Raw genomic sequence first — 115,343 nt, 5'->3', positions numbered from 1 at the left:
CCGAGCACGTGGTTACTGAGGCACTAGGCGAGCGCATCCCGTCGACCTCGAAGCTGACCCAGGCATGGGCACACCGCCGCAGCACCGGTGGTTCCGCCGAGAACGCCTTCAGCAAGGTGGTTGGCATCGAGCTCAATGCCCCTAAGGTCTCTGAGGCCGCAGAGCTATGGCGCCGCGCCATTGTGGCCGTGGGCGCGGAAAAGCGCGATAAGGCTTGGGATCACCCGGACTTCCTGCCCACTGCGGAGCACCTCGATAACCCGGCCGCCTTCATCGACTCCCTGCTGGACGAAGGCCCGGATGAGGGCTTCGAAGAAGAGTTTGCCAAGCTGGAGGAAATGCTGAAGAACGGCGAGGATTCCTCTGCCGCGCAGGGCGACGAGTCCACGGATTCCGAGAAGCCGGAAAGCAAAGACGAGAAGAAGGACAAGGGCACCGAGGACGAAGAGAACTAGAAGCCCCAGCGCTGATAGGCCTCAAGATAGCCCTTCGCCCGCTCAGCGCGGGGCGCCCTGTCCGCCCACTGCCAAAAATCCCGCCCGTGACGCGGGATGAAGGTGTGGGTGAGCTCGTGAATGATCACTGAATCCAGCACATAATCCGGCACGTGTTGCAGCCGGTCACTGAGCCGAATATCCGCGGTGGAGGTAGTACAGCTACCCCACCGCGTATTTTGGTTGCTCACCCACCGAATAGAGCCGATGGTTGCACGGCCATCTAAATACGCCGCGTTGAGCCGCCGCGCACGTTCTTCGAGCTGGGCGTCTGTGCGGCGGCCACTGCCCTGTTTCTTCTCCACCCGCGCCAACATGTCTGCGACGGCATCACGCTCATCCCGCGCGGACATCCACGCGGGAATGCGTACCTCGAGCACCCCGGATACCATGCGCGCCTGCACGGTTTTCTTCCGCTTGGCAGAGCGAATGACTTTGACCTCTGGGGGCTGCGGTGCGGTGGGCTGCGTGCTCGACATGACAGGTGATTGTACCTGTGGTGCAATGGAGACCACATACTTCGGGGGAAGGGGTTAAAAGCGTGGGGATTTCTGCCACCCAAGTGGTCTTGGCGCCAGGCAGCGCAGTGTTGTGCCGCGAGGAAACGGTGATCCAATTTGGCATGGATGCCACCCGCGTTGGGGTTGCGGAAACTGGAAGCGCGCTCACCGTCGCGACGGCTTTCAACACCGCTCGCGAACCAGTGTCCCCGGAGGACTTATCTGAACGACTGCGTGCTGCAGGGCTTGAGAAGGCGGCGGCGCTGAGCCTCATTGAAGACGCGCTGGACTACGGCATCCTCTGGCCACACAACGAGGCCGATGCCAAGGCAGACACCATTGTCCTCATGGGAGGATCCGCCTTGGCGGAGAGGCTCCGCGCGCGCCTTGAGGCGGATGGCTTCCAGGTCCGCATCCCGTTGGAGGAAGACAATGTCTTTTCCTATATCCACGACCTCGATGGCATGTATCCAGTACTTGCTGTGGACCAGCTGCACTGCCCACTGGATTGTGCGAATGCACTCGCGGGCACAGGCACTACGTGGATTCCGGTATCTTTGCTGGACAATCGTGGCGTCATCGGGCCTGTACGGCTGCGGGGCCAAGGACCGTGCCCATTGTGTGCGCACTTGGCGCGCGTGGATATGGACCCACTATGGAATATCATCAGCACCCAGCTCACCCGCGTGCGCCGCACGCCAGAAGCCGTGGTGCTCGATGCGGTCTCGGCGCACACGCAGGTGACTATAAGACGACTGATGGGGCGGCCGCTGCCGCCAGGCGCACCGACCGCAAAGCCGCGCCCCGGACAGCAGTGGGAGGTCGATGTCTACGGACACCATCAGCAGCGCACCGTCATTGCGCATCCACGCTGCCCGGTGTGCTTCGGCGGCAAGACCAACCTAGCTAGCTGCGAACCGAACGAATAACCTCTAGTACTTGGGCGCCGTAGCGCTCCAGCTTGCTGGGGCCCACGCCAGAAATGGACAACATCTCTGCCTCATCGGAGGGCAATTCCTCCGAAATCGCTTGCAGGGTGGCATCGGAAAAGATGACATAGGCCGGAACCTTTTCCTCACGCGCTACCTGGGAGCGCCACGAGCGCAAGGCCGCAAAGACCTCTTCATCGCCGCCGCCCTCGCAATCTTCATGGCGGCCAATGACCTTTTCCGCCGGTGTGCCCAACGGGCCAGAGCACACGCGGCAGCGCTTCGGGCGGCGCGAGCGAGACCCACCGCCGGAGGCATCTTCGGCCGCCGGGACGATGCCATCGAGGAAGCGGGTGCGCTCGCGCGAAGCCCGCGAGCCGGTAGTCTTCGCCAGCGCCCACGACAGCGCGAGATGCTCACGAGCGCGGGTAATACCCACGTAGAAAAGGCGGCGCTCCTCTTCTACCTGTTCGTCGCCAGCCTTGATGGCATGGTTGATGGGCATAAGCTTTTCCGTTAGCCCCACGAGGAATACCGCGTCCCATTCCAAGCCCTTGGCGGCGTGCACGGTAGCCAGCGTCACGCCTTCCATAGCTGGGGCCTGCTTATCGGTGGAGCGCCGGCGCAACTCCCCCAGCACCCCGTTGAGATCGATGCCAGGAGTGGATTCCACAATCTTTTCAATGAGCCCAACCAGTGCGTTGAGGGACTGCCAGCGCTCGCGGGCCTGGGCGCCCTGCGGCTCGGTGGAACTCAAACCCAACTCGACAAACGCGGCGCGGGCAATCGCCACCGGGTCATCCGGCAGGTCCTCGCGGCGGGTCGCGGCGATGAGCACGCGGATCGCCTCCAGGATTTCCGGGCGGCGGAAAAAGCCCTCGCCGCCGCGGACTTGGTAGACCACTCCGGCGTCGGCAAGCGCCTGCTCAAACTGCTCCGACTGGGCATTGATGCGGTAAAGGATGGCAATCTCGGAGGCCGGCACGCCCTGGTCCAGCAGGGTAAGGACCTGGCCGGCCACCTCCTGGGCCTCAATTTCTTCGGACTCATAGGCCTTGAAGGTGGGCTCGGGGCCGGGATCGCGCATGCCCTGCAGTTCCAAGCGCGTGCCAGCTGCGCGGCCGGTGGCCTTGCCAATGACCCGGTTGGCCAGGTCCGTTACCTGCGGCGTAGAGCGGTAGTCGCGCTGCAGCTTGACCACGGTGCCATCCGGGTACGTGCGGGAGAAATTGAGCAGGTAGTCCGGGGAGGCGCCGTTGAAGGAATAGATGGTCTGGTTAGCATCGCCCACCACGGTAAGGTCATCGCGCTCGCCCAACCAGGCGTTGAGAACCCGCTGCTGCAGCGGGGTAACATCCTGGTACTCATCGACGACAAAGGTGCGGTACTGCTCCCGGAAGGTCTCCGCGATCGCCGGCACATTCTCGATGGCACCTGCGATGTGCATGAGGAGGTCATCGAAGTCCAAGTGCATCATGTCCGGCGTGGCCTTGGACTGCTCGTAGCGGCGGAAGGCCTCTGCCACCTTGGCCGGATCGGCCGGTGCACTGCGATCCGTATTGGCGATCACGGACTCATAATCTTCGGCACTGACCAGCGCGGACTTAGCCCACTCGATCTCCGCCAGGACGTCTCGAATCATGTCCTTGGAGTTATCCAGCCCCACCGAGCGCACCGCGCGAGCAACCAGTGGGAATTTATTATCCAACAGCTGCCACGGAAGATCGCCAGCTACCTGCGGCCAGAAATACTTCAACTGGCGGCGCGCCGCCGCGTGGAAGGTCTGCGCCTGCACGCCGGCCACGCCCATAGTGCGCAGGCGATCGCGCATCTCTCCGGCCGCTCGCGCAGTGAAGGTCACCGCAAGCACGCGCTGCGGGCTGACAAACCCCTGGTCCACCAAGTTGGCAATGCGATAGGTAATAGTGCGAGTCTTGCCTGTACCCGCGCCGGCCAAGATGCACACGGGCCCGCGCGGCGCCGTGGCCGCGCGCAGCTGATCTTCATCCAGCAGAGACAAATCCGGCTTAGTCACCGTGATACCACTCCATAATCATCGTGTGTGCAATTGAACCCGGACGAGGAAGCTTAAGCTCAGGCAGCTCGGCGCGCTCCACCCACCGGATTTCTTCCAATTCCCCATCAGTATGGCAGGTGGGGTGGACATCAGCCGTGCGCGCACAAAAGCCCAGCATAAGAGAGCCACTCGGTGGCCACGCCTGCGAGCCCCAATAGCGAATATCATCCACCCTGCGCCCGGTTTCTTCTAGGGCCTCGCGTGCAAAAGCAGCCTCTGCGGTCTCGCCCGGCTCAACGTAGCCGGCGATCAGCGAAAAGAAGCTAGTGCGGCGGCGATTGCGCGCCAGCAAAATCCGGTCGGTGCCGCTGAGGCGAATAAGCCCGATGACGGCAGGATCTAGGCGTGGGAAAACCATCCGGCGCTCGTCCAAGGGATCGCGCCCAACGATTCCCGGTGCTGGGTAATCCAGCTTGTGGCCAGTTCGCGGATCAAAGCGCTGCTCGCGCCGATTGCGGATCAGCGCAATGGCTTGCAAAATCACCGGCTGGTCCGCAAAGAACGTTGCGCTTTCTAGCCGGCCCAGCTCGCTAGCACCGTCCTCCGGATACGCGCACGCCTGCAGGGTACCTAGGTCCACTACTGCGTGCTTGCCGACGCCCCCGGGAACCTTCTCCACCAGCACCGGCTCCCCCGCTGCCGTAACCGGAACCTGGCCATGAGGGGTTACTGGGAGGAACATTTAATCCTCGTCATCATCGTCCATGACCTCAATGGGTTGCTCCATCTCATGCTTGATGTAGAGCAGACGGTCGCCCGGCTTCAGCGCGGAGGCATCCGCGGTATCCACGCGGTGCAGCTCGTTATTGCGCAAAACAGCCAACACGATATCTGCCAGGTGGCGTGGGTTGGAGCCCACCTCGAATTCGCGCACGGCGCGCTCGGCTACGGAGAAACCTTCGTTGGGTGAAAGCAGGTCTTCCATCATCTCCACCACCGTCGGGGTGACGGTGGCCAGGCCTAGCAGTCGGCCGGCCGTCTCAGCGGAGGTGACCACGGAATCTGCACCGGATTGGAGCAACAGGTGACGGTTTTCGGACTCGCGCACCGACGCCACGATCTTGGCCTTGGGCGCAAGCTCTCGCACGGAGAGGCAGCACAGCACCGCGGTATCGTCCGTGGATGGGGTAACGACGATGGAGCTGGCGTGCTCTACCCCAGCGATCTTGAGCACGTCCTGCTTGGTGCCGGAACCAAAGATGGTGACCAATCCGTGGTGTTCGGCGTGAGCGAGGGACGCACGGTTGGTATCGATGACCACGATCTGGGAGGACGGAACATCATCGGCCAGCAGCGCGGCCACGGCTCCGGCGCCCTTGGTGCCATATCCGATAACGACGGTGTGGTTACGCAATTGCTTTCTCCAGTTCTGGATTTGGAAAGTACGGCGGGCCTTATCCGTCAGCACGGACAAGGTCGCGCCAACCAATAAAACAAGGAAGATCAGGCGGGCGGGGGTAATAAGCGTTAAGTTAATAAACCTGGCCTGCGGGGACACGGGCACGATATCGCCGTAGCCCACGGTAGTCAGCGACACCGCCGCATAGTAGGCAGAGTCCAATAGCGACATGTCCTCGCTATACCCACCGCCGTCTAAATAGACCACGACGGTCACGAAGACAACGATGCCCAAAGCCCACAGCACACGCTTGCCCAACTGACGCCACGGGCTGGAATTTTCATCCCTCGGCACCGTAATGACATCAATGAGAGCGTGGTCTGGCTGCGAGGACAGCTCAACCTGCGGCAAGAAGCGACTTTTAAAGCGTGACTTCATTGCCTGCGCACGTTTTTTAGCCACTAGCCCCGCCTTCTTTTCTGGTCTCGAATGATTGCTCAAGAGATTGCGCGTTACGCAACCGCCCACATACCTTAGCCCTTGTGGTGCTCAACTGACGATTCAAGGAGTTCCTTCAGCTCGTCCCCACGCGGCAGGCGGGCAGGCTCGAAGGTATAACCATCGTGGACATAATAGAACGCGGCACGAATCTTTTCCCCGCCGTGGATACGGCGCCATGCCTCTGCATACACCGCTAGCTGTATCTTGGCAGCATCCATAGCCTCTCCCTGGGGAGGGCGGCCAGTCTTCCAGTCCACCACCATCCAGGTGCCATCCTCCAAGCGGAATACCGCGTCCATGCGCCCGCGCACCACGGACTCACCAATGGTGATTTCAAAGGGCGCCTCCACGTGCTCCGGTTGGCGCTCGGCCCACTCGGAGTTCAGGAAGGCCTCCTTGAGCTCTTCCAAATCGAAGTCCTCCGGCTCATCAATACCTGGAAGTTCTTCCTCTCCCAATAGTGCCGGGCTGCCGAAGCGGTCCTCCAACCACGCGTGGAAGGCGGTACCGCGCTTGGCATAGGAATTCGGCTTAAACGGCACGGGGCGGCGTTGCCTGCGGGCAAACTGAAGCGGGTCTGCCCGCAGCGCAACCATGTCAGAGGCGGTCAGCTCGCTGGGTAGCTCAACGTCTACCACCGGCTGTTGCAGCGCCTTGTACTCCTCAATGAGCGCGCCAGCTTCCTGCTCCCACAGCTCAAAGGTTTCACCGCGGCTCAAATCTGGGAGCTCCTCCATAGCTTCAAGTACCAGGTCCGCACCGGCGACTGCCTCTGGGCTGGCCTGCAGCGCTGGGAATTGGGCGCTCTCCCCAAAATCATCCTCGGAAGGCTCGTCGGGGACGGACCACTCCACCACGTACTGCGGGAATTGCTCTTTCAGGCGCTCTAGATATTCATAGGGAGCCTTCTTGTTCTTTCCATTGAGGTTATTGGTGCCCGAGCCGGTAACGGTCAGGGTAGATTCGGTACGCGTCAGCGCCACATAAAAAAGGCGCGCCGATTCCTCCGCCTTGATGGCGCTATCTGCTTTCTTAAACTCCTCGCACGCGTTTTGGAAATGCGAGCGCTTTTGGGCATCCTCTGGGACCTCAATATAGTCATCGTCTCCCGGGACCTTATCGATCCTGGACAGGAAGGTCTCTGCTTGCGCGCTATAGCTAGACGAATCCGCATGCACCACGCAGACGTGTTCCCATTCCAAGCCCTTGGCCTTGTGCGCGGTCATAATCTGCACGCGGTCAGTGGCCGCGGGAACTTCGCCAAGATCTAGGCCATCTTCCTTTTCGAGCGCTAACGCAAAGTAATCCAAGAGCGCATACAAAGAATCACCGTGGAAGCCCGCGACGATATCGGCAAATTTATCCAGATGTGTCGCGCCCCCTGCGCTTCCACGCGCAAGGACTTCGGTGCGGATATTAAACAATGCTTCAATATCGGCGAAGATATCCACCAGCGGTTTGGACAGAGAATAGGTGCGCAGGTGTCGCAGTTTGGCAGAAACCTCTTCCATTCGGGCGAGGCCTTGCGGGGTATAGCGGTCTCTCTCACCTAGATCGGCCAGGGCGTCGGCAAGGCCGACGCGCTGATCCGGCTCCTCAGCGGTGACATCTTCCAACTGCGCACGCAGGTAGTCTTCCGGGTCCATCCCCGGCTCCCAGCGCAAGCGCTCCTCCCTCGCGCCGGCCAGGTTTCGTTGGCGGGAAGCAAGCGCTTGTATATCACTGATTCCCAGGCCACAGATGGGCCCTGCCAGCACCCGCACTGCCGCAGGCAAGTCTTCTGGGCGCACGAGCATGGTGGCAATAGCTACGAGGTCCTGGATTTCTGGCTGCCACAGCAGGCCACCGAGACCAATGATTTCATTGGGTACGCCCGCTTTGTCTAGGGCCGCAGCGATGGGGGCGGAGTGCCTATTTTTGCGCACCAAAACCGCCGCGCTGAAAGTATCTCCCTCGCGCTTTTCCCACTGCTCTTTCAGGTACTCGGCAACGAATTCACGCTCGCGAACCTCGCTGTCGAAGTACGCCAACTGGATGTCGCCTTCGCCCTTATGCGGGGCGGCAGAAAGCTCGTCCACGGGACGTTCAACGCCTTCGAATACGCCCTCCGCCACTGAGTTAGCCAAGTCCAGCGCACCAGAGGGGTTGCGCCAAGAGGTGGTCAACTGGTCCTTCGGAGCGGGTGTACCCGGCGCGACCGGGAAGTCCTCCACGAAGGCAGTGAGGTTTTCAGAGGTCGCACCACGCCACCCGTAGATGGCCTGCATTGGATCACCCACGGCCGTAACCGACAGGTCCTCTTGGTCCCCTCCGAACAGGCTTCGTAGAAGCACGCGCTGGGCATAGGAGGTGTCTTGGTACTCGTCTAGCATGACGACCTTATAGCGCTGGGATTGCTGCTTGCCCACCACAGGATGATCGCGCGCTACGCGGGCAGCGACAGCCATTTGCTCGCCAAAGGTGATGACTTGTCGCTCGGATTGTTCCTTTTTCAGGGCCTCCAGCAGCGGCACGTACTGCACGCGGCGCTCCTGTGTCTGAATATATTCCAGCAACTTTTGCGAGTATTCAGGACCATTCTTTTGGGATTTATCGAGGTTATCGATGTCCGCCCGAAAATCGCGGGCGTGCTGGGCGATGTGACTCGTGTCCTTGAGCCCATTATCGATATCTTGGCTGAATTTCAGCAGGGTCTCGGTAATCGTGGCTAGGGCGCGATCGTCTTCCAACTGGCCGGTGTAATTGCGCACCACATCGTAGGCCAAGGAATAGCGCTCGGTCTCGGTGATGATGCGAGCCGTAGGCTCCACTGGAACCAACAGCCCGTATTCGCGAACGAGTTCTCCCGCATAGGAGTCATAGGTAGCTACCTTCGGCGCAATGTTTTCTAACGCTTCTGCCACCTCGCCGCCTGGTGGGATGAGGCTGGAATCGCGCAATTTAATCAGCTGCCGCCGGATGCGCTGCTCCAGCTGTTGCGCGGCCTTACGGGTGAAAGTCAGGCCGAGAACCTGCTCCGGGCGCACATAGCCATTGGCCACCAGATACACCACGCGCGAGGCCATGGTTTCTGTCTTTCCGGCACCAGCGCCGGCAACCACGAGTTTGGGGCTAAAGGGGCCTTCGATCACATGGGCTTGTTCCTCGGTAGGCGGAAAGTCCTTGCCCAAGGCTGCAGCGATCTGCTGTGGGGAATAATTGCTCTTAGGCATCGGTGGTCATCCTTCCTTCTTCCTGCACGGGGCAGATGGAGCGAATTGGGCACTTATCGCAGTCTTTATTGGTGCGCGCAGTGATGCGCGGGCCGCGCATCTCCTCCACCAGCGGGGGCAGAAGTGCGGCGAATTCTTCCAGGGCTTCCGGCGATTTATCGCTTTGCCAAATCTCACCAATCTTTTTGGTGGTCGCACCCGGATACACCAGCACACCGCCCTGGCGCGGCATGCCTTCGCCGTCGTGAACCTGGTGACCGTCAAATGCGCCGTGGGCAAGCGCGAGCTGATAGGTCATCAGCTGCACATGGTCCTCGCCCTCTTTCTTAGCCGGCTTGCTTCTACCCGTCTTGAGGTCGACCACCAAGTAATTTCCCTCTCCATCGCGAAGCAGACGGTCCATATAGCCGCCGATGCGCACCTCCTCGCTGACGCGTACGCCTACGGGAATTTCCACACCGGCAAGCTCTTGATTGACCTCGGATTGGCGCGCCCATTCCCGGGCGCGGTCCAACAGGGTGGAAAACTCATCGAGCTTGAAACGCAATTGCCACTGCGGTACGTCCTGAATGCGCTCGAAAGCCTCCATCACCAATAGCTTGGCTTTTTCCGCATCCATTCCGCGGCCAATGGCTTCAAAGAAGGCGTGCGCCAAAGTACCGCGGAGCAGGTGCTCCTCGGTGCTTGGGTCCTCGGCCACATTTCCTAGCACGGCCTTGAGCGGGCAGTTGAGTAATGCTTCCACCCGGGAGGGTGACAAACTGCCGCTAGTATGCAGCGGCATTTCAGCTGCAACGGAGCGCGCAGACCACCACTGCTCCGGGTGGGCGCCAGGGATATCGGCTGCCGCTAGCCGAGCGAGCTGGCGCGCTGCTTGTTTGCGCTCAACCTCACCGGATTCCGGATTGGTAACTACGCGGCGCAATTGTGCGACAAAGGCCGGCACCGACAGCACCGCCACATCGAGGGGATCCACCTCGAGCCCATCGCGCAATGACACGGGTGCGGGTTCAGGCACATCGAGGCCCAGTTCGCGCGGGAGTTGCGTGCGGCGTAGCGCCCGCTTTGCTTGCCGTCGCGCAGCCTGGCCAGGCACGTCCACACCACGGCCAGCGAATTCGCTAATGAAGCGCGAAGGCTCAGAGACCGTATCACCTTCCGGGTTTTCCACAGCTGCAATGAGCAGGCGCTGTCGGTGGCGCGTGGTAGCGACATGGAAGAGTCGACGCTCCTCTGCCAAACGAGAGGCAACGTGGCTGACGGGGGTATCGGGATCAATATCGTGGTCGAGGAGATCGATGAGATCTTCTTGATCAAAGATGGAGCCAGTCTCCCCTAGCGAAGGCCAGCTTCCCTCCTGTGCGCCGGCCACAATGACGGTATCCCATTCGCGGCCCACGGCGCCGTGTGCAGTCAGGATCTCTACTGCCTGCGGAATAGCGGTGCGGCGGTCACGCACACCGGTGGGAAGTTCTTGTTCGGTGATATGCGTCAGGAAGGCGCGCAGCGAGGAATCAGGGCGGCGCTCGACGTAGTCGCCTGCGGCGTCAAAAAGCGCCATCATTGCATCCAAGTCGCGGTCGGCCTGCGAGCCGGTCGCGCCACCGCGCAGCGCCGAAGCCTGCAGGCGGTTATCGAGCTCAGTTGCGCTCCACACAGCCCAGAGGACCTCCTCCACAGAGTCCCCGGAGGCGAGTGCGTCCCGGCCGGCGCTTAGAACCGTGCGTACACGCTCTAGGATGGAGTATTCCCGCTCAGTGAGTTGCCCATTAAAATCTGGGAGCTCGCCATAGAGAAGACCGCGCAGGCTATCGATGCCCCGGGTGGTGGAATCCCAGCGGCGCAGACCACGGATAAGGCGGCGCAGGGTGACGGGATCGGCGCCACCCACGGGGCCGGTGAGCAACTCTTCCAACTCCGAGTTTGATAGGTCGTCCTCCAAGGCACGCAGGGCGAGCAGCACGGCGGAAACCAAACGCTGTTCGGCCAAGACGACGTCGGTAGGGCTAATGTGCACGGGCACGCCGGCGGCCAAAAGGGTGCGGCGCATCTGCCCGATATCACCGGTTGAACGAACGATGACGGCGATATCCCGCCAAGGCACGCCGTCTTCTAAGTGACGGCGCCGCACGGTATTGGCTACGACGTCACGCAGACTGCCGTCCGAATCCACAATGGAGATGCACGCCGGAGCGGGTGTGCGGTGGGGCTCGGTGAGCTCGATGTCGTGGTCAGCTGGGAAATCCCGCAGGAAACGCGAGCTAGCACCGCGGAAGGCAAAGACGGATTGATCGGCATCGCCGCCTACCACCACGAGATCCGCCTGCGGGCTCATTTCGCGAATGAGCTTGCCTGCGGTGGGGTCGAGCAATTGCGCATCATCGACAATGATGGTGTGGAAGGGGTGCTCGCGCAGTAGCTGGGGGCGCTGAAGAACCGCGGTAACCAATTCCGCAGCGGAATAGGAATGGGCGCGGGAAAGGAGCTGCACGCGTTCGTACTCGCGCAGGAATTCACCCGCCGCGGACCACATGGGGCGGCCGTGCTCGGCACCGAGGCGCTCTAGATCGCCCGGGCCCAGGCCGCGTTCAATGGAGCGCAAAAGGAAATCGCGCAGCTGCCGGGCGAAGCCCACATATTCCAGCGCGGGCCGCATCTCCGCGGGCCACGAGCCATGCCCGTCTTCTGCTTGGCCAGTGAGCAGCTCGCGGATGACGGCGTCTTGCTCCGCACCGGTAATAAGTCGCAGCTCCTCCTCGGCCGCTGTGCGCAGCAACGCGAATGCTAGGGAGTGTACGGAACGCACCATGGAGGTCTGTGCGGCGTAATCCTCGAGCCGCTCAGAAAGCTCGCGGCGCAGCCGGGCGCCGGATTCCTTCGAGGGAGCGATAACCAGGATGCCGGAGGGATCCGCGCCGGTCTGCCGGGCTTTATCCAAGGCATGAATGACGGTATCGATAAGGAAGCTGGACACACCGGTGCCGGCGGCACCGGTTACCTTCCAGGTACCGGATTCGGGCAGGTCAACAGGCCAACTGCGGGTCGTGGCGGATTGGGTACGGGGAACGAGGCGCACCTGCGGGGACGGTGGAAGGATCACTCCCGCACGCGCGGTGGAATGGGGGTCGTAACTCACCGCTCCAGTATGGCAGATGCCCGCGACACCAGATGCTGCTCCACCCGTTCAATATGCGAACGCGTGTTTGAACGCGACGCGGAGTGCAGGTCATTGACATAACGGCGATACGACACCGCGCGCAACAGCAATTCCGGCATACCGGGTACATGACTAAAGCGCTGACAGATCCCATCATCGACCGCTTGGCCAATGAGCCCATCCACAATAACCAAAGCGGCCGTCCAGCCGGCTGGGCGCGGGGATTCGCTCGGCACAATGTCCACAATGCCCGGCGGGTTGGAGCCGTGGTAAACCGTGGTGGTGAGAAGTGCGGTGTGGGCGGGGATAAGGGGGACGTCGGCAAGCAGATCTGGCCGATAAGCCTCGCCTGTTTCCTCCCAGGCGGCGCGCTCGGCGCGTGCAAAGACATCGCTGCGCTGCCCGTTGGGAAGGGGCACCTCGGCTATAGCCGTGTCGAGGCGCAACGCCATCTGTGCGGTTTCATCAATTCGCCCGCGTACTTGGCCCGGAATAAACTGGGTAGCCTTCCACCCTGCGGCCGTGTGCCGACCATCGCTAGACAGTACCGGCCGGGAAACGCGGGCCCCCTGCACGCTGAGGCGCTCGCGCACCTTAGCGGACCAGGCGGCAAACGGACCAGCCTGGGAATAGACCACGTCGCCCACCTTAATGCCGTTATCCCACACTGGGCCCAATTGATCGCCCTGCGCGCGGCGGGTACCAGTGGCACCGGTTTCCGCGTGGAAGGCGCTTAACACATGCTCTGGGGGAAGCGGCATCCTTAACTCCTATTCGGGTTGGTGGGGATCCTTATTATTCGGATTCGGATAAGGCCACGGGTTTGGTGAGCAGGTCACGTCCTCATCAGGATAGACCTCGCTGGGCTTGCGATCGTGCAATTCTTTGTTGTTAAGGTCCAAGGTCTGCTGCATCATGACCGGCGCTAGCTTGCCTTGGCCGCCACACGGCTGGTGGGCCGCATAGCCAATGGCATGACCCAACTCATGGTTGATGACGTACTGGCGATAATTGCCCATATCGCCTTCAAAAGGCGTGGCGCCGCGCACCCAGCGGGCCTCGTTGATAATGGTGGTGGACTCGCCCGTAATGGTGGTGTGGCAGGAGGTTTCCGTTTCAATCTTCTCGCCACAGCGCTCTGCTGCGGTGCCGAGCGAAGTCAGCTGGATGCGGGTATCCGGTTCCGCATCAGCGGCCACGTGCTCGAACTCAAAGTCCTTCTGCGCGGTCCAGCCACGCGGGTCAGACAGGGTGGCCTCCACCATGGCGGCAAAAGACTCATCGCCTCCATACGGTGCGGTGTTAAGGCCATCTTCTACCTCGATGGAATAGCGCACCTTTTGCTCGCCGCCCTTACCCGCAACGGCGCCAGGCTCGCCTACCTCGTGGAAGGTGCCCTTGCCCTGCTTGGTATAGGAGCCACCGGGCGGCATCTCGCTGATTTCCCGCTTGACCGCTGCAGTATCGGCAGGATCAGGACCAACCATTTCTGTGCTAGTTGGGGCGGCCGCGCTAGTGTCTTCCGCATCTTCTTCGGAGGAAGAGGCGGTGGCGATATCGACGATGAACCACATGGTCAGCGCGATCATGAGGGGGATAGCCACCACGCGCCACCAGCCATATTGGCGCGCAAACCGGACCACCGCATTGGGGTGGTCCGGCGCGTGGCCCTGGCTCCGGTGAGCGTGGCGATTCTCCCTTTTTTCCATGGGGCCTTAGGTTACCCGTTTGTATTTAAAAAAGCTGAATCAGCAGCCCTATGCGCTCGCCTTAGGCGCCGGCGAATCCCACGGCGTGCTTCTTGGCAATGCCGACCTCGACGTAGACCACGCGGTCAGTGCGCACGAGGTACTTGCGGCCCTTGTCATCTTCCAATTCCAGGGTGGAGTTATCCGCCAGGGCACTGTTGATCTTCTGCGTCAGCTCGGCTTGGTCACCTGCAGCGCTAATGACCAGCTCACGAGCGGTATCCGCGAAGCCAAACTTGATATCCATGAAGATTCCTCCTCTAACTAGAGTTTTATTGTCAATGGCCCCACTATAACCATCCCGGCTACTATCAAGGTGTGTCTGACATAAAATCCCAGCCACCGAGCTTCGCGGAACTCGGCGTTGCGGCCGAAATCTGCGATGGTCTCGCCTCCCGTGGCATCACGCGTACTTTTGCAATCCAGGAATTAACCCTGCCCATCGCGCTATCTGGCCAGGACTTGATTGGCCAAGCGCGCACTGGCATGGGCAAGACCTATGGTTTTGGCGTGCCGCTTTTGGACCGCGTCTTTGATGACGCCGATATCGACGAGCTCGATGGCACCCCGCGCGCCCTCGTGGTGGTTCCCACCCGCGAGCTTGCCCAGCAGGTCACCGAGGACCTGCAGGTGGCTGCCGCCCACCTGCCCGTGCGCTTAGCCTCCATTTACGGCGGCCGTCCCTATGAGGAGCAGATCAAACAGCTCAACAAGGGCGTCGACGTCATCATTGGCACGCCCGGCCGATTGATCGATCTCCACGAACGCGGCAATCTGCAGCTCGATCGCGTGGCTATCTTGGTGCTCGATGAGGCCGACGAGATGCTGGACTTGGGCTTTTTACCCTCGGTGGAGGCTATCCTCAAGGCACTCGATGGCAATGCCCACCAAACCATGCTCTTTTCCGCCACCATGCCGGGCGCGATTTTGACGCTCGCCCGCCGGTTTATGGAAAAGCCCATCCATATCCGCGCCGAATCCGGCGAGCAGGATTTCACCCACTCCTCCACCCGCAAGGTCACCTTCCAAGCCCACCGCATGGATAAGGTTGCCGTTGTCGCCCACGCCTTACAGGCCGCCGGCCGCGGGCGCACCATCATCTTCGCTCGCACCAAGCGCGCGGCCACCCAATTGGCCGATGACCTTGCCCGGCGCGGCTTCCACGTGGGTGCCGTCCACGGCGATCTGGGGCAGAAGTCGCGCGAGAAGTCGCTCCATGCCTTCCGCACCGGCCAGGTGGACATCTTGGTCGCCACTGATATTGCTGCCCGCGGCATCGACGTTGATGATGTCACCCACGTCATCAACTATCAGGTTCCGGATGATCCGATGACCTTTGTCCACCGCATCGGCCGCACGGGGCGCGCCGGCCATACCGGCACCGCTATCACCTTGGTGGGCTATGATGAGCTGGGCAAATGGCAGGTTATTAATGATGAGCTGGATTTGGGTGAGCCGAATCCGCCGCAGTGGTTCTCCACGTCCCCGGAGCTGGCCCAGGCTCTAGACATCCCCGCGGAGGTAGAGGAGACTGTCGGCCCTGAGACCAAGGTCGTGGGCCAAGTTCCCGTCCGCGAGAAATCCCCCACCCGTACCACCGCGCGCCGCGGCAGCTCCCGGCGCTGGCGAGGAGGCCGCCGATGACTAAAGCTCCCATTTTGCGCTCGACCCCCGCCGATTGGAAGGCTACCGGCATTATTGCCGTGGTCTGCGCCATAGCGGTCGGCGGGGCGGCTATTACCGCCAATATTAATCAAGCGCATCTCAGCCAAGCGGCCGTTCCTGGGGATAAGGATGCACCCGCGCTTGCCGACGTCCCCGAGGCCCTCCACGAGTCCTTCAGCCTCCCCAACGAACCAGTACCCGGCCAATACCGGGCGGTTTCGGCACACGGCCTGACCATCACCCACGCCGATCACACGCTCACCGCCACCAACCCAGACGGCTCCGAGGCTTGGACTTATGAGCGCACGGACGCGGATCTGTGCTCGCTGTCAACAGCGTGGGGCAAAATCGTGGCGTCGTATAAAACCGGCGTGGGCTGCGGGGATACCGTGGCAATTGAGGCTGCGACCGGTGAGTATGACAGCACCCGCAGCGCCGTCAGCTCGGAGGAGGTAGTACCCGTTTCCTCCAATGACCGGGTAGGAACGGTCTCCACCGACCGGATTGATCTGTGGCGCTCCGATATGGTGCGCACCGTGGAATACGGTGATGTGGAGGCCAAACAGGAACCGGACAAGCAACCGCACGAGGGCTGCTCGATTAGCTCCGCCCTTACCCGCACCGAGAATTTAGTGCTGACCGAGTCCTGCCCCGATAAGCCGGGCACGACCTGGTTGCGCTTCCAGGACACCACCCCTGATGATTCCCGTGAGCCCGATATCGCTGCCGATGTGGACATAGCCACCGACGGCGCCCGGCTTGTCGCTGTGGGACAAAAGGCCGCCGCCGTCTACCGCCCAGGCCCGCATCCCACGATCGAGTCCTATGACAATAAGGGCGAAAAGCTGGACTCTACTTCGGCGGAGCCTTCTCCAGACATAGACGCGGCCACCACCCCGTTCGCCCCAGCAACCGCGGATCTGCCGCACCATATGACCTGGTTCGATGGTTCCCGCCTCTACCTCTTTAAACCGAGCGACCTCGCAGTGGATCACGTGGTAGATGATGCCATCGGCACCCCCATCGCCGTCGATGAGCATATGTTGGTACCTACCCAAGCGGGCTTTGCTGTCATGGATTGGTCTACCGGCAAGACGCTGCGGACCATCCCGGTTGATCGCGGCAGCTACGACGGCCCCGTCTACCTCACCTTGGCGGGCGACACCATCGTGGAAACCCGCGGCGATCAGGTCGTGGGCCTAAGCGCCGATTAACACCCTCCGCTACAGAAAGGGCCGCGCCTTCCGGATTTACCCGGGGCGCGGCCCTTGTGTGTGGCGGCGAATTTAGAAGTTAGCTGCCGCCCACTCCGTGGAAGCGCGGACGAACATGAGCAGGAAGATGACTACGGCGGCGCTCGCCAAGGTCACCGCACCAAGTAGCGGCGATCCGCCGCTAAACATCTGGAAGGAGCTCGCTGCCAAGATGAGCTCGACCAGGATAATGGCTCCCCTACCCCAGCGCTTTCCCTTGACCATGGCCCAAGCACCCACAATGACAAAGCCAAAGACAATAAAGATAAATAGTGCGGTGCCCAGCCCCACAAAGCTTCCGGAGCCCGAGTCCGACACCATGGAACCATTTTCTGCGCCGGTCGCCTCGCGCACAATCAGGAAGATACCGAAGCAGATGACGGCGATGGACTGAACCACGGCGAGCGCTGCGGCCACGAGGACCGGCTGGGGCGCGCCCTGCTGGGCCTTCTCCTCACGCGCCGGCTGCGCGGAGGAAACACTTTGCTTTTTGTTTACCTGCTTTTTCTTCTGCTTAGACACAAACCCACAGTCTACTCACCGGTCGAGGCCATTTCCTTGTGCGCCACTCAGGTTTCGCGGGGGCAGGGGTTAGCCGGGTAGATTTGACGCTTCTTCAGTCACCACACTCAATGCTTTTTGGACAATGCACCAGTTCAGCGCGTTTCTCACAGGCTTCTTTCAACTCATACGTCGACCTAAATGACCCCCACACTAGTTTCATTCACGTGAGGTTGACCACAATTTCGCCTCTACCCCTAGCGGAGTCTGAGTAAACATGTCATGATTCTGGGGTAGCAAAAAGAAAGAGGACGTAAACCTCTTCTTAACTTGAAGGAAACTTCAAGTAACCACAATGTGAACCATTGGCGGCGGCGACGCTGGCCCGACCTCGAGACCGGGCCCCACTGCACGCAGACCAGTTCACACAACCACCCACCCTGGCATTGGTTGCTTTTCATTTTCATGAAAAGCGCTTGTGCTTACTGCTGTCGAATTTTTGTTAGGAGATATCAATCATGGATTGGCGCCACGAAGCTGTTTGCCGCGACGAAGACCCCGAGCTGTTCTTCCCAGTAGGCAATTCTGGTCCTGCACTTACCCAAATCGCTAAGGCCAAGCTGGTCTGCAACCGTTGCCCTGTTGCCTCTTCCTGCCTGAAGTGGGCACTGGAATCCGGCCTAGACGCCGGCGTCTGGGGCGGCCTGTCTGAAGAGGAGCGCCGCGCCCTCAAGCGTCGCCGTAACCGCGGCCGTGGCCGCGCCCGCGTTTCCGCTTAAGAACCGGCCCCCAATTTTCGTTTCGGCGCCCTTAGCCGCTACAGTTGAATAAAGTTCAGATACCCTCAACGAAGGAGTGCGCAATGAGCAAGCGTGGTCGCAAGCGCAAGGATCGCCGCAAGAAGTCCGCTAATCACGGCAAGCGTCCTGGCGCATAACGCACAGCATTACTCAAAGCCCGGTTCCCTCGGTCACTTCGACCGTAGAACCGGGCTTTTGCTATGTCAGACGCACATGGCGGATTCTAGTGGTCGTGGAAACACTTCCTATGTTTCGGTTGAGTTTATCAGTGCTGCCATTTTCTCGGCTGGTGTTTGAAAGCCCAGGGTTTTGCGGGGGCGGCGGTTGAGTTGCATGGCGACGAATTCTAGGTCCGCTGCACTGTGGAGGCTTAGGTCTGTTCCTTTGGGGAAGTACTGCCTAAGTAGTCCGTTGGTGTTTTCATTGGTGCCCCGCTGCCACGGCGAGCCAGGATCGCAGAAGAACACGGGACAGTTTGTCGCTACAGAAAAGGCCTTATGGCAGGCCATTTCACTTCCCTGGTCCCAGGTAAGTGAGCCTTTGAGATGATCTGGCAAGCCAGCGATCGCTTTAGTAAGTGCTGCATTTACTTCGGTAGCATTATGCCCATTAGGTAGATGCAGCAAGATGACATAGCGCGTGGTTCGTTCTACGAGAGTCCCAATTGCAGACTTATTGCCCGCGCCTAAAATGAGGTCGCCTTCCCAATGACCTGGTACGGCTCGGTCGTCTACTTCTGCTGGCCGGTCGGAAATCATCACTATAGGGTCAACAAACCGCTTGCGGGCGCTGCGCGTGCCACGAGGTCGACGTTGGGCGTGACCGCGACGCAGTGCAGCAGCGATTTCTTTTTTCAACTCGCCTTTAGCCTGGAAATACAGAGATTGATAAATCGTTTCAGGACACACGTACATAGTCTCATCACCGGGGTAGCAACTGCGCAACCGCCCAGAAATCTGCTCTGGCGAGTACCTGTCTTTCACCATTTCCCAAACCACCTCACGCAAGCGTGGATTGGTATCAATCTTGCGCTTTTTCGGTCTAAACCTACGCAACACCGATTTACGGTGCGCATACGTGGGAAGATATACCCCAAACTCATCCCGGTTGCGTTTAAGTTCCTTGCTGATAGTTCCAGCAGAGCGCTGAAGACGCCGAGCTATCTCACGTACGCCTTTGCCTTGCCGGTCAAGATCAAAGATGAGCTCGCGCTCTTCTATCGATAGATAGCGCGAAGAAATACGCCTATCGATACGCTGTTGTGAAATAACCTGGACTGGAACTGCTTGGCGACCATCAACGTACTCGAGTACCTGCATAAGCCTGTTATACAGCGCCACATCCGGGCCATCCGGGACAAAAGGCACACGCCCGGTGGAAAGCTTAATGACGCCTTTGTCTATATCAGCAGCATTACGCGGATGAATGCCACAGGCTAAAGCGGCATCTTTGCGTCCTAAAGCATTTACACGCAGTTGCAGATAACTACACCGGCGAGTTGTTGCCGCAGCTTTGCGGCCGTACGGATTGCGTTTCCACAAACCAAGCTCAATACCGATTCGATATACCGGAGTAGAGCCTATAGAAAGCTGGCGCGCAATATCCATTGGTGCCACACCTTCAAGCCACAGGCGAGCTATTGCCTGACTGTCAGCCGAGCTAATACGCCTGCGGCGCTTGCGCGGCAAGTCCAACTCACCAGCAAGCCGATAAGCCACCGACCGCGGTAAACCAACCACACCAGCAGCCGCCCGTATTGAACTACCAGCCCGAACCAACGACGCAAACCGCGCCACGACAACAGAATCCGGAACCCATTTCGACTCCACACAATCACCCAACCCATGTCAGGTGTTTCCACGACCGCTAGAAATCAAGCATCGATGTCGTCTCCTAGCTCCCCGCTTGACCTCTCCGTGCCTTAAGTCCAATGTGATCGGGCCGAATTGAACACATTGGGGTCTCAATTCGGCCCTTCCGCCCTCAATTCGGCCCGATCAGTATGGACTCAAGCAAAAAGTTGGAAGATCATGAGACCAGACCCCACCACAGCGGGTGAGCAACAGTGCCTACCACGCCGTGTCGATGCGGGTGATCTCTATCGAAATGCGGCGGCGCAGCGCCTGCGGCGCCTTGGCCTGGCCGTTACAGCAGTTGCGCACCAGGGAGCGGATAATCTCCTCGCTCTCGAGGCGCTGCTGACAGAAATCGCACTGGGCGATGTGCTCCCGGATAGCGAGCGCGCGGGCATAGGTGGTCGATTCATCGAGAAGCTCGCACAGGAGGGCCTGTACCTCTGGGGAGCTACACGCACCACAGTTGTGTTCCGTTGCGCGGTCCATTACTTCTCCTCCATGTCTGGGTGTTCTAATCCAATGCCTTGTTCTCGTGCCACGTCTTTCAACGCTTTCCGGAGCAATTTTCTTCCCCGGTGCAACCGGGACATCACCGTGCCCAGCGGAGTATCCATGATTTCTGCAATCTCTTTATACGCCAAGCCCTCTACATCCGCGTAGTACACCACCATCCGGTAGTCATCGGGCAGGTCATTCATGGCCTCTGAAATGGTGGCGTTTGGCATGTCCTTAAGCGCAGCTACCTCGGCGGATTCCAGGCCAGTGGAATCGTGTCCCGCGGTGGTATAAAGCTGAAAATCGCTCAGGTCATCGGCCGAGGACTCCGTGGGCCGGCGCTTCGCCTTGCGGTAGGAGTTGATGTAGTTATTGGTCATGATGCGATACAGCCAAGCCTTAAGGTTTGTACCTTCCTTGAAGGAATGAAAGGACTTATAGGCCTTGAGGTAGGTCTCCTGCACGAGGTCCTCAGCATCTTGCGGGTTGCGCGTCATGCGCAGGGCACCGCCGTAGAGCTGGTCTAGCAGGGGCAGCGCTTCCGCTTCGAAGCGGCGCTGCAGCTCCTTTTCGCTGATTGTTTCTTTAGCCACAATTTCTATCCTAACGCGTAGCGTTAGAATCCCAGTCATGTCCAAAAAGTCCCCGCATGCAGCCACCCCAGCGCTCAAAGTCATGGAAGACGCCGGCGTAGACCACCATGTGTACACCTTTGAGGCGGGCAAGGATCACTTCGGCGATCACGCCGCGGCGGCCCTCGAGGTAGAGCCGGAACGCGTGCTCAAAACCCTGGTCATCGATTTAACGGCAGGCAAAGGGCCCAAGCGGAAGTTGGCGGTGTGCGTAATCCCTACCACCCACCACCTGAGCCTCAAGAAGGCCGCGGCCGCCCACGGCGTTTCTAAGGCCGCCATGGCGGATCCGCATGACGCGTCCAAGTCATCCGGATATATTCCCGGCGGCATTTCCCCGCTGGGCCAGAAGAACGCGCTGCCCACGGTCATTGAGGAAACCGCCGTGCTTTTCGATACCGTCTTTATTTCCGGCGGGCGCCGCGGGCTGGATATCGAGCTCAATGCGGAGGACCTCGCAGAGCTGTGCTCTGCTAGCTTTGCCGATCTACTCGCCGAGTAGCTCCGGATAATCGTTGGATACGCTGCCCACAGCCTTGTCGGCGGGGTGGGTGTGAAAGCCACGCAGTGGCGTCGGCAAGAGCAGCTCAGCGGCCTCTTCGGGGCTGCCCTCCAGCCAGGTACGCATTTCTTCGGCCGCCAAGAACCGCGGCAGGCGGTGGTGCAGCCACTCCATTTCTTCCGTCGCTGCAGTGGTGACAATCGTGGCGGACAGGCGGTCTAGGCCGGTGTCCCACAGGCCCGCCGCCCACAACAGGCCCTCTTCCGCGCGGACGTAATAGGGCTGCTTGCCGCCTTCTTCTTGATGCCATTCGTAGTAGCCGTTCATGGGGATAAGGCAGCGCTGCCCCTTAAAGGCATGCCGGAAGGAGGGCTTGCTGGCCACCGTCTCCGCCCGGGCGTTAAACAGCGGCGGGCCGTCCAGGTCCTTCTTCCAGTGCGGCAGCAGTGCCCACCGCGCAGGGTCGACCTGGGCGAGGCTTTCGCGCACGCGCACTATCGCCACCGGCTGGGTGGGCGCAATATTGTAGCGCGGGCCTGGGGTGCCTTGTGGGGCGTGGACCTCAGTAACTCCGGGCAGTGCGCCCACTTCATCGAGAAGGGACTCGGTAAAAAGAACGAATCTTCCGCACATGCCCTCTATTATGGACGATATGTCTCAACCTTGGTCCGCCCCGCAAGCGGCAGGCCCCATTACGTGGGCCCAGCACGTGCCGGGCTCGAAGTCTATTACCAACCGCGCTTTCATTCTGGCGGCGTTGGCCGATGGCCCCTCTACCCTGCGCGCGCCGCTGGTCTCCCGCGATTCGCAGCTGATGGAAAAGGCCCTGGAATCTATGGGCGTGCGCTTCGAGCACGAAGGCGAGGATATCCACGTCACCCCCGGCCCGCTTAAGGGCGCCACGGTGGACTGCGGCTTAGCCGGCACGGTCATGCGCTTTATCCCGCCGGTTGCGGCCCTGGCGGACGGCGCCGTGCTTGTCGACGGCGACGAGCAAGCCTACGCCCGCCCCATGTCCACCACCCTGGATGCACTGCGCCAGCTCGGCGTCGAGGTGGACGGCGATAGCCTGCCCTTTACCGTCCGCTCGCATGGAGTGCCGGAAGGCGGCGAGGTTACTATCGACGCCTCTGGCTCCTCGCAGTTCGTCTCCGGACTCCTGCTGGCCGGTGCGCGCTTTGCACAAGGCATCACCGTCACCCACGAGGGCGGTCCCCTGCCTTCCATGCCGCACGTGGAGATGACCGTAGGCATGCTGCGCCAAGCCGGCGTACGCGTAGATTCCAGCGAGAATACCTGGACCGTGCACCCCGGTCCGATTGCCGGGCGGGAATGGGCAATCGAGCCAGATCTCTCCAATGCCACGCCCTTCCTTGCCGCCGCTGCCGTCACCGGCGGCCGGGTAACCATTAAGCGCTGGCCTGCCAATACCACCCAGCCGGGCGACGCCATTCGGCATATTTTGGTGGATATGGGTGTCATGGTCACCCAAGAGCCGGGCTTTGTTACTGCCAAGGGCGCCAAAGACGGCGCGCTGCAGGGGATCGAGCGCAACATGGGCGATATTGGCGAGCTCACCCCCACCGTCGCGGCATTGTGCGCCCTGGCGGACACCCCCTCTACCCTGACCGGCATTGCGCACCTGCGCGGGCACGAGACCGACCGTTTGAAGGCGCTGGCGGATAATATCAACGCCCTCGGCGGCAAGGTCACCGAGCTTGCCGACGGCCTACACATCGACCCCGCCCCTCTCCACGGCGGGGAGTGGCCGTGCTACGCGGATCACCGCATGGCCACCGCGGGCGCGATTATCGGCCTGCGGGTACCGGGCGTAGAGGTAGAAGACATTGCCACCACCGCGAAGACCCTTCCCGGCTTCGACCGCATGTGGGAGACGATGGTGGACCCCGAGCAACAGGAGAGCAATGGCTAGGCGTTTCGGTTCTTTCGATGAATCCGATGTGCGCGTGCGCCCCGGCAAGGGCTCGCGGCCGCGTACTAAGGACCGCCCCAAGCACAAAAATGCCAAGTTCGGCATGGTTATCACCAAGGACCGCGGGCGCTGGGGCGTAGCGCTAGACGACGGCCCCCGCGTCACCGCCATGCGCGCCCGTGAACTGGGCCGCACCGCCATCGAGGTGGGCGACCGCGTGGGCGTCGTGGGCGATACCTCCGGCAAGAAGGACACCCTAGCGCGCATTGTGAAGCTGGAAGAGCGCACCTCCGTCCTCCGGCGCACGGCGGATGACACCGACCCTTATGAGCGCATCGTGGTGGCGAATGCGGACCAGATGCTCATCGTCACCGCCGTGGCCGATCCGCCGCCGCGCTCCGGGTTTGTCGAGCGCGCCTTGATCGCTGCGTTTGTGGGCAATATCCACCCCATCCTGTGCCTGACCAAGACCAATCTCACGGATCCTGCTCCCTTCGCGGCCGAGTTCGCCGACCTCGACGTCACGGTGGTGGAAGCCGGCGTCGAAGACGGGCTTGAGGCGGTGCGCCACCACATCGACGGCCACGTCACCGCACTCATCGGACATTCCGGCGTGGGTAAATCCACCCTGGTCAACCGGCTGGTACCGGATGCGGATAGGGAAACAGGGGAAGTATCGGGCGTCGGCAAGGGCAGGCATACTTCCACCCAATCGGTGGCGCTCCCCCTCCCCGCCGAGGATGCATTCACCGGTGGCTGGATTATCGATACCCCCGGCATTCGTTCCTTTGGCCTCGCGCACGTCGATGCCGATGACGTACTTGGCGTCTTTGAAGACCTTGCCGCCGCCATCGAGGACTGCCCCCGCGGTTGTACGCACATGGGCCCGCCTGCGGACCCAGAATGCGGCCTCGATGATCCTGCGCTTATCTCCCCTGATACCGCCAGTGCGCGGCGGCGCGACGCGGTGCGCGGCCTGCTCGAGGCCTTGCGCACCAACGTGGAGTGGGAAAATTAGAGGTGGAAGCCGGTATCGGCCATAACACCCAAAATGCCATCCACGATGCCGAAGAATACATCGAGGATCTGGCCCCAGGTGCCCTGGGACGAGGTCTCTAGCAGCGCCAGCCACGGGGTGGTGGGCACGGCGTCGGCAGCCGCATCTGCAGCTGGGGTGGTATCTGCCAGGGCGGCCGGCGCGGCGATGAGGGCTGCGCCTGCGGTAACGGTGGCCGCAACGAGGTTTTTGAAGCGCTGAGTCATGTTGTCTCCTTGAGTATTTAGAGCAGTTCTACGAGGAATGGCAGCTCGGTGGGGTGATAAAAGGCCATGAACTTATCCAGTGCATCGCCCACGGCCAGCTCCGCGTCTTCATCGCCCAGGTCTGCGGTATCGATAGCCTCGATGGCCTTTGCGGTGGTTTCCTCGGACTCCGCAATATCCACGTGGATGGCCGCTAGGTCGTCCGTGCTGAACTGCGCCGGCTTGAGCTCTACCACCGGCTCGCCCATATCCGGGCGCGGGGTGAGGACAGAATCATCCAAGTCTACCGAGATAACCACGCGGCGGTGCGGGAACTTCTCTTCATCGCCAATGGCCAAAAGGCGCATGGAGGCCATAGAGGCCTCGAGGAATGCCGAGTAGGCAATTTCTTCTTCATCGCCCTCGGTATAGAACTCCTGCAGTGCAGGGGTCACCATGAAACCCCAGCCGGAGCGCGCGGACAGCGAGCCGGTTTCTTCCAGCTCCGCCAGCATGGCGTAGGTAGCAGGGATGTAAACGCGGGCTTTAGCCACTAAAACTCACCTTCAATATCGAAGACTGCCTGGATTTCAACGGAGACGCGGTCAAAGCTGGTGTACAAAAAGCCCACCATGCCGGATTCCACGGCGGCGCGCACGTTGAGGATGGAATCATCAACCATGACACAGTCATTGAGCGGCAGCTCTAGAGCATCTGCGGCCGCCTGAAAAGCAGCGACCTCAGGCTTTTCCGCCCCCACCTCTCCGGAAAGAATGACTGCGTCGACGTTTCCGCGGTACTCCCACTCGCGGATGTGCTCCGCACCAGGTCCGCCTGGGTCGTTGGACAGAATGGCGGTTGCTGCGCCATTTGCCTTGGCGGCGGCCAGCAGCGCCTTCCAGCGGCGGTTGTCTTCTTCGGTGCCGTCAAGGACGCCGACATAGTCAACGATTAGACCACGCATGTACTTAAATCCTTTGGTTACGATTCTCTTTAACTCCCCGAGAGTATAGCGAACCGCGCGCTCATTCGCGCCCACGCCTTTCAGGAAACCCTCAGAAATGGCGGGGTTGGGGCGGGCATGAGACAATTATCACGCGTCCGCCTCCTGCCCTTATTCAGGAGCACTACTTCCCCACCATGTACGAGCCCATCCCCGGCTACTCGCACCTCAAACTCTTCATTGCGCCCCACCGCGTGCGCTATGGCCGCTTGCCGACGTCCGCGGAAGTCGCCGCCCAACACCGCATCCAAGGCTGGGTAGTCTTCGCGCTCGAGGTAGCCGCCGGCTATCGCCCGCTAGCCCATCTCAATTCACCGCGCTATTCGGATGCCATCCGCCTGCACATTGGATCGTGGGTGCGCCGGCGCACAAGCCCCTATGCCACGGACAGACTGCAATTGACCAGCCTGCACGCGCGGCCCAATGGCGAGTACTTTGGTTCCGCCCACATAGGCCAACAGCAGCATGCATTTACGGGTTCGGCGAGCCCCACCGGTTTAACGTCGTTCCGCTTGCTCTAACTCAGCGGGCAGGGCTTGGCGCCTAGGAGAAGAACTGGCCCAGGTGAGAAAGGATTTCGGACCAGTCGAGCGCGGACCATCCGAATCCGGCGGCGCTGGTCAGCGCCGCAATACCGGTGGCTAGGAGGCCACCTTCGAAGGCGGATAGACCGGAATGCTCATTCGCCGCCGCATCCTCAGGCACGGTTCCCGCATCACGGTGCGAGACGGCGGCCTGCTCCAAAGGTGCATTGACCTGCTTGGTGATGGTGACAATATCGCGCAGCGCCGCCGCATAGGCAGGGAACTCATCCGGGAAGGCGGAGCCAGTTTCCCCGATGGTCGGCAGCTGGCCACTTAGAGAGGTCGCCGCGTTGCCGGCGGGGGCCTGCGGCAAGTCCTTGGTAAACTCGCCCAGCTCAGCGCGAATTACCGCCTGGGCATAGTTGGCGCCCAGCATGTCGAGGTAATCCAATACGGCCGCTTCGGTGTACTGCTTGCCGTCTAGGGATTGCGTCCGCTCCTCTGGCTCCCACGGGAAGTCCAGCGGGGCGGAATAAATATTGCCATCGGTGCGCGCGGTATTGAGACGGGCTTTGCCAAAGTAGTACTCGAAGGCGGCGTCCGCTTTGTCCTGGGACAAGATTCCATCGGCCACCAATGCTTCCTTGCGCTGGGTAGCAATAGCCAGGATGGCCGCAGCCGCGTTATCCTGCTCGATCTTTTCGCCCGAATCCAAAATGATGCGCAACGAGGTGGCAGAATCACGCTGCATCTCGTAGGCCACGGCCGGCGTGGCGCCACCGAGCAAGGTGGCGGACAGGAGCGTCGTAATACCGAGACGCAGAGAGCGGCGGCGCATCGTCAGTGGAGCTCCTCACAGGAAATAAGCAGAATGGACAGGTTTCTTATATTCTACTCATTTTTTCCTGAAAAGAAACCCGCCCCGCTCCCACTATCATGAACTGCTCCCCATTAGTTGGACTGAGAAATCAGTTGCCAACAACTAGTGGGGAGCATTTTCTTTGAGAGCACGTAGTTCGCTGAGTGAAGTTCAGCGTGAGCAGTTAGTGGAGCTTTTCGAGCAGGGAATGGGTTGCCGAGCCGCTGCTCGTGTTGTCGGTGTCTCGAGAGACGCAACGCGTAGACTTTATCGCCGTTTCCAACTGCGTGGCAGACTATGTCTCGTGGAGAAACCAAACAAGCAGCACTACTCCTTCGAGGCGAAGAAGGAAGTTGTAGAACGTCATCTTGCGGGTGAGTCGATGATGGATCTTGCCCGAGAGTTCAATCTTTCATCCGACCACCTCGTCAAGGACTGGGTGGCTAAGTGGCGCAGAGGCGGCGACGAGGCTCTGCGCCCGAAGCCGAAGGGCAGGCCCAAAGGATCGGCTGCGCCGAAACGCCTCACGGAAGAGGAAAAGCTTCGCCGCCAGGTTGAGCGGCTGGAAGCGGAAAACGCCTACTTAAAAAAATTGCGAGACTTGAGGAACCAGGGACACGCCTGAAAGCCCAGGCAATCGTCATCCTCAAGTCACACCACCGCTTGGACTACCTCCTGGATGCGGCCGGCATGGCACGCTCGACATTCTTCTACCACCAAAAACGACTCACCGCACCGGATAAACATGCCGAGCTCAAACAAGCGATCCGGGACAGTTTTCAGCGCAACAAACACCGCTACGGCTACCGGCGGGTACTGCTCGACCTGCGTAACCAGGGCTGGGTGGTCAACCACAAACTTGTCTACAAGCTCATGCGCGCCATGGGCTTGAAAGCCAAGATCCGCCAGCGCAGGCCCTACATCTCCTACACTGGCACAATCAGCTACATCGCTGAGAACACACTCGAGCGCAACTTCACCCCCGATAGGCTCAACACTGTCTTCGTCAGCGACGTCACCGAGTTCAAAGTCGCTGGCCGCAAGGTGTATCTCTCACCGGTGATGGACCTGTTCGACCGCTCAATCGTCGCCCACACAGTGGCCACATCGCCGTCTACGGCGTTTACCTCGGCTTCGTTGGCGCAGGCGATCAAAGCGTGTGCTCCAGAGCCGGGCTGGATGATCCACACCGATCAAGGATTCCAATACAAGCACTCATCATGGCGCACCCTGATTAGCCAGCACCAGGGAGTCCAATCGATGTCACGCAAAGGCAACTGCTACGACAACGCGGTCATGGAGAACTTCTTCGGCCACCTGAAAACCGAGATGTACCACGGAGAAGCCTTCGACACCGTCGCAGAGTTCAACCAGGCAATCGACGAGTACATCCGGTGGTACAACACCGAACGCATCCAACAACGACTCAAGGGTCTAACCCCGATGCAATATCGAAATCAGACCCTTGAAGCCCTAACCGCCTAGAATTAAACCAGTCCAACTTTCGGGGGGCAGTTCATCACGAGCGGGGACGGGGCGGGATTGGACGAAGGGCGCCGAGGCCTAGGCCTCTACGGTGCCCTCACCGTTGCCGGAAGCGGTAGCAGCTGATTCGCCGGCCTGCTCCTCTTCCTGCTGCTTGAACTGCTTACGCAGCATAAATAGCTGGCGGACGGTCTCTTCCTTCACGCCATCGTTCATGGCGTTGAACATCTCGCCGCCCTCCTTCTGGTACTCCACCAGCGGGTCGCGCTGCGCCATCGCGCGCAGGCCGATGCCCTCCTTGAGGTAGTCCATCTCATAGAGGTGCTCGCGCCACTTCTGGTCGATGATAGGCAGGATGACCATGCGCTCGGTATTGCGCATCTGCTGCTCGCCGCCGATGGCGGTCACAGACTCTTCGAGCTTGTCGTACTCATTATTGGCGTCCTGCACCAGGGCGTCGCGAAGCTGCTCAGCAGAAAGCTCACCCGGGGAACCATATTCGGAGCCTTCCACCAGCTCCTCATGGGAAATGGTGGGGCCGTAGAGGGAATCCAGCGCATTCCACAGCGCGTCCAAATCCCAGTCCTCCACATAGCCGGTGGCGGTAGCGCCAGCGACATAAGCGGACACGGTGTCATCGATCATGCCGCGAATATTGTCCTGAATATCGCCGGCATCAAGGATGTCGTGTCGGGTAGCGTAGACCACCTTGCGCTGCTCGTTGAGCACCTCGTCGTACTTGAGGACGTTTTTGCGCATCTCAAAGTTCTGGTTCTCCACCTGCGCCTGGGCGCCCTTGATGGAGTTGGAAACCATCTTGGCCTCGATGGGGACATCGTCCGGCACGTTGAGGCGGTTCATCATATTCTCCATGGACTGGCCCACGAAGCGCACCATCAACTCATCGCGCATGGACAGGTAGAAGCGGGTCTCGCCTGGATCACCCTGGCGGCCGGTACGACCACGCAGCTGGTTATCAATGCGGCGGGACTCGTGACGCTCGGTGCCCAGCACGTAGAGGCCACCGGCCTCGCGCACCTGGTCACCCAGCTTCTTGGAGCGCTCCCTCTCGGAATCGATTTCTGCTTCCCAGGCCTCCTGGTACTTCTCTTCATCCTCGAATGGGTCTAGGCCGCGCTCGCGCAGCTTCTCATCGAGGATGACCTCGGGGTTGCCACCGAGCACGATATCGGTACCACGGCCGGCCATGTTGGTAGCCACGGTGACGGTGCCGGGGCGTCCCGCACGGGCGATGATCTGGCCCTCTTCCTCGTGGTGCTTAGCGTTAAGCACGTTGTGCTTGATGCCGCGCTTAGACAGCAGCTGGGACAGGTACTCGGAGCGCTCCACGGAGGTGGTACCGACCAGAACCGGCTGGCCGGACTCGACGTGCTCGGCAATATCGTCCACTACGGCAGCGAACTTAGCTTCCTGCGTCTTGTAGATGCGGTCAGAGTGGTCGGCACGCTGATTCGGCTTATTGGTAGGAATCGGCACCACATCCAAGTCATAGATGGAGTGCAGCTCGGCGGCCTCGGTTTCTGCCGTACCGGTCATGCCGGAGATCTTCTCGTACAGGCGGAAGTAGTTCTGCAGGGTAACGGTAGCCAGGGTCTGGTTCTCGTTCTTGATCTCCACCTGCTCCTTGGCCTCAATGGCCTGGTGCATGCCCTCGTTGTAGCGGCGGCCGGCCAGCACGCGGCCTGTGAAGCCGTCCACGATCATGACTTCACCATTGCGGACGATGTAGTCCTTATCGCGGGTGAAAAGCTCCTTAGCCTTCAAGGCATTGTTCAGGTAGGACACCAGCTGGGAGTGCTCGGGGGCGTAGAGGTTATCGATGCCGAGCTGATCCTCGACGTATTCCACGCCCTCTTCCAGCACGCCGATGGTGCGCTTCTTGTGGTCCACCTCGTAGTGGATACCCTCGCGCATGCGCGGGGCCAGCTGCGCGAAGACGCTATAGAACTGGGAGGAACCATCTACCGGGCCGGAGATGATGAGCGGGGTACGGGCTTCATCGATAAGAATCGAGTCGACCTCGTCCACGATGCAGAAGTTGTGGCCGCGCTGGACCACATCGTTGAGGGAGCGGACCATGTTATCGCGCAGGTAGTCAAAGCCCAACTCGTTATTGGTGCCGTAGGTAATGTCGCAATCGTAGGCGGCCTTGCGCTCTGGCGGGCGCATCTCGGACAGGATGACGCCCACGGACAGGCCGAGCCAGCGGTGGACACGGCCCATCATCTCGGCGTCGCGCTTTGCCAGGTAATCGTTAACGGTCACGATGTGGACGCCCTTGCCGTCAAGGGCATTGAGGTAGGCCGGCAGCAGCGAGGTCAGGGTCTTGCCCTCACCGGTGCGCATCTCGGCGACGTTGCCGAAGTGCAGGGCCGCACCGCCCATGATCTGCACGCGGTAGTGCTTCTGATCGAGGACGCGCCAGGCAGCCTCACGGACGGTGGCAAAGGCCTCGAGCAAGATGTCATTCATCTCTTCGCCGTCTCGCAGGCGAGTCTTGAACTCGTCGGTCTTCGCCTTAAGCTCGTCGTCCGAAAGCTCCGCGTACTTATCCTCAAGGGCAATTACATCGTCTGCCATTTTGCCCAGGCGCTTGACCGTACGGCCCTCGCCCGCGCGCAGCAGCTTGGAAAGTCCAAACACGGTTAGTTAGTCCTTCTAGTCGCGACAATAAAGTTAACTCGTCGCTATTGTACTCACTCGCTTTCACAAAGCATCTCCCGCCTAGCACAAAGGGCAGGCGGACAGCCTCCGTTCAGCCTGTATATCCCCCGCAACCTGCTTGCCGACGCCCCCTCCCCTAACCACACATTCGACCCCGCTGCATACTCGCAGCAGGGTCGTTAGCTAAGAGATGTATGAGCTCCTTTAAGCTTCAGCGTCTTCCGACAGGGAGATAATGCCGTAGTCGTAGGCGTGGCGGCGGTAGACCACGGACGGCTTATTGTTCTCCTCGTTGACAAAGAGGAAGAAGTCGTGGCCCACCAGCTCCATCTCGCTCAAGGCATCATCCACGCTCATCGGGGTAGCCGGGTGCTCCTTGGTACGCACGATCTGGCCGGGGCGAACGTCCTCCACGGTCTCAGCATAGGGGTCAACGTAGCGCTCTTCCTTGGCGCGCTCCGCTTCAGCTTGGGCCACCATCTCAGCGGCAATCTCGCCGGTACCCTTTTGTGCACGGTGACCGCCCTTGACGTTTTCGCGGCGCACCTTCACCTTGCGCAGGGAACGCTCCATCTTGCCCAAGGCGGTTTCGAGCGCTGCGTAGAAGGAATCTTCCTTGGCTTCAGCGCGGGCGATATGTCCCTTGCCCGTAGCGGTGATCTGAAGACGCTCCGCTTCGGAGTCACGGCGCGGGTTTGGTTCGTGCTGCAGCTCCACGTGGAAGAAGGTCAGGGTGGGGTCAAGGCGTTCAATCTTGGCCAGCTTGTCATTAACTCGCTCTTGGAAGTGCTCGGGGACCTCGACATTGCGGCCCGTAATCGTTACCTGAGCTTTGTTTGGCTGGGACATTGAGATGCCTCCCTTGAGTAGTGGGGACTAGAATCAATCACAGTAACTATCTCTCTGTGACACTCCTCATGGTAGCACTGGTTATGACCTTTGCGGGAAATTTTTAAGCAACTCCCCTACCTCGAGGGTGGGCGCCACCCCTATCTAGGCATCCGCAAAGACCAATGCCCCGCAGACTTCCACACCCGCGGCCTGCAGGGCGGCGATGCTCGCGGCGAGGGTGGCACCGGTGGTAATGACGTCGTCGGCAAGCAATGCAGGGCCCTGCGCAATTGGGGCGCGCACGCGGACTCGGCCCTGCAGGTTGGCCCACCTATCCTGGGCGTTGAGCTCGGACTGGTCCGCGGTGGACTGGCCCATTGTGAGCGCCGCGCACACGCCCACGCGCTGGTGCTGCGCCGCGGCGTGACACACAGCGGACACCGGATCGCCGCCGCGTGCCCGCGCCGAACGCGGCCGAGTAGGCGCGGGAACGAGGGTGTACTCGCGCGGGATATCGCCGCGGGCGCTCAAATGAGCCAGCCCGGCCGCGAAGACGGCCCCCACATACTCGCGCACCGGCCGATTGCCACGCTCCTTCATGCCAATGATGATGCGGCGGCGAATATCGGAATAGGGGCCGAGAGCATAGACAGGCGCGCCCAGCAGCCGGGGCCGTGCCACCATGTAGGGCGGCTGCCGCAGGTGATCGCGGCACGGTGGGCACAAGACCTCACCCGGCGCGCCGCACCCAGCGCACGCACGCGGAAAAATAAGCTCCCCCAAGCCCATAATCGCCTCTCCCCAGCCGCGCAGGCCCTCTGGCGGCTAATTAGAAACGATAGGGGAAGAACGCCGACCCTGCAGGCCGGAGACCTCGCGCCAGTTGGTTTCGTCCATCACGGTGGAAGGAAGCTCCAGCATGGCGTGCGAATCAGTAATAAAGAGCTTGGTAGGCGAGGTTGCCACGGCCACCACGGGGGCGGTGATATTGCCGGTGGGCATGGTCGAGGCTGAGGAACCATCCTGCTCGATGCGCCATACGAGCGACTGGCTCGAGGAAGTACCCACGATAAGCGAGCCATCCGCATTCCAGTCCAGCGATAGTGCCGAGCCAGATACTTCGGGGCCTACCTCGCGGGCATTGACGATGCGCTTATCGCCGCTGCTGGATTGGGCAACGGCCGCAATGTACACGTGGCCATCAATAATCATGGCCACGCGCGCACCGCTATGGGACAAGCGGATAACGGAGATTTCGCCCTCAATATCGTCGATGCTGCGGGCATCCACCTCGGATTCGGAGATGCGGCCCGTGGTCTTGGAGCGCACCACGCGCACGATGCGATCGCCATCGACCACGGTCCAGGCGGCTTGCCCGTTGTACTCGAAGGTGGGCCGTGCCAGTGTGGGGCCATCCACTGAATCCTGCAGCTGGCCGTCAAGCTCGCCTATCTGCAGCGAGAAGTCACTATTAGACTTGCGGCGCACGGCCGCAACGAGGCCGCTATCGGCAACATCCACGGATTGCACATCGCCGCTGCTGCCCAGCGTGGACTTGACCGGCTCGGCCACGCCATCGTCTACCTCCAGCAGGTTGCCCTCATTAAGGGCATAGAGCTTAGACAAAGAGGTGCTGCTTTCCTCCGGGTTATAGTCCGCGAAGTCATCCACGCTGAGGCTATCCATGCCCTCCACCAGGTCACCGCCATCGGCTTTGACCTTGAAGGGGCCGGTATGGCCGGCTTCCGTGAGCGTCCACACTAGCTGGGCTGCAAAGAGCGTGCGATCTTGAGCGTCTAGGTCAGCAAGGCCCTCGAATTGGTAGCCCTGTTCGCGATCGTAGCCAGCGAAAGTGACATTCTCCCCCGCTGCCCGCCGGGTAGCGGGCGCAATGCTAGCTGAAGGTCCCTCCATCAACAGCGTAAGGAGCGTCGACTCCGATTGTTCGCCACCCTTATACAGCCAGCGGCGGTCTGGAACCAGCACATCGTTGCTCTGCTTAAAGAAGTACAACGATTGCGGGGTGTAGTGATTGCGCATTTCATTGCGCTCCATTACTACCCCTGCCGGCAAGCCATCGACGCGCCATCTATCGTCTTGCTTCTTCATGTAGATGACGGCCTCGTAGCCCTCATTTTCCGGCACGTACGCACCGCCGGATTTCAGGCGGCCGATGATGGTGCCGCGCACCGTGAAGGCGCGCTCATTATCCCTCGAGCTTTGCTTACTAGCGGGCGCGGTAACGATGTCCAGGCTATCGACCACCATCACGTCACCGCTGGCGTCCCAGGCTTCCCGGGCGTTATCCGTCAAAAAGCCGCGCGCGACCTCATGGTCGTTTCCCGGCACGGCAGAAGCCTGGTAGAAATCACGCAACGTCAAGTCCGGATCATCGCCCGGTTGCGGTGCAATGACTTCTTCAGGGCCGTCCTCTTGCTGTTGGTAGGTTCCGACTACTTGCGGGCCGGTGTTATTCGGCAGCGTGGAACAACCGCTGACGAAAAGCACGGCCGCTGCGGTGCCGACAACCGCAATCTTGCGATAGTTCGCTCTCAACACGCTTTACTTCCTCCTACCCTCAAAGTCCGGGGCCTTATAGGCGCGCCTGTCTGGAGCGGCCGCGCCGCGGTTAAGCTCGCGTTCCGAAGGCCAGAGGATGCCATCGCCGTCGGCCTCGCCATCGCTGCCTTTTTCGCTCTTGTCGACGTGCGGCGAGCTCATGCCCGATGAAATAGCCGGCGTTGCAGAGGCAGGCCCAGCGTCCGGCTCGGCGGCGCCAGTATCCTGTGCTTCTGTAGCTTCAGCTTCGGGTTCTGCCAGTTCGCTACCGTCCGCAGTGCTGGTGACGGGTGCGCCGGGAATCTCCACAGCGATGGGATCCTCGCCCACCTCGGTATTCGGGGTGCGCGGAATAATGAGGCGGAAGCGAGAACCAAAGCCCTCGTAGCCGGTGGCATCTAGCGTGCCGCCATGCAGGACGGCGTCCTCGCGGGCGATAGCCAGGCCCAAACCAGTGCCGCCGGAGTGGCGCTTGCGGGAAGAATCCGCACGCCAGAAGCGGTTGAATACCAGCTCTTCTTGGCCCGGTTTTAGGCCCACGCCATGGTCCGTAACGGTAACGCCCACCGCAGTGTCCGTGGCAGCAACGTCGACCGCCACCGGATTGCCTTCCGAGTGGTCAATGGCATTGGCCAGCAGGTTGCGCAAGATGCGCTCGAGGCGGCGTGAATCGGCCTCGACTCCGATGCGCTCCTCCGGCAGGTTGAGTTGCACCTCCACGTCGAGCTCGCGGGCCAAATGCTCCACCTGCCCGTAGGCCGCCTCCACACAGGAGCGCAGATCAATGGCTGCCGTCGACAAATCCGCCACGCCAGCATCGTGGCGCGAAATCTCCAGCAAGTCCGCGAGCAGCTCCTCGAAGCGGTCCAGTTCGCTCGACATCAAGCGGGAAGCGCGCTGGGCGCCTTGCGGCAGGCTATCGCTTTCCGCCTCAATCATGTCCGCGGCCATACGCACGGTGGTCAATGGGGTGCGCAGCTCATGGGAGACGTCGGAAGTAAACTGCCGCTGCAAATCGCCGTACTCCTCCAGCTGCGCAATTTGGGAGGACAGCTTATCGGCCATGTTATTGAAGGACGCGGCCAAGCGGCCCATCTCATCATCGCTATCGACGGCCATGCGCTCCTTCAAATGACCCGCCGCCAGGCGCTGTGCAATGCGCGAGGCCGAGCGAATCGGCGTAATTACCTGCTGGGTAGCCAGCCAGGCAATGCCCACCAGCAACACCACGACCACCACGCCGGCTGCCGAGAGCAGGCCGCGCATCAACGCCATGGTGGACTCTTCCGATTCCATGGACAGCGCCAGGTAGACCTGCGTATGGGGAATATCGGTATCGGTAGGCGTGCCTACCAGCAAGGCGTTGTAGTGATCACCATTCTCGCGCGGCGCTGGGAAATACTGCTGCGCAATCTGGCCTTGATCCACCATCTCTCGCAGCTGATCCGGCACGGGGAAATCCTCGGGCGAAGTGGTAACAGAGCCATCCTGGTTTTCCACCACGATGACTGGCTCATAGACCGCTTGGGCATCGCCCTGTTGGGCGGAGAGCTGGCCCAACGCAGCACGCGCGGAGTTAATACGTACCTGGACGGAGTTAGCAGAACTGGTGGCATCAATCTGCTGTTCCACGGCTGTGCGGGCGCGCTCCAGCTCCTGTTGGGCCACGTCTTCTTTCTGGCTGACCAGGCGCTGGGTGAGCACGGACACCAGCGCGTAGGCCAAGATGATCATGACCACCGAGGAGGCGACCAAAATCATGCCAATGACGCGCGCCTGCAAAGAGGTGCGCCACGTTGTAATGAAGGCGTCTCGAATGCGCCTTAGACGCTCAATGATGCCGATGGTCCTTACTCCCCGGCGCCGGCCTTGCCGGTCTTATAGCCCACGCCGCGCACGGTCAGCACGATCTGCGGGTCTTCCGGATCGTGCTCGATCTTGGCACGCAGGCGCTGGACGTGCACGTTTACCAGGCGGGTATCAGAGGCATTGCGATAGCCCCACACGGATTCCAGCAGCGATTCACGCGTATGCACCTGGCCGGGGCGGCGCGCCATTTCCAGCAGCAGGTCGAACTCCAGCGGAGTCAGGTTCAGCTCGGTGCCATCGGTGCGGCGCACTGTATGCTCCGGCACGTCAATGACAAGGTCCGCAACCTCCAGGATTTCCGATTCCGCAGAATCGGTGCGACGCAGGCGCGCACGAATGCGTGCGATGAGCTCCTTGGGCTTGAATGGCTTAGTGATGTAATCATCCGCGCCGGATTCCAGGCCAAGGACCACATCAACCGTATCGGTCTTGGCGGTCAGCATAACGATGGGCACGGAGGATTCACGGCGGATGGCACGGCAAATATCTACGCCATTCATGCCCGGGAGCATGAGGTCCAGCAGGATGAGGTCCGGCTCGTGCTGCTCAAAGGCAGGCACGGCGTCATTGCCGTCCATGACCGGAATGGGCTTGAGCCCCTCGGACTCGAGCACAATGGTCAGCATCTCTGAGATAGCCGGATCGTCATCGACAACCAAAATCTTGGGCGCCACGTTTTATTCTCCTACAAGGTCTTTTATCGCTGAAATAATAGTATCCGCATCGGCGGTAGCGATCCAGCGTCCACCCCAGCCCGCATCTGCTAGGCGCCGGTAGGCCGCGGCGGTGCGTTCTTGCAACCCGCCATCGCGTTCGTAGCGGTCGCGTTCCCGGCTGGCGTCCGCTTGGGCTCGTGCCTGCGCTCTTTCCGACGCCACCTCTACCGCCGTATCCAAATACACCTGCAGGTCCGCCTGCGGCAGGCTGAGGGTGCCAAATTCCAGATTGTGCACCCACTCCATCACTGCATCGTCTTCGAGCCGCGCCGCCGAATACGCCGCATTGGAGGCCACGTAACGATCCAGGAGCACCACAGTGTCGGATTCCTTGGCGCGCTGCAGCTGGTCCTTGACGCCATAGCGATCCAACGCGAATAGCGTCGCCATGGCATAAGCCGAATCCGTGAGGTCGCCCATCTTTCCATAGAGTGCCTTTTGCGCTAGCTGCGCGTGAATCGAATCTGCATAGCGCGGAAAGGCAATAACCTCTACGGGCCGGTCCAACGACTCCTTGAGTGCGGAGACCAACGTATTTTTACCGGCACCGTCGATTCCTTCAATGCTGATCAGCATAGGTGTGGGCTATCTTCCCTTCTGTTATTTCATCCGCGGGGCCACTGTCTCGCGGCCGCTGCCGCAAGCAGTGGGTGCGACTTAGGACAGGGCCTCGATGAAAGGCTCGAGGTCATATTCTTCCTCGACGTTTTCGAGCACCTCGAGAGCATTTTCCGTCAAGCTCTCGCTGCCAGAGCCCACCAGCTCCCTAATATAGGGGTAGTCTTCGACAACTTCGCCCGCACTAAAGGGCGCACCAGCCCAAATGGCAGCAATGGTGGCCGCCGCTTGAGCGTTCTGCTCCTCTTCTTCGCTGAGTTTTGGCTTGCTGTGTGCGACCTCGCAGGCATCCTCGACGGCGCGGATTACCCCTTCTTCATCGAGGTTTGCCATCTCGTCCAAGAAATCGATGTTGAGGTCCGTGCTGAAAATATTTTCGTCCCAAGTACTCACTTTTGACTCCTTCGGTGCTTTCAGCGCCATTTATACACGCTTTCTTGGCGAAAGAAAGCAGACGATGAAAAGGTTTGCATGGCCTTCTACGCCCGTGAACTGCCTTTTTGTTTACTTATCACAGAAACGCGACGCCGTCGCAATGTTTCCCAAACATGATAGTCTCGTTACCAACTTGTTACCGGGGCACTGGATCGCCCTCCCCCCTTGGGCTTAAACGGCCCACCTCATAGAAAGGACAGCCACGATGAAGCCAGATTCGCGCCGCGTCTACGTGTTCATTGTGGCCGGACTGATCGCCGCGGTCGTCGTCGGAGTCGCCGTCTGGCGCATGAGCTCGCCGAGCGCCAACTATTCCAATGCCGCGGATCAGTCCGCGACCACCTCCGTCTCCCCGACCCACACTGCAGCAGAGGAGACCACCACTTCTTCCACGGACCATTCCCCCTCGAAGAAGCACTCCGCGCACGCTACGAGTTCTACCGCCTCCTCCGGTGATGCCAAGCACCAGCAACCGCACAACAACGATCCGTTTCTCGCCCCTAATGCGGTAGTGCGCCCACAGGCGGCAACCCAGCCCACCAAGGTATACCGCCCGGAGAATATTTCCCCTCGAGGAACTGCTTCGCAGGGCAATAGCACTACCCAGGGTGGTCAGGGCACCGGCCAGGGCAATCAGCGTCTAACGCCTGATTACCCGAGCAACCAGAACGGCTCGCAGTCTACTGGCGCCCCGCAGAACAACCAGGGCGGCAACCGTGGCAATGGCGGCAACACCCCGCAGGCCACCACTGCCCCGTCGACCCAGCAGCCTTCGGCTGAGGAACCTTCCGTGCATGATGATGCGGGCAAGGCTTCCGACGCACCGGCCCATGAACCAGCCGGCACGGAGCGGCCCGAAGCCGAAAAGGCGGAACAAGAACAGCTCACTGGCCATGCCGCTGCAGAGCGACCATCCGCCGATCAGAACCAGGAGCCTACCGACTTGGTGCCGACTAAGCAGGCACCGGTCACGGCCCAGCAGGCACCGAGCGAAGCGGCGCCTTCGCGCTAATTCGGAGTCGGCTCTCAGCGTAGGCGAACAAAACAAGCACGTTTCCTCGATTTTGAAGGCAGAAATCGGGGAAACGTGCTTGTTTTGCATGTGCTGGCACGCGGAAGCTACGAAGCAGCCACAATGTGCGCCAAGAATTGGGCGGAGCAAGCCACAACGCGGCCGTAGTGAAGACGGAAAAGCACGCTTCGCCTGAAACCGGAGGACGGCGGCGAAGCGTGCTTGTGTGGCTTAACGCGGACTAGGCGCGGGCGACGAAGAGGTCGGCGGCGTCGGATGCCGCAGTAGCGGTAACGAGCCTCTCGGAGGCTGGCAGCCAGACTGCTTGGCCTGGGGTCGCGGTGAGGGTCTTGCCCGCAGCATCGGTAAAGGTTACGGAACCTGCGGTACACAGGGCGATGGTCGGGCCGTCGTAATCAAGATCCACAGAAGACGAACCGGTGAGCTCCACGCGGTCCAGCAGGAATTCCTCGATGGGTACCGGGTACGACCATGCGGCGGCATCGTGGACATTGTCTTGGGCGGACTTATCTTGTTGTTGCACTCGCGGCTCGTCGGCAGCGGCGTAAGTCAAGACCTTGACCAACTCTGGAACGTCCACGAACTTAGGCGTCAGGCCACCGCGCAACACGTTATCGGAATTAGCCATGATCTCCACGCCGAGGCCGGAGACATAGGCGTGGAGCTGGCCGGCATCCAAGTAGACGGCCTCGCCGGGCGAGAGCTCGATGTGGTTGAGTAGCAAGGCGCCCAGCACACCAATATCGCCTGGGTAGCGCTGGTTAAGATCCAGCACCGTGGACATGACGCGGGACTTCCAATCGGCCGGGTCGGCGGCGATCAGGCGCTCGCCGGCGGCCACAATGGCGGAAATGAGCTCCTTGCGCTTGGCAGCCGGAATGGTAATCCACGTGGTGAAAAGGACGCGCAGGTTGGCGGACTCGGTGGTTGCCGAGGGGTCGTCGTCAAGCATGGCAACGTAGTGATCCAGCTCAGGGCACTCGAGGGCGGCAAAAAGCTCGCGGGTGCGCGCCAAGGGGCGGAAGCCGGCCATGGCATAGAAATCCGTGAGCGCGACGATGAGCTCGGGCTTGTGGTTATCGTCCTTGTAATTGCGATTGGACGCGGTGAGCTCGATACCGGCGGCGTTTTCGCGGGCAAAGCCCTCTTCCGCCTGCGTCTTTGACGGGTGAGCCTGCAAGGACAGCGGCTCCTCGGCCGCAAGCACCTTGAGCAGGAAGGGCAGGCGCTCGCCGTACTCGGCAGATACGCGGCTGCCTAGCTGCCCTGCCGGATCCTCTGCAATGACCTCGTTGAGCAGGCGGCCATCTACCGTGGAAGGGTCGCCGGGGTGGGCGCCGAACCACAGCTCTGCGACGGGCTTGTCGGAATCGGGCTGGCCCTGCAGGTGCGGGATAAGGGTACGCGAGCCCCAGGAATAATTGCGAGTGGCGCTGTGCAACAGCTGCATGTGTTTCTATCCTTTAGAAATCTCGTAGGCGGTCGCGGCAAAACTCCGCGTAATAAGCTGCAGTGAGCGGGCAAGATGCCCCAGGCCCGGTTCCGGGTCGATGCTGCGGACTGCAAGCGAGTTGGGCAGGTTCGCCTCTTCCTGCCCCCAGAAAACTACCTTCAAGGGTACCAAAGCGCCCTCAGCACCATCGCCATCAATGAAGGGGTCAAAGAAGAGATCAGTGGCCGGGGAACTATCAGAATCCCGGTCGAGCGCGCGGCGCAATTCGGCCGGGTCCACATAAGCGCTCGGCAGGCCATGTACGGCCCAGATGGTCGCGGCCATGCGGGCTACGAGGGCGTCGAGCTGCACGTGCTCGCGACGCTCAGAATAAGAGTACGGGTCGAGCACGCAGGAATGGATGACGCGGGCGCCGTCGATAAACTCGCGCAGTTGGCGGCCCGGATTGGTAGTGGCATCGCGCTCGGGAGAAAGCTGCGCGAGCTCGCGGTCCACGGCCGCAGCGAGGTCCTCGAGGGTCTCCTTCACCGCGGTCGGGCCCTGATAGAGCAGGCAGCACAGCGCATGCAGGGCGGCAATGCTCCGCGCGGGCGAGCTACCCTCGGCCGTCGGCAGGCAAGGTGCGACGAGCGTATCCTCCGGGCAGTCCTCCACCAGCGGGCCCTTAGCCGGTCCGATGAGCAGGGTGGTGGCACCGCGCTGGCTGGCAGTTATGAGGGCGCGCGACGCCCAGTCGCACTCGCCGGGCTCGCCGACGACCACGACCAGGTCCAGCGCCCCCACGTAGCGCGGGAGCGATTCGGTCACCACAATCGGGATCCGCAGCGGCTCGGCGAGGCCAACGCCCAGGTGGGCGGCCTGGCGGGCAATCGCGTCGGTGGGAATAATGACAAGCGAGCGGGGATTGAGCCCGCTGAGCGCCTCGCCCCAGCGCTCCACTTCTCCGGCCACTAGGCGGATTTGGGCGCCTTCGTGCGCCACATCGAAAAAGCGCACGGTTTCGGCATCGTAATTACCGGTATCCATGTGGCCCAAGCATAGTCGGGCGCCCACTAAGATGAAGTCCTATGACTTCCGCACAGATTCATCCCGTAACCCTGATTGGCGGCGGCCCCGGCGCATGGGACCTCATTACCGTGCGCGGCATGCGCGCCCTGCAGGATGCAGAGGTTATTCTTGCCGATCACCTAGGACCTACGGCGCAGCTCGATAAGCTGTGTGATATTTCTTCCAAAGAGCTTGTTGACGTCTCTAAGCTCCCCTATAAGAAGTCAATCTCGCAGGAAAAGATCAACGAGCTGCTCATCGAGCACGCCCGTGCCGGCCGCAAGGTGGCCCGCCTTAAGGGGGGCGATCCCTTCGTCTTTGGGCGCGGCTTTGAAGAGGTGCAAGCGCTGGCGGAAGCGTCTATTCCCACCACGGTCATTCCGGGCGTGACCTCAGCCATTTCCGTTCCCGCGGCCGTAGGAATCCCAGTAACCCAGCGCGGCATTGTCCACGGGTTCACGGTGGTTTCCGGCCACCTGCCGCCCGGCCATGAAAAGTCCTTGGTGGACTGGGCAGCGCTCGCCCGCTCTGGCGCCACGCTCGCGGTCATCATGGGCGTGAAGAATGCCCCGGCGATTGCCACTGCGCTTATCGACGCCTCCCTCTCCCCCTCCACTCCTTGCGCCATCATCCAAGAGGGCACGCTTTCTACCGAGCGCGCCTATCGCTGCACCTTGGGCACCCTGGCGCAGACGATGGCCGAGCACGAGATCTCCGCGCCGGCGGTCTACGTCATCGGCGAGGTGGCCGGGCTGTAGCACCCCTCGGGGCCTTCAGGGGCCGCGAGGCCAACTTGTGGCCGCGCTCTACCCCACCGCAGCCGGGCTTTGGCCCGTATCGTGGCCAAAGGTCGCGGCGGAAGGGCTACGCACGGTCAGCGGCGGGGCTTTTGGGCGCCTTATCCTGCACGATGGTTACGCCAGACTTGCGCGAACCGTGGACGCGGTGGGCGGCGACGCGCTCCGGATAATCCGGGGCATGGAACTCAGCATGGGCAGCCTCCTCAGCGTTTTCGGCTTCCAATTCCGCCGCACGCGCACGCTTGGTGCGCAGCGCGCCACGGATGGTGGCCGCTACACCAGCCGCGACCACGACCGCGATGGCAGCGGGGGTAACTGCTGCAGGCACTGCCCAGCCAAAGTATGTCTCGGCACCGCCGATCACCTTGCTGATGTTCAGGCCAACGATGGCGGTGCCCACCAGTCCGCCGAGTAGGATCGGGTTGATGCGGGAGATGAGCCACGCGGCGATGGGCGCGGTGATGGCGCCGCCGATGAGTAGGGCAATGACTGCGGCCAGGTTGGCGACGATATCGTGCCAGAGACCGACGATAAAGCCCGCGGTGGCGCCGAAGGTCACTAGGAACTCAGCGGCGTTGACCGTACCCACTATGCGGCGCGGCTGCTCCCGGCCGATGGCCATGAGCGTGGAAGTCGACACCGGGCCCCAGCCGCCGCCACCGGTGGAATCGACGAATCCGCCCACAAGGCCAAGACCGGCGAGAAACGGCGTGGAGTGGGTGCGCTTATAGGCGGAGCCTCGGCGACGCGGTTGGGAGAAACGCCAAATGAGGTTGGCGCCGATGCCGACCAAGATGAGAGCGGTCACCGGCGCGGCCGCAGCGGTGGAGATATTCGACAGTAACGTGGCGCCTAAGAAGGCGGCGATCCCGCCCGGCACGCCGAGACGGACCACGGTTTTCCAATCCACGTTGCCGAAGCGCGCGTGGCTCAATCCGGAGATGGCCGTGGTACCAAGCTCAGCGGTATGGACGACGGCCGACGCCTGCGCGGGACCGAGGCCTGCCAGCAACAACATCGTGGTAGACGTGACGCCGAAGCCCATGCCGATGCCACCGTCCACGAGGTTGGCGGCCGCACCGGCGAGCGCGATGAGGATGAGGGTTAGCATGGCGCGAACACCTCCTGTGCGGCGCGACGGGCGTGGTGAAAGCGATCTGCAACGAGGCCCGCGAGATCAGTGCCAAGAGGGCGGTCGACGGTCGCGGGAACGCCCGCCAGCCGGTCAAGGAGCAGGCCCTCGGTCACGAAGAGCGGAATCACGCGCACGCGAGAGGGGTCTTGATGCTCGCGGCACAGGGACACGATCCCTTCGCGACCACCGCGGGTGGCAAATTCCACCGCCGTGGGCACGCCGGTGAGCGCGAAGGTGCGGTGGGCGAGCTCACGGATGGCATCGTTAGCCGCGGTGTCAGAGGAACCGACGGAGTAGATGACCACATGGGCATCGCCAGGCCGGGTACGAGAGGCGAGCACGCGGGCGAGGTCCTCGCCGATGCCGAGCCCAGGGGCGAGGTGGAGAGAAAGGTGGGAGGTTTGGGCGGCGTCGGCAAGCACGCGCGGGACGTCCACGCGCTGGTGGTAGCCCTGGGTAAAAAGCAGCGGAACTACAACGGCCTCGGTCTCCCCTAGCTGGGCGAGCTCGAGCGCGGCCGTGGTGAGGTCAGGCTCGTTGAATTCCAGGTGCGCCGCGCGGGCTGGTCGCAGACCCGTGGCCTGGGTCAAACGCTCAATGCCGGCCGCGGCGCCCGGGTGCCGCGAACCGTGGGACAGGGTAATAAGTGCGGGCATGGGGCGCATCCTTAAGCCTGCGGTGCCGTGGAGTGTCCGCGGCGGGCAAGCGAGCGCTTTAGGGCCTCGTTGGAGGACACGGCCGGTGCGGGGGCTACCGGGGCATCGTCTTGGCCGTGAAAGCGCACGGAGAAAATCCGCAGGCATTCCTGGCACTTCCAGGCAAAGTCATCTTCCTCATCCGGGAAGAGGTCGGTGCCGGCGCAATACGGGCAGAAGCTGGGATGGTTGCGGTTGGGGTTGGGCTGGCGGCGAAAATTCACTGCAAGTCCTCCTCCTTGGCACGCAAGACCCAGTGGCGGAATTGCTTGCCGTCCTCGCGCTGCTCCTTGTATTTGTTGACCAGGCGAATGACGTACTCGGGCACCTCATCGGCGACGACCTTGTGGCCGCGCAGTTTGCGGCCCCAGTCCGGGGACAGGCCAAGGGCGCCACCCAGGTGGACCTGGAAACCCTCGACGCGGTTGCCCTCGGAATCGGTGACAATCTGGCCCTTCAGGCCGATGTCCGATACCTGCGAACGCGCACAGGCGTTGGGGCAGCCGTTGAGCGCGATGGAAATCGGAACGTCCAAATCGCCCAAGGTGTCTTCCAAGATGTCTACCAACTCGATGGCGCGGGCCTTGGTGGTCACGTGCGCGAGCTTGCAGAACTCCAGGCCGGTGCAGGAAATGACGCCGCGGCGGAATTCGGACGGCTGGGAGTATAGGCCGGTCTCATCGAGCGCGCGGGAGAGCGCCGGAATGTCTTCTTCCTCCACATCGAGGAAGAGCAATTCCTTCATCGGAGTGGTGCGGATGCGGCTGATACCGAACTTCTCGGCCACGTCCGCGATGGCGATGAGCTGCTCGCCGGTGGCGTGGCCCACGGTGGGTTTTACGCCGACGTAGAACTTGCCATCCTTCTGGCGGTGCACGCCAAGATGATCGCGGGAGCCAGGCTCGACCTCCAGTGGGATGCCATCCAGCAGCGGCTTGTCTAGGTATTCTTCCTCCAGCACTTGGCGGAACTTTTCGATGCCCCACTTGGCTACCAAGAACTTCAGGCGGGCACGGTTGCGGTTGCGCCGGAAGCCGTAGTCGCGGAAGATGCCGACCACACCGGCCCACACTTCAGGCACGCGCTCTAGGGGAACCCAGGCGCCGAGGGACTGCGAGAGCATCGGGTTGGTGGACAGGCCGCCGCCAACGAAGCAATCGAATCCCGGACCATACTCGGGATGGTTCACGCCCACGAAGGCAACGTCTTGAATCTCGTGCGTGACGTCCTGGCGGGAGTTGCCGGAAATTGCGGTCTTGAATTTGCGCGGCAGGTTATGGAATTCCTCGCGCGGCAGGTAGTTATTCTTGATTTCTTCGATGGCTGGGGTGGCATCGATAATCTCGTCCTCGGCCACGCCGGCAACCGGAGAGCCCAAAATGACGCGCGGCACGTCGCCGCAGCCCATGAGCGTGCTCAAACCTACCGACTCGAGCTTGTCCCAAATGGTGGGCACATCCTCGATTTGAATCCAGTGCAACTGGATATTCTGGCGGTCCGTAAAGTCCGCCGTGGAGCGGGCATAATCGCGCGAGATCTCACCGACGGCGCGCAGCTTGGCAGGATCGGCACGGCCGCCGTCGAAGCGCACGCGCATCATGAAGTACTCGTCCTGCAGCTCGGCGTTGGACAGCTTGGAAGTCATCTCGCCACCCAAGTTCTGGTTACGCTGAGTATAAAGGCCCAGCCACTTGAAGCGAGGGGCTAGGTCATCGGCCGGGATAGAGGAAAATCCCTGCTTGGAGTAGATATCGATGACGCGCTGCTTGGCAGAAAGCCCGCCGTCTTCCTGCTTAATTACCTCATCGTTATTGAGGGGCTCGGTGCCGTCAATCTTCCATTGGCCTTCGGGCTTTTTGGCGCGGGACGTGCGCTTGGTATTAGTCGCGGTGGTCATGGTGTAGATCTCAACCTGCCTTTCCAAAGTATTGAAAGACAACGTACCCGTCTAAAATGACCAGACAAAGCGGTCTTTTTTATTTTCAACTAAAAAATCGCCCTGAACTGCATGAAGAGAAAAATATTTTTAGAATCTAATTCAACTCCTTGCCACAACCTAGACTAAACGGTTCAATTGCCAGAAAGATAAGCCACAGAAAATGAACCTAGCGGTCTAGACCCCGCGATAGAGAGAAAGGCATTCACGCAGCATGAATCAGCCCTTGAAGGTAGCCGTCATCGGCGCAGGCCCGGCCGGCATTTACGCCTCCGATATCCTGGTGAAAAAGACCGGCGGCGAGGTACAAATTGACCTCATCGAGCAGATGCCCGCGCCCTTCGGTCTCATCCGCTACGGCGTAGCGCCGGACCACCCGCGCATTAAGGGCATCATCAAGTCCCTGCACCGCGTGCTCGATACCGAGCAGATTCGCCTGTTGACCAACGTGCATATCGGCCGTGACATCACCGTGGACGAGCTGCAGCAGCATTACGATGCCGTGGTCTTTGCCACCGGCGCCGTGGGCGATCGCCACCGCGATATCCCTGGCGCGGACTTGGACGGCGTGCATGGCGCCGGCGAGTTCGTCGGCTTCTACGATGGCAACCCGCACTTTGAGCGCGACTGGGATCTCTCCGCCAAGGAGGTGGCAGTCATTGGCGTAGGCAATGTGGGCCTTGACGTCTCCCGCATCTTGGCCAAGACCGGCGATGAGCTCAAGGTCACCGAGATCCCCGATAATGTCTACGAGTCCCTAGCCAAGAACCAGGCTGAGACCGTGCGCGTCTTCGGCCGCCGCGGCCCGGCGCAGGCCAAGTTCACCCCGCAGGAGCTCAAGGAACTGGACCATTCCGAGTCCATTAATGTTGTGGTCTCCCCCGAGGACATCGACTATGACGAGGCCTCGCTGGCCGCGCGCCAGGAGAGCAAGTCCACCGACTTGGTGTGCCAGGTGCTAGAGCAGTACGCGATTCGCGATCCAAAAGAAGCGCCACACACGCTGCAGATCCACCTCTTTGAGCAGCCGGTAGAGATCTTGGGCGAGGACGGCAAGGTCAGCGGCATCAAGACCGAGCGCACCGCGCTCAACGGCGATGGCAGCGTGCACGGCACCGGCAAATTCACCGAATGGCCGGTGCAGGCGGTCTACTTCGCCACCGGCTACCGCTCCGATGCGGTCGATGGCGTGCCATTTAACCAGGACAAGAACGTCATCAATAACGATGGCGGCCATGTTATCGATGCGGCCGGCGCGGTAGTGCCGGGCCTCTACACCACCGGGTGGATTAAGCGCGGCCCGGTGGGTCTGATTGGCAATACTAAGTCCGATGCCACGGAGACGATTGGCATGCTGCTTGCCGACGCCGCTTCTGGCGCCCTCCCCTCCCCCTCCAGCGCCGCGGATATCACCGAAGTCTTTGCCGAGCGCGGTATCGATTACCTGACGTGGCAGGATTGGCAGCGCTTGGACGCGGCCGAGCGCGCCCTAGGCGAGCGCGAGGGCCGCGAGCGAAAGAAGTTTGTGGAGTGGGAGGACATGGTCTCCCACTCGCGCGCCGAGGTTTAGCGGCGAATGATGGCAAGGACCTCGTCGACGATGGACTGCACCTCGTCGGCGGTCTTTGCCTCTACATTGAGGCGCAACAGCGGCTCCGTATTGGACGCGCGCACGTTGAACCATGCCTCGGTTCCCTTGAGCTCGACGGTCACGCCATCGAGTTCATCGACGGACTCAATCTTATCCGCCAGCTCATCCAGTACTGCCTGGGTAGCGGCCTTCTGGTCCTCCACGGTGGAGTTAATCTCGCCGGAGGCCTCGTAGCGGGAGTATTCCGCCATGAGCTCGCTCAGCGGCTTGTCGGACTGGCCCAGTGCGGCCAGCACGTGCATCGCAGCAAGCATGCCGGAATCAGCGTTCCAGAATTCCTGGAAGTAGTAGTGCGCGGAGTGCTCGCCACCGAAGGCAGCCTTGTGCTCGGCCATCTGCGCCTTGATGAAGGAGTGGCCCACACGGGTGCGCACCGGGGTACCGCCCTTTTCCTTAATGAGCTCCGGCACGGTCTTGGAGGTAATCAGGTTGTGGATGATGGTAGCGCCGGGGAACTTCTCCAGGTAACGCTCAGCCACCAGCGCACAGATGGCAGAAGGAGAAACCGGCTGGCCCTTTTCATCCACCACGAAGCAGCGGTCCGCATCGCCGTCGAAGGCCAAGCCAATATCGGCCTTCTGATCCACGGTGAACTTCTGCAGGTCTACGAGGTTCTTCGGGTCCAAGGGGTTAGCCTCGTGGTTCGGGAAAGTGCCATCGAGCTCGAAGTACAAATCGCGGACGTCGAAAGGCAAGCCATTGAAGACGGCCGGCACGGTGTGGCCACCCATGCCATTGGCGGCATCGACAGCTACGACGAGCGGCTTGGAATCCTCTAGCGGTACCAGCTTGCGCAGGAAGTCGGCGTAGCCGGCCAGAATCTCCTGTTCGGCAATTGCACCCTCGGTGCCGGTGAACTCCGGGGTGCCGTCGATAAGCATCTGCTTAATCTGCTCCAGGCCGGTCTCCTGGCCCACCGGTACCGCGCCGGCGCGGCAGAGCTTAATGCCGTTGTACTTGGCCGGGTTATGAGAGGCGGTAAACATAGCACCCGCACACTCCAGGGAGCCGGCGGCGTAGTAGAGCTCGTCGGTAGAGGTTAGCCCCAGCAGGGTCACGTTGAGGCCCTGTGAGGTCACGCCCTCAGCAAAAGCGCGCGCCAGAGACGGCGAGGACGGGCGCATATCGTGGCCGACTGCTACGGTATTTTCGCCTTCTTCCCGCAAGATGGCGGCAAACGCGGCGCCCGTATCGCGCACTAAGTTCTCATCGATATCTTCGCCCACCACGCCACGGACGTCATAGGCCTTAATTACTGCATCAAGATGCTCACGAGTTCGCATAACCTGCAATAGTACCCCCGCCGACTGGGAAACTACCGCACCACGGGGTTCGTGTCAGTCCTGTTCCGGTTCCGCGGGCGTCGTTTCATCGGGCACGACGGAAAGGTGGGCGCGGCGCGCCTTTTTGGCATACGCCACGCGGCGGGTGCGAAAGACCGGGTGATTCGAATTGGCAGGGTCTGCCCCATCAAAGGTGGCGGAATAGTCAATAGGGTCTGCACCGGAGCCGGCGCTGCGGTCATCGACCAAGCCGGTGGTCACACGGCCGTCTTCCTTGACGGCCTCTGCCAGGGCCATCAGGTCATCTTCCTCGTCCAGCTCAATGCGGTCCACTCGCACCAGTTCCCAGCCCACTGGGGCGGAGATGCGGTCACGGTGGGTGGCACACAAATCCCAGCTGTGTGGGTTCTCCTCTTCCGCCAGCGGCCCAACGACGGCCGTCTGGTCCGCGTAAGCGTAGGTCAATGTCGCCACGGCGGGGCGGCCGCAGCCTGGGCGGGAGCAATGGCGAGAAATAGTCACAGCGCATAAGTCTAAACCCTTAGTTGAGATTTAGATAGTCTTCGCCCCGGCGTGGCTCCGCTAAAACCAGCCCGCCAGGACCCTAGAATCAAGGTCATGACCGCCGCTCGCCCGCATATCCGCCCCGCCCGCGACCGCCACGGCCACGGCATGCGCGGACCTCTCCTCCCCCAGCAGACCCCGCGCTACCGCAGCGCGCGCGAGCACTTCGACATGGCCGTATTGGAGGCCTATGCCCCCATCCAAAACGCCTTCGCGCCACAATTGCGGGGCCTCGACTTGGCTGTAGACACCATCCCGCGCATGCGGCTTTCGCCCGATATGACCGTGCTACCGGATGAGATTATCGCCGATGGTCCAGTTCCCCTCGGCCGCGTGGTTCCTGCCGGCGTAGATTCCGAGGGCCAGCCCACCCGCGCACGCTTGGTCATTTTCCGCATGCCCATCGAGCAACGCGCCTCCACCCCGTCCGAGCGCTCCGAGCTCCTGGGTACCGTTATCACCGCGCTGGTGGCCAACTACCTCAACTTGGACCCCGAAGAAGTGGACCCGCGCTATAGCTGGTAGCCCCGGTAAATTTCGCGGCGCAGCAGAAAAGCCCCTGGCCACACATTGCGTGCTAGCCAGGGGCCTTACTGGACACCTTAATTATCCAATCTCGCGCTTGAGGCGGCGGCGCTCACGGTCAGATAGCCCGCCCCAAATACCGAAGCGCTCATCGTGCTCCAGCGCGTACTCCAAGCATTCATCGCGCACCGCGCAGGCCTGGCAAATGCGCTTGGCCTCACGGGTAGAGCCTCCCTTTTCAGGGAAGAATGCTTCAGGGTCGGTCTGCGCACACAGCGCCTGGTCCTGCCACTCCTGCTCGACGGCACCGAAGAGTTCATCGAGCGACATCTCTGCAGCAGCACCGCCACGGAGAATGGCGTTGTTATTAGCCATTTTGTCCACGCCTTTTCCTTTCTCCGAGGTTGGGTAATTCTCATCAGTGCGACCGACTGTACACCACATTCCCCTTGGGTAACCCCGCCGGGATGGTGTGGAAGTAACGGCGCCGGCCGCTGTTTCTTTCACTGATGTAATTTCACACCGGATCACTAAATATCGTCAACCCGAATTGGCGGCTTCTTCGCGCTTTCCGGCAAAAACGCAGCACACGATCCCCATCCGTCACATCCGTAACAACTGATCCCCTGTGGGGGTATAGGTAGGGGGTACTACATGTAGTGGTACCCCGTTTTCTGTCAACAATTTTCAGGAAATCCCGGCGTGTCGCGCGCACAACCCCGCAAAGAAGGGATCCATGCGCTTCACATCTATGAAGATTCCGCACCATGTCGGCCGGTTCGCCTAGGCGCAGCGACTGGCCCCATAAAAGAAAGGCCGAACCGAGGCTCTATTTTCCTCAGTTCGGCCTATCCCATCTGGGCCTAGTGCAGTGCCTTGGCCACGGCGGAAGCGTTAAGCATCGGAGCTAAAACGCACGCCGGCATCGGGGATGGAAACGCCAGGGAAGACACGCATGCCGTCGAGAAGCTCGCAGCGTGCGCCGATGTGGGCGCCTTCACCAATGACGCAGTTCTCAATGACCGCGTTGGCGCCAATGTGGGCACCGGAGGCAATGATCGAGTTGTGGATGATGGCGCCTGGCTCAATGCGCACGCCGTCGAAGACAACGGTGCCCTCCAGGCGGGAGCCCGCGCCCACCTCGGAGCCACGGCCCACTGCGGTACCGGACAGCAGCAGCACGCCACCGGCGATACCGGCGGAGGGATCCACCAGGGACTCACCGGTCTTGCCCTCAATCAGCGGAGAAGGCGCGATGCCGCGTACCAGGTCGGAGGAACCACGGGTGAAGTCATCCGGGCGGCCCATATCGCGCCAGTAGGAGTTGTCTACGTGGCCGACAACCAGGCGGCCTTCAGCCAAGAGCCCTGGGAAGGTTTCGCGTTCCACGGAAACAACGCGGTTGGCCGGAATGGACTCGATGACGGAACGCTTGAATACATAGCAACCGGCGTTGATCTGGTTGGTGGGCGGATCCTCGGTCTTTTCTAGGAAGGCGGTAACTCGACCGTTGGAGTCGGTCGGCACGCAACCAAACGCACGGGGGTCAGCCACGTTGAGCAGGTGCATGGTGACATCGGCGTCCTTGTCATGGTGCGTGGTGAGGATGCCTTCCAGATCCATGCCGGAGAGCACGTCGCCATTGAAGACCATGACCGTGTCATTGCGCAGCTTGTCGTAGACGTTGCGGATGCCGCCGCCGGTGCCCAGCGCGGTCTCTTCCACCACGTACTCGATCTCCAAGCCCAGCTCGGAGCCATCACCGAAGTACTCCTCAAAGACCTCGGCCTTATAGGAGGTAGACATGACGACGTGTGTGATGCCGGCGGCCTTGATGCGGGCGAGCAGGTGCTGCAGGAACGGGTAGTTTGCCGTCGGCAGCATCGGCTTCGGCGTACCGATGGTTAGTGGGCGCAGGCGGGTGCCGCGGCCGCCGACGAGAATCACTGCATCCGTGCTGGCACCGTGGGTGGTGGCTGCTTCAGTCATAGTCTTCCTTATGTATGCGGACAGTTTTATTCTGTGATTTTCTGAGGGACAGTGTAGAGCGTATGGCGCGCAATCCAGGTCAACGGCACGCGCACCGGTTCTTAAGAACGTGCCGAGGCTGAGGCAATCAGCCCGCGGACTCGCAGCCCCAGCCACAACGCGCCACGCAGCGGGGCCTGCCACCATGCGGGGTGGCGGTCTGCCTGAAAGCGATAGGCGGAGTTGTGGTGGGCGCGCAGCATCGCTCCGGCGTGCGCTTGGGTGGAATGCCCCTTGGCGTGGCTGATGACGGCCTCCGGGCAGAAGATGTTTTGGTAGCCGGCGCGCGTGAAGCGATCTCCTAGGTCCACGTCTTCGAGGTACATGAAATAGCGCTCATCAAACCCGCCGATGGCGTCGAAGGCCTCCCAGCGCACAAGAAGGCAGGAACCGGATAACCATCCGGCCGGGCGCTGAGCGGTCATATCGGCTTCATCGCGGTAGGCGCGCGACCATGGATTGGACGGCCAGATAGAAGAAAAGAGTGCGTGCCCAATGCCGGTAGCCACGGTGGGCACGGCGCGGGCCGAGGGATAATTGCTGCCATCCGGTTCCACGATGCGCGGGCCCACGGCCGCAGCATCCGGCCACTGGCGGGCGCACTCGATGAGCTGGTCAATAGATCCCGGGGTAAAGGTGACATCGGGATTAGAGATAAGGAAAAATTCCTCATCCACGTCACCGTGCTCGCGGGCGAAGCGGGCACCCGCATTCATGCCAGCGCCGTAGCCGATATTCCCGCCGGTATCGAGAAAGTCCACCCCGGCGCGTTCGCGGGCCGCGGCCTCGGGCACGCCGTCGGTGGAGCCATTATCCGCAAGCACGACCTTGGTGCCGCGGGCGCAGGCGCCCGGCAGGGAGTCCAAAAAACTACCGAGGTATTCACCGGGACTATAGGTCACGGTGATCACGGCCAGCGGGGATTGATTTGGTGTAGTCACAATGGCCCCGAGCTTAGTCACAGGCGCTCCTCGCACTGGGCAGGGACACTGCCCGAACACGCGAAATCGGACGCGGATCACTAATTTTTGGCTTTTCTGCCCTAAACTGTCTCCAGATCCCCACCAATCTAGAAAGCCTCCACTTGTGACTTCTGAGAACACTCGCCGGGCGCGCACCATCCAGCCGGCCCCCTCTGCCGCTAGTGCGGTAAAGCAAAAAGGTTCCACGGCCATCAAGGCGATCGTGGCACTCCTGTCTGCCTTGATCCTGGTCGTATCTGGCGTGGGTTATGCCACCGTGGGTCGGCTGGATAATGGCATGTCTTCGGCCACGGACTTGTCCCTGGACGGCCAAGGCTTGTCCGGTGACTCGCTCGATGGCGCGGTGGATATCTTGCTGGTGGGCAAGGATTCGCGTACCGATGCCAAGGGCGACCCCCTCTCTGAGAAGGAATTGGCGGACCTGCACGCCGGCGTGGCCGATGGTGAGGAAAATACCGACACCATGATGCTCATCCGCGTTCCGGAGGACGGTTCCCGCGCTACCGCCGTATCCATTCCGCGCGATACCTATGTCAAGGATCCGGACTACGGCAATATGAAGATGAATGCCGTCTTCGCCTCCCACAAGAACGCCAAGGTGGAAGAGCTGGAGCAGGAGAATGCCGAGGCCGAGGCCAAGGGCAAAAAGAAGCCGCACTCGGATAAGGACATCGAAAAGCAGGGCGTCGAAGCCGGCCGCGAAGGATTGCTGGCCATGGTGCGCACCCTGACCGGTGTGTCTATTGATCACTACGCCGAGGTAGGCCTGTTGGGCTTTACCCTGCTGACTGATGCCGTCGATGGCGTAGATGTCTGCCTCAACGATGACGTTGATGATGACATGTCTGGCGCTAAGTTCAGCAAGGGCAAGCAGACCCTCGACGGCGCCAAGGCCCTGGCTTTCGTGCGCCAGCGCTATAACCTCCCGCGCGGCGACCTCGACCGCATCGTGCGCCAGCAGGCCTTCATGGCGTCCCTGGTCAATAAGATCCTGGACAATGACACCCTGGCTAATCCTTCCAAGCTGTCCAAGATTGCCAAGGCGGTAGAGCGCTCCGTGGTCATCGATGAGGGCTGGGACATCATGGGCTTTGTCACCCAGCTGGCCGGCCTTGCCGGCGGCAATGTCACCTTCACCACTATCCCGGTAACCTCCATCGACGGCCAGGGCGATTATGGCGAATCCATCGTCACCATCGATGCCGCCGAGGTCCACCGCTTCATGGATGACCTAGCCAAGACCCATGATGAAGCCACCGATGAGTCCAAGGCCGAAGATAAGGACAAGCAAGAAAAGGCGGACAAGGACGTCGATCCGAATATCAATATTCACGTCCTCAACGCTGGCAATATTGATGGCTTGGCCGCCGGCATCGGCTCCTGGCTGGAGGGCAAGGGCTACACGGTAGAGCGCTCCGCGAACGCGCAGCCGGGCATCTACAGCGAGTCGCAGGTCGTCGCCGCCGATCCGACGAGCGAGGATGCTAAGGCCCTGGCCAAGAAGCTGGGTGGGTTGCCGGTGGCAGAGAATCCGCAGCTCGACGATGACACCCTCATCGTGGTTGCTACCGATGATTACCAGGGGCCTTCCGATGAGGAAGCCAGCGACGAGCAGCCGGAGGAAGACACCTCCAGCCAGCCGGTTGGCACCCCGGGCAATGACTTCGGTACCGCCAAGGTTTCCCCGGAGATCGACGCTGGTGGCGACGGCCCGCGCTGCGTGAACTAGCACTTCTCCCCTACGATGGGCGGGTATGGAACTACTCGCCCATCTTTTGCGTGCCGACGCCGCCTCCCCGCGGCTTACCGTATATAACGAGGCCACCGGCGCGCGCATGGATTTTTCCGCGCAAACGCTCGACAATTGGGTGGCCAAGATCGCCAATATGTTGGAAGAAGAGCTCGACCTAGAGGCGGATTCCACCATCGCCATCGATCTTCCTTCCTCGTGGCAGGCGGCCGTTGTGGCCTTAGGCGCGCTCGCCTCTGGCCCTTCCTATAGCTTTGGCGAGTCTGCCGCGCTTGCCGACGTCGTCTTTACCTCCCCTTCCCGCTACGCGGCCGCCCACGAGCGCCAACCCCAGGCCGACATCGTGCTCATCAGCGAGGACCCCTTTGGCCGCGGCGTCGTAGAGTCCGGCGGGGAGCTGCCCACCGGCGCCATCGATTTTGGCCCCACCGTGCGCTTTTATGGTGATCAGTACTTCGCCGAAACCCAACCGCTGCCCCAGCTTGTCGATGCCCCCGCATCCGCCGAGCGCCTGCTTTCTACCGGCTGGTCCGATAATGAGTCTTTCTCCCGCGCCGTGCTCGAGCCCCTAGCCGCTGGCGGTTCCGCGGTCATCGTTGCCGGCATGTGCCCGGCCGAGCGCTTAGAGGAAATCGCCGCCAATGAGAAGGCCACCGCCCGCCTCTAATAGTTTCAGAAAGCAGCCCGATCCCGGATACACTTAGCCCTCGTTATGTTTCTGGGAATCTCTATGGACGCATGGTCCTCTATCTTCATCGGCGTCCTCATCCTCGCCGGCACCATTACTCAGGGCACCATCGGCTTTGGCTTAGGCACCATTGCCACGCCCATTATCGCGCTCATTAGACCTGATCTAGTGCCCACGCTCATTCTGCTGCTCGCACTGTGCATTTCCAGCTATACGCTCGCACGCACTTTCCGCGAGACGTCCTGGCGTGTCGTAGGAATCTCTTCCCTCGCTCGTATTCCCGGTTCTCTGGTGGGCGCGTGGGCAATCGCCAGCCTCTCCCCCGATGGGCTGTCCATTTTTATCGGCTGCGCCGTGCTCCTTGCTATGACGCTATCCAGCTTGGGCTGGAGCCCTCGCCCTACCACCGCCAATACGCTCATCGCCGGCGTAGCCTCCGGCATCCTGGGCACCTCGACCTCCATCGGCGGCCCGCCCATGGCGCTCATCATGAAGCGCTTCGACCCAAACCGCACCCGCGGCACCTTGGCGGGCACCTTTGTCCTCGGAACCTTAATTTCTCTTATAATTCTGGCATTTAATGGGCAGATCAGCGGCACCCAGGTGACCGCAGCGGCGGCCTATTTCCCCCTTGTTGTCGTGGGTCTCATTGCCGCCAACTACCTCAACCGATTTATAGATAGGCACCTCCTCAACCGCATCGTCATCATCGTGGCCATCTGCGCGGCGCTCATGCTTATTGCCGAAGCCGCCCTTTTCTAGCCCTACTCGCCACCCCTCAGCGGAAGGCCCCGGCAGGTTCCTGTTGCAAAATACACCAACCTCTGCCATGTAAACGCCCATAACTTACGACACGTAACATTCACTAGCGGGCATTTTATAACCCTTCCCTACCCCGCTTAAATGCAGCGTACGACGCATATTGTGACGTGTCCACAACCTTTTAACGGGACCCCAAACGCCTTCCAGAGGCCGCCAAAACACCCCCATATAGGGGCCCACTCCCTTCGTGCCGATTCTCGATTGTATAGACAATCATCCATCAATATTTTTGCACGTACTATCAGCCGCTTAGCGGGAACAAACACCAATAAACAGGTTGGTCTATATAAAAAATACCCACCCGCCGGGGTGGCAAATATATAGACATCTAAGAGATGAATTAATTCTGAGCCTGTTTTAGCGTTTTCTTAGCGCAACATTGAGAGTTGCTGGATTTCATTCATAAGTTCATTCATTTTCTACCTGCCTAGGAGAAGTTCTATATGTCGATTCGTCGTCGCATGACCGGCCTGACCGCCGGCCTCATCGTCGCCGGCACCGCATTCGCGGCACCGCTGGCTGGCGCAGCTACCCAGACCGAGTCCTACCCGGAGACCCCGGCCCTGAACCCGGACCTGCCAATCATCCACACCACCCACGGTTCCGACCACATGAAGGCGAACATCTTGAACCCTCGCCCGGTATGTAACCCGTGGGAGGACCACCGCACCGTGGTCTACAAGGTCTCCGACCGCTTCCTGCCGGCCGGCACCATCTCCACCACCAACCAGACCAAGAAGGACATCCCGCTGCAGCAGGATCTGTCCAAGTCTCAGTCCATCTCCCTTTCCGTCAACGGTGACCGCACCGAGACCACGTCCATGAACCTGGGCGGCAAGGGCTCCAAGAAGGGCGCTGAAGGCTCCTTCGGCATCTCTCACGAGATCGCCACCAAGATTGGTGCTAGCGCTTCCTACTCCCTGTCTTGGGATGCTGGCCAGTCCATCGGACCTTACGACGTTCCGCCAAACCACACCGGTGAAGCTACCTACGGCTTCCGCGTGCTGAACATGACCGGCACCCAGCAGTACTGCAAGCCAAACGGCACCTGGTCCACCCCGACCGCATGGAACGCAATGCAGCCGGTAAAAAACGAGGTTCGCGTCAAGCTGTACGATAAGCTTTCTGACTCCTACGCTCCTAACAAGGACGCTCAGAACACCACCGATGTCAACGACCCGAAGGTTGTTGAAGAGGACAAGAACCTCGAGGCTGACGCAGAGGTCGTCAAGGAGTCCGAGGGCAACGCCAAGGAAGCAACCGAGAAGGTCTCCGAGGCAGAGGGCAAGAACGAAGAGGCTGCTGACAAGAAGAAGCAGGAAGAGGTTGATGCCAAGGAGGACAAGAAGGACTCCAAGCACAAGCTCGACCTCGAGCCTTACCTGACCGTTTCCGGCGCTAAGCACGCTGGCTTCGCAGGCACCGTTGCTCTGCGCGCTAAGAACGTTGGCTCCGAGCGCTACTACGGCGAGTTCCCAGCTACCCAGTTCCGCGTTGACGTGAAGACCGCTAAGGGCCCGAAGGGCGTTGACCGCCTCATCACCCCGCGTTCCTCCAACGGCGCTCACATCCGTGACCTGGGCTTCAACGAGAAGACCTCCACCCGCTCCTTCGAGGTAACCCTGGCTAACCCGATTAACGCTGGCGAAGAGGCCCGCATCGCTAACCTGGACTTCGGCGACGGCAAGACCAAGGAAGGCCGCCTCATCAACAACATCCAGGTAACCCAGACCTCCCGCATCAAGGGTGATGACTCCAAGCACAACGACCAGAACGTTGACTCCCGCGAGCACACCCTGAAGGACACCGGCAAGAAGGCTGAGGGCCTGTTCTAAGAACACCCCACTTCTGCCCTAGGGACATAGTTTCCTAGCCAGTCACTTCCAGAAGGCCGCTGCACCATCAAACGGTGCAGCGGCCTTCCTTCATGTTCCCCCTCCCCATACACGTCATCACTCCGCTCCAGATGCTCCCACCGAGGCCCTGGACGAGCACCCAGAAATTGCAGAGCTCTTCGCTCCTCTTTCGCAGCTGCTTACCGACGAAAAGATGCAGGAACTCAACGCCCGCGTCGACGTCGACGGCGAGGACTACACCACCGTGGCGCTGGATTTCTTGAAGGAAGAAAACCTGATCGCGGACTAGCTGCGACACCTTAACAAGATTCCCAATAACCGCTGCACCACCCTTGGTGCGGCGGTCTTTTACATTTATTTAACTTAGATCACAAATTTGCTTTCGTTCTCCATAACCTTCAGATAGATTGTGTATGTTGTCTCGTTCACAAAAACTGGAGGATGAATTCTATGTCTCACGCGACTGCGAATGCGCCTGCTTCACCAGCCAGCCCACCCACCACCGGCAGCGCACGTACTTCACACAGCAACCGGGTGACCACCAATAAGGCCGTCAATAGCCAATGGACCATCACACTCTTCGGCACTGCCGTAGGCGCAGGCATCCTCTTCCTGCCGATTTCGGCCGGCAGCTTCGGCTTCATCCCACTGCTTGTGGCTACCCTGCTCATCTTCCCGATGACCTACCTGGCCCACCGCGCGTTCTCCTGGATCATCAGCTATTCCCCACTACACGGCGAAGATGTCCTCGCTGTACTCACCCACTTCTTCGGCCGCGGCAATGGCATCATCCTGGCAATCATCTACTGGTTCACCATCTTCCCGGTGGTGCTTATCTACGGCGTATCGATTACGAATACGGTCGATAGCTTCATCGTCAACCAGCTGGGCGGGCCGGATATCTCCCGCTACATCCTGGCGCCGCTGTGCGTGGGCCTCATGACACTCGCACTCGCCTTTGGCAACGCCATCATGCTCAAGATTGCCCAGTTCGTGGTCTACCCGCTCATCGTGGCGCTCGCAGCGGTATCGCTCTACCTCATCCCGCAATGGGACTTGGGCTCCTTCCTGGAGGCCGGCGACCACAGCGCCGGCGGCGTGCTCAAGGCCATCATCCTCATCCTTCCGGTCTTGGTCTTCTCCTTCTCTTTCGTTGCCGCCATCTCCCAGTTCTCCCTGGGCATGGAGAAGGAATACGGCGCGGACCACCACGCGCAGTCCGATAAGGTCATCCGCAACTCCGCCATCCTGCTGACTATCTTCACCATGTTCTTTGTCTGGTCCTGCGCCCTGGCCATGGGCGCGGACGGCATGCAGGAGGCTAATGACAAGAACCTGCCGGTGCTCTCCTACTTCGCCAACGAAACGGGCACGCCGTTTATGGCCTACATGGCGCCCATCGTCGTGATCTGTGCGGTGGCCTCCTCCTACTTCGGCCACGCCCTGGGCACCATCGAGGGCACCCAATACCTCTTCAACCTGGCCGCGCCAAAGGCCACGAAAAAGATGTCTACGCGCACGCTCGACCTGTGGACCTACCTCTTCATCTTTGTCGCAACCTCCCTGGTGGGCATTTTCAACCCCTCCATCCTGGATATGATTTCCGTCGTAGGCGGCGTCTTCTTCGCCTTCATGACCTACCTGCTGCCCATCTGGGTCATCTACCGCGTGGAGGCACTGGCGCGCTTCCGGAGTAATAAGACCAACTATTTCGTGGCGATCATGGGTCTTATCGTGCTCTTCGCCACCATCTGGGGAATGTTCCAATAATCCCACAAAAACATGGTTCGACAAGGCCTTTTCCTCTCTGGCAGGGTGGGAGACATCATGTCAGAACAGGAAAAGGATCCCGACCTAAAGATTAAGCTCGGACAGAACAACGAAATCAAAATTAAAAACAAGTACGAGACGTTTTCCATCGCCAACGACATCGCCATCTCCGTGGTCTTCATCCTTGGCTCGGTGCTGACGCTGGCCGGCATGTCAATGGTCGCCACCGTCTTCTACCTTCTCGGCAGCTTGGGCATGGCAGCCCGCCCAGCCATCCGCTTGAAGCGCCGCACGCACCTGCAGCGCATAGGGGCGAATGCCAATACCGCCGAAAGCTACGACTACTAGGAACAATGGGCAGACGGGGCTAACAGTAAACTTTCAGCAACTGGCAGCGACCTATCAGGCGCAATCCATTGCAGTAGCAGCCCCGTACCCCATACTTAAATCATGCGTTTGAGAGAGCGCATACGAGAGAGATAGAGAGAACCCCTCAGTTTCCAGAGGGCGGCTTTAAGCCGATACATGGAAACACCTTGTAGAGAGAGACGCCTGCGGCCCTCGGTTCCATTTAGGTTCCGAGGGCCGCAGGCGTTTTGGACTACCGCAAGGTGCTACTCATGCAACTTATTCTTCTTTGAGGCGAAGAGAACCGCGATGCCGGTCACCAGTGCTGCGGCCACCAAGTAGAAAGCGGGGGCGAGCTGGAGGCCAGTGACGTCGATAAGCCAGGTGGCAATCATCGGTGCGGTACCACCGAATACGGCGTTGGCGGTATTAAACGTCAGCGCGAAGCCAGACAGCCGCACATGCGTGGGGAATTGCTCGGAAAGGAAGGAGGGCAGGACGCCGTCGTTAAGCGCCAGCACCCCGCCCAGGCAGACCTGGATGATAATGACGAGGAAGAGCCCGGCGCCGTCGAGAAGCATGAAAGCCGGAATGATGGTCACGCCCATGAACGCGGCCGCGCAGAGCATCGTCGTGCGGCGACCAAGACGATCCGAAAGCATGCCGGTGAGCAGGGCAAAGCCCACATAGAACGCGGACGCCACCGAGGACGCAATAAACGCCGGCGTCGCGGCCATGCCCAGCTCCTCCGACAGGTAAGTGGGCAGGTAGGTCAAAATGACGTAGAAGCCAATGGCATTGAGCACCGCACCCGCAAAGGCAATGGCCAGGGCTTTGGGGTACTTCAGAACCTCGCGCAGCGGGGACTCCTCTGGCTCGTCCTGGTCCTCAAAGTGGGAGGACTCCTCCGTGTTGCGGCGAATCCACAGGCCATACAGTCCCAAAGGCAGCGCAATCAGGAATGGTACGCGCCAACCCCAGGATTCCAGGGCGGCATCATCAAGCACACCAGTCAGCAATGCCGCAATGAGCGAGCCCAAGAGCAGGCCCGAGGCCGTCGCGGACGGCACCACCGCCGAATAGATGCCACGCTTGCCGGCCGGGGCAATCTCAGCCAGGTGCGTGGCCGCGCCCGCATACTCGCCAGCGGCGGAAAAGCCCTGCACCATGCGGCACAGCAATAGCAAGATGGAGGCGGCAAAGCCGATGGTGGCATAGCCCGGCAGGAAACCAATGCACGCTGTTGCCACCGACATCATCACAATAGACACCGTCAGTGTATGGATGCGCCCGTATTTATCACCAAAGTGGCCCCACACGATGCCACCCACCGGCCGCACCAGGAACGACAGCGCGAAGAGCGCAAACGTCATAATCAGCGCGCGGCGTCCTTCCATCTCTGGAAAGAACACCCGGGAAATAATCGCGGACATATAAATATACGCCGCATAGTCGAACCACTCGATAAAGGTGCCGATAAACGCCGCCTTAATGGCCGAGCGATGCTGGCGCTTTGTATCTTCTGTATCTTCCACCCGTGCCGGCGAGGCGTCGCTGGCTGGGGGTTGGGCTGTGAGAGGAGACATGCTCCTCACCTCGATTCTGTAGCTCTACAAGCAGGTGAAACGGCGCAGCCTGACTGCGCGCATACCTTCAAACCTACAGAAACCAGTTATATTCTACGTCACTTTCACGCGCCAATGTTACACACATCCGCCTCTGCCCCGCTTTCCGACGCCCTCCCCACCCCATTCCCAGCCACTAACAGCAACCCAACAGCCGGACCCCATGGCCGCTACAGCCCAGTGCCCCATACTGAGATTGTGCGTTTGAGAGAGCGCATATGAGAGAGAACCCCTGCAGTTTCCACAGGGCGGCAGCTGCCGATACATGGAAACGACATGAGAGATGCCTGTGGCCCCCAGCTCCGAAAGGAACCGGGGGCCACAGGCGTTTCTACTGCCCTAGCAGCTCACGCTGCCAATGCTGCAGGCCACAGCAGGACCAGTGCTTCTACTATGCGCGACGGCGATTACCCAACAGCGCACCCGCTGCCATAATCACGCCACCCAGAAGCAGCCACGGAGCAATACCGTTACCACCAGTCTTAGGCAGGTCACCAATCCAGACGTTGGCGATGGTAGCGGTGCCGACGATTGCCTTTCCGTCTACCTTGTTCGCAACTTCCATGACTGGGAAGTTCTGCTCGCTCACGTAAGTGTTCTTTTCCTTGGACCAGAACTGCAGACCCTTTTCAGGATCGGAATCCAGGCGGAACTTCAACGGTTCAGGCAGAAGCTGGTAATTCTCGCCATCTCCACGTGCAGGAGCTTGTACCTCCACCAAGGTGTATTCAGTATCGAGATCGAGTCCTTCAGCTGTGAAGGTCTGAAGGTCATCCGAGGTCATCTCGATTGTCTCCTCACCATCGCGACGAACTTCGAACTTGGCTCCCTTGACCGGCTTGTAATCATCCGGATTGTCGCCATCCGCCGAGACCTTGGTAATGGTGAGTCGGCCCTTTTCAGGAGTAGGCTGCTCGGGCTTGTCCTCAATCCAGAAACTCTGCCCCTTATCAGCGATGTCACGGTGACTTACAACCTCAACATTGCCATCGCGTACAACCGTTTCGAAGAATACATAGCGACCTGGCTCCAACTTCTTTTCGTCTCTTAGAGTCTTAAGGTCAACCTCAATGTCCCAGGAGCCCGAGCCCTTTGCAGAAACGTTCTTGGTGGATTCCCAAACCACACCTTCATCGGAAGAGCCATCTGCGCCTACTCGATGAAGCTCAGTCTTCAGTTGGTAATCCTGGTTTCCAAGTCCGCGGTAGTCGATACGGTCGTACGCCATATCTGCGTTGCTCAGGTTCGCCCTGTTTACGCGCTGCTCACCGAAATTACCCTTCTCCAAGGTTGCAGTAGTGCTCATCGCGGAATTTCCTTCATCTCCACGACCAGGGATAAGGATGGTCTGGACTGCAGTAATGTTACCGTAACCGTCATCCACCTTGTGCTTGTATTTCAGCATTTGGTAGTTGATGGCCTCATTGCTGAGATCCTTTTCATTCAACAAGTAGTCCACGATACGGTCGCCGCGACCATAGATCTCGTAGCGAAGGTTGCGCGCCTTGATATTGAGCGGATGCGGATTCTTCGCATAGCTGCTTTCCAAAATCTCGTCGGTGTAACCAGCAAGCTTTAGTGCAGCAACGTAAGCGGCTTCGAATGCTTGGTCACTATTAAGCTTGTCCAGACCAGCTTCCTGTGCGATTGCTTTTGCATTCGCGCGAATTGTCGTCTTAGCCTTGCCCGAATCATTCTCCTTGTACGCCAAAGAGTTTACGATGTAGCTAATTGCACGCTGGCGATCCTCAGTGATCGAACGGGTGCCATCGACCGGGCTTCGGTCCACTGGGAATTGATACCAATCCTTAGGATCCTTGCTCGGGTTGTTACCAGGGTAGCCCAAATGCGGTTCAACGCACAGGCCGCCAAACATGACGACTCCATCTTGATCCTCAATTTGGAATGGACCGGCAGAGTTTCGGAAGATATCGCCGTTAGCAACAGTGATACCTCGCATTGGGAACAGCTCAGTTGTTCCTTCGCCGTAACTCCAACCACCGGATTCAGTCTTGGCAATGTCCTTGCCCTTTAGCTTCACAGTCGTCTCAGACTTTTCCGGAACTGCACTGAACGCAGACTTAACTACAATTTCAGTACCTTCCTCGATCAATGCACTATCGACCTTCTTGCCATCCTTCATCGGGAAGACCTTGTAGGTCACAGCGTCGGAGCTACGCGCAACCAACTGCTTGCCCAGCGAGTATCCAGACTGAAGGCCGGTAGTTCCCTCGGAATTCGACGTGATATCGAAGGTGTAGCCTTCGATTCCCACAATGCTATTAGGAGCATTTACTGTCACCTCGGCGCCCTCAAACTGGGCACGAGAACCGACGGTAATTTTGTCCTCAAACGGGCTCTTACGGCTGACGGTCGTGGAGCTAGCGGTAATGTCCTCAGAGATGAGCTCAAAGGTGTTATTCGGCGAGGAGTAATTTGCAGCAAGAGCTCCCGGGCCCAGCGGCTTTGGGTTCATCTCATCCGTGACTGGAGCGGTCGCCTTCTTGCGGAATCCCATGTCAACAACGATTTTTCCGCCCTTTGGCACCTCAGTGCCTTTTAGGCCAGTAAACGTAAGACCGCCCCACCAGTCACTGTTTTCTACGTCCGTGGTTACCGGGTAGTCCTCTTGGGCCTTTCCCTCCAGCTCTTTAATGACGTTTCCACTAGCATCAAGGACCTTGAGCTTAGGCGTGCTTACATCATTATCAAGGTACGCACCATTCACATGACCGATCTGAGCGGTAACTTCATCATCGAGAATGGCTCCGTCATCGAAGGTACGCTCCATTTCGATGTCAAAATCGCTGCGCGAACCGTCTACTGGCGATACCGAAGTACTAAGTTTGCCATCCGCGTAGTCCTTAGTCCAGGTCTCTGCCTCTACGTCATTGCTTGGATAAGAAACCTCCCCCGCAGACTTGCCCTTGGTCGGGTTTGCCCAGAAATAAACGTCAAAGTCGTTTGCAGTGCTATTCGGTGTCGCTCCAAGCTTGACATCAACGATGTCTCCGTAGCCAGTATAAAAGTCTACGAACTTTTTTCCAGTATTGGCATTGTCCTGATTACACTTTGAAGCATCGATCTCAATGACGCTTGCTTTACCGTTGGTTTTCTCTAGAACCTTAACCGCCTGGTTCTTGAAAGCACCATCCATCCGACACAGCTCGGTAAATCGCTTGTCATTTTTGTTCCACTTCCGCAGAACGATAGGGCCTTCGTCAAGACCACGGGTCAAATTCTCGCGGTTGTCGCGGATAATGATCTTGTTAAGGAACAACGTTTTTTCTACAGTTTCGCCACCGATCTCCGTCTGCAAAATTGGATTGTTGGTTACGGAGTCTTGAACACTGACATAATTCAGCTCAATCCGTCGCGTTCCACCAGCATCCGGGGTGGTATCGATTGCGCGGTTTTCTTTGTTGGCCTTATCAATCTTCTCCTGCTCCTCAGCAGAAGGATCCGGCAAGAAACCAGCATCCTGAACATCAGCCTTAGCCGGAATATCATCCGCATCCAAGATCGAGTACTCACCCTCCTCGGAAGACTTAACCTTCAAAGTCAACGTCTCCGGCGGAGTGGTCTTCAAGCCGTAGTAATCAATAACGATCTTGTCCAGATCAGCATCGTCATCATGGACGAAGCCATAAGCATCTTCATCAACAACATCGCCGTCAGCTTCTACCTCGACGATTTCATCGATGCCAGCATCGGACTTGCGGCTAATGCCGTACAGCGCGTCATCGGAGACCTTCTCTTCCCCAGAGAAGCTGTCGTGCCATGCACCGAACTCCCGGTCATCAATCGTCACAGTGTCAATATCGCCGTCACGCTCAACACTAATCGGATCCTGGTAAAGAACCGGCTGCTCTTCGGCTTCGCTAGCCTGTGCGGGCTCTTCCTGATCCAGCGAAGTCTCAGCTACATCAGCCTCGGTTACTTCAGCTTCGGTTTCCTCCTGTGCATAACCAGCAGGAGCAAGGAGCATCATAGCGCCAACCAAGGCAGCTACGACACCAAAGATAAATACAGCCATAGAGCCGCGAGAGGCGCTCATGGCAAAATTCTTAAGATGAGACACTGTAGCTCCAATTGGGGATAGAGAGGGAAGGGAATTCTTATTCACTAGCTTTCACCCTTCTTACGACGAGAAAGCCAAAGGCCAGCGATAATCAGCACTGCGCCGAAGCCAATAAGGCCGAGAACGCTAGCACCGGTAGAGGCCAAGACACCCGAGTTGTGACTACGGGAACCGGTACCGGAACCACCCTCTGGCGGCTCTTGGCCCAAAACCTCTACGTCACGCTCGGCAGTGCTACCAGGACGGTCAGGATGGGTGGTGCGCTCACCCGGAGGAGTATTCTCCCGCGGTGGACGCTTCGGAGTAGTCGTCTCGCCCGGGGTATCCGGCTCAGTCGGAGGAACAGTAGGAGGAGTCGGCGGAGTAGAAGGACGACCCTTCATAACAGCCACCGAATCATACTCAAACTCCGTACCAGTCGGATTGCCCAGCGGAAGAATAATCAGCCTCGGTTCCGAAAGGCGATAGTCATGCTCAGAATCCGGGGCAGACTCCTCCACCAGGTACAGGCCCGGGTGCAGACCGGTGAACAAGGCTTTGCCCTCGGAGTCAGTATTCTCGAAGGCAACCTTGTCCAGTCCGGCCTCACGCGCCTTCTTCACGGTCATCTTCTTGGCAGCGTCGCGACCATCCTCAGTCTTAACGTCAATGCCTTTGACCTTAGAAAGCGTGAAAGTAAGCCCCTCTACCCCACCATCAGGTAAAGCATTAGGGTCGCGGTCATCATAAGGATTAAGCGGAATCTTACGGAACGTCACGTCAATAGAACGCGAAGAATCCACGGTGGAGGCATTAACGTCCCGGTCGTTGCCGGAAATAACGCGCTCATCCGCGGTGGCAAGTGGAGTGGCAAGGCCAGCACACAAAGCAACCGCGAGCACCGAGGTAGGAAGGGAATAGTGCTTTTTCATATATTTCTTCTTTGTCAAGAGATAGCGTGCCCGCACAGGTCAGCTGTCTACGACAGGGAATTTGCCAAGAATCGCTGGTCTAAGGGATCTTTAGGGGCGTTTCTTAGCTCTTTACCAGTAACCTTTGCGAATGCTTAAAATAATACCCAAGATTTCCTCAGGGTGCAATTCTTTAGGCAGCTTTTTATAAGGTTAAAGGCCTTTTTTACAGCCACACTTAAGATAAAAATTGGAGAGAAACCCGGGCAGGAACCCTATACCCCCAGCCCACTGCCCATTTAGGGCCACCCCTACAAGATTTCTTAAAGAAACTTAAAGTTAACGGGGCTCCTTAAAGAACACAGGAACGGGTGGGCAAAAGGGGGCGTCGGCAAGCGCTTAAGGCTTCGGCGGCGGCTGATGGCTGAAGTCAATGAGTCGGCCAAGTGCCCAGTCCGGGTCCGTTAGCAGGCGGGATAGCACCAACCCCGCGCCGATGGAGGCAACAACCATCATGCCGGTGGCAACGTTCGCCACCGCATGATCCATTTCGCCGGCGTTGAGGTAATAGACCGCACGGAACATGGTGACACCCGGAATCATGATGACCGCGGCCGGCACCGTCGTGGTGATGCGCGGCAGGCGCGCCGCCTTAGAAGCCACCGCGCCCAGCAAACCGATGATGGTTCCGCCCACAAAGGCCGCGAAATACGGGGTGGTGCCAAGCTCCAGGAGACCGAGGCGTACGCCGTTGGCCACGGTGCCCACGGCCGCGGCGACTAGGACCATACGGCGCGAAGAGTTAAACAAGAAAGCAAAGCCTGCAATGCCGCAGAAGCTGGCAACAAAGGCGAAGCAGTACCAGCGCAGGTTGGTGGCGGGAACGGGCGGCTCAGGATTAAGGTCGGTAAGCCAGCTAACCATAGCGACGGTAAAAGTAGCTGCGAAGATGACACAGAAGGCATAGGCCAGTCGGACTAAGCCGGCGTCGAAATCAAAGCGCGCCATATCAATGAGCGCGGAGAACAGCGGGAAACCAGGAATCAAAAAGAGCACGGCGGCCACATAACCGGAGGAAAAGTTGCTGGGATCGGCCGCACCGATAAGGCCCAAGAACTCCGTGATGGCAAAGAACACCAGGCTGGCGGTTACTCCCCCAGCCACGATGCCGCCGATCTGGTGCACGTGATTGCTTAAGGCCACATGCCGCATGAACTGACCGGCGAAGGCCGCCACCGCCACCAGGCCGAGGGCCTCGAGCGGGAAAGAGTTCAGGAACGCGAACGCACCACAGGCCACCGCGGCCGCGAGCGACAAGATGATGCGGCCCCACCGCTTGCGCACGTCGTGCTCGATTTGGTCGAGCATCGCGCTAAGTTCCTCGGCAGTAATGCCCGCGTAGAGGCGATTATGAGTCAAATCCTCAATAGCCTCAATGCGCGAGGCGTCCACCGCCGGCGAATGCTGCCGGGAAATCACGGTGCGAAACAGCGGTCCACGGTGGAAGGTACAGGTAATCTGCGTAAGCCCCACCGTGGCGTCGAGTTTATTAAAACCCAAGGCACGGGCGCTGCGCTTCATCGCGCGCAGCACGCGGTACCCCGAGGTACCCGCCCCCATGAGCAGCATGCCCAGGCGCAGGACAACATCGGCTTCTACGCCCATTTGTCGGTGGGCCTCGGCGTCAAAATGCGCGTTCATGTAGTCCACTATAACGTCGGAAAAATCCCCACCCGCTTCCGCATGGAAACGACTGGGGATTTAAGTGCGCGGGCTTAGTCTTCGTCCTCGCTTACGGGGTGGGCGGTGCCGGCGTCAGCAGCGCCTTCGCTTTCCGACGCCCCCTTAGCCTCTTCGCCAGCATTCTGCTTGCGCTTCATGCTGCGCACCCACCAGATCATGCCGGCGATAATGGCAATGGCCAAGGCGATAAGCAGCCACATCCACCACTGCATGAAGCTGGCCTTGTCTTCAAAGACGTGATCTTCATCAGGGTCCATCGGCACGCGGTGGGCATGCACCATCAGGCGGTGGGTATTGATGCCGTACGGCGTACAGGTAATAAGGGTTAGCAGGTCCTCGCCCTCGCGCGGCTGCAGCGAATCGGTTTCTTCCGGCAGGACCACCTCAATATCGTGGACCTCATACTTCATCTTCTCGCCGAAGGTAGAGACGTAGACAGCATCGCCCTTTTCCACGTCCACCAGGTTGTCCCACAGCGTTGCGTTGGACAAGCCCGTGTGACCCGTAATCACGGAGTGATGGCCTTCGCCGCCGACCGGAAGCGCGGAACCAAAGAGGTGGCCCAAGCCCTTTTGCAGGGTCTTATCGTCCGTGCCGTGGTAGACCGGAAGCTTCGAATCGATAGACGGGATAACCACCTGGCTCATCGCGGAGCTACCACTTAGCTGCTTCAAGTATTCCTGATAGGCCACGTTGTCTTCGCTCACGCGCGCCAGCCACGGGTCCAGAATCGGTGCATCACCGTGCTCGTCGTTGTAGCGACGTGCCTCTTCCAGCGCCTCGTTCTTTTCCTCCGGCGTCATCTCTTTGAGGTCTTCTTCGTAGCGCTCCGCTACTTTTTGCTGCTGCACGTTATTCCACTGCGTGGCATAGACCGGATACAGCATGACAAGAAGACCAACGATGACAAGCAGCAGGGGCAAAAATACGCGCTTGAACAGTGATTGTTTTTCCGTCTTGCGGTGCTTGGCAAGCTGTTCGGTCATGGTGGTCCTCTAGATCTATGTATTTAGTTGGATATAGGGAATGGAAAAGAGATAAAGCTCAACCGGGTTCTAGGGACTGCCCGGTACACAGTAATCAGTATGAAATTGTACAACGCCCCGTCTTATTCAGGGCAATAAAAAGGGGCGGGGATTTTTGCCGCCTCCCCGCTGGGCGGCGCAAGCCAAAAGGCCCGGAAGAATTTTCCGAGCCCAATGGTTTAGCAGGCTAGCACTGAGTGCTTAGGCCTTAGCGGAGTTGCGGCGTGCTGCGAAGAAGCCGCCACCGATGATTGCCAGACCAGCCAGGACGATGGCGATGAAGCCAGCGCCACCGGTGTTAGGCAGGTGGTTCTTATCGGTGTAGTTATCGATAGTTGCGGTATTCTCAATCTTCGCGGAAGGTACGCCCTTGTCGTCGACCTTGCCTTCCTTCTTCAGGTCGAAGTGGATGAGCTGGTCGTTCTTGACGTAGCCCTTAGGAGCCTTGGTCTCCTTCAGGCAGTAGTTGTTAGGCTTGGCCTCGTTATCAGCGAAGTCGGTAACGTGGATACCCTCGATGGTAACGGTACCCTCTGCGTTGGTGGTCCAGGAGGTCTTACCCTTTACGGTCTCTGCAGTGGTGTCCTTAGTCTGCTTCCAAGCCTTGCCGTCGGCTTGGCACTGGACGAGCTGGAACTCTGCGCCTTCCAGCTTCTTCTTATCGTTGCCGTCCTGCTTGACGATCTTCAGGTCGCCCCAGTAGGTGTGAACCTTGTTGGAATCAACGGTGGTGTCGTGCTCGTCGTCTGGGAAGTGGCTGACGGTCAGCTTTGCGTCGTTAGGAACGTGGTAAACAGTAGCGTTGTCCACGGTCTTAGTCTCGATGGTGGTGAAAACCTTGTCGGAGGTGGAGGTCAGCTGCTTGCGGCCTGCCTCCGTGAAGACAACCTTCTTAATCTGGGCGTTGCCTTCTACTGGCTCGACGTTGTAGTCGGTACCAGCCTTCAGTTCCTTAGCGCCTTCTTCCTTTGCGCCAAGAGCTACCTTGGTGACCTTGGAAGCTGCACCATTAAGCTGGGAATCCAGTTCATCGGTCACGATGTACTTGGTGAGGGTCTCACCCTTCTTGGTTACCGGAATATCGGAGGTAATGGTGTAGGTGTAGTTCTCCTGGTTGTTGGCGAACTGGTCCTTTACCTTCTTTTCAACCTTAACCTCGGTGTTCTTCGGGTAAGCGTTGACGTTGGTGATCCAGCCGGTCTTCTCCGGATTGGTCATCGGAACATAGACCAGGAACGGCTGTGCAATAACCAGACCAGAGTTCTCCGGAACGTAGGTCTCGGTTACCTTGTACAGACCTGGCTTCAAGCCCTCCAGCTTAATTTCACCGTTTTCGTTGGTCTCGGCGTCCTTGGTGTACTCGCCGTTAGGCTCGTCGGTTACCTTCTTGCCTGCAGCGGTCTTCCAGTCCTGAGGGGTGTTCAGGGACTGAACCATCTCGATCTTGTAGCCAACGCCCTTAACGGATGGGTTAACCTTCTCATCGAGGTTCTGAGCAGTACCATTGCCCTGCTGAGCGGACTCGGTGCCCTTGTGCTTGTGAATGGTCAGGGACAGGTTATCGGACGGAGCATCTGCCGGGTTGACGTTTCCACCCTCGGCAGCAGTGGTCGTCGCGGCAGCAGGGGTCTCGGTCGCTGCGTGAGCAACGTTTGCGTCAGCGCCTACAACGCCAGCGGACAGAGCAATTGCGAAAGCGGCGGAGAAAGCAGCAGCCTTCTTGCCAGCGATAGCCTTGGACATGAGTTCTCTCTTTCAGAATCTTAAGATAGGGAATTTTCCCTGGAGACAGAGTGTGTTTTGGTTTTTAGGAAGCCTCGCGGTTAGTGCAAGGACTTGGACGGTGTTGCGCGGCTGGAAGGTCCTGCACGGCACCGACTCTTTTTCAGGGGGAGAGTAATCACAGTTTCCTTAGGGGTTGGTGGCTGGGTGGCCACTTAGGGGGAATAGCCCGCCTGCTTTAAGCCTGTTTTAGGGAGCAGTCTTAATGTTTCTGGCGGGGCGTTTAATCTTTCCTGTGTAGATTAGCACCATATCCACAGCTTGCCAACCGAATTCTAAGGTTTCTTTAACTTAGCGTGAACTATAAGCCTTTGAACTGCACATATAGAAAGAAAATTACTCTTAGAACCCCGGCAAAGGGGTGAATATATGGCAACCTTAAGCCCCTGCAGCGTTAACTTTTAAACCATTCCCGAGAGTAAATACAGCACTATTTAAGGTTGCTGGCACGTTCTTAACATCGCACCTAACCCCTACCCCAACCAACCCGACCCAGAGCACAACAAAACTGAGACTCCCTTAGAATTGGGGATGGCCATCTGGAGCGCTGCGCCACATGGGAGCCGTTACCGTTCCGTTATCAAGATGGCAGGATACTCACAGCGTGAATTTATTGTTGTTGCAGGTAAGTGGCTCATACTAAAAGCACGCGTTTGAGAGAACGCAAGAGAGATAGAGAGAACCAGTTCCAGCGCCCTGTGGCCCCAAGCGAGGCCCGGGCGTTGGAGCTGTTTTAGGGGTCTGCAGGTTGGGGCGTGGGGGAAGAAGTGGCCTAAACGACACGATGTGTTGGCGAGGTTGTACGGCTAGCCGGTCTGGCGTGCTGATATTAGGACTATTTCACTTATCCAAAGGGATATTCCAGCTTCGACCATGAAATACCGCCAAAGACATGCCGGTGTGCTAGGCACCTAGGTTCACGATGAGGGGATGAGTAAAAATCATCCTCGATGCCCCGTCTGCGGCGGGGAATGCACGAAACACGGAACAACGAGTGCTGGGCGCCAACGATGGCGATGCCGCACCTGCAAGGCCACCTTCACCCGCGTGAATAACGATGCCGTGCACGCCAAATGGTTCCGCCTTTTCATCTTCTGGCTCACCTCCAGCAACAGCCTGGAAGAAACAGCTAAAACCTACGGTGTTTCAACGCGAACTTTGCAACGACGCTTTAAACCGTTCTGGCTTATCCAACCTCCCCAAAGCGTTGATAAGCAGCGAATCTACGACCAAATCTTCATCGACGGCACCTACTTCAACACCAAGTGCCTTGTTGTAGCTGCCGACTCCAGCCATGTCATCAATTGGTTCTGGTGCACAAAAGAATCCTCCTGGTCCTACACGCGCCTGCTCGACCCACTAGCCCCACCACAATTGGTGACCTGCGATGGGGATTCCGGAGGCCTTAAAGCACTACACCACCTGTGGCCAGATACCCCGGTTCAACGCTGCATTGTCCACGTCAAGCGCAATATCCAACGCGCCACCGGCCTTCACCCCACTTCGCCGATGGGTAAAGCATTACAACGGCTTTCCTTTGAATTACTCGCCGTTGACAACCTGGATGACGCAGCCGAATGGATAGTGAAACTACAGCAGTTCGGCACCGTATTTAGCACCCAGCTCAAAGCCAAAACCTACGTCAAAGACGTCCCTTTCGACCAGATTCCAAAGTCCAAGCGCCGGAACAAAAAGTGGTGGTACACCCACTACACCCACCGCGGAATCTACCTACAGCTAAAGAAAATGAGCCAACAAGGACACCTCTTTGCCTACCTCACCGAAGCCGAAGAAGGCCAACGGTTTGAACGCACGACCAACAAGCTAGAAGGCGGGGTGAACTCACAAATTAAGCAACTTATGCACACCCACCGCGGACTGCGCGATGAACAACAGCGCATCGCCTGCGACTGGTGGCTATACCTCCACACGCAGCTACCTGGCGACCCTGTAGAGATCGCCAGGCAGCAAAACTGGGGCCAGGACGCACTCGCCAAAGCACAAACCCTAGCCAACCAGGAAAAACAAGCCACCAGCGGCCACGAAGACGGCCGACCAGCAACCTACGACAGTGCCATCGACACTGCCTACAACCACTCTATGGGAATACGCAAAGGCCACATACGCTAAACCCCCACCAACACAAAATGTCGTTTAGCCTGACACGCCGCAAAACAACACATTCTGTCGTTTAGGCCGAAGAAGTGGGCGTCGGAAAGCGATGCATGGCTTACACGCTCTCGCAATAGATGCTGCGGACTACTCCCCTATTGCTTCATACAACCCGCATGCCACCAGCAATGGCCGCACCCTTCATTGCAGGTGTGCGGCCAGAAGAAGGGGCCGGGCTAGTTCTTGCCCAGGTAACTCAGCGCAGCAGCGGTAAGGGCTTCGGTGCCGGTTCGTAGAGTGGGCTGGAGCAGCGGGGCGAAGTGCGGGCTGTGGTTGGGGACGTCCTTTTCTTCTTCCCGGCCGGAAAATACCCAGAAGCAGTAGGGAACGCCGAAGGCGCGGGCAATGGTAGAAAAATCCTCGGAGGCGGTGAGGGGCTCAGCGTCAAGGACTCGGTCGGGGCCGAAGTAGGCAGTAAAGGCTTCCTGAAGGCGCTCAGTGGTGTCTTTATCGTTGCTGGTAAGCGGATAGGAATCGTGGTAGGTGAACTCGGCGGGGTGCGGACTGCCGGCGGCCTGGCACTCGGCAGTGACGATGCGCTCGATGGCGCCGGTGATTTTATCGCGCACCTGCTCACTATAGGCACGCACGTTGATCTTTAGGTTGGCCTCAAAGGGGATGATATTGGCCTTCGAGCCGGCGTTGATGGCACCCACGGTCAGCACGCCGAATTCGGAGGGGTTCAGTTCGCGGGAGATGACCGTCTGTAAACGCATGACAATGGAGCTGGCCAGTACCACGGGGTCAACACTGAGGTGCGGCATGGAGCCGTGCGAGCCTTGACCATAAACCTTAACGTCCATGCTGACCGCGGTGGACATGAAAGGACCGGAGGCCAGCGCCACGGTGCCGGCGGGAAAGTTGCTGGCAAAGACGTGTTGGCCAAGTACTACGTCGGGCGTGGCGACCTTATCCACAAGCCCGTCATCCACCATGGCCTGGGCGCCGGCGGCAATCTCCTCGCCCGGTTGGAAAATCAGCTGTAGTGTGCCGGACCACTGGTCGGTAGCCTGCGCCATGAGCGCACCCATGCCCAGCAGGCTGGCGACATGGGAATCGTGGCCGCAGGCGTGCATGACGGGGACCGCGTTTCCTTCTTGATCAACGGCGGTATCGGTGGAGGCGTAATCCAGGCCGGTGTCTTCCTTAACCGGTAGGCCATCGAAATCCGCGCGGAGCATGACGGTTGGCCCGGCACCGTTTTCTAGAACACCGACCACGCCGCCGCCTACTTCAATGTGATGGAAGCCGAGATCGGCAAGTTTGTCCTTGATGATGCCCAGCGTGCGCTCTTCCTGCATGGATAGCTCCGGGTGCTGGTGCAGATCCTTATAGAGCGGCTCCTGCCAATCCCTGACGGAGTCATAGTTGCTGCAAACGGTACGGACAGACATTGCTTCCTCTTGGTCGGCACGTGGTGGACTATGGGGCCAGTGTAGTGGGGCGGGAGGAAGGTGGGCGTCGGCAAGCGGGGCATCTTTGTAACGGCAGACATAGTTGGGCAGCGGAGCGACCAGCGCCATAGGGGGTTACGCTGCGGCTTTATAGAATCTTTGATGACGCGTCTACCTTTAACTCATTGTCCTTGTTTTATTCATCAGATGTTTGTTTTCTGTGTAGCTGGGCGTCACCTGCCCGCCCTAGATTGACCGAGTGACTTTTCAGGAAGACTCTCTCAGTGCCGGTGGCGCCGGCACTACAACCGCATCTCCCGCACGCGCGGAAAGCCCCGGTGATTCCGCGGCGCTTGTCCGCAAGGCCCAGCGCAACCGCCACAAGGAATGGTTACTGGCCGCGGCGCTCTTAGCGCCGAACCTTATCTTGCTGGCCATCTTTACCTACCGGCCGCTGCTGGATAATATCCGCCTCTCCTTTTTCAATTGGAATATCTCTAGCCCCACCTCCACCTTCGTGGGCCTGGATAACTATGTGGAGTGGTTTAGCCGCGATGACACGAAGACCATCGTGCTCAACACCCTGGTCTTTACCTTCTTCGCAGTGATTGGCTCCATGGTCATCGGCCTAGCGCTGGCCTTGCTGCTGAACCAAAACATTAAGGGCCGCAACTTTGCGCGCTCGGTGGTCTTTGCCCCCTATGCCATCTCGGGCGCAGCCATCGGTATTGCCTTCCAATTCGTCTTCGACCCCAACTTTGGCCTCATCCAGGAAATACTGGGCTGGTTCGGCGTGGACTCCCCCAACTTCTACGCAGTACCGGGCTGGGCCATGTTCATGGTGACCTTTACCTTTGTGTGGAAGAACCTGGGCTATACCTTTGTCATCTATTTGGCAGCGCTACAGGGCCTGGATAAGGAATTAGATGAAGCTGCCGCTATCGACGGCACCGGACGCTGGCGCAAGTTCTGGCGCGTGACCATGCCGCAGCTGCGCAATACCACCTTCTTCCTGTCCATTACGGTGCTGCTTAACTCCGTGCAGGTCTTCGACATCATCAACGTCATGACCCGTGGCGGCCCGCAGGGCAATGGCACGCAGACGCTGGTCTTCCAGATCTACAACGAGACTTTCGTCAACTTCCGCGCCGGCTACGGTGCGACTGCCGCCACCATCTTGTTCCTCATCCTGCTCATCATCACCCTGATCCAGGTCCGCATCATGGATAAGCGAGGTTAACCCAACATGGCTACTTCTACCCTTCACATGGTTACGGATGAATCTCCCACCGCCCGCCGCGCAAAGCTCATCGGCGGCTACCTGGGCATCCTAGCGGTCCTGCTGCTCATTGGCCTGCCGCTGTTTTGGATCCTGATGACCTCGTTTAAGGCCAAGGGCGATATTTATACCGACCCGGTCAATTGGTTGCCGCCCGTGTGGGAGACCGAAAACTACTCCGATGCCACCACCCGCGTGCCGTTCTGGACCTACCTGCGCAACTCGGTGCTCATTACCGCAGTACTGTCCATCATCAAGATTGTGCTGGGCGTCATCTCCGCCTATGCGCTGGCCATCCTGCGCTTCCCGGGCCGCCACCTGGTATTCCTGCTGGTCATTTCCTCGCTCATGGTGCCGAGCGAAATCACCGTTATTTCTAACTATGCCCTGGTCAATTCCCTGGGTTGGCGCAATACCTTCGTGGGCATAATCGTGCCGCTGGCCGGCGTGGCCTTCGGCACCTTCCTGATGCGCAATCACTTTTTGTCCCTGCCCTATGAGCTGGTGGAAGCCGCCCGCATGGACGGCGCCGGCCCCATCCGCCTGCTCACCAAGGTGTTACTACCGGTCTCATGGCCCACGCTAACCGCATTTTCCGTCATCACCATGGTGAATGAATGGAATACCTACCTGTGGCCCTTCCTCATGGCAGATACGGAAGACGTCGCCCCGCTGCAGGTGGGTCTGACCATGCTGCAAAACAACGATGGCGTGACCAACTGGGGTCCGGTAATGGCCGCCACCATTCTCACCATCATCCCAATGGTCATCATCTTCCTGGCCTTGCAAAAGTACATGATTCAGGGCCTGACCACTGGCGCCGTGAAGGGTTAGAAGGCTTCTTCCCCACCCACGCTCGCCGTTTCCGCTTGCTTTATTTTCCACCCCTTAACCACGCTTTTTAAGGAGAACTACATGCTACGCCGCAAATTCCTCGCCCTGGCCTCCACGGCCGCTTCTGCCACCGCTCTCGCCGCTTGTGCCGGCACCTCGTCCACCAACCCTCAGGGCGGCAACGACAAGGGCGGCGACGGTGAAGTCACCGAACTGACCTGGTGGTCCAACCACCCGGGCACCTCCAAGGACATTGAAAAGGAGATCATCTCCCGCTTTGAAAAGGAGAACCCGGACATCAAGGTCAACCTCGTTGACGCCGGCAAGAACTACGAAGAAGCGGCACAGAAGTTCAACGCCGCTCTCACCGGCCAGGACCTGCCGGACATCGTGGTGCTTTCTGACGTCTGGTGGTACAACTTCGCTATCAACGGCCAGATCGCCAACGTGGATGACCTTGCTAAGGAAGCGGGCATCGACCTGTCTACCTACGTGCAGCCGCTCTACGAGGACTACAACTACGACGGCGGCCACTTTGCCCTCCCCTTCGCCCGCTCCACGCCACTGTTTTACTACAACAAGGACGCCTGGAAGAAGGCCGGCCTGCCGGACCGCGGTCCCAAGTCCTGGGATGAGATGGATGAGTGGTCCAAGAAGCTGGCTGAGGCCGATTCCAAGATGAAGCCCTTTGGCTGGGGCGATGCCGTGGATTACCTGGGCTGGATCTTCCAGGGCCCGCTGTGGTCCAAGGGCGGCGCTTACTCCGATGACTGGGATCTGAAGTTCACCGATGACAAGACCATCAAGGCCGTCGAGTGGCTCAAGGACATCACCGATGAGAAGAAGGGCTACTCCTACGTGGGCAACGACATGGCCATGGAGTTCGGCACCGGCCGCGCCGCCGCCACCGTCTTGTCCACCGGTGACCTGGCAGGTCTTACCGATACCGCCAAGTTCGAGCTCGGCACCGCCTTCCTGCCTAACCCGACTGGCGACGGCGCCTGCCCTACCGGTGGTGCCGGCCTGGCCATTCCAGCTGGCATTAGCAAGAACCGCCAGCTGGCTGCTATCAAGCTCATTGACTTCATCACCAATGAGGAAAACACCTGCTACTGGTCCCAGAACGTGGGCTACATGCCGGTGCGCTCCACCGCGGTGGACAACGAGGACCAGAAGAAGTTCATGAAGGACAACCCGAACTTCGAAACCGCTATCAAGCAGCTGCCGGAGACCCGCCCGCAGGATAATGCCCGCGTCTTCCTGCCCGGCGCGGACCAGGAAATCGGCGGTGCCTTTGAAAAGATCGTCACCAACCGCGATGACGTGACCAAGGTGCTGACCGATCTGCAGAAGACCCTGCAGTCCATCTATGACAACCAGGTCAAGACCGTCATCAATAAGTAGGCTCTCGCAGCCCCTCCCCTTCCCCACTAGTTTCTGAAAGGTAACCATGGCTACTGTCACCTTCGATGGCGCAAGCCGCATTTACTCTAAGGACGCGGAACGCCCCGCCGTTGACCGCCTCAACCTGGATATTGCCGATGGCGAATTCTTGGTCCTCGTCGGCCCATCCGGCTGCGGCAAGTCCACCAGCCTGCGTATGCTGGCAGGCCTCGAGCCCACCGACCGCGGCTCCATCCGCATCGGTGGCAAGGATGTCACCGGGGTTAGCCCATCGGACCGCGACGTGGCCATGGTCTTTCAGAACTATGCCCTCTACCCCAATATGTCCGTGGCGCAGAATATGTCCTTCGCGCTAGAAAACCGCAAGGTCCCCAAGGACGAGATTCAATCACGCGTGCACGAGGCGGCGAAGATCCTGCAGATGGAAGACCTGTTGGACCGCAAGCCGGCCAACCTCTCCGGCGGCCAGCGCCAGCGCGTGGCCATGGGCCGCGCCATCGTCCGAGAACCGGCCGTATTCTGCATGGACGAGCCGCTGTCCAACCTGGATGCTAAGTTGCGCGTTTCCACCCGCGCGCAGATCTCTAACCTGCAGCGCCGCCTTGGTACCACCACCGTATATGTCACCCACGACCAAACCGAGGCGATGACCATGGGTGACCGCGTCGCTGTTCTCAATGCCGGCGTCTTGCAACAGGTGGATACCACCCGCACCATTTATGACCGCCCGCAGAATGTCTTCGTCGCCGGTTTCATTGGCTCCCCGGCGATGAATATCTACGACCTCACCCATAACTCCTCTGAACTCACCATCGGTTCTACCCGCATCAATCTGGCCAACTACAACTTTGAGGGTGTGGAGACCGTCACGGTGGGCATCCGCCCGGAAGACTGGCAGCTAAGCGATACCGGCAATGGCGGGGCGAAGTTCACCGTCGCGCACGTCGAGGAGCTGGGCAACCAGACCTATGTCTATGGCGAGCTTAACGACGCCGCCGGCAACAGCTCCGCCGACGGCGTGCTCAAGTCCTCGACCCGGATGGGTGGCCAGACCGGCATTCTGGTTGATGCCCGCGGCCGCTATGCGGTGGGCGATACTTTCTACGTTTCCCCCGACCCGGACCGCGTGCATTTGTTTAGCACCACCACTGGGGAGCGATTGAACTAGAAGGCAGTCAAAAGGCAGTAAGTTCCTCAGTTTCTTATTTTTCCCTTTGCAGACAATAAGAAACTGATATATGCTCGCACGCATACAAAACCCGCACAACGCCGTTTACCACGGATATTGCCGGGATTATCACACTCCGCGAACCTTAAAATCAACCGAAAGGTAACTCACTGCCTATGCCTTCTTTCAAGAAGCTTTCTGCCGCCACTCTGGCCGCTTCCGCCATCCTTGGCACCGTCGCCGCACCGGCCGCTAGCGCCAAGAGCGATCCGGTTCGCTCCCTCATCTCCCCGGGCACCTGCAAGACCATCACCAAACTGGCTAACGATGGCAAGCCGGTCCCGGATCCTTCCATCCTCCACGATGAAGACTCCGTAAAGCCGTACTTCAAAGACGGCGTATTGGAGTACAAGGTGGTCGACGGCTTCCCGTACCGCAAGCAACTGGATGCCGCGGTAGCCGAGTGGAACGAGGCCCTCGACGGCAAGGCTTCCCTGAAGGAAGTAAAGCCTTCCGAGGCTGACGATGACACCGTCGCCATCATCTACAAGCCAGACCCAAACGGCTACGTGCAGGGTGCCGCCTACCCGGATCACAAGATGGTCTTCATCAAGATTCCTAATGCCCAGTACCCAGAGGCAGTCCAGGGCACCATCGCCCACGAGCTGGGCCACATGATGGGCGCGGGCCACTCCTGCGCCGGCGCGCTTATGGCCGGCGCCAACCAGAACCCCATCTCCTACCATGTGACCCCGCTGGATGCGGCGGCTGTCGTCCAAGGCCAGTTCGACTAAACTGCCTGCACCCTCCCCTAGGTTCCTGTACCGGCGCCTAGGGGATTTTTATATACCCCGCCCCTTTGGGGGTGTCGGCTGGGTCGCATTTGGAGGAAGGGGGACGTCGGCAAGCGGGGCTACTGCTAACGTTTCCGTTATTCAAAGGTTTGCATTAGAAAAGGAGCCCGCTTTATGGATACGTGGGAACCCACCCTGTCGACCGGCCCGCTGCTAGGCATTGCGGTGGCCGCCATCGCCGTGATTTTGGTGCTGGTCATCTATTTCAAGCTCCACGCTTTTCTCACCCTGCTGGTGGTCTCGGCGCTTACGGCACTGGCCGCGGGCATTCCGCTCGAGGGCATTGTGCCCACCATGACCGAAAGCTTTAGCTCTACCCTGGGCTCGGTGGCGTTGCTGGTGGGCCTGGGTGCCATGATCGGCCGGCTTGTGGAAGCCTCCGGTGGCGCCAAATCGCTTGCCGACGCTATGGTCCGCCACTTCGGCGAATCCAAAGCACCCCTTGCGCTCGGCCTGGCATCACTGATCATGGGCTTTCCCATCTTCTTCGACGCCGGCCTGATTGTGATGCTGCCGGTTATCTTCGCCGTCGCTCGCCGTTTGGACGGCCCCGTCCTTGCCTTTGGCCTGCCGGCCGCCGGTGCGTTTTCTGTTATGCACGTTTACCTGCCGCCGCACCCAGGCCCTGTGGCGGCGAGCGAGTTCTACGGCGCTGACCTCGGCCTCGTCCTCCTCGTTGGCCTGCTACTTGCGCTGCCTACCTGGTATATCTCCGGCTACCGTTTTGGCCTGCTTTCCGGCAAGAAATTCCCGCTGAAGGTCACTGATGCCATCGCCGGCCCGGTGCTTTCTGAGGAAGAACAGCCGCTTAAGCCGGCCTCTGCCCCAACGGTGATTTCCCTCCTGCTCATCCCGATGGTGCTCATCTTCTTCAACACCGGCCTCAACGCCTTGGCATCCTATGGCACCATCGATGCCGACGCCGCGTGGGTACGGTTCTTTGTCATGCTAGGCCAGACGCCTATCGCGCTTCTTATTACGGTGCTCGTCGCGCTCGTGGTACTTGGCCTTCGCCGCGGCGTGGACAAGACCGCGCTGGAAAAGCTCATTGATTCCTCGCTTGGCCCTATCTGTTCCGTCGTTCTCATCACCGGTGCCGGCGGCATGTTCGGTGGCGTTCTGCGTACCTCCGGTATTGGCGACGCCCTGGCCGATTCCCTTTCCGGCCTCGGCATCCCCGTCATTCTTGCCTGCTACCTCATCGCCGTGGCGCTGCGCCTAGCCCAAGGTTCGGCCACCGTGGCGCTCACCACGGCTGCCGCTCTCATGGTTCCCGCCGTGGAGGCCGGCGGATTCAATGAGCTGCAGCTCGCCCTTATCGTCGTGGCCACCGCCGCCGGTTCCGTCTTCGGTTCTCACGTCAACGACTCTGGCTTCTGGCTCGTCGGCCGCCTAATGGGCATGGATACGGTCACCACGCTGAAGACCTGGACGGTCAACCAAATGCTGATCTCCGTCATCGGCTTTGCCCTGGTCTTGGTGCTCTACGCAGTAGCAGCGCTCTTTTAAGCCCCAGCTTTTATCCAGGAAGCAGCGTCCTGGGCAATCTCTTCGACTGGCCGCGTCACATCAAAGACGCGGCCAGTTTCGTCTTCTTCCAGCGGCTCCAAGGTATCGAACTGCGACTGCAAGAGCGACGCCGGCATAAAGTGCCCCGGCCGGTGCTGCATCCGCTCATGCAGCACATCGAAGTCGCCGTGCACGTGGACAAACACTACTGCCGGGCAATACTCGCGAATCAGATCCCGGTACTTGCGCTTCAGCGCGCTGCACCCCACCATCGCGCCTTCTGGCCTATCCGCCAGCCACTGACCAATCTGCTTCAACCACGGCTCCCGGTCGGCATCATTGAGCGGTGTTCCAGCAGCCATCTTGTCGATATTGGCCTGCGGGTGCATATCATCGCCATCGCGGTACTCCAGACCTACCAAAGGCGACAGCGCCTCCCCCACCGTTGTCTTCCCCGAGCCGGATACTCCCATCACTACGATGTGGCGGAAACTGTGCTGGTTCATGGTGGCTCCTTGGGTTGGGGTTGTTCACTTCTAATTTTAGGCAGCCAAGTCTTCAGAGATAAACAAGTCTCAAATAGAGAACTGTCCTACTGAGGTTACCCTCGTTTAGTGGACACCCTATTTGTACGGATCTTGTGTCCGTAGGAGAGGATGTTCATTGTGAGTCAACAGCGCAAGAAGTACACGCCGGAGTACCGGCGTGAAGCCGCGAACTTGGTAATCGAGTCAGAGCGCCCGATCGCTCATGTGGCTAAGGAGATTGGCGTCTCCGCCGGGCTTTTAGGCCGGTGGGTCAAACTCGAGCGTGAACGCCGAGGGGCCTCGGATGGGATGAGTGAGGCGGATCTTCGTGCTGAGAATGCTCGTCTGCGCCGTGAGTTGGCGGAAGCCAAGATGGATAATGAGTTTTTGTCAAAAGCGACAGCCTTCTTCGCCGCGAAGCAACGCGAGCAGAAAAGTTCGAATTGATGCAGCAGGAGAAGGCAAACTACAGCATCAAACGCATGGCACGGCTATTAAAAGTGTCTCGGTCTGGATACTACAAATGGGCTGATACGCAGCAGAAGCGACTATCTGGCGAAAATGATCGTGCTGCATTTTACGATGGCGTTGACCGAAAGATTCATCAGATTTGGAAAGACTCCGATGAGGTTTATGGTGCTCCGCGGATCACCGCAGAACTTACCGAGCGTTACCGGATCACCCTGAATCGCAAGACTGTGGCTAAGCGGATGCGCCTGATGGGAATTGAAGGGATTTCACCGCGTGCCTTTGTCCCGGTGACAACGATTCAAGCTAAGCGTCAGTCGAGTCTTCCTGACCTGGTCAAGCGCGTGTTTGATACTGGTGATCTCAACCGAGTGTGGATGTCGGATATTACCTACCTACGCACCAGCGAGGGATGGTTGTACTTGTGTGCGGTCCGCGACGGCGATTCCCGCAGGGTGCTGGGCTGGGCGATGGATAGCGTTCAAGATACATGCCTGGTCGAACGGGCCCTGCGGATGGCATATACACTGCGCGGTGACGTTCCTGATGGGCTGGTGTTCCACGCTGACCGCGGAACGCAATTTACCAGCGAGAAGCTCTGGGAAGTCTGCCATAACCTGGGCATTGCTCAGTCTGTGGGGCGTACTGGTGTGTGCTTTGATAACGCGATGGCTGAGTCGTTCTGGTCGACGCTTAAAACCGAGTTCTACGACCGTAAGCGTTGGCCTACCCGCGATGCTGCGCGCAAGGCCGTTGCCTACTGGATGGAAGTCGTTTACAACCGTCGGCGCCGGCACTCTGCACTAGGGATGGTCAGCCCCGTCGACTTCGAAAACCACATTGGTCTAACCACCAGTAGAAAAGAAATAGCTGCCTAAGCACTAGGTAGCCCCACTACGTGTCCACGATTTGCGGGCAACCCCACTACTATCATTGAAATTCCCCTACTCGAATTTCTAAGGATGCACTGATGACTACCCCGCAGCAATCTTTTTCTTGGAGAACCGTTCTTCCCGTCGTCTTAGAAACGATGAGGGGTTCGACAATCGTCTCTTATCCTGAGCTATTCGAACGCGTTCAGAAGATTGCTGAGGCAGATTTCCCAGGGCAGGCCCACCGGCAGCTTAAAAGCAGATCTGTTGTGGAAGACCGGACACGATGGGCGGTGTTCTACGCAAGGAAAATCGGGTTTGCCAGCTCCTTTGAACCGGGGTCCTTTTCCTTGACTGCCGAGGGCGCCACTTGGCTTGCTTCCAACCCATATCCTTTGGGCAAAGATCAGATCCGAGAAATTAATGGGCTTATATCTGAAGCGCGAAAGCAACGAGAAGCTGATTCAGGACCGCAAGAAGAAGTTCCTGAAGAATCTAGTGCGGATTTTTTCTGGGTGCTTCGCGCAGGCAGCCATGGTGAACGCGAAAAGAGAGCTTTAGAGTCCAACCTAGGCATCCCCGGTATGGACTACGGCCCAGCGGTGAACAAGCAAAATACCTTGGACTCCATCAAAGCCTCGATGGTCCGAGAGCACCCAGATCTCAAGGCACAAACGTCCACCAGCTACGCTTCTCAACTCAACCGGTTTAAAAACCACATGCAGGTTGGCGACTTGGTTCTGATGCCAAGCAAGTTGCATAGAGGGCGAGTTTATTTTGGCTATGTTTCCGGCGATTACGAGTACCGCCCTCATGAGCCAAAAGAAATGCGGCACGTTCGACCAATCAACTGGTCAAGCGATTTCTTTAATCGCGATGACCTAGGAATAGATCTTCAACGATCTCTGACTTCACTGCTTACCATTTGTAAAGTTTCCCGCAACCATGCCTATGACCGCGTGGAATCCGTCATCCAAGGCATGGGAGATCCTGAGTTTTCCTCTGAGACGACTTTGTCCCCTTCATTTGACTGGCCGGATTTTTTCGAAGAGTTCGCCACCAAATTGCTCGCCTTCAAAGACAACCGTGTGGAGCTACTAGAAAAGCTACGAGAAGCCGCTGAAATTTCAGCACGCCCACTCCGGTTCAAGCATCTATGGAAATGGTCCATTAACGATGAAGAAGTGCCAGCTACAGATATGGATCCGTTTACCATCCTCGGAGTTGCTAACCGGCAAATCTCAGAATCAAACAAAATCGCAATTTGCCAAGCTTTCAAAACCGTATTCGGAATTGAAGCTCCAGCACCTACCGATTTTTCGGGATTACCCCAACTAAATAACCTGCGTTCGTGTTTTGCCACTAAACCGTCAGATGTTAAAAATCCGGAGTTTTGGGATAAAAGCTGGAGACTTTTCGCTTCGGCACTCAGGTTGAGCCAATCAGATACGCCAGAACATAAAGCCCAGTTCATAAGCGATTTCGACGTCATGACCAAAGATCGACAGATAACGGCATACACCATGGCGTTGTTCTGGGCGCGTCCACGTTACTTTCTTTCTTTAGATTCGGTCATCACCAAATATCTTGCCCAAGATTCTGCGCTAGGAATCAACATTCAGAAGAATGTTGCAACGGGTAAAGATTATCTACTTACGCTCGCCGACATCCGAGAATGGCTTACTACTGCCGAGATCGAACCGGCTAATTTTCCCCGATTGTCTTATGAAGCATGGGTTTTCAACCAAGAGCCAACCGATGCTACTGCCCAAACCGTAGAGTCTTCGTCGGACGAGGACGTCTACACCATTCCTGCGCTTATCGAAGACGGTTGCTTCATCCCGAAAGACGATCTCGAGCTAATGCTGGAACGCCTGAAAGAAAAGAAAAACCTGATTCTCCAAGGCCCACCGGGGACGGGAAAGACTTGGCTCGCACGTCGCTTGGCATATATCTTGTGCAAGTCAGACGCGGAAGATGTAGTCACCTCCGTCCAATTCCACCCTTCTACTTCTTATGAGGACTTCGTTCAGGGCTTTCGTCCCAGCAGTGACGGGAAGCTTGAATTGAAAGATGGTCCATTCCTCCAAGCGGTGGAAAAAGCTAAGGAGGATTCCAATCCACACGTAGTGGTGATTGAAGAGATTAACCGCGGAAATCCAGCGCAGATTTTTGGTGAGATGCTTACTCTCTTGGAAGCTGACAAAAGAAACCCTGAAAATGCGCTTACCACGCTTTATAGCCAAGAAGGAGAAGCAGTTTTCCTTCCCGATAACTTTTACGTCATCGGCACGATGAACCAAGCAGACAGGTCCCTTGCCATGGTAGATATGGCTTTACGTCGTAGGTTCGCTTTCATTAATCTCGTACCACAGTTGGGATCCACTTGGCGGAATTTTTGTGTTTCCAACCGTAATCGCAATGACGAGGCTCTCAGTGAAATCGCGCGAAGGATAGAAAAGGTTAATCAGTTAATCCGAGACGATTTCAATCTCGGTGATGACTACCTCATCGGGCACAGCTTTGTTACTCCGCGCCGAAAGCTGGCAGACAGTTCCTACGGTGCCACTATGGACTGGTTTAACCAGGTAGTAGCTTCAGATCTTAAGCCGCTCATCGGTGAATATTGGTTCGACAATCCTTCGAAGCGCGAGCAGGCCCTCGATGTCCTCAACGGATAGTTTCCCTCAACCGGAAGCCATATACGTTCCTATTCGAAGTGTCTGGATGCTCCAGCTATACGCCTCGCAGTCTTTTATTGATGGGCATATATCAAACGCCTCGGTGGAAGACGCGGGTGTTGAGCTTCCAGAGCTGATCGGAACGATGCTGTGTGACGCTGTAGAAAGGCGTTTTCGGAGAGAATTGAGCATTGGTTTCACCCTTACCGAACGAAATATAACTCGGGTGCGAGGCCGAATTGACATGTACGAAACCACTCGCCACCAACTCCTTGAAAAGGGACTCATTGCCTGTGAGTTCAATGAACTCACCATCAATAGCAAAGTTAACCAATTCCTTAAGTACGCCCTCGAATATGCAGCACAAATGCTCTTAGACGCAAGCAGTTGCGATGCTGCGCACCGGTGCAAGGTGCTTGCTCGAAGACTTACTCAAATGGGAGTTTCCAAGCCGAAATCGACAGCCTTCCCTCGTGGAAGGCTTTCTCCTGCAGATAAGAAACCAGTTGCAGTAGCCAGGCTGCTTTTGGAATTAGCCGTGCCCGCGCGTGGAGATGACGCCCTTTCTCAGTTCAGCAGAAAGCACCTCACGCAACACGAGCTCCGAATGCTTTTCGAAAAGGCTCTATTTGGTCTGTTTCAATACCACCTCAGCCCTATCGGTTGGAAAGTAAGCAGCGGAGAATGGTTGCACTGGAATGCTCAACAAACACCCAGCCAATTACCGAGCATGCAGACAGATATCATTCTGCGATCACCAGAAGGTGAAATTACAGTTATTGATGCGAAGTTCACGAATATGTTTATTGAGAACCGCGTAGGAAACGAATCTCTTAAAAGCCCCCACCTTTATCAGCTTTACGCCTACCTACGTAGCCAAGAAGCGCTTGGCGGAGAATGGAAAACCGCAAAGGGCATCATGCTCTACGCTTCTTCGGGTCGAAACTTACAGGATGAGACGATTTCATTCCTCCTCGACGGACACCCAGTAGCTTTCGCTAGCATCAGTCTCGAAACCTCAATTCGTGAGTTTCGTCAGAAAGCGCTTCACCTTGTGGCCCCGAATCTCGAATTTCCCCAGAAAGAACCTCACGATATTCCTTAAAGAATCTCCAAGGTACGCAAGCCTAGAAGAGGTGAAACATAAGGGCCAAAGCAGCCACGTTGCCTCCTCTAACTGGTGGTTCAAGGGCGATAACGTGGCTGAAAGTTGGGTTCCCACGCAGCGGGGGCGCGGCAAAGATGTGACCTAGACGAGGTTCTTGAGGGCGTCGGTAACCAGCCGCCAGAAACCGGCGTGGTCGAGGGTGGTGGCGACTTGGGTGTGGCATGAGGCGTCGGCGGGCTCGCGTAGATCGGTGACGGTCATGCCGGTGGTAAGGGCGCCGGCGAGCTCGACGTGGACGGGTGCCTTGCGGGTCTGGACGATGTCCAGATCGATGAGGTAGGCGATGGTGCACGGGTCGTGAACCGGTGGGTTATCGAAGCCCTGGTTGGCCTGGTAGGCCTTGCGGAAGAAACCGAAGAGGCCCACGACGAACTCCGAGACAGGAGTATTTAATGCCTGGATCTCGGCTTCGACCTCTGGGGTGGCAAGCGCCTGGTGAGTGAGATCGAGGCCCACCATGGTGACGGGCCAGGGCTCTTCGAAGACGATGTGGGCGGCCTCAGGATCGATCTTGATATTGAATTCGGCGACTGGGGACCAATTGCCCTCGTGGTAACCGCCGCCCATGAGGATGACTTCCTTGACGCGCTCGACGATGCGCGGCTCCTTGCGCGCAGCCATCGCGATATTGGTAAGCGGGCCGGTGGGCACCAGGGTGATGGTGCCGGGCTCATGGGACATGACGGTGTCGATGATGAAGTCGATAGCGTGGGCGTCGGCAAGCGCCGTGCTTGGCTCCGGAAGTTGGACGCCCTCGACGTCCATGCCGGTGGAGCCGTGGATAGCCTCGGCAACCTCGACGGGGCGCACGAGCGGGCGATCGCAGCCGGCATAAACCGGAACCTCCGGGTGCCCGGCGATTTCCTTGACCACCAGGGCATTGTGGGAGACCTTATCCAAGGTCTGATTGCCGCCGACGGTGGTAATGCCCAGCAGGTCGATGGTGGGGTTGCCCATCGCTAGGAGCAGGGCCACTGCGTCATCGTGGCCGGGGTCGCAGTCCAGAATGATTTTTCGCGTCATGCCACGAGCCTACTTTCGGGCGTTGACGGCCGCCACGGTGTCATCGATGGACTCTGGGCGAGGAATGAGGAAGGACAGGGCAAGAGCCGCAAGGAGAATAATGACGCCGGCGATCATGCCCGCGCGGTAGCCGTGCTCGAAGGAACCGGAAACCGCAAAGAGCACGGCGAAGGACAGGCCCGCGCCGAGGTTGAAGGCGCCGGCGTTCATGCCGGGAAGGTAGCCCTGGTTATCGGCCGGCGAGAGCACAATGCCCAGGCCGTTGAGCATGATGTTGGCAATGCCGGCGTAGGTTACGCCCAAGAAAATGGAGACGAAGAGCAGGGTCCATGCGTTCGGGGCGCCGACCACGAAGATGGAAATAATCAGGCCAACGACGGTGCCGATGAGGCCGGTCTGCAGGACGTACTTGTAGCCCAGCTTGGAGGCCATCCAACCGGCAATCGGGCCGAAGACCAGGCCGGCGAGGGCGTACGGGGTAAGGGTGACCCAGGAAATGGTGCTGGCGGAAATGCCGGCGCCGGCGTCAGGGTCCTGGCCGAGGTTTGGAATGAGGCCGTTCATTACTGCAAAGACGCCGGTCATGGTGAGCAGCGTGGTGGAAAGCAGTGCCCACGTGCGGCGCTGCTTGAGGTAAGCCACCGGCACGAGCGGATCGGCGACCTTCTTCTCCACATTCCAGAAAGCCCAGAAGCCGGCGGCACCGATAAGCAGAAGGATAATGACGAGGAACCAATTGGCCTCGGCAAGTTTGCCGGCCTCGTTGAATGCGGTGAGAACGCAGCCCAGCGCCACGGCCAGGGGCAGCACGCCCGCCCAGTCCATGCGCGGGGTTTCGGTGGCCGTGGATTCCTTGGTAAATGCCTGGACTGCTACTACCGCGATGGCACAGAGTACTGCCATGGTCCAAAAGACCGAGCGGTAGCCGAAGTTGCCGGCCAACCAGCCGCCGGCCAGGGCGTCCACGCCCGCGATACCACCGTTTACCGAGGTCACAATGCCCAGCAGCAGCGCATACTGCTTCTCATTGAGCACCTGCTGGCGCAACATGATGAGGCAGAGCGGGACGGTCGGCCCGGCCACGCCCTGGATGATGCGGCCGATAAGCAGCACGGCGACGTTGGGCGCGACGGCGGAAGCCACGCAGCCCAGCGCAGCAACCGCCATCATGCCAACGAGGACCTTCCTGCGCCCGATGAGGTCGCCCCAGCGTGGCAGGAATAGTGAAAATAGTGCCGCGGCCGTAAAGAAGGCAGTCTGTGTTAGGCCAATCTGTGCGGTGGTGGCACTCAGCTCATCCTCCATCGTCGCCAGGGCCGGCGAGAGCATCGACGCATTGAGCTGGAAAGCAAACACCGCCGTAAGCAGTGCGAACATCAACGGAATATAGGAGCTGGGCTGGAGCTTTGGGGGCTCGGAGGTGGTGGAAGTCATGGCTTTAAATGTAGTTGATGAATCTTTCGCTCCATAGTGGGGAGCGTGGCTCAATTGCTTGGCGTTGCGCAGTGGTTTGAGTTGCAATCGATGGGAACCGCTGTGTTCGTCGGAGTGCGTACTTCTAGCCCGCTGTAAAGGGGATAAGGCTTCGGGCCGCCGTTACTGTGTGGCACATGACCCGGGCATTTTCCGGCCTTTGCTGCAAGAACTTTTCCGTGATGTACGGTAGTAACATCTGCATCCTTCTAATACATCGTTAGCATCAAAGGACGCCGACGTTGAAAGGACTTAGCCTCCGATATGCCTACTGTTTCTGATCGCCTGCACCACGCCCAGCAGGACTTTAATGCGGTGATTTCCGTCATCCCGTTTGATGAGCACGCGCTGGATGAATCGCCCACGCTTAAGGGACAGCCGGTGGCATTCAAGGACATCGTGGATGTCGCTGGGGTGTCTACCACCTGCGGCACCGAGGTGAATGTGGGCCGCACTCCGGTCAAGGATGCACCAGTGGTGCAGCGCTTGACGGCGAAGGGTGCCCTGCCGGTGGCAAAGGCGAACCTGCAGGAGTTTTCCTATGGCATTTTGGGCGATGCCTCAGCCTACGGCCGCGTGATCAACCCGCGTGACCCGGAGGTATGCGGCGGCGGTTCGAGCTCCGGTTCGGCGGCGCTGGTAGCTTGCGGGGCGCTGCAGCTTACGGTGGGCTCCGATAGCGCCGGCTCGGTGCGCGTGCCGGCCGCATGCCAAGGCGTGCTGGGGTTCAAGCCCACCTTTGGGGTGATTCCGGTCGAGGGCGTCTTCCCCTTTGCCCCGAGCTTTGATTGCATTGGTTTCTTCGCCAGCTCGATTGACCTGATTGAGCAGGCTTTTATTGCCACTGCGGAGGAGGAACCGGCCGCGGCGCAGGACGTTTCTGCTGTTGATGTCACGGCCCTTAAGGCCAAGGGCGAGCGCTTCGCTAATCTTCTGGCCGCGCTGGAGCGATCGGACTTTGAGCTCACCGAGGGCGCGGACTTGGAAGACACCATCGCCGCCACGGCCGAGCTCTACGAGCCGATGCGCTTGAAGGAGGTCTACGACGTCCACCGGCCGCTGCTGGACCAGCGCGAGAAGTACCAGGACGTGATTCTGCAGCGCGTCCTGGGCGGGGAAAATATCAGCCAGGAAGATTACGACGCGGCCGCACGGGGCGTAGAAAAGCTGCGCGAAGACGCCCTTGCCCTGCTTGCCGACGCCCCCATTATCCTCACCCCCACCCTCGATTCCGGCCCCCTCAAGTGGTCCGATATCACCCCGGACAATACCGCGGAGTCGGCCGCGAGCCTGCGGCGGTGGACCGAGCCGTTCAATGTGCTCGGCTGGCCAGCCATTACGGTGCCGCTGCGCGGCGAAGAGGAAGAAGGCGTGGGTGATGCGGTGCAGGTCGTCGGCAAGCCGGGCGAGGACCTGACCGTCCTGCGCGTTGCCCGGGCCCTACGCGCTTTACTCTAAGCCCCTGCTAGAAGGGTCTTTTCCTGCGTGCGCGGCCGCCAATAGGCGGCCTCGACGGCGGTAAGTTCCTTAAAGTGCGCTGAGGTGAGCTCGTCCATCGCTTGGATATAGCCGGGGACCTCTTCGCGCGGCAGGCGCAACCCCATGGTCAGGTGCGGGGTCCAGCGCGGCCCGCGCCCGTCCGGGTTTGCGGCGCTGATTTTTCGCGCGGCGATTTCTAACTCGTCGGTAGTCTCCAGCAGCCAGGCCACCGTCTGTTTACGCTTGGTGCCAAAAATAACGTTTCCTACCCGCCGGAAATCCGCGGGGATAACGGCCGGCAGCAACTGGGCCGCCAAATCCACCACTTCCGGCTGCATGTGCGGCGAAAAGGTGACCGTAATGTGCGGGCGTTGCTGCTGGACAGGAAAGCCGCGCTCAGCTAGGCCCGCAAAGATGTCGCGCACCTGATCTTCCTGCTTTTGCGGCAGGTAGAGCAAGATATTATCCGGCGATGCTTTACTCACGAGCGAGCGTTCCCTTTCTGTTGCGAAGTGCCTCCAGCGTACCGTTCATCACAATGAGCGAGAAGCTCCTTCCCCTCATTAAAAAATCATTGCCACTTTGCAATGAGGGTTTTATAATGACGCCATGGGTTGGGATGCAATTAGCCTCCGTGAGGCACTTGAGCAGCTGCGGCTTTTTGGCGATGACCGCACGATGCTGGAATGTAAGCGCTCCTTCCTTCGCGCACCGCATGATTTGGCTCGCACCATATGTGCTTTTGCAAACATGCCAATGGGCGGTGACATCCTTTTGGGTGTCGATCAGAGCCTCAACTTTGCCGCCACCGGCGTCGCACACCCTGCACAGGTAGAAAAGGCTGTGGCGGACCAAGCAAGAACGCTAATAGAACCTGCGCCCCAGCTCTCTTTTACCCACATCAGCATCGATGAAGCGGTAGTAATCGCAGTGACGGTAGCGCCCCTTTCACCCATGCTTAAACCAGCCCGCATCAAAGGAGAGGCCTACCTACGGCAAGCGGATGGCAATTATGTGATGGGGCCTAACGACTTGCGCATCCTCGAGGTGGCGGCACTCCACGAATCTGAGCAAGAATTTTATGACCAGCAGACAGTGCCTGGCAGCGACCTGCGGGACATGGATGAAAGCATTACGGCAGAGGCGCTACGCGCAGCCCGCTCACGCAGTAGGCGCCTATCCACCATCACGGAGGACAAGCGCCTCCTCGAGGTACTTGGCGCAACCGTAAACGGGCAACTGACCGTAGCCGGAAATTATGCCCTCGGCTTCTTGCCGCAGGGAAAAGTACCTGCCCTCGGGGTAACCGCGGCGGTGCAGCTTCCGCGGGAGCACGCCGCGCGCACGCGGAACCTCACCCATTTCGACGGCCCTCTACCCGCTCTCCTCGATGATGTGGTGGATTGGCTGCGTGCCAATCTGCAGGCCGACCTGCGCTATGCGGAAAGCGGTCATGTGGAAGAGATCCCGGAAATTCCGCCGGCCGCCCTTCGGGAGGCTGTAGCCAACGCGTTAGTGCACCGGGATTTAGGACCGCACACGCGAGGCGTGGGAAAAAGAATTGAGGTTCGCATCACCCGGCAGGCAGTGATCATTACTAGCCCTGGTGGGCTGCGAGGGGTCTCGGTCTCCCAATTGACCAGCACCACCTTATCCAAAGCTGCAGTAAATCAGCGCCTTTATGAGCTTGCCAAACTAGTTCGCACCAGCGAAGGACACCCGGTCATTGAAGGCGAGGGCGGAGGAATCCGAGAGATGATTCGTGCCTGTTTAGATGCAGGCCTAGCTGCACCGCGCCTTATAGATACTGGCACCGAGTTTCGTGTCATCTTCCCCCGCACCAGGCCTGATAGCCCGCATCGGGTTTCTGCCCGTGCCGCGATGAGAGCAGTGGAAGCCAGCGTAGAGGACGAGCTTAGTCAGCTGGGTAAGAACGTTCCGCAAGTTTTTCACAGTATGCAGCTCGGCGCGGAGGCGGACTATGCTCCCGCCTTAAGCCTTCACGAGATCGCGGAACGCACCCAACTCAGTACCGGGCAAGCGCGCTACGCACTCAAGGCCTTGGAGAGGAAGGGCTGGATTGTCATGCGGGGCCAGCGTGGCTCGCAACGCACGACTTACCAGATCCGCAGAGAATAGACGCACCGGCTCTTGTGCCAACGCAAACGATTGCCGTTTAATGAGAACCATGAGCACTACAGAGTCATCGCCCCTCATCCTCGCCATCACGGCGTGTCCGACGGGCATCGCGCATACCTATATGGCGGCCGAGAACCTCGAGGCCGCAGCCCAAGAACTTGGCTACCGCATCAAGATTGAAACTCATGGTTCCATCGGCGTCGAGGGAGCCTTTAGCAAGCAAGACATCGAGGAAGCCGACGCCGTTGTCATTGGTGCCGATACGGTCATTTCCAAGGACCGCTTCCACGGCAAGCGTCTCGAGGCCACCGGCGTGGACGAGGCCATCAAGCATCCGAAGGAACTGCTCAGCAGGTCCTTGAGCGCCTCGCGCTGGGAGGGCTCTTCCGAGAAGACGGAGGAAGAGACGCCTCGCAAGAATAGCGTGGGTCAAACCTTGTACAAGGCGCTGATGAACGGCGTCTCGCACATGATCCCGTTCGTGGTGACCGGTGGTCTGCTCATTGCGGTCGCCCTCTCCATCGGCGGCACGCCCACGCCTGAGGGCATGGCGATTCCAGAAGATAGCTTCTGGAACACGGTCAATGAGCTCGGCGCCCTGGCGTTCTCACTGATGGTCCCGGTGCTCTCCGGCTACATTGCGGTGGGCATCGCGGATCGCCCAGGCCTTGCCCCTGGCCTTATTACCGGACTCATCGCCACCACCGGCTCCCTTTACGGTTCTGAGGCAGGTGCCGGATTCTTGGGCGGCATTGTCACCGGTATTTTGTCCGGTTATGTGGCTCTTGCCATTAAGAAGATTCCGGTGCACAAGTTCATCGCACCGATTTGGCCCATCATCGTCATCCCGATTTTCACCACGCTCATCGTGGGACTCATCTTCATCTTGCTCATTGGCGCACCGGTCTCGGCCGCGTTCGAGGCAATGACCAACTATCTCGCTGGAATGCAGGGCTCCTCCGTCATCGTGCTAGGCCTTATCCTGGGCGCCATGATCGCCTTCGATATGGGTGGTCCCTTCAATAAAACGGCTTTCCTCTTCGGCGGCGGCATGATCGCGGCCGGCAATGCGGCGCCGATGGGCATGGCGGCATGTGCGATTGCCGTACCTCCCCTCGCCGTGGGCGTAGCTACGCTCCTGCGCCGCCGCTGGTTTACCAAGGCCGAAAAGGATGCGGGCATCGCCGCGTTGTTCATGGGATTCTTCGGCATTACCGAGGGCGCCATTCCGCTCGCGGCTGCACGCCCGCTACAGGTCATCCCCGCCAATGTTGCCGGTGGTGCCGTAGCCGGTGCGCTCGCCGGTCTTTTCGGTGCACAAGACCACGTCATGCACGGCGGCCCGATCGTCGCGGTGCTCGGCGCGGTAGATAACGTCGTTGGCTTCTTTATCGCCATGCTTGCCGGCATCGTTGTTTGCGCTGGCCTTATTCTCCTGCTGGTGGGATTGACGCAGCGCAAGGATAAGCCACTTGTTGCAGTCGATACGATTAGCCTCGATAAAGATCTGGGTTCTTCTAGCGAAGAGGTCATTCGCTCCATGGTGAAGCTCACCTCCGCGCGCATGTCTGATGCCGAGGCGGTCGCTAGCGCCGCATTGAAGCGCGAATCTACCCGTTCCACTGGTGTGGGCCACGGCGTGGCCATTCCGCACGCTCGGTCTGCCGGAGTGAAGGTACCAACGCTCGCCTTCGCCCGCCTGCCGCACGGCGTCACGTGGGCAGAGGGCGAAGACCCGACCACCTTGGCCTTCCTTATTGCTGTTCCGGATAACGCTGGAAAGCAGCACCTCAAGCTGCTGTCCAAGCTGGCGCGCAACATCATGAAGGAGGACTTCCGCGCACAACTCCACGGCGCGAAGACCCGCAAGGAAGCTGCCGACATCATTTCCCAGGTACTCTCCCCTGCACCAGCGACTGACAAGGCGGCCGCAACCACTCAGGCCTAAATAGTCTTGCAACTGCAAGCGCTCAGCGATTTCCCCGCTGGGCGCTTTTCTTATGCCAATATTGCGCAGGGATGGGGCGGAGGGACGGTTTCGAGGGAGTGGTAGCGGCAGCGCGGCAGGCTCAAGCAAGATCACGGATCACCCTGGTGCCCTCTTATGATCCTTAGACAGCCAGAGAACCACAAGGTTTCTCATAGGCTCTATCAAGAAACTGGCCAGTTTTGCCAGAAGGGGACTTAAAACTAGGCCCACATACCTTAAAACAATCTCATTTCCCTGGGAACCTGAGATATTGGTTGAAATCTACCCCCGTGGGGGCGGGGAGCTGAGCGCCATCACTGAGGGAATTTAGGGGTTTCCTAACTCAAATCGAGAAATAACTAAGAGGCAATTAGTTTTACGCGACATCAACTTCAAGAATCCTAATATTTGCTGGTCAGCTGGATTTTACCCGGGCAGAATTGATTAACTTTTAAGTGAAGGGGAACGGAAGTTAGCCGTTAACACTCCAAGATCCCCGCCCTATAGATTCCCGCTAGGTTCCAGTAGAAAGGTACCGCTCATGTTCACCCCCAAAGTTCACTTCTCCGCCAAGAAGTTCGTCGCTCCGGCACTTGCAGCAGCCGTCGCACTCGGTGTTGGCGTAGCCCCTGCAGAGGCATCGAGCTCTTTGAGCAGCTTCGGTCGCGTGAACCTTCCGGTACCCTCCGTCAACCTGCCTGCCGCTCCGGCTGCCGCCGCAAAGCCAGTTGCTCCGGCCTCCAACCGCGTACAGAGCATCATCAATCACACCAACGCTTACCGCCAAGCACACGGCCTGCGCCCGGTTCGCGCCAATGGTGCACTCAATGGACTGGCTCAGGATTGGGCCAACCAGCTGGTTCGCGCCAATAAGCTCAGCCACCGCCCACAGCACTGGAACTACTACCCTTCCAATATCCCGGCCGGCGGCGAGAACGTCCTGCAGGCATGGAGCGACTACTCCGATGCACAGCTGGTTAAGCTCTGGTACGAATCCCCGGGCCACCGCAAGATCATGCTCGACCCGCGTGCCAAGACCATCGGCGTTGGTGTTGCCGTCAACTCTGAGGGCAAGCTCTACGCTGTCCAGAACTACGGCCGCTAAAGATTTCACAAGCTAGGGCCTTCGGGCCCTTGGGCTCTAGCGGGCCACGCCGCCTCCTCCCGGACCTCTTACCCGGGGCGGGGCGGTTTTCTCGTACCTAGGTGGGGGTGCGCACGCGGGTAAATGAAACGTAACCGCCTTCACAAATGGCAGTGGCGAGGGTTACACTTAATGACATTCGAATTGTTCAACAATCTTAAGGACGGTGTTGAATGTCCTCGCTCCATATCGATCTCAATGCGGATTTGGGAGAGACTACTGCAGGCAACCCGGTCGCAGATGACGCGGCAATGCTGGAGATGGTGTCCTCCGCAAACGTGGCCACCGGCTTCCATGCGGGCGACCCGCACTCGATTGCCTGCACCCTCAAGGCGGCAGCAGAAGCAGGCGTGACCGTAGGCGCGCACGTAGGTTATAACGACGCCGCAGGTTTCGGCCGCCGTTTTATCGATTACAACCCGGACGAGCTAGCAGACGAGGTGACCTACCAAATTGGCGCGCTCGACGCTTTGGCCCGCGCCAATGGCACCAAGGTTTCCTATGTGAAGCCGCACGGTGCGATGTATAACGCAATCGTGAAAGATGAGGCGCAAGCAGAAGCCGTCATCAAGGGCATTAAGGCCTTCGGAGACTTGCCGGTGATGTTACTGCCAGGGGGTGTAGCGGTGGACGTCGCCAAGCGCAGCGGGCTTAACGTCATCCGTGAGGCTTTTGCGGACCGCAACTACAACCCCGATGGCACGCTGGTCTCACGCAAGGAAGCCAATGCGGTGCTTGGCAGTGCCGATGAGGTGGTGCAGCGAGTTCTTGAGGTGGCGCAGACCGGGTCGATTACGGCCGTGGATGGCACGAAGTTAGAGGTGGATGCGCAATCCGTATGCACCCACGGCGATTCGCCCGGCGCGGTGAAGCTGCTGCGCGGCGTGGTGGAGCGCCTGCGGGAAGAAGGCATCGAGATTCGGAGCTTTATCTAATGCACATTAATTTTGTGGGCACGCGCGCGTTGCTCATTGACCTGGATGGATTGAACCAGGTGATGGATTGGCACGCGGCGCTTTCTGCCAAGCCGTTGAAGAATCAGGTGGACTGCATCGCGGCCGCCACCACCCTGCTGCTGACGTTTGAAGCGCCGGATTCGGCGCGCGATGCAGCGGAATTCCTGCAGGACTTCTCCCCTGCCGCCGCGACGGCTGCGGAGGCCCGAACGGTAGAAATCGATGTGCTCTATGACGGCGAGGATGTGGACGAGGCCGCGGACCTGCTGGGCCTTTCGCGCGAGGCGCTCATTGACTGGCATACCTCTACCGAGTGGACCGCGGCTTTCGGTGGCTTTGCCCCGGGCTTTACCTACTGTGCGCCGTCGGAGCCCTCCCAGGCGCGAGCGGTGCCCCGCCGCTCCAGTCCCCGTACCGCGGTGCCGGCCGGTGCTGTAGGTATCGCGGGTGAGTTTTCCGCGGTGTACCCGCGCGTTTCCCCGGGCGGCTGGCAGCTTTTGGGCACCACCAATACGCCGATGTGGGATTCCAATGCCAACCCGCCGGCGCTGGTACAGCCGGGCGACCGCGTGCGCTATCGCAGCGTGGATAAGCTGCCTGAGCTTGTTGATCACTCTGCCCGCTCGAAGCGCGCCCCTGCCCGCTTGCCGCGCATGGAGGTTATCGATGCCGGCCTGCTCACCCTCTACCAAGACCTGGGCCGCCCCGGTGTGGGCGATCTCGGCGTGACTCCCTCCGGTGCTGCCGACCGCGCCGCCGCCGCGACCGCCAATGTGGCCGTGGGCAACCCGCGCGGGGCAACGGTGCTGGAGAATATCGGCGGCATTAAGCTCCACGCGCTCACCGATACCGTCATTTGCGTCACCGGCGCTACCGCGCGTGTGCGCCTCGGCGAGATGCCGGTTCACCTCGCCCGCCCAGTGCTGGTCACGGCCGGGCACACCGTCTCGGTGGATCCTGCAACGGTAGGCATGCGCAATTACGTGGCCATCCGCGGCGGCATCATCGCCGAATCCGAGCTTGGCTCCGCGGCCACCGACGTCCTTTCTGGCCTTGGCCCGGACCCGGTCACCACCGGCGATGTCATCGGCGTGCTACCGCGCTCTACCGGCATGACCGACGCCCAGCTGGCTAACCCACTGCGCGTGCGTGAAAGCTCCGACGGCAAGACCCGCGCCACCTTGCGCTGCGTGCTCGGACCCCGTGATGACTGGTTTGGCGATAATGTCTCCGCCTTCCTAGATACCGAATGGACCGTCACCTCGGACTCCAACCGCGTGGGCCTGCGCCTCGATGGCGAAGAGCCGATTGAACGCGTTAAAGACGGCGAGCTCCCCTCTGAGGGCATGGTCGCCGGATCGATCCAAATCCCGCCCAATGGCAAGCCCGTAGTCTTCCTGCGCGATCATGCCGTGACCGGCGGCTACCCCGTTATCGCTACCGTCTTGGAAGAAGATATTGATATCGCCGCGCAGCTGCCACCCGGCGCGCGCGTGAACTTTGAACTCGTAGCACCCCAAGCCTTGAACACTGGAGATAAGAATGCAGATTAAGACCGTCCTCATTGCTAACCGCGGCGAGATTGCCGTGCGTATCGCCCGCGTCGCCCGCGACCTGGGCATTAAGTCCATCGCCATTTACTCCGAAGCGGACGCAGGTGCCCTGCATACCCAGGTAGCCGATGAAGCTTATGCGCTGCCGGGCAATACCGCGGCCGATACCTACATGAACGTGCCCGCGCTACTTGATATCGCGGTGCGCGCCGGTGCCGATGCCATCCACCCGGGCTACGGCTTCTTGTCCGAAAACGCCGACTTTGCCCGCACGGTTACCGAGGCCGGCATGATCTGGATTGGCCCTTCCCCGGAGTCCATCGAGTTGCTCGGTGACAAGATCGCTGCGCGCCGCGTGGCCGAGGAGGTCGGCGCGCCGCTGGCACCGGGTACCTCCGATCCCATCGATGACTGGCAGGAGGCCCGCGCCTTCGCCGAAGAGCACGGCCTGCCCATTGCCATCAAGGCCGCTTATGGCGGCGGCGGACGCGGCTTGAAGGTCGTGGACAATATGGAAGAGATCGAGGGCGCGTTCAACTCCGCCGGCCGCGAGGCCATGGAGGCTTTCGGCCGCGCCGAGTGCTACGTGGAGAAATTCCTCACCCACCCGCGCCACGTGGAGGCCCAGGTGCTGGCCGATACGCACGGCAATGTGCGCGTGCTCGGCACCCGCGATTGCTCCACCCAGCGCCGCTTCCAAAAGCTCATTGAGGAAGCTCCGGCGCCCGCGCTTTCCGACGCCCAACGCAACGGCATCATCGAAGGCGCGCGCTCCATTTGTTCCAAGGTGGGCTACACCGGCGCCGGCACCGTGGAATACATCGTTTCCGAGGACGGCACCATTTCCTTCCTCGAGGTCAATACCCGAGTCCAGGTCGAACACCCAGTTACCGAGGTAGTCACTGGCACCGATATCATCGCCGAGCAATTCCGCATCGCGGCCGGCGAGCCGCTGTCCTTCGATGAGGATCCGCAGTCCCACGGCCATGCTTTTGAGTTCCGTATCAATGCCGAGGACATTCTCAATGGCTTCGCCCCGTGCCCTGGTACTATCGTCTCCTTCGAGCCGCCCACCGGCCCGGGCATCCGCGTGGATTCCGCGGTGCGCTCTGGCTCCATCATCCCGCCATACTATGACTCCCTGATTGCCAAGCTGGTGGTGTGGGGCCCGACCCGCGAGATCGCCCTGGCCCGCGCCCGCTTTGCCCTGCGCGAGTTCACCGTCACCGGCGTGCGCACCGTGCTGCCGTTCCACCGCGACATGATGGATGAGCCCGCACTCATCGGCACCGCCGCCCCGGCAGACGATGCCGCTGCCGCTGGCGCCTCCGAGATCGGCGTATTTACGGACTGGGTGGATCACAACTACCGCCCGTCTGCCGCCAACCAGGTGGAAAAGGTCGAGGCCATTTACACCCAGCGCCGCACTGTGGCCGTGGAAATCGACGGCAAGCTGGTCAACGTCGGCGTGCCCGTGGACTTCCTCGCCGCGCCGGGCGCCGGCTCGGCCGGTGGTTCTGCCTCCACCGCGCCGTCTTCGGCCGGCGCGCAGTCCACCGATGACAATGCGGTCACCTCCCCGTTCGAGGCCAACCTCGTGGCCTGGAACGTTGCGGACGGCGATACCGTGGCCGAGGGCGATGCCATCGCCACCGTCGAGGCCATGAAGATGGAATCGGCCATCAAGGCTCCGCGCGGCGGTACCATCAAGCTCCTGGCCGCAGAAGGTGACCGTCTGGATTCCTCCAAGGTCATCGCGACCATCGATTAGCGCTCGCGCCATCGTTATGCACCCCATCTTCAATGTGAGGTGCATAACTTTTTAGTACAGTTGTGGTCATGCTTTCCCAGTCTGTCGCCTCCGAGTTGCGCGAGGCCATCTCCGCCGGCGAGTTTCAGCCGGGCGAGCAGCTCAGCGAGGTCAAGGCGGCCGAGCGCTTTCACTGCTCGCGCAATACCCTCCGCGAGTCCTTCACTAGGCTGGCCGCGGAACGCATTGTGGAACGCATCCCTAACCGGGGTGTTTTCCTTGCGACGCCCGATGCAGACTATATCCGCGACCTCTTTGCCGCCCGCGCAGCCATCGAGCCCGCGGCGGTGCGCTGGGCGAGTTTGCTGATGCCCCCTCGCTCGTTACCCTCACTTCCTCCGCCTTCGACTACGCGGCACGCGGCGAGCACCAAGAAGTCTCCGCCATCAACCAACGCTTCCACCGCACGCTGGTGGCCGCGCTGGGCTCGCCCACCCTTAATGAGCAGATGGATAACCTGCTCGCCCGCATGCGGCTCACCTTCTTGCTAGCAATCCCGCGCTACCCGCAGCTGCATGCGGACCACATTCAAGGCAATATCACCTTGGCCACGCTTATCGCAGATGGAAAACGCCTCGAGGCCGCCACGCTTTCGCATGACAGCCTCATGAATACCTGCGAGAAGATCCTCGCCGTGCTGGACGATTAAGGAATGAGAAAATCTTGATCGCGGGCGTTGGTCACGAGCATCTGGCCCGGTGCGTGCGTAATAGCTAAGCGCGGCTTAGATTCCATCACGATGGCCTGCGGGGTCACACCACAGGCCCAAAAGACCGGCAGGCAGCCCTCCGGCACTTCGCCCGGATCACCAAAGTCCGGGCGGTTCAAGTTCTCAATGCCAATGGCCGCCGGGTCACCCACGTGAACCGGGGCGCCGTGAACTGATGGGTAACGGGAGGTAATCCGCACGGCATCGGAGACCTGCGCGGCCGGAATAGGGCGCATGGAGACTACCATGGGCCCGGAAAAGACACCGGCCGGGGTGGTGGGAATCGTGGTTTTAAACATCGGCACGTTGCGCTGCTGGGCAATGTGCGCGACCTCAATGCCGTTATCCTGCAGCGCAGTCTCAAAGGTAAAAGAGCAACCGATGAGGAAGCTGACCATGTCTGGGGTGTAGTACGGGGTGGCGTCGGCAAGCGTGGCTGTATGCTCGCCGTTTTCAAAGACGCGGTAGGCCGGAATATCGGTGCGGATGTCCCCACCCGGCAGTAGCTCGGAGGTGTACTGACCGGCTTCCAGCACGCCCACAATCGGGCATGGCTTGGGATTTCGCTGGGCAAAGAGCAAGAAATCGAAGGCATATTCCTGCGGCACGGCCAGCAGGTTAGCCTGCATGAAGCCGCGGGCATGCCCGGCGGTGGTGGCCATGTCATGGCTGCGCGCATACTCGCGCACCTGCTCTGGGGCCTGCATTATGCCCACAGTTCAGTAATGCCGGAGAAAGCCTTGAAGCCGATGAAGATGGTGAGCACCCACGCCAGGGCGCCGATAACCAGCAACCACTTGGGATACTTATAGCCCTGCAGGAGATCGCGGCGGCGCCAGGCCACCCACATCACGAGAGCGAAACCGATGGGCAGGATCAGGCCATTGATGGCGCCGGCGAAGATGAGCAACTTCTGCGGCGCGGAGTTGATGGCCACAAAGACTACCGTGCACACCGCAATAAAGATGATGGTGAGGATATTGCGGGTGCGCGTCGAGGTGTCCTGGGAGGTCACGAAGGATACCGAGGTATAGGCGGCACCGATAACCGAGGACAAACCGGCCGCGAAGAGGACCACACCGAAGGCACGCAGGCCAAACTCGCCGGCGGCATTGTAGAAAGCATCGGCCGCGGTGTTGTCGTCCGAAAGCGCCACGCCGGTGGCCACCACACCGAGAACCGCCAAGAAGAGGAGCATACGCATGATGCCGGTGACCACGATGCCGCTTACCGAGGTATAGGTAATGTTCTTGACGTTTTCCACGCCGGTGTGGCCGGAATCGATGAGGCGGTGCGCGCCGGCAAAGGTGATATAACCACCCACGGTGCCGCCAATGATGGTGGTGATGACGAAGAAGTCGATCTCGCCCGGAGCGACGGTATTCTTGAGCGCCTCCCCCACCGGTGGCTGGCTGACCACCGCAACGTAAAGCATCAGCAAGATCATGACCGCGCCCAGGACCGCGACGAGACGGTCAAGCGCCATGCCCGCCTTCTTGGAGAGGAAGATAAAGATCGCGATGGCCGCGGCGATGACGCCACCGATGCGCGAGTCGATGCCCAGCATCGCGTTAATGCCCAGGCCAGAACCGGCGATATTGCCGATATTAAAGACCGCACCACCGATAAACACGAATACGGCAAGCACCCAGCCCAGGCCGGGAAGCACGGTATTGCCCAGAGTGTTGGCGCGCATACCGGTCACGCAGAGAACTCGCCACACATTGAGCTGGATAGCGATATCAACGAGGATGGACAGCATAATCGCAAACGCGAAGGATGCGCCCATCTGCACGGTAAAGACCGAGGTCTGGGTCAAAAATCCCGGACCGATGGCGGAGGTGGCCATGAGGAACATGGCACCGGCCATGGCGCCGAGGCCCTTGGGCGGGGTCTTGTCCCCCGCCTGCGCCGGAGTGGCGTGTGATGTCTCAGCACTCACTAGATTTCACCTTTCGTGATGCAGGTCGCATTAGTTTGTGATGCGCATCATCTTAAAGGTTGCTATGCCTTTTGTTCAACAACTTTTATGTATTGTGGGGTGGTGCGGGGGTGATCTAGGCTACTTTTCTCGTTCGTTTTGCCAGGTGGCTGGCGATTATCCGCAATGCCTCGTCCGGCGCTTTCATATCGCTGGGGCCAAAGCACAGCACCACGTATCCGCGGTTTTCTAGCGCTCGCTGCCTCTTTACCTGCTGCTTGACCACGTGGGCGGGTGCCTCGCCATAGGTACCGTCATACTTGGCATCGCCATCGACCTCGAGCACCAACCAGCCATCGAGACAGAGATCCGCCCGATATTTCCCGAGCAGCGGTTTCTGCGGCTCAATTTTCACCTGCGGGAAACGCTCAATAATGAGGGCTCGCAGATAGGACTCATAGGGCGATTCCGATCCGCCATACGCGTGCTCGATAACCTTACGCATGGCTGCTTGTCCCCTCGTGCGCTGCATTTTTGCCAGTTCTTCGCGCAGGTCGTATGTAGTGACGTCGTGTCGGCCGAGGGCAGAATCAGTAGCTACCAGGCCATCTGGGAAGCCGTGTAGCCGGGCGATTTCGAGGCAGGTGCGGGCGGGATTCGTGGCGCGCACACCCGCAATCGACACCGTGGATTCTTGAAGGGACTTTACTCGGCGGTACCGGTAGCCTTTCGGGGTGAGCCTGCGTGGGGGAATGCTTCCCGAAGGCACCGCTAACTCCACCTCCTCCCCTTCCCTGGAAATTACCCACATTCCCCACAGCCGCGCGGCCGATTTGCCGATGAGGACGGCGCGGTGGGTGCTCCACCCGGCAGCGACTACTTTGGCGAATTGTTGTTTATGGCGAACCCATTGCCTCCAGGTGGCCGTGGGAACGGCGACCCAGGGCGCTATCTGGGTGAGCTCACCGCGCTGGAGGGCTAAATGGTGCGGACTTTCGGCTCCGGCGTAACGAAGGTTGATGAAGTGATCTGTAATCATGGTTTCATCTTCGCGGCTGGCGGGGCGGGGCACGCGTCATGAGGCTCAGGAAGGTGAATTTCCGAGGACCTTGAGTGAGGGTCGGAATATTAGGTCCAAGGTGATCGGGCCGAATTGAGGGCGTTGAGGCTGAATTGAGGGTGGGTTGTACTCAGATCGGCTCGATCACATTCGACCTAAGGAGAAGCAGTTCACAGCGGCGGTGTGGGGGATAATTCAGCAGCACGGTTAACCGTGCTTTACTAGAGATAATGGAACCCATCGAGCTCTCAGAACTAACCGGTACGCAATCGCGCACCTACGGCACCCGCAAGATCACCTCGGATATGGTCTCGGCACCAATCCACGTTGCGGTCGCGCTCTGGGACGAGCGTTGGGATTCCGCCCCCAACGGCACCATCGAAGGCTGGGTCATCGCGGTCAATACCAAGCAGACGCGTTTTGTGCGCCGCGGCCAAACGAAGAAGGGCGATATCGTCGATATCGCCGTGCGCGAGGTCAAACGCGCGCTCAAGGGACTCGACGGGCGTGTATGGATTGTCACTGGTCGCAGGCAGAACGCGTTGCGAGCGGCACTCACGGCTGACGGTTTCACGGTGACGGGAAGCTTTGCGGGAGAAAATAGGGCGTCGAAAAGCGCGAGCTCTGTGCGCAGAAAACAAGCCGGCCTGACCGCTCGCAAGGCGCGCAAGATGGGTGAGGCGCCGAAAAAGAAGCAAGCGGCACAAGTAGAGACGCCGAAAGCGCACTGGTGGCCGAACTTCTCGCGCGCTTCCTCGTGGGCCGAGGGCGACGTGGTGCGCATAGCCACCGATGCTTCCTCGGATACCGTATTCAAGGGGTCGATGTGCTTCGTTGCGGGCAACGGCGACTACCGGTTACGGACTCGAGAAACCAAGGCGAGCACGGATGAGCTTGAGCTCGAAGCACTGACGCTCGCACTGAAATACCTGCTCAAGGTGGGTGCGCGCAAGGCGGTCATTGAGTCCGATTCCGTAGCCGCTTTGGAGGCGGTCGAGCAGATTGTGCATAAGCGCGGCTCTAAAGCATCACGGCCGGGGCGCACGTGGCGAGGGGTGTCTTCGGGTGCGCGGTCCCGGTTCCAGCAAGCTTGGGGTGATATCCAAGGCCAATGCGAGGTCGACATTCGCCGTGTGCTCGGGCATGCGGGCGATCCGCTGAATCGGGCGGCCGACCAGATTGCGTACATGGGGTTGCGCGCGATTGCGCATCCAATGAAGCAGTCTCGCGAGACGCTGCGCGAGGGGATTCAGAAAGCTCTCTCGGCGTTGTGAACCAAACGCTAAAGGCTTAGGGCTGATCTGATCAGGCCGAATTGAGGGAGTTAGGGCCGATCTGAGGCGGCCCAGCCTTCAGATCAGCCTGATCAATATGGACCTAACGACGAGAGGCGCGCTGGGGGTCGCGACCGAGCCGAGCCCGGAGGCGGAGCTTAAGCCAGGCGGCGGGCGCCGTCTCCCGGGCGAGCCACCAAGAAGGTGGGCTCTGGGAAGCCGCGGGATGCCGCGGCGTCGTGGATGGCTTCGGCGGTGGACTCGACGGCGGAGCGCGGGATGAGCGCGATGACTGCGCCGCCGAAGCCGCCACCAGTCATGCGGGCGCCGATTTCCCCGGCCGCGGTGAAAGCAGAGTCGAGTTCCGAAGTGGTGACTTCATACAGGTCGCGCAGGGAAAGGTGGCTTTCGCGCATGAGGCGGCGGAACTCTGCCGGGTCGGATGAGGTGAGCGCGGTAGCGGCGGCTAAGGTGCGCTCAGTCTCTTCCGCCACGTGGCGCACGCGGCGGCGGTAGAGTTCAGCCTCCTGGGGGTTGACGGTTGCGGCGAAGGCGACGGCATCCGGGATTTCGCGGATGGAGCGGCCGGCGGCAGCCTGGACGGCGTCGATGATGCCGCGGCGGGAGGCATATTGGCCGTCGGAAAGCGTGTGCGGCGCATTGGTGTCCGCGATAAGCAGCACCATGTCCTGGGCCTCGATATTAAACGGCACGCGCTCGACGGCGCCGGTGGAAAAGTCCAGGAATAGCGCCTTGCCGCGCTGGCCGAACAGGCTGGCATTTTGATCCAAGCCGCCGGTAGAGGCGCCAACCACTTCGTTCTCGGCGCGGATGCAGGCTTGGGCCAGCTGCGCGCGGGCGGCGTCATCGGGGGCGTTGCCGTGGCAGAGCTCGTAGGCGGCCACTGCCACGGAGCACTCAAGGGCGGCGGAGCTGGACAGGCCAGAGCCGACGGGGACATCAGAGACGATGGCAATATCGAGGCCGGTGCAGGTCAGGACATCCGCCGCAGTGGCGGCCCAGATGGTGCCGGCGACGTAGCCGGACCAGTTGGAAGGGTGTCCGGGGCGGACTTCGGAGAGTGGGAGGCTGGCCTGGGCAACGCTGCCGTCGAATTCGGAGGCCATTCGGATAAGGCCATCGGTGCGGGGCGCGACGGCAACGGCGGTGTTTTGTTCCAGCGCAAAGGGAATGGAAGCACCGCCGGCGTAATCGATGTGCTCGCCGATGAGGTTGACGCGGCCGGGAGCGGCCCACACGCCGGCGGGCCCGGGCGCGTCCGGGAAGGCAGCGGCGAAGAGGTCGCGGGCCGCGGCGGCAAGCTCCGCATCGCTGCGGGTATCAATCCAGTTAAGCATCCCAGATCTCCTTGAAGCGGGCGGCGATGCGCTCCGGGGTGGTGTCATTAATCCACACGGCCTGCGAGGACTCGGAACCGGCGAGGTACTTCATGCGGCCGGGCGAGCGCATGAGCGAAAAGAGCTGCAGGTGCATGCGGATGCCGGGGCGCAGGTCCGGGTCCACCGGCGCTTGGGTCCAGCCGGCGATATACGGGGTCTTGTCCACGCCATCGAAGAAGCGGTCCACGGCGGAGTAGAGCTTTTTGAGGAGGGGCGCGAGGTCGGCGCGTTGGGCGTCGGTAAGCGCGGCGAAATCGGGTACTTCCTCGTTGGGCAGGACCATGGCTTCGAGCGGCCATTTCGCGGCGGCGGGAACGAAGACGGTGAAGTGCTCGGTTTCGGTGATGATGCGGGTGCCGGCGGCGCGCTCGCGATCAAGGAGATCCTGGAAGAGGTCGCCGTCATAGGCGCGGGCGGAATCCACGATGGAACGCAGGCGCGGCGAGAGGAAGGGATAGGAGTAGATCTGGCCGTGCGGGTGTTGGAGGGTCACGCCGATTTCTTCGCCGCGGTTTTCAAAGGGGAATACCTGCTCCACGCCGTCGATCTGGGATAGCGCGGCGGTGCGGTGAGCCCAGGCCTCGATGACGGTGCGGATGCGCGATTCTGGGAGGTCCTTGAAGGACAGGGCTGGGTCCTCGGTGAAGCACACCACCTCACAGCGGGCGCGGGCGGGAAGGCGCGGCACCATGCCGAGCAGGTTGTCATCCTCCGGGTGCTCGATGTCTGCGGTGGTGGCAAAAGACGGGAAGCGGTTTTCAAAGACCACCACGTCATAGCTGGGGCTGGGGATCTCCGTGGGTAGCTGGCCTTCGCGCGTGGGCGCCAGCGGGTTCTCGTTGGCCGGTGGCAAGAAGGTGCGGTTCATGCGGTGGGCGGCAAAGGCCACCCAATCCCCCGTTAGGGGATCCCGGCGCATTTCGGAAGCGGGGGCGACGGTGGGGATATCGCGGGCGTCGACAAGCACGCGGTCGGGGTGGGGCTGGTCGTCGAAGTAGAGGATCTCGCGGCCGTCGGCAAGCGTGGCGGAGGTGATCTCAACCATTAGTTTTCTCCTGGGATGGTGATGGGCTTCAGGCGTGCCCACAGCACAAAGGCGGCGGCCACGGCCAGCAAAGCAAGGCTTGCCCATAGGTTATCGCTGGCGTTCTTCGCCTGCCCGGTATCCGGGTTGATGCCTGGGTCAAGGAAGAAATAGCAGCCGAGCAAAATCAGGCCGTAGAGGCCGAGGAGTGCGGCGATGACGTTGCGCAGGTCGAATGCACCCGCGCGCTTTTTCTCAGACATGTTGGGCTCCTTAGGCGAAGATGACGTTGAGGGCTACGGCCATCACCAGGCAAATGATGCCCAGCGGGACGGTCTGCTGGTACCACGGCAAGGACTTTTCGGTGTAGTCCTCAAAGTGGTCCTTGGGGGTCACGGAAGAGACGAAGCCAACCAGCTCGCTATCCGGCTTAGGCTGGGTGAACAGGGTGACCACGATGGATACCAGGATATCCACCACGAAGGCCACACCGGCCGCCACGAAGGCCGTGCCCTGGCCCGGCAGGTTGATGAGGTCAGTGAAGGACGCGACGTACCAGAAAGCGATGGCGGAACCGGTACCGGCTACCAGGCCCGACCAGCCGGCGTGCGGGGTCATGCGCTTCCAAAACATGCCCAGAATGAAGGTGGCAAATAGCGGCGCATTGAAGAAGCCAAACAGGGTTTGCAGGTAGTCCATGATATTGCCAAAGTTTTGCGCGAGCAGCGCGGTAAAGATGGCAATAGCGGTGGCGATAATCGTGGCGATGCGGCCGAACTTCAGGTAGTAGTCATCCTCGCGGTCCTTGACCACATAGGTCTGCCAGATGTCATAGGAGATGACGGTATTAAAGGCCGAGATATTCGCGGCCATGCCGGCCATGAAGGAAGCTAGCAGGCCGGCGATCGCCACGCCCAGCAGGCCATTGGGCAAAAGGTCGCGCATGAGCAGCAAGATGGCGTCGTTGGGCTCCGCGCGCTCCTCCATCAAATCGGCCACGGAGACGGAGGCAACCATGCCCGGAATGACCACGAGGAAGGGCACAAACATCTTGGGGAAGGCGCCGATGATCGGGGTCTTGCGGGCAGCCGAAATAGAATCGGAGGCCATGGCGCGCTGAACTTCCACGAAGTTGGTGGTCCAGTAACCAAAGGAAAGCACGAAGCCGAGGCCCAGCACGATGCCGATGACGGACCACACTGGGTTCTCAAAACCGGAGATGTCCGTGCCCGGCCACGTGTGGAAGTGCGAATCCTGGGCCACCGCGTCCTTCAACCCATTCCAACCACCAACGCGGTTCAAACCAATGATGGTCAGCGGAGCGAGGGCGGCGATGATGACGAAGAACTGGAGGACCTCGTTATAAATGGCGGCCGAAAGGCCACCCAGGGTGATATAGGACAGCACGATAAGGCCGGCCACAAGGAGCGAGACCCACATCTGCCAGCCCAGCAGGGCCTCCACGATGGTGGCCAGCAAGTACAGGTTCACGCCGGCGATAAGCAGCTGGGCCACGGCAAAGGAAATCGCATTGACCAGGTGTGCGGCATTGCCAAAGCGCTTGCGCATGAACTCCGGTACCGAGCGCACCTTGGAACCGTAGTAGAACGGCATCATCACAATGCCCAAAAAGACCATGGCCGGGATGGCGCCGATCCAGAAGTAGTGCATGGTTTGGAAGCCATACTCCACGCCATTGGCGGACATACCGATGATTTCCACCGCACCCAGGTTGGCCGAGACGAAAGCCAGGCCGGTCACCCAGGCGGGCAGTCCCCGGCCGGAGAGGAAGAAGTCGATGGAGCTAGACACTCGAGCTTTGGCGGCCCAGCCGATGCCCAGCACGAAGAGGAAGTAGATGGCTACCAAGAAGTAGTCCACCCAGGAGGCATCGAGCCTCAATACGGATTCAGCAGTCTCCATGGCTGACCTTTCTAGTTATTGTTCTCTGCTGCAAGGCGCAGCGTGAATCTCTGCGGTTTCTGAGCGCTCAGGCGCACGAGGTCTTCCCCGCTGCGCAGCGCATTCGGCGGCGCGCTCATCGGCTCCACGGCCAATGCCTTGCCGGGGCCGCCTGCCCGCGGGAAATCGGCCGGGGTAAACATCTGCACCCAGTTCAGGCCTTCGCCCATCTCCAGGCGCACACCCTTTCCACCGGCCGAATACACGGCCGTCAGTGGGCCTTCGCCGTGGAAGCAATCGTCCCAGTCCACCTCGGCGATGGGCTGATTAACAATGCGCACCTGCTCCGTCTTTCCCGTAGGCAGGTTGCGGGCGCCTAGCAGGTAGCGCTTGCCGACGTCCACACTGAGCACCGCTTCCTCCGCCCCAGCTCCCTGTGGGGAGAGGTAGAGGTGCAGCCCATAGGCGAAGGGAACCTCGCCGGGTTCCGCGGTGCGGGCGGTGAGCTGGTGGTGCAATCCCCGCTCATCGAGGGCGTAGGTGGCCTCTAGTTGAATCGCCCACGGCCAGCCCTGGCGCGGCTCAATATCAAAGGCAAGAGCCACCCGGTTGTCCGAGCGTTCCTTGACGTGCCACCAATCCACCGCGAATCCATGGATGGCGTTATTGCGCTCCGGCTCCGTGATGCCTAACTGGTGGGCTGTCCCCTGCCATTCAAACCAGCCATCCTCGGTGCGATTCGGCCACGGCGCCAGCACCACTCCGGCCATCAGTGGCGGCTTGCCCTCGTAGCTTTCTACCAAGGGTGCGCCGCGATAGGTCAGCGCCTTGAGTGCACCGCCGAATAGACCAATCTCGGCTGCATAATCGCCGTGGGCAAGTGCGACGCTGGGGTAGTCGGCGTCAGGGCCAGCCGCTCCTCCACTGGTCATAACAAAGACCTTTCTGGCTATAACTTTCGCTGGATTTAGCCTAGGAGTACGGCAAAGCACAGGTCAATCGTTTGCATAACCGCCCGCGAATACCTTCTATTTCAGCTGCTCATCGCAGTAGAGTTAACCGCTTGTTAACCTCTTTCGGGGCTGGAGGCACCTATGGGCCGCGAGCCGCCACACCGAGGCAGGAGCGCTATCCCCGCATCCGCCGCCACACTATGCGCGCCGCGGAGTGAGGAGTGGCCAGGACTTCGCGCAGGTAATTGCGCGGCATCAACCGCCACGGGGTGCGCGCGGGATGCAGGCGCACGGCAATGCCGAGGTGCCAGGCCCACAACGCGGTGCGCAGGACATGAAAATCATTGGTCACTACCTGCAACACGGCATCCGGAGCCAAGCGATGGGCATTTTCTAGATTTTCATTGGTGCTCGTGGCTTCCGGTTCCACCACTACGCGCTCGGCCGGCACACCGCGTTCGATGAGGTAGGTAGCCATGGGCCCCGCCTCACCACGGCCGGAGACAATAATCTGCTGACCGCTATAGAGCGCCAACGCCTTGTCTAGGCGCGAGCGCAGCATGGCGCCGGGATAGCCGTGAGTTACGCGGGAGCCCAAAACAAGGAGCGGGTCAGACATGGATACCAGCATAGACTTGCCGGCTCTTGACAGGAAGATGGAAATAGCCGTACCTTTAACTCAAATATGCAATCGATTGCACCCAGGAGGGCCAGAAGCCGGCCCACACGCCTAAACCAAGGAGGACAGCATGGCCGGAACCACCCTCAAGGACGTGGCCGCTGCTGCTGGAGTATCCATTTCCACCGCGTCCCGTTCGCTCTCGGGGAACCCAGCCATCTCGGAGCCCACGCGCCAACGCGTCAAGGACACGGCCATCAAGCTCAACTATAGGCCCAATGCCCAAGCCCGAGCATTGCGCAGCTCCCGATCTAACGCCATCGGCTTGGTCATCCCCAGCCTAGATAATGCCTACTTCGCCGCAATGGCCGCAGCCATTGAAGAGGCCGCCGATAAGCAGGGACTCGCCACGATGATTACCAGTTGCGGCGAGGATCCGCAGCGGCTAGTCAAGTCCCTCGATGCCCTGATGGAACGCCAGGTAGACGGCATTATCGCGGTACCGCTCGAAGGCGCCGAAGAAGCGCTGGAGCAGGCGCGCGCTTACCGCCCGCTCGTGCTCATTGACCGCACCCTGGGCCAGATTCCAGCAGTGTTATCGGACCCCCACACGGGCATAAAACAAGCCGTGGAACAGCTCAAAGAGAAGGGGCACACGCACATCGGCTACCTTTCCGGGCCGCAGGAAACCTCCACCGGCCGCCAGCGCCTCCAAGCCTTCAAGACCGCCACCCGCGGCATGCCTACCCATATCCACAACGGCAGCTACCGCCACCGCGAGGGTTATAAAGGAGCCCTCGCACTCCTACAAGAAGGCGTCACCGCGCTCATTGCCGGCGATTCCATGATGACGGCCGGCGCGCTGGAGGCCTGCCATAATGCGGGCAAGCGCATCGGAGAAGAAATCGCGCTCGTCGGCTTCGATGACTTCATCTACCTGCGCTTCCAACCCTCCCCTATCTCAGTGGTGGACCAGGATGTTGCCAGAATGGGCGAGACCGCCACGGCCAAGCTCATCGCGGCCATCAATGAAAAGCACCAACCGGAAGGCGAGGTGCTAGAAACCCGCTACATCCCGCGCATGTCCACCGCCCACCAACTCGATGGGGCCACGCCATGAGTGACTGCGTTTTGCGCCTGGACAATGTCACCAAATCCTTTGGCCCGGTAGAGGTCATTAAGGGGGTCGACCTCACCGTCCGCCGCGGCCAGGTCCAGGCCTTGTTGGGTGAAAACGGCGCCGGCAAGTCCACCCTCATCAAGATGATCGCGGGAGTGCACGAACCAGATTCCGGCCGCATCCTAGTAGACGGCGCAGAGGTAAAAATCCCAGATACCAAGGCTTCAGAGGCGCTGGGAATCGCCACCATTCACCAAGAACTCAACCTTGTGCCCACCATGTCCGTGGCCGAAAACATCATGCTCGGGCGGACCCCACGCCGTTTTGGGTTGGTCAATCGCAAGCACCTCAGGGCACAGGCACAAGCGGCACTGCACCTTATCGGCTTGGACGTGGATCTGGACATGCCGGTGGGTGAGCTGGGCGTGGCCAAGCAGCAGCTCGTGGAAATCGCCAAGGCGCTGTCCATGAACGCGCGCATCCTCATCTTGGATGAGCCTACTGCCGCGCTCACCGGCAAGGAGGTTGATGCACTCTTTGCCGTGCTCGAAGAACTCAAGGCCAAAGGCGTGGCCATGGTCTTTATCAGCCACCACCTGGAGGAGCTGGCGCGCATTGCAGAGACCATCAGCGTGCTGCGCGATGGCTCTTTCATCGCCGAGGTCCCAGCCGATACGGACGAAGACGAGCTGGTGCGCCTCATGGTCGGCCGCGAGATTGAAAACCAGTACCCGCGCGAGGTTCCTCCCGAGCGCGGCGAGGCCCTGCTGGAGGTCTCCGAGCTGACTGCCGACGGCGCCTTTCACGACGTCACCTTCACCGTCCATGCCGGCGAAGTCGTTGGCCTCGCCGGGCTCGTGGGCGCCGGCCGCACCGAAATCATTCGCGCCATCGCGGGCGCTGACCCATACGATTCCGGCACCATTCGCGTTGGCGGCACCCAGCTGCGCAGCGGCGATATTCGCGCCGCCATCCGTGCCGGCGTGGGCCATATCCCCGAAGACCGCAAATCCCAAGCACTAGTTCTGGACGCCTCGGTGGGCGATAACCTCGGATTCGCCACCCTCTACCCCACCGCTAAGGCGGGGCTGGCAGACCGCAGCGGCCAACGCCGTCGCGCCAGCGACGTAGCGGAGAAGCTGCGCATCCGCATGGCCGATCTCTCCCAACCCATCCGGAACCTATCCGGCGGCAACCAACAAAAGGCGGTCTTTGGCCGCTGGGTACTGGCCGGTTCCAAGGTCCTCCTCCTCGATGAGCCCACCCGCGGCGTCGACGTCGGCGCCAAGGTGGAGATTTACAACATCATCAATGAGGTCACCGCTGCCGGGGGCGCCGTTCTCATGGCCTCCTCCGATCTGCCCGAGGTGCTCGGCATGTCCGACCGCATCCTCGTCATGTCCGGCGGCCAACTCGCCGGCCAGCTCCCTAAGGACTCCACCCAAGACGAGGTCATGGCCTTTGCCGTATCCAATGTGACCTCTTCTACCTCTGCCTCTGCTGCCGCGCCTGCCGGCACTAACCCCAAGGATGAAGCATGACCAAGAATCGA

The 115,343-nt window shown here is 59.8% G+C and carries 98 protein-coding genes and 3 pseudogenes (2 of these 101 cut by a window edge); 44 read left to right on the top strand and 57 right to left on the bottom strand.

From position 1 onward, the window contains the following. Positions 1–455 carry the final stretch of a zinc-dependent metalloprotease gene (locus ACKFRX_RS03855; RefSeq protein ID WP_408928150.1) on the top strand. 967 nt of this gene lie to the left of the window's left edge, so 455 of the gene's 1,422 nt are visible here — the last part of the coding sequence; its start codon lies beyond the left edge, outside the window; it ends in the stop codon at positions 453–455. Here ACKFRX_RS03855 and ACKFRX_RS03850 read toward each other — a convergent pair. After that, positions 452–973, bottom strand: a complete 522-nt coding sequence (locus ACKFRX_RS03850) for a M48 family metallopeptidase (protein ID WP_408919119.1) — start codon at positions 971–973, stop codon at positions 452–454. The genes ACKFRX_RS03855 and ACKFRX_RS03850 overlap by 4 nt on opposite strands. A 62-nt stretch (positions 974–1,035) precedes the next feature. On the opposite strand from ACKFRX_RS03850, the gene ACKFRX_RS03845 reads away from it, so the two are divergent. Next, positions 1,036–1,923, top strand: coding sequence for a hypothetical protein (locus ACKFRX_RS03845; RefSeq protein WP_408919120.1), 888 nt, complete (start codon positions 1,036–1,038; stop codon positions 1,921–1,923). On the opposite strand, the gene ACKFRX_RS03840 is transcribed toward ACKFRX_RS03845, so the two are convergent. The 8 genes from ACKFRX_RS03840 to ACKFRX_RS03805 all read right to left on the bottom strand — a co-directional run bounded on the left by ACKFRX_RS03840 (position 1,901) and on the right by ACKFRX_RS03805 (position 14,204). Further along, positions 1,901–3,958: an ATP-dependent DNA helicase UvrD2 gene (locus ACKFRX_RS03840; protein WP_408919121.1), complete on the bottom strand. Its 2,058-nt coding sequence runs from the start codon at positions 3,956–3,958 to the stop codon at positions 1,901–1,903. The two genes, ACKFRX_RS03845 and ACKFRX_RS03840, sit on opposite strands and share 23 nt — an antisense overlap. Beyond that, complete coding sequence (locus tag ACKFRX_RS03835; RefSeq protein WP_408919122.1) at positions 3,951–4,682, bottom strand: NAD(+) diphosphatase; 732 nt, start codon at positions 4,680–4,682, stop codon at positions 3,951–3,953. The genes ACKFRX_RS03840 and ACKFRX_RS03835 overlap by 8 nt, the downstream gene beginning before the upstream one ends. Then, positions 4,683–5,801 carry a potassium channel family protein gene (locus ACKFRX_RS03830; protein WP_408919123.1) on the bottom strand — a complete coding sequence of 373 codons (1,119 nt, stop codon included), beginning with the start codon at positions 5,799–5,801 and terminating at the stop codon, positions 4,683–4,685. 71 nt (positions 5,802–5,872) lie between these two features. After that, positions 5,873–9,052, bottom strand: coding sequence for an ATP-dependent helicase (locus tag ACKFRX_RS03825; protein ID WP_408928149.1), 3,180 nt, complete (start codon positions 9,050–9,052; stop codon positions 5,873–5,875). Continuing rightward, positions 9,045–12,152 carry an ATP-dependent DNA helicase gene (locus ACKFRX_RS03820; RefSeq protein WP_179387626.1) on the bottom strand — a complete coding sequence of 1,036 codons (3,108 nt, stop codon included), beginning with the start codon at positions 12,150–12,152 and terminating at the stop codon, positions 9,045–9,047. The genes ACKFRX_RS03825 and ACKFRX_RS03820 overlap by 8 nt, the downstream gene beginning before the upstream one ends. A gap of 32 nt (positions 12,153–12,184) precedes the next feature. Beyond that, positions 12,185–12,970, bottom strand: coding sequence for a hypothetical protein (locus ACKFRX_RS03815; RefSeq protein WP_179387531.1), 786 nt, complete (start codon positions 12,968–12,970; stop codon positions 12,185–12,187). Positions 12,971–12,979: 9 nt separating this feature from the next. After that, entirely contained in the window at positions 12,980–13,918 is a 939-nt protein-coding gene (locus tag ACKFRX_RS03810; RefSeq protein ID WP_408919125.1) for a DUF3152 domain-containing protein, read from the bottom strand. Positions 13,919–13,979: 61 nt separating this feature from the next. Next, entirely contained in the window at positions 13,980–14,204 is a 225-nt protein-coding gene (locus tag ACKFRX_RS03805; protein WP_005322370.1) for a DUF3107 domain-containing protein, read from the bottom strand. Between the two features lie 71 nt (positions 14,205–14,275). Here ACKFRX_RS03805 and ACKFRX_RS03800 point away from each other — a divergent pair, with 71 nt between their 5' ends. Continuing rightward, a complete protein-coding gene (locus tag ACKFRX_RS03800) occupies positions 14,276–15,601 on the top strand; it encodes a DEAD/DEAH box helicase (protein ID WP_408919126.1) in 1,326 nt (441 codons plus the stop codon). Continuing rightward, positions 15,598–16,836 (top strand): hypothetical protein, encoded by a 1,239-nt coding sequence (locus ACKFRX_RS03795; protein WP_408919127.1) that lies wholly within the window; start codon positions 15,598–15,600, stop codon positions 16,834–16,836. Before ACKFRX_RS03800 ends, ACKFRX_RS03795 begins: the two co-directional genes overlap by 4 nt. 72 nt (positions 16,837–16,908) lie before the next feature. Here ACKFRX_RS03795 and ACKFRX_RS03790 read toward each other — a convergent pair whose 3' ends face one another. Continuing rightward, positions 16,909–17,397: a hypothetical protein gene (locus tag ACKFRX_RS03790; RefSeq protein ID WP_200436090.1), complete on the bottom strand. Its 489-nt coding sequence runs from the start codon at positions 17,395–17,397 to the stop codon at positions 16,909–16,911. A gap of 497 nt (positions 17,398–17,894) precedes the next feature. On the opposite strand from ACKFRX_RS03790, the gene ACKFRX_RS03785 reads away from it, so the two are divergent. Together ACKFRX_RS03785 and ACKFRX_RS03780 are read left to right on the top strand one after the other, a co-directional pair. Further along, positions 17,895–18,155, top strand: a complete 261-nt coding sequence (locus ACKFRX_RS03785; RefSeq protein ID WP_005322377.1) for a WhiB family transcriptional regulator — start codon at positions 17,895–17,897, stop codon at positions 18,153–18,155. 83 nt (positions 18,156–18,238) lie between these two features. After that, positions 18,239–18,313, top strand: a complete 75-nt coding sequence (locus tag ACKFRX_RS03780) for a 50S ribosomal protein bL37 (RefSeq protein ID WP_100067784.1) — start codon at positions 18,239–18,241, stop codon at positions 18,311–18,313. A 108-nt stretch (positions 18,314–18,421) separates the two neighbouring features. Here the strand turns inward: ACKFRX_RS03780 and ACKFRX_RS03775 are convergent, their stop codons facing one another. The 3 genes from ACKFRX_RS03775 to ACKFRX_RS03765 form a co-directional block, all read right to left on the bottom strand. Further along, positions 18,422–19,495 (bottom strand): IS30 family transposase, encoded by a 1,074-nt coding sequence (locus tag ACKFRX_RS03775; RefSeq protein WP_234447260.1) that lies wholly within the window; start codon positions 19,493–19,495, stop codon positions 18,422–18,424. Between the two features lie 750 nt (positions 19,496–20,245). Beyond that, positions 20,246–20,518 (bottom strand): anti-sigma factor, encoded by a 273-nt coding sequence (locus ACKFRX_RS03770; RefSeq protein WP_198492673.1) that lies wholly within the window; start codon positions 20,516–20,518, stop codon positions 20,246–20,248. Continuing rightward, positions 20,518–21,120: a sigma-70 family RNA polymerase sigma factor gene (locus tag ACKFRX_RS03765; protein ID WP_408919128.1), complete on the bottom strand. Its 603-nt coding sequence runs from the start codon at positions 21,118–21,120 to the stop codon at positions 20,518–20,520. Before ACKFRX_RS03765 ends, ACKFRX_RS03770 begins: the two co-directional genes overlap by 1 nt. A gap of 37 nt (positions 21,121–21,157) precedes the next feature. On the opposite strand from ACKFRX_RS03765, the gene ybaK reads away from it, so the two are divergent. Continuing rightward, positions 21,158–21,661 (top strand): Cys-tRNA(Pro) deacylase, encoded by a 504-nt coding sequence (ybaK, locus tag ACKFRX_RS03760; RefSeq protein WP_408919129.1) that lies wholly within the window; start codon positions 21,158–21,160, stop codon positions 21,659–21,661. Here the strand turns inward: ybaK and ACKFRX_RS03755 are convergent. After that, complete coding sequence (locus ACKFRX_RS03755) at positions 21,647–22,294, bottom strand: SOS response-associated peptidase (RefSeq protein WP_150850790.1); 648 nt, start codon at positions 22,292–22,294, stop codon at positions 21,647–21,649. The two genes, ybaK and ACKFRX_RS03755, sit on opposite strands and share 15 nt — an antisense overlap. Here ACKFRX_RS03755 and aroA point away from each other — a divergent pair. Both aroA and rsgA read left to right on the top strand, forming a co-directional pair. After that, complete coding sequence (gene aroA / locus ACKFRX_RS03750; RefSeq protein ID WP_408928148.1) at positions 22,293–23,594, top strand: 3-phosphoshikimate 1-carboxyvinyltransferase; 1,302 nt, start codon at positions 22,293–22,295, stop codon at positions 23,592–23,594. The genes ACKFRX_RS03755 and aroA overlap by 2 nt on opposite strands. Beyond that, positions 23,587–24,612: a ribosome small subunit-dependent GTPase A gene (gene rsgA, locus ACKFRX_RS03745; RefSeq protein ID WP_408928147.1), complete on the top strand. Its 1,026-nt coding sequence runs from the start codon at positions 23,587–23,589 to the stop codon at positions 24,610–24,612. Before aroA ends, rsgA begins: the two co-directional genes overlap by 8 nt. On the opposite strand, the gene ACKFRX_RS03740 is transcribed toward rsgA, so the two are convergent. From ACKFRX_RS03740 to ACKFRX_RS03730, 3 genes are read right to left on the bottom strand one after another with little or no spacing between them, the layout of a single operon-like run. Then, positions 24,609–24,857 (bottom strand): hypothetical protein, encoded by a 249-nt coding sequence (locus ACKFRX_RS03740; protein WP_200436095.1) that lies wholly within the window; start codon positions 24,855–24,857, stop codon positions 24,609–24,611. The genes rsgA and ACKFRX_RS03740 overlap by 4 nt on opposite strands. Positions 24,858–24,874: 17 nt before the next feature. Further along, positions 24,875–25,390 carry a DUF6912 family protein gene (locus tag ACKFRX_RS03735; RefSeq protein ID WP_408928146.1) on the bottom strand — a complete coding sequence of 172 codons (516 nt, stop codon included), beginning with the start codon at positions 25,388–25,390 and terminating at the stop codon, positions 24,875–24,877. Further along, complete coding sequence (locus ACKFRX_RS03730; RefSeq protein ID WP_150850785.1) at positions 25,390–25,800, bottom strand: HAD-IA family hydrolase; 411 nt, start codon at positions 25,798–25,800, stop codon at positions 25,390–25,392. The genes ACKFRX_RS03735 and ACKFRX_RS03730 overlap by 1 nt, the downstream gene beginning before the upstream one ends. Before the next feature lie 176 nt (positions 25,801–25,976). Here ACKFRX_RS03730 and ACKFRX_RS03725 point away from each other — a divergent pair, with 176 nt between their 5' ends. Continuing rightward, a complete protein-coding gene (locus ACKFRX_RS03725) occupies positions 25,977–26,360 on the top strand; it encodes a hypothetical protein (protein ID WP_200436096.1) in 384 nt (127 codons plus the stop codon). 22 nt (positions 26,361–26,382) lie between these two features. On the opposite strand, the gene ACKFRX_RS03720 is transcribed toward ACKFRX_RS03725, so the two are convergent. After that, positions 26,383–27,201, bottom strand: coding sequence for a hypothetical protein (locus ACKFRX_RS03720; protein WP_150850783.1), 819 nt, complete (start codon positions 27,199–27,201; stop codon positions 26,383–26,385). A 245-nt stretch (positions 27,202–27,446) separates the two neighbouring features. Between ACKFRX_RS03720 and ACKFRX_RS03715 the strand changes: the two are divergent. Continuing rightward, positions 27,447–28,707 (top strand): annotated as a pseudogene (locus ACKFRX_RS03715) (IS3 family transposase). A 78-nt stretch (positions 28,708–28,785) separates the two neighbouring features. On the opposite strand, the gene secA reads toward ACKFRX_RS03715, so the two are convergent. The 8 genes from secA to ACKFRX_RS03675 form a co-directional block, all read right to left on the bottom strand. Next, positions 28,786–31,371, bottom strand: a complete 2,586-nt coding sequence (gene secA / locus ACKFRX_RS03710; protein WP_005322400.1) for a preprotein translocase subunit SecA — start codon at positions 31,369–31,371, stop codon at positions 28,786–28,788. A 225-nt stretch (positions 31,372–31,596) separates the two neighbouring features. After that, a complete protein-coding gene (hpf, locus tag ACKFRX_RS03705) occupies positions 31,597–32,241 on the bottom strand; it encodes a ribosome hibernation-promoting factor, HPF/YfiA family (protein ID WP_005322401.1) in 645 nt (214 codons plus the stop codon). Positions 32,242–32,385: 144 nt separating this feature from the next. Next, positions 32,386–32,907 (bottom strand): ComF family protein, encoded by a 522-nt coding sequence (locus ACKFRX_RS03700; RefSeq protein ID WP_234447431.1) that lies wholly within the window; start codon positions 32,905–32,907, stop codon positions 32,386–32,388. A gap of 141 nt (positions 32,908–33,048) precedes the next feature. Beyond that, entirely contained in the window at positions 33,049–34,782 is a 1,734-nt protein-coding gene (gene lpqB / locus ACKFRX_RS03695; RefSeq protein WP_408928145.1) for an MtrAB system accessory lipoprotein LpqB, read from the bottom strand. Positions 34,783–34,785: 3 nt separating this feature from the next. After that, positions 34,786–36,564: an MtrAB system histidine kinase MtrB gene (gene mtrB / locus ACKFRX_RS03690; protein ID WP_408928144.1), complete on the bottom strand. Its 1,779-nt coding sequence runs from the start codon at positions 36,562–36,564 to the stop codon at positions 34,786–34,788. A gap of 68 nt (positions 36,565–36,632) precedes the next feature. Beyond that, complete coding sequence (gene mtrA, locus ACKFRX_RS03685; protein ID WP_005322406.1) at positions 36,633–37,325, bottom strand: MtrAB system response regulator MtrA; 693 nt, start codon at positions 37,323–37,325, stop codon at positions 36,633–36,635. A gap of 3 nt (positions 37,326–37,328) precedes the next feature. Further along, entirely contained in the window at positions 37,329–37,943 is a 615-nt protein-coding gene (locus ACKFRX_RS03680) for a dTMP kinase (RefSeq protein WP_005322408.1), read from the bottom strand. A gap of 81 nt (positions 37,944–38,024) precedes the next feature. Further along, positions 38,025–38,378: a DUF4259 domain-containing protein gene (locus tag ACKFRX_RS03675; RefSeq protein ID WP_040424829.1), complete on the bottom strand. Its 354-nt coding sequence runs from the start codon at positions 38,376–38,378 to the stop codon at positions 38,025–38,027. 247 nt (positions 38,379–38,625) lie between these two features. Between ACKFRX_RS03675 and ACKFRX_RS03670 the strand changes: the two genes are divergently transcribed. Then, positions 38,626–39,432 (top strand): hypothetical protein, encoded by an 807-nt coding sequence (locus ACKFRX_RS03670; protein WP_250412651.1) that lies wholly within the window; start codon positions 38,626–38,628, stop codon positions 39,430–39,432. A 241-nt stretch (positions 39,433–39,673) separates the two neighbouring features. On the opposite strand, the gene manA is transcribed toward ACKFRX_RS03670, so the two are convergent. After that, a complete protein-coding gene (manA, locus tag ACKFRX_RS03665; protein ID WP_200436100.1) occupies positions 39,674–40,903 on the bottom strand; it encodes a mannose-6-phosphate isomerase, class I in 1,230 nt (409 codons plus the stop codon). A 6-nt stretch (positions 40,904–40,909) separates the two neighbouring features. Further along, entirely contained in the window at positions 40,910–41,932 is a 1,023-nt protein-coding gene (locus tag ACKFRX_RS03660; protein WP_234447432.1) for an exopolyphosphatase, read from the bottom strand. A 41-nt stretch (positions 41,933–41,973) separates the two neighbouring features. On the opposite strand from ACKFRX_RS03660, the gene cobA reads away from it, so the two are divergent. Next, positions 41,974–42,711 carry a uroporphyrinogen-III C-methyltransferase gene (gene cobA, locus ACKFRX_RS03655; RefSeq protein WP_408928143.1) on the top strand — a complete coding sequence of 246 codons (738 nt, stop codon included), beginning with the start codon at positions 41,974–41,976 and terminating at the stop codon, positions 42,709–42,711. A gap of 106 nt (positions 42,712–42,817) precedes the next feature. Here the strand turns inward: cobA and ACKFRX_RS03650 are convergent, their stop codons facing one another. The 4 genes from ACKFRX_RS03650 to ACKFRX_RS03635 are packed head-to-tail and all read right to left on the bottom strand — an operon-like array spanning position 42,818 to position 46,480. Then, positions 42,818–43,864, bottom strand: coding sequence for a sulfite exporter TauE/SafE family protein (locus tag ACKFRX_RS03650; RefSeq protein WP_408928142.1), 1,047 nt, complete (start codon positions 43,862–43,864; stop codon positions 42,818–42,820). Further along, a complete protein-coding gene (locus tag ACKFRX_RS03645) occupies positions 43,858–44,544 on the bottom strand; it encodes a sirohydrochlorin chelatase (RefSeq protein WP_408928141.1) in 687 nt (228 codons plus the stop codon). Before ACKFRX_RS03645 ends, ACKFRX_RS03650 begins: the two co-directional genes overlap by 7 nt. Positions 44,545–44,555: 11 nt before the next feature. Next, positions 44,556–44,807, bottom strand: a complete 252-nt coding sequence (locus ACKFRX_RS03640; protein ID WP_005322420.1) for a hypothetical protein — start codon at positions 44,805–44,807, stop codon at positions 44,556–44,558. Continuing rightward, the gene (locus ACKFRX_RS03635) at positions 44,804–46,480 is read right to left on the bottom strand and encodes a nitrite/sulfite reductase (protein WP_408928140.1); all 1,677 of its coding nucleotides are present in this window, start codon (positions 46,478–46,480) and stop codon (positions 44,804–44,806) included. The genes ACKFRX_RS03640 and ACKFRX_RS03635 overlap by 4 nt, the downstream gene beginning before the upstream one ends. A 253-nt stretch (positions 46,481–46,733) precedes the next feature. On the opposite strand from ACKFRX_RS03635, the gene ACKFRX_RS03630 reads away from it, so the two are divergent. Beyond that, positions 46,734–48,089, top strand: a complete 1,356-nt coding sequence (locus ACKFRX_RS03630; RefSeq protein WP_408928139.1) for an FAD-dependent oxidoreductase — start codon at positions 46,734–46,736, stop codon at positions 48,087–48,089. On the opposite strand, the gene ACKFRX_RS03625 is transcribed toward ACKFRX_RS03630, so the two are convergent. After that, entirely contained in the window at positions 48,086–49,453 is a 1,368-nt protein-coding gene (locus ACKFRX_RS03625) for a phosphomannomutase/phosphoglucomutase (protein WP_408928138.1), read from the bottom strand. The genes ACKFRX_RS03630 and ACKFRX_RS03625 overlap by 4 nt on opposite strands. A 54-nt stretch (positions 49,454–49,507) precedes the next feature. Then, on the bottom strand, positions 49,508–49,975 hold the full coding sequence (locus ACKFRX_RS03620; RefSeq protein ID WP_150850639.1) for a DUF3499 domain-containing protein: 468 nt from the start codon (positions 49,973–49,975) through the stop codon (positions 49,508–49,510). 96 nt (positions 49,976–50,071) lie between these two features. On the opposite strand from ACKFRX_RS03620, the gene ACKFRX_RS03615 reads away from it, so the two are divergent. Beyond that, positions 50,072–50,542 carry a metallopeptidase family protein gene (locus ACKFRX_RS03615; protein ID WP_005322429.1) on the top strand — a complete coding sequence of 157 codons (471 nt, stop codon included), beginning with the start codon at positions 50,072–50,074 and terminating at the stop codon, positions 50,540–50,542. 81 nt (positions 50,543–50,623) lie between these two features. On the opposite strand, the gene ACKFRX_RS03610 is transcribed toward ACKFRX_RS03615, so the two are convergent. From ACKFRX_RS03610 to ACKFRX_RS03600, 3 genes are all read right to left on the bottom strand, one after another. Beyond that, a complete protein-coding gene (locus ACKFRX_RS03610; protein WP_005528147.1) occupies positions 50,624–50,872 on the bottom strand; it encodes a WhiB family transcriptional regulator in 249 nt (82 codons plus the stop codon). 564 nt (positions 50,873–51,436) lie between these two features. Then, entirely contained in the window at positions 51,437–52,531 is a 1,095-nt protein-coding gene (locus tag ACKFRX_RS03605) for a sugar phosphate nucleotidyltransferase (RefSeq protein WP_408922897.1), read from the bottom strand. Positions 52,532–52,632: 101 nt separating this feature from the next. Continuing rightward, the gene (locus ACKFRX_RS03600; protein ID WP_250410731.1) at positions 52,633–53,532 is read right to left on the bottom strand and encodes a glycosyltransferase; all 900 of its coding nucleotides are present in this window, start codon (positions 53,530–53,532) and stop codon (positions 52,633–52,635) included. A 124-nt stretch (positions 53,533–53,656) separates the two neighbouring features. Between ACKFRX_RS03600 and ACKFRX_RS03595 the strand changes: the two genes are divergently transcribed. The 7 genes and pseudogenes from ACKFRX_RS03595 (at position 53,657) to ACKFRX_RS03565 (ending at position 60,787) form a co-directional block, all read left to right on the top strand. After that, positions 53,657–55,282: an LCP family protein gene (locus ACKFRX_RS03595; RefSeq protein WP_408928137.1), complete on the top strand. Its 1,626-nt coding sequence runs from the start codon at positions 53,657–53,659 to the stop codon at positions 55,280–55,282. 25 nt (positions 55,283–55,307) lie between these two features. Further along, positions 55,308–55,970, top strand: coding sequence for a TIGR03089 family protein (locus ACKFRX_RS03590; protein WP_179387498.1), 663 nt, complete (start codon positions 55,308–55,310; stop codon positions 55,968–55,970). A gap of 45 nt (positions 55,971–56,015) precedes the next feature. Then, positions 56,016–56,753 carry a sulfite exporter TauE/SafE family protein gene (locus ACKFRX_RS03585; protein WP_408928136.1) on the top strand — a complete coding sequence of 246 codons (738 nt, stop codon included), beginning with the start codon at positions 56,016–56,018 and terminating at the stop codon, positions 56,751–56,753. 503 nt (positions 56,754–57,256) lie between these two features. Beyond that, positions 57,257–58,648 (top strand): hypothetical protein, encoded by a 1,392-nt coding sequence (locus ACKFRX_RS03580; RefSeq protein ID WP_408928135.1) that lies wholly within the window; start codon positions 57,257–57,259, stop codon positions 58,646–58,648. A 148-nt stretch (positions 58,649–58,796) separates the two neighbouring features. Continuing rightward, a pseudogene (locus ACKFRX_RS03575) lies at positions 58,797–58,958 on the top strand (glycine betaine ABC transporter substrate-binding protein); the annotation flags it as partial. 161 nt (positions 58,959–59,119) lie between these two features. Next, the gene (locus ACKFRX_RS03570; protein WP_408928134.1) at positions 59,120–60,439 is read left to right on the top strand and encodes an amino acid permease; all 1,320 of its coding nucleotides are present in this window, start codon (positions 59,120–59,122) and stop codon (positions 60,437–60,439) included. A gap of 57 nt (positions 60,440–60,496) precedes the next feature. Continuing rightward, entirely contained in the window at positions 60,497–60,787 is a 291-nt protein-coding gene (locus ACKFRX_RS03565; protein WP_408928133.1) for a YrhK family protein, read from the top strand. A 266-nt stretch (positions 60,788–61,053) separates the two neighbouring features. Here ACKFRX_RS03565 and ACKFRX_RS03560 read toward each other — a convergent pair whose 3' ends face one another. The 6 genes from ACKFRX_RS03560 to ACKFRX_RS03535 form a co-directional block, all read right to left on the bottom strand. After that, on the bottom strand, positions 61,054–62,373 hold the full coding sequence (locus ACKFRX_RS03560; protein WP_408928132.1) for an MFS transporter: 1,320 nt from the start codon (positions 62,371–62,373) through the stop codon (positions 61,054–61,056). 430 nt (positions 62,374–62,803) lie between these two features. Next, positions 62,804–66,469 (bottom strand): SpaA isopeptide-forming pilin-related protein, encoded by a 3,666-nt coding sequence (locus ACKFRX_RS03555; protein WP_408928131.1) that lies wholly within the window; start codon positions 66,467–66,469, stop codon positions 62,804–62,806. Between the two features lie 68 nt (positions 66,470–66,537). Further along, positions 66,538–67,404 (bottom strand): LPXTG cell wall anchor domain-containing protein, encoded by an 867-nt coding sequence (locus ACKFRX_RS03550; RefSeq protein ID WP_408928130.1) that lies wholly within the window; start codon positions 67,402–67,404, stop codon positions 66,538–66,540. A 378-nt stretch (positions 67,405–67,782) separates the two neighbouring features. Then, positions 67,783–69,084: a threonine/serine exporter ThrE family protein gene (locus tag ACKFRX_RS03545; protein WP_250412665.1), complete on the bottom strand. Its 1,302-nt coding sequence runs from the start codon at positions 69,082–69,084 to the stop codon at positions 67,783–67,785. 74 nt (positions 69,085–69,158) lie between these two features. Then, positions 69,159–70,112: a class C sortase gene (locus ACKFRX_RS03540; protein ID WP_250412666.1), complete on the bottom strand. Its 954-nt coding sequence runs from the start codon at positions 70,110–70,112 to the stop codon at positions 69,159–69,161. A 240-nt stretch (positions 70,113–70,352) separates the two neighbouring features. Further along, a complete protein-coding gene (locus ACKFRX_RS03535) occupies positions 70,353–71,894 on the bottom strand; it encodes a SpaH/EbpB family LPXTG-anchored major pilin (RefSeq protein WP_250412667.1) in 1,542 nt (513 codons plus the stop codon). A 969-nt stretch (positions 71,895–72,863) separates the two neighbouring features. Here ACKFRX_RS03535 and ACKFRX_RS03530 point away from each other — a divergent pair. Further along, positions 72,864–74,063 carry an IS1249 family transposase gene (locus ACKFRX_RS03530; protein WP_408928129.1) on the top strand — a complete coding sequence of 400 codons (1,200 nt, stop codon included), beginning with the start codon at positions 72,864–72,866 and terminating at the stop codon, positions 74,061–74,063. A 218-nt stretch (positions 74,064–74,281) separates the two neighbouring features. On the opposite strand, the gene ACKFRX_RS03525 is transcribed toward ACKFRX_RS03530, so the two are convergent. Next, positions 74,282–75,499: an amidohydrolase gene (locus tag ACKFRX_RS03525; RefSeq protein WP_408928128.1), complete on the bottom strand. Its 1,218-nt coding sequence runs from the start codon at positions 75,497–75,499 to the stop codon at positions 74,282–74,284. A gap of 259 nt (positions 75,500–75,758) precedes the next feature. Here ACKFRX_RS03525 and ACKFRX_RS03520 point away from each other — a divergent pair, with 259 nt between their 5' ends. The 6 genes from ACKFRX_RS03520 (at position 75,759) to ACKFRX_RS03495 (ending at position 82,547) form a co-directional block, all read left to right on the top strand. Beyond that, complete coding sequence (locus tag ACKFRX_RS03520) at positions 75,759–76,739, top strand: carbohydrate ABC transporter permease (RefSeq protein ID WP_408928127.1); 981 nt, start codon at positions 75,759–75,761, stop codon at positions 76,737–76,739. 27 nt (positions 76,740–76,766) lie between these two features. After that, a complete protein-coding gene (locus tag ACKFRX_RS03515) occupies positions 76,767–77,612 on the top strand; it encodes a carbohydrate ABC transporter permease (RefSeq protein ID WP_239235176.1) in 846 nt (281 codons plus the stop codon). Between the two features lie 81 nt (positions 77,613–77,693). Further along, positions 77,694–79,016, top strand: a complete 1,323-nt coding sequence (locus tag ACKFRX_RS03510) for an ABC transporter substrate-binding protein (protein ID WP_408928126.1) — start codon at positions 77,694–77,696, stop codon at positions 79,014–79,016. A gap of 46 nt (positions 79,017–79,062) precedes the next feature. Then, complete coding sequence (locus tag ACKFRX_RS03505) at positions 79,063–80,184, top strand: sn-glycerol-3-phosphate ABC transporter ATP-binding protein UgpC (RefSeq protein ID WP_284844691.1); 1,122 nt, start codon at positions 79,063–79,065, stop codon at positions 80,182–80,184. 176 nt (positions 80,185–80,360) lie between these two features. Further along, positions 80,361–80,978 (top strand): hypothetical protein, encoded by a 618-nt coding sequence (locus ACKFRX_RS03500; RefSeq protein WP_408928125.1) that lies wholly within the window; start codon positions 80,361–80,363, stop codon positions 80,976–80,978. 174 nt (positions 80,979–81,152) lie between these two features. Then, positions 81,153–82,547 (top strand): GntP family permease, encoded by a 1,395-nt coding sequence (locus tag ACKFRX_RS03495; protein ID WP_408928124.1) that lies wholly within the window; start codon positions 81,153–81,155, stop codon positions 82,545–82,547. On the opposite strand, the gene ACKFRX_RS03490 is transcribed toward ACKFRX_RS03495, so the two are convergent. Continuing rightward, positions 82,544–83,053 carry a gluconokinase gene (locus tag ACKFRX_RS03490; protein WP_408928123.1) on the bottom strand — a complete coding sequence of 170 codons (510 nt, stop codon included), beginning with the start codon at positions 83,051–83,053 and terminating at the stop codon, positions 82,544–82,546. The genes ACKFRX_RS03495 and ACKFRX_RS03490 overlap by 4 nt on opposite strands. 150 nt (positions 83,054–83,203) lie before the next feature. Between ACKFRX_RS03490 and ACKFRX_RS03485 the strand changes: the two genes are divergently transcribed. The 3 genes from ACKFRX_RS03485 to ACKFRX_RS03475 all read left to right on the top strand — a co-directional run bounded on the left by ACKFRX_RS03485 (position 83,204) and on the right by ACKFRX_RS03475 (position 88,200). Continuing rightward, positions 83,204–84,420, top strand: a protein-coding gene (locus ACKFRX_RS03485; RefSeq protein ID WP_408928122.1) for an IS3 family transposase whose coding sequence is annotated in 2 segments (ribosomal slippage) — positions 83,204–83,465 and positions 83,465–84,420 — 1,218 coding nt in all. Because the reading frame shifts where the segments join, the coding sequence is not laid out codon by codon here. 92 nt (positions 84,421–84,512) lie between these two features. Next, positions 84,513–87,095, top strand: coding sequence for an AAA family ATPase (locus ACKFRX_RS03480; protein ID WP_408928121.1), 2,583 nt, complete (start codon positions 84,513–84,515; stop codon positions 87,093–87,095). Beyond that, on the top strand, positions 87,079–88,200 hold the full coding sequence (locus ACKFRX_RS03475) for a 5-methylcytosine restriction system specificity protein McrC (protein ID WP_408928120.1): 1,122 nt from the start codon (positions 87,079–87,081) through the stop codon (positions 88,198–88,200). Before ACKFRX_RS03480 ends, ACKFRX_RS03475 begins: the two co-directional genes overlap by 17 nt. 144 nt (positions 88,201–88,344) lie before the next feature. On the opposite strand, the gene ACKFRX_RS03470 is transcribed toward ACKFRX_RS03475, so the two are convergent. Then, entirely contained in the window at positions 88,345–89,286 is a 942-nt protein-coding gene (locus ACKFRX_RS03470) for a nucleoside hydrolase (RefSeq protein WP_408928119.1), read from the bottom strand. 9 nt (positions 89,287–89,295) lie between these two features. After that, positions 89,296–90,720: an MFS transporter gene (locus ACKFRX_RS03465; protein ID WP_294164782.1), complete on the bottom strand. Its 1,425-nt coding sequence runs from the start codon at positions 90,718–90,720 to the stop codon at positions 89,296–89,298. Positions 90,721–91,023: 303 nt separating this feature from the next. On the opposite strand from ACKFRX_RS03465, the gene ACKFRX_RS03460 reads away from it, so the two are divergent. Beyond that, entirely contained in the window at positions 91,024–92,217 is a 1,194-nt protein-coding gene (locus ACKFRX_RS03460; RefSeq protein WP_408922917.1) for an amidase, read from the top strand. On the opposite strand, the gene ACKFRX_RS03455 is transcribed toward ACKFRX_RS03460, so the two are convergent. After that, on the bottom strand, positions 92,214–92,723 hold the full coding sequence (locus ACKFRX_RS03455) for a 2'-5' RNA ligase family protein (protein ID WP_005322490.1): 510 nt from the start codon (positions 92,721–92,723) through the stop codon (positions 92,214–92,216). The genes ACKFRX_RS03460 and ACKFRX_RS03455 overlap by 4 nt on opposite strands. 124 nt (positions 92,724–92,847) lie before the next feature. Here ACKFRX_RS03455 and ACKFRX_RS03450 point away from each other — a divergent pair, with 124 nt between their 5' ends. The 7 genes and pseudogenes from ACKFRX_RS03450 to ACKFRX_RS03420 all read left to right on the top strand — a co-directional run bounded on the left by ACKFRX_RS03450 (position 92,848) and on the right by ACKFRX_RS03420 (position 102,458). Next, on the top strand, positions 92,848–94,377 hold the full coding sequence (locus ACKFRX_RS03450) for an ATP-binding protein (protein WP_150851506.1): 1,530 nt from the start codon (positions 92,848–92,850) through the stop codon (positions 94,375–94,377). A 40-nt stretch (positions 94,378–94,417) separates the two neighbouring features. Then, the gene (locus ACKFRX_RS03445) at positions 94,418–96,325 is read left to right on the top strand and encodes a fructose-specific PTS transporter subunit EIIC (protein WP_179387482.1); all 1,908 of its coding nucleotides are present in this window, start codon (positions 94,418–94,420) and stop codon (positions 96,323–96,325) included. A gap of 562 nt (positions 96,326–96,887) precedes the next feature. Further along, on the top strand, positions 96,888–97,451 hold the full coding sequence (locus ACKFRX_RS03440) for a CAP domain-containing protein (protein WP_408928118.1): 564 nt from the start codon (positions 96,888–96,890) through the stop codon (positions 97,449–97,451). 212 nt (positions 97,452–97,663) lie between these two features. After that, positions 97,664–98,425: a LamB/YcsF family protein gene (locus tag ACKFRX_RS03435; protein ID WP_005322494.1), complete on the top strand. Its 762-nt coding sequence runs from the start codon at positions 97,664–97,666 to the stop codon at positions 98,423–98,425. Then, entirely contained in the window at positions 98,425–99,999 is a 1,575-nt protein-coding gene (locus ACKFRX_RS03430; protein WP_005326669.1) for a 5-oxoprolinase/urea amidolyase family protein, read from the top strand. The genes ACKFRX_RS03435 and ACKFRX_RS03430 overlap by 1 nt, the downstream gene beginning before the upstream one ends. After that, positions 99,989–101,770, top strand: a complete 1,782-nt coding sequence (locus ACKFRX_RS03425) for a biotin carboxylase N-terminal domain-containing protein (RefSeq protein ID WP_284821707.1) — start codon at positions 99,989–99,991, stop codon at positions 101,768–101,770. Before ACKFRX_RS03430 ends, ACKFRX_RS03425 begins: the two co-directional genes overlap by 11 nt. A 68-nt stretch (positions 101,771–101,838) precedes the next feature. Beyond that, a pseudogene (locus ACKFRX_RS03420) lies at positions 101,839–102,458 on the top strand (GntR family transcriptional regulator). Here the strand turns inward: ACKFRX_RS03420 and ACKFRX_RS03415 are convergent. From ACKFRX_RS03415 to ACKFRX_RS03405, 3 genes are all read right to left on the bottom strand, one after another. Next, the gene (locus ACKFRX_RS03415; protein ID WP_408928117.1) at positions 102,455–103,225 is read right to left on the bottom strand and encodes a putative hydro-lyase; all 771 of its coding nucleotides are present in this window, start codon (positions 103,223–103,225) and stop codon (positions 102,455–102,457) included. The pseudogene ACKFRX_RS03420 and the gene ACKFRX_RS03415 overlap by 4 nt on opposite strands. Next, complete coding sequence (locus tag ACKFRX_RS03410; protein WP_408928264.1) at positions 103,225–104,388, bottom strand: NRAMP family divalent metal transporter; 1,164 nt, start codon at positions 104,386–104,388, stop codon at positions 103,225–103,227. Before ACKFRX_RS03410 ends, ACKFRX_RS03415 begins: the two co-directional genes overlap by 1 nt. Positions 104,389–104,575: 187 nt before the next feature. Then, positions 104,576–105,478, bottom strand: a complete 903-nt coding sequence (locus tag ACKFRX_RS03405) for a hypothetical protein (protein ID WP_408928116.1) — start codon at positions 105,476–105,478, stop codon at positions 104,576–104,578. A gap of 251 nt (positions 105,479–105,729) precedes the next feature. Here ACKFRX_RS03405 and ACKFRX_RS03400 point away from each other — a divergent pair, with 251 nt between their 5' ends. Beyond that, on the top strand, positions 105,730–106,773 hold the full coding sequence (locus ACKFRX_RS03400; RefSeq protein ID WP_225745858.1) for an RNase H family protein: 1,044 nt from the start codon (positions 105,730–105,732) through the stop codon (positions 106,771–106,773). 158 nt (positions 106,774–106,931) lie between these two features. Here the strand turns inward: ACKFRX_RS03400 and galK are convergent, their stop codons facing one another. From galK to ACKFRX_RS03370, 6 genes are all read right to left on the bottom strand, one after another. Then, positions 106,932–108,131 carry a galactokinase gene (galK, locus tag ACKFRX_RS03395; RefSeq protein WP_408919169.1) on the bottom strand — a complete coding sequence of 400 codons (1,200 nt, stop codon included), beginning with the start codon at positions 108,129–108,131 and terminating at the stop codon, positions 106,932–106,934. Continuing rightward, positions 108,124–109,218 (bottom strand): galactose-1-phosphate uridylyltransferase, encoded by a 1,095-nt coding sequence (gene galT / locus ACKFRX_RS03390; protein ID WP_250408864.1) that lies wholly within the window; start codon positions 109,216–109,218, stop codon positions 108,124–108,126. Before galT ends, galK begins: the two co-directional genes overlap by 8 nt. Then, positions 109,218–109,460, bottom strand: a complete 243-nt coding sequence (locus tag ACKFRX_RS03385; protein ID WP_005322508.1) for a hypothetical protein — start codon at positions 109,458–109,460, stop codon at positions 109,218–109,220. The genes galT and ACKFRX_RS03385 overlap by 1 nt, the downstream gene beginning before the upstream one ends. Positions 109,461–109,470: 10 nt before the next feature. Next, positions 109,471–111,120, bottom strand: a complete 1,650-nt coding sequence (locus ACKFRX_RS03380) for a sodium:solute symporter family protein (protein WP_250408860.1) — start codon at positions 111,118–111,120, stop codon at positions 109,471–109,473. An 11-nt stretch (positions 111,121–111,131) separates the two neighbouring features. Next, positions 111,132–112,031, bottom strand: coding sequence for an aldose epimerase (locus ACKFRX_RS03375; RefSeq protein WP_408928115.1), 900 nt, complete (start codon positions 112,029–112,031; stop codon positions 111,132–111,134). 196 nt (positions 112,032–112,227) lie between these two features. Then, positions 112,228–112,671: a YdcF family protein gene (locus ACKFRX_RS03370; RefSeq protein WP_100067788.1), complete on the bottom strand. Its 444-nt coding sequence runs from the start codon at positions 112,669–112,671 to the stop codon at positions 112,228–112,230. A 130-nt stretch (positions 112,672–112,801) separates the two neighbouring features. Here ACKFRX_RS03370 and ACKFRX_RS03365 point away from each other — a divergent pair, with 130 nt between their 5' ends. The 3 genes in view from ACKFRX_RS03365 to ACKFRX_RS03355 are tightly spaced (each overlapping or abutting the next) and all read left to right on the top strand, a layout consistent with a single transcriptional unit that may run on beyond the window. Beyond that, a complete protein-coding gene (locus ACKFRX_RS03365; protein ID WP_408928114.1) occupies positions 112,802–113,791 on the top strand; it encodes a LacI family DNA-binding transcriptional regulator in 990 nt (329 codons plus the stop codon). Then, positions 113,788–115,332, top strand: coding sequence for a sugar ABC transporter ATP-binding protein (locus ACKFRX_RS03360; RefSeq protein WP_408928113.1), 1,545 nt, complete (start codon positions 113,788–113,790; stop codon positions 115,330–115,332). The genes ACKFRX_RS03365 and ACKFRX_RS03360 overlap by 4 nt, the downstream gene beginning before the upstream one ends. Further along, positions 115,329–115,343 carry the start of an ABC transporter permease gene (locus ACKFRX_RS03355; RefSeq protein WP_408928112.1) on the top strand. 927 nt of this gene lie beyond the right edge of the window, so only the first 15 of its 942 coding nucleotides appear in the window; the start codon lies at positions 115,329–115,331; the stop codon falls past the right edge of the window. Before ACKFRX_RS03360 ends, ACKFRX_RS03355 begins: the two co-directional genes overlap by 4 nt.

Origin of the sequence: Corynebacterium tuberculostearicum (assembly GCF_046097465.1) — a bacterium.
GTDB lineage: Bacteria > Actinomycetota > Actinomycetes > Mycobacteriales > Mycobacteriaceae > Corynebacterium > Corynebacterium tuberculostearicum_I.
This window is presented reverse-complemented; position numbering and strand designations above follow the sequence as displayed.

Bases quoted from the DNA above. Each gene is read 5' to 3' on its own strand.
- ACKFRX_RS03850 (WP_408919119.1), bottom strand. From the start codon at position 973: ATGTCGAGCACGCAGCCCACCGCACCGCAGCCCCCAGAGGTCAAAGTC.
- ACKFRX_RS03835 (WP_408919122.1), bottom strand. From the start codon at position 4,682: ATGTTCCTCCCAGTAACCCCTCATGGCCAGGTTCCGGTTACGGCAGCG.
- ACKFRX_RS03825 (WP_408928149.1), bottom strand. From the start codon at position 9,052: ATGCCTAAGAGCAATTATTCCCCACAGCAGATCGCTGCAGCCTTGGGC.
- ACKFRX_RS03815 (WP_179387531.1), bottom strand. From the start codon at position 12,970: ATGCCGCTTCCCCCAGAGCATGTGTTAAGCGCCTTCCACGCGGAAACC.
- ACKFRX_RS03810 (WP_408919125.1), bottom strand. From the start codon at position 13,918: ATGGAAAAAAGGGAGAATCGCCACGCTCACCGGAGCCAGGGCCACGCG.
- ACKFRX_RS03805 (WP_005322370.1), bottom strand. From the start codon at position 14,204: ATGGATATCAAGTTTGGCTTCGCGGATACCGCTCGTGAGCTGGTCATT.
- ACKFRX_RS03795 (WP_408919127.1), top strand. From the start codon at position 15,598: ATGACTAAAGCTCCCATTTTGCGCTCGACCCCCGCCGATTGGAAGGCT.
- ACKFRX_RS03785 (WP_005322377.1), top strand. From the start codon at position 17,895: ATGGATTGGCGCCACGAAGCTGTTTGCCGCGACGAAGACCCCGAGCTG.
- ACKFRX_RS03775 (WP_234447260.1), bottom strand. From the start codon at position 19,495: ATGCAGGTACTCGAGTACGTTGATGGTCGCCAAGCAGTTCCAGTCCAG.
- ACKFRX_RS03770 (WP_198492673.1), bottom strand. From the start codon at position 20,518: ATGGACCGCGCAACGGAACACAACTGTGGTGCGTGTAGCTCCCCAGAG.
- ybaK (WP_408919129.1), top strand. From the start codon at position 21,158: ATGTCCAAAAAGTCCCCGCATGCAGCCACCCCAGCGCTCAAAGTCATG.
- aroA (WP_408928148.1), top strand. From the start codon at position 22,293: ATGCCCTCTATTATGGACGATATGTCTCAACCTTGGTCCGCCCCGCAA.
- ACKFRX_RS03755 (WP_150850790.1), bottom strand. From the start codon at position 22,294: ATGTGCGGAAGATTCGTTCTTTTTACCGAGTCCCTTCTCGATGAAGTG.
- rsgA (WP_408928147.1), top strand. From the start codon at position 23,587: ATGGCTAGGCGTTTCGGTTCTTTCGATGAATCCGATGTGCGCGTGCGC.
- ACKFRX_RS03740 (WP_200436095.1), bottom strand. From the start codon at position 24,857: ATGACTCAGCGCTTCAAAAACCTCGTTGCGGCCACCGTTACCGCAGGC.
- ACKFRX_RS03730 (WP_150850785.1), bottom strand. From the start codon at position 25,800: ATGCGTGGTCTAATCGTTGACTATGTCGGCGTCCTTGACGGCACCGAA.
- ACKFRX_RS03725 (WP_200436096.1), top strand. From the start codon at position 25,977: ATGTACGAGCCCATCCCCGGCTACTCGCACCTCAAACTCTTCATTGCG.
- ACKFRX_RS03720 (WP_150850783.1), bottom strand. From the start codon at position 27,201: ATGCGCCGCCGCTCTCTGCGTCTCGGTATTACGACGCTCCTGTCCGCC.
- hpf (WP_005322401.1), bottom strand. From the start codon at position 32,241: ATGTCCCAGCCAAACAAAGCTCAGGTAACGATTACGGGCCGCAATGTC.
- ACKFRX_RS03700 (WP_234447431.1), bottom strand. From the start codon at position 32,907: ATGGTGGCACGGCCCCGGCTGCTGGGCGCGCCTGTCTATGCTCTCGGC.
- ACKFRX_RS03680 (WP_005322408.1), bottom strand. From the start codon at position 37,943: ATGCTGATCAGCATTGAAGGAATCGACGGTGCCGGTAAAAATACGTTG.
- ACKFRX_RS03670 (WP_250412651.1), top strand. From the start codon at position 38,626: ATGAAGCCAGATTCGCGCCGCGTCTACGTGTTCATTGTGGCCGGACTG.
- manA (WP_200436100.1), bottom strand. From the start codon at position 40,903: ATGCAGCTGTTGCACAGCGCCACTCGCAATTATTCCTGGGGCTCGCGT.
- ACKFRX_RS03660 (WP_234447432.1), bottom strand. From the start codon at position 41,932: ATGGATACCGGTAATTACGATGCCGAAACCGTGCGCTTTTTCGATGTG.
- cobA (WP_408928143.1), top strand. From the start codon at position 41,974: ATGACTTCCGCACAGATTCATCCCGTAACCCTGATTGGCGGCGGCCCC.
- ACKFRX_RS03650 (WP_408928142.1), bottom strand. From the start codon at position 43,864: ATGCTAACCCTCATCCTCATCGCGCTCGCCGGTGCGGCCGCCAACCTC.
- ACKFRX_RS03645 (WP_408928141.1), bottom strand. From the start codon at position 44,544: ATGCCCGCACTTATTACCCTGTCCCACGGTTCGCGGCACCCGGGCGCC.
- ACKFRX_RS03635 (WP_408928140.1), bottom strand. From the start codon at position 46,480: ATGACCACCGCGACTAATACCAAGCGCACGTCCCGCGCCAAAAAGCCC.
- ACKFRX_RS03630 (WP_408928139.1), top strand. From the start codon at position 46,734: ATGAATCAGCCCTTGAAGGTAGCCGTCATCGGCGCAGGCCCGGCCGGC.
- ACKFRX_RS03625 (WP_408928138.1), bottom strand. From the start codon at position 49,453: ATGCGAACTCGTGAGCATCTTGATGCAGTAATTAAGGCCTATGACGTC.
- ACKFRX_RS03615 (WP_005322429.1), top strand. From the start codon at position 50,072: ATGACCGCCGCTCGCCCGCATATCCGCCCCGCCCGCGACCGCCACGGC.
- ACKFRX_RS03610 (WP_005528147.1), bottom strand. From the start codon at position 50,872: ATGTCGCTCGATGAACTCTTCGGTGCCGTCGAGCAGGAGTGGCAGGAC.
- ACKFRX_RS03605 (WP_408922897.1), bottom strand. From the start codon at position 52,531: ATGACTGAAGCAGCCACCACCCACGGTGCCAGCACGGATGCAGTGATT.
- ACKFRX_RS03590 (WP_179387498.1), top strand. From the start codon at position 55,308: ATGGAACTACTCGCCCATCTTTTGCGTGCCGACGCCGCCTCCCCGCGG.
- ACKFRX_RS03585 (WP_408928136.1), top strand. From the start codon at position 56,016: ATGTTTCTGGGAATCTCTATGGACGCATGGTCCTCTATCTTCATCGGC.
- ACKFRX_RS03580 (WP_408928135.1), top strand. From the start codon at position 57,257: ATGTCGATTCGTCGTCGCATGACCGGCCTGACCGCCGGCCTCATCGTC.
- ACKFRX_RS03570 (WP_408928134.1), top strand. From the start codon at position 59,120: ATGTCTCACGCGACTGCGAATGCGCCTGCTTCACCAGCCAGCCCACCC.
- ACKFRX_RS03565 (WP_408928133.1), top strand. From the start codon at position 60,497: ATGTCAGAACAGGAAAAGGATCCCGACCTAAAGATTAAGCTCGGACAG.
- ACKFRX_RS03560 (WP_408928132.1), bottom strand. From the start codon at position 62,373: ATGTCTCCTCTCACAGCCCAACCCCCAGCCAGCGACGCCTCGCCGGCA.
- ACKFRX_RS03555 (WP_408928131.1), bottom strand. From the start codon at position 66,469: ATGAGCGCCTCTCGCGGCTCTATGGCTGTATTTATCTTTGGTGTCGTA.
- ACKFRX_RS03550 (WP_408928130.1), bottom strand. From the start codon at position 67,404: ATGAAAAAGCACTATTCCCTTCCTACCTCGGTGCTCGCGGTTGCTTTG.
- ACKFRX_RS03545 (WP_250412665.1), bottom strand. From the start codon at position 69,084: ATGAACGCGCATTTTGACGCCGAGGCCCACCGACAAATGGGCGTAGAA.
- ACKFRX_RS03540 (WP_250412666.1), bottom strand. From the start codon at position 70,112: ATGACCGAACAGCTTGCCAAGCACCGCAAGACGGAAAAACAATCACTG.
- ACKFRX_RS03535 (WP_250412667.1), bottom strand. From the start codon at position 71,894: ATGTCCAAGGCTATCGCTGGCAAGAAGGCTGCTGCTTTCTCCGCCGCT.
- ACKFRX_RS03530 (WP_408928129.1), top strand. From the start codon at position 72,864: ATGAGTAAAAATCATCCTCGATGCCCCGTCTGCGGCGGGGAATGCACG.
- ACKFRX_RS03525 (WP_408928128.1), bottom strand. From the start codon at position 75,499: ATGTCTGTCCGTACCGTTTGCAGCAACTATGACTCCGTCAGGGATTGG.
- ACKFRX_RS03515 (WP_239235176.1), top strand. From the start codon at position 76,767: ATGGTTACGGATGAATCTCCCACCGCCCGCCGCGCAAAGCTCATCGGC.
- ACKFRX_RS03510 (WP_408928126.1), top strand. From the start codon at position 77,694: ATGCTACGCCGCAAATTCCTCGCCCTGGCCTCCACGGCCGCTTCTGCC.
- ACKFRX_RS03505 (WP_284844691.1), top strand. From the start codon at position 79,063: ATGGCTACTGTCACCTTCGATGGCGCAAGCCGCATTTACTCTAAGGAC.
- ACKFRX_RS03500 (WP_408928125.1), top strand. From the start codon at position 80,361: ATGCCTTCTTTCAAGAAGCTTTCTGCCGCCACTCTGGCCGCTTCCGCC.
- ACKFRX_RS03495 (WP_408928124.1), top strand. From the start codon at position 81,153: ATGGATACGTGGGAACCCACCCTGTCGACCGGCCCGCTGCTAGGCATT.
- ACKFRX_RS03490 (WP_408928123.1), bottom strand. From the start codon at position 83,053: ATGAACCAGCACAGTTTCCGCCACATCGTAGTGATGGGAGTATCCGGC.
- ACKFRX_RS03480 (WP_408928121.1), top strand. From the start codon at position 84,513: ATGACTACCCCGCAGCAATCTTTTTCTTGGAGAACCGTTCTTCCCGTC.
- ACKFRX_RS03475 (WP_408928120.1), top strand. From the start codon at position 87,079: ATGTCCTCAACGGATAGTTTCCCTCAACCGGAAGCCATATACGTTCCT.
- ACKFRX_RS03470 (WP_408928119.1), bottom strand. From the start codon at position 89,286: ATGACGCGAAAAATCATTCTGGACTGCGACCCCGGCCACGATGACGCA.
- ACKFRX_RS03465 (WP_294164782.1), bottom strand. From the start codon at position 90,720: ATGACTTCCACCACCTCCGAGCCCCCAAAGCTCCAGCCCAGCTCCTAT.
- ACKFRX_RS03460 (WP_408922917.1), top strand. From the start codon at position 91,024: ATGCCTACTGTTTCTGATCGCCTGCACCACGCCCAGCAGGACTTTAAT.
- ACKFRX_RS03450 (WP_150851506.1), top strand. From the start codon at position 92,848: ATGGGTTGGGATGCAATTAGCCTCCGTGAGGCACTTGAGCAGCTGCGG.
- ACKFRX_RS03445 (WP_179387482.1), top strand. From the start codon at position 94,418: ATGAGAACCATGAGCACTACAGAGTCATCGCCCCTCATCCTCGCCATC.
- ACKFRX_RS03440 (WP_408928118.1), top strand. From the start codon at position 96,888: ATGTTCACCCCCAAAGTTCACTTCTCCGCCAAGAAGTTCGTCGCTCCG.
- ACKFRX_RS03435 (WP_005322494.1), top strand. From the start codon at position 97,664: ATGTCCTCGCTCCATATCGATCTCAATGCGGATTTGGGAGAGACTACT.
- ACKFRX_RS03430 (WP_005326669.1), top strand. From the start codon at position 98,425: ATGCACATTAATTTTGTGGGCACGCGCGCGTTGCTCATTGACCTGGAT.
- ACKFRX_RS03425 (WP_284821707.1), top strand. From the start codon at position 99,989: ATGCAGATTAAGACCGTCCTCATTGCTAACCGCGGCGAGATTGCCGTG.
- ACKFRX_RS03415 (WP_408928117.1), bottom strand. From the start codon at position 103,225: ATGCAGGCCCCAGAGCAGGTGCGCGAGTATGCGCGCAGCCATGACATG.
- ACKFRX_RS03410 (WP_408928264.1), bottom strand. From the start codon at position 104,388: ATGGCCGGTGCCATGTTCCTCATGGCCACCTCCGCCATCGGTCCGGGA.
- ACKFRX_RS03405 (WP_408928116.1), bottom strand. From the start codon at position 105,478: ATGATTACAGATCACTTCATCAACCTTCGTTACGCCGGAGCCGAAAGT.
- ACKFRX_RS03400 (WP_225745858.1), top strand. From the start codon at position 105,730: ATGGAACCCATCGAGCTCTCAGAACTAACCGGTACGCAATCGCGCACC.
- galK (WP_408919169.1), bottom strand. From the start codon at position 108,131: ATGCTTAACTGGATTGATACCCGCAGCGATGCGGAGCTTGCCGCCGCG.
- galT (WP_250408864.1), bottom strand. From the start codon at position 109,218: ATGGTTGAGATCACCTCCGCCACGCTTGCCGACGGCCGCGAGATCCTC.
- ACKFRX_RS03385 (WP_005322508.1), bottom strand. From the start codon at position 109,460: ATGTCTGAGAAAAAGCGCGCGGGTGCATTCGACCTGCGCAACGTCATC.
- ACKFRX_RS03380 (WP_250408860.1), bottom strand. From the start codon at position 111,120: ATGGAGACTGCTGAATCCGTATTGAGGCTCGATGCCTCCTGGGTGGAC.
- ACKFRX_RS03375 (WP_408928115.1), bottom strand. From the start codon at position 112,031: ATGACCAGTGGAGGAGCGGCTGGCCCTGACGCCGACTACCCCAGCGTC.
- ACKFRX_RS03370 (WP_100067788.1), bottom strand. From the start codon at position 112,671: ATGTCTGACCCGCTCCTTGTTTTGGGCTCCCGCGTAACTCACGGCTAT.
- ACKFRX_RS03365 (WP_408928114.1), top strand. From the start codon at position 112,802: ATGGCCGGAACCACCCTCAAGGACGTGGCCGCTGCTGCTGGAGTATCC.
- ACKFRX_RS03360 (WP_408928113.1), top strand. From the start codon at position 113,788: ATGAGTGACTGCGTTTTGCGCCTGGACAATGTCACCAAATCCTTTGGC.